Annotated in this window: 113 protein-coding genes and 3 tRNA genes (1 of these 116 running past the window's edge); 70 read left to right on the plus strand and 46 right to left on the minus strand. The window is 55.1% G+C overall.

Annotated elements, in window-relative coordinates; translation table 11 throughout:
- From ACSC94_RS00840 to ACSC94_RS00905, 14 genes are all read left to right on the plus strand, one after another.
- Positions 1–1725, plus strand: partial view of a hypothetical protein gene (locus ACSC94_RS00840; RefSeq protein ID WP_435641185.1) — the 3' portion only. It extends 408 nt beyond the left edge of the window; only the last 1725 of its 2133 coding nucleotides appear in the window; the start codon falls outside the window, past its left edge; its stop codon occupies positions 1723–1725.
- A 147-nt stretch (positions 1726–1872) separates the two neighbouring features.
- A complete protein-coding gene (locus ACSC94_RS00845) occupies positions 1873–2262 on the plus strand; it encodes a hypothetical protein (protein ID WP_435641186.1) in 390 nt (129 codons plus the stop codon).
- Between the two features lie 140 nt (positions 2263–2402).
- A complete protein-coding gene (locus ACSC94_RS00850) occupies positions 2403–2954 on the plus strand; it encodes a TadE/TadG family type IV pilus assembly protein (RefSeq protein ID WP_435641187.1) in 552 nt (183 codons plus the stop codon).
- Positions 2955–3497: a TadE/TadG family type IV pilus assembly protein gene (locus ACSC94_RS00855; protein WP_435641188.1), complete on the plus strand. Its 543-nt coding sequence runs from the start codon at positions 2955–2957 to the stop codon at positions 3495–3497.
- A gap of 15 nt (positions 3498–3512) precedes the next feature.
- On the plus strand, positions 3513–4871 hold the full coding sequence (locus tag ACSC94_RS00860; protein ID WP_435641189.1) for a pilus assembly protein TadG-related protein: 1359 nt from the start codon (positions 3513–3515) through the stop codon (positions 4869–4871).
- Between the two features lie 402 nt (positions 4872–5273).
- Positions 5274–5489: a Flp family type IVb pilin gene (locus tag ACSC94_RS00865; protein WP_435641190.1), complete on the plus strand. Its 216-nt coding sequence runs from the start codon at positions 5274–5276 to the stop codon at positions 5487–5489.
- A 72-nt stretch (positions 5490–5561) separates the two neighbouring features.
- On the plus strand, positions 5562–6107 hold the full coding sequence (locus tag ACSC94_RS00870; RefSeq protein WP_435641191.1) for an A24 family peptidase: 546 nt from the start codon (positions 5562–5564) through the stop codon (positions 6105–6107).
- A 150-nt stretch (positions 6108–6257) separates the two neighbouring features.
- Positions 6258–7136 carry a Flp pilus assembly protein CpaB gene (gene cpaB, locus ACSC94_RS00875; protein WP_435641192.1) on the plus strand — a complete coding sequence of 293 codons (879 nt, stop codon included), beginning with the start codon at positions 6258–6260 and terminating at the stop codon, positions 7134–7136.
- 66 nt (positions 7137–7202) lie between these two features.
- Positions 7203–8624: a type II and III secretion system protein family protein gene (locus ACSC94_RS00880; protein ID WP_435641193.1), complete on the plus strand. Its 1422-nt coding sequence runs from the start codon at positions 7203–7205 to the stop codon at positions 8622–8624.
- 23 nt (positions 8625–8647) lie between these two features.
- The gene (locus ACSC94_RS00885; RefSeq protein WP_435641194.1) at positions 8648–9307 is read left to right on the plus strand and encodes a CpaD family pilus assembly lipoprotein; all 660 of its coding nucleotides are present in this window, start codon (positions 8648–8650) and stop codon (positions 9305–9307) included.
- Between the two features lie 131 nt (positions 9308–9438).
- Entirely contained in the window at positions 9439–10695 is a 1257-nt protein-coding gene (locus ACSC94_RS00890; RefSeq protein WP_435641195.1) for an AAA family ATPase, read from the plus strand.
- A gap of 16 nt (positions 10696–10711) precedes the next feature.
- Positions 10712–12325: a CpaF family protein gene (locus ACSC94_RS00895; protein ID WP_435641196.1), complete on the plus strand. Its 1614-nt coding sequence runs from the start codon at positions 10712–10714 to the stop codon at positions 12323–12325.
- Positions 12325–13299 (plus strand): type II secretion system F family protein, encoded by a 975-nt coding sequence (locus tag ACSC94_RS00900; protein ID WP_435641197.1) that lies wholly within the window; start codon positions 12325–12327, stop codon positions 13297–13299. The genes ACSC94_RS00895 and ACSC94_RS00900 overlap by 1 nt, the downstream gene beginning before the upstream one ends.
- Before the next feature lie 6 nt (positions 13300–13305).
- Positions 13306–14265 (plus strand): type II secretion system F family protein, encoded by a 960-nt coding sequence (locus ACSC94_RS00905; RefSeq protein WP_435641198.1) that lies wholly within the window; start codon positions 13306–13308, stop codon positions 14263–14265.
- A gap of 63 nt (positions 14266–14328) precedes the next feature.
- Here the strand turns inward: ACSC94_RS00905 and ACSC94_RS00910 are convergent, their stop codons facing one another.
- From ACSC94_RS00910 to ACSC94_RS00925, 4 genes are all read right to left on the minus strand, one after another.
- Positions 14329–15294 (minus strand): tetratricopeptide repeat protein, encoded by a 966-nt coding sequence (locus tag ACSC94_RS00910; protein ID WP_435641199.1) that lies wholly within the window; start codon positions 15292–15294, stop codon positions 14329–14331.
- A gap of 74 nt (positions 15295–15368) precedes the next feature.
- Entirely contained in the window at positions 15369–16118 is a 750-nt protein-coding gene (locus ACSC94_RS00915) for a pilus assembly protein N-terminal domain-containing protein (RefSeq protein ID WP_435641200.1), read from the minus strand.
- A 150-nt stretch (positions 16119–16268) separates the two neighbouring features.
- Positions 16269–16343, minus strand: a tRNA-Val gene (locus ACSC94_RS00920).
- 107 nt (positions 16344–16450) lie between these two features.
- Positions 16451–16807 (minus strand): response regulator, encoded by a 357-nt coding sequence (locus tag ACSC94_RS00925; protein ID WP_435641201.1) that lies wholly within the window; start codon positions 16805–16807, stop codon positions 16451–16453.
- 124 nt (positions 16808–16931) lie between these two features.
- On the opposite strand from ACSC94_RS00925, the gene glk reads away from it, so the two are divergent.
- Positions 16932–17906, plus strand: a complete 975-nt coding sequence (glk, locus tag ACSC94_RS00930; protein WP_435641202.1) for a glucokinase — start codon at positions 16932–16934, stop codon at positions 17904–17906.
- On the opposite strand, the gene ACSC94_RS00935 is transcribed toward glk, so the two are convergent.
- Positions 17903–18964: a glycosyltransferase family 4 protein gene (locus ACSC94_RS00935; RefSeq protein ID WP_435641203.1), complete on the minus strand. Its 1062-nt coding sequence runs from the start codon at positions 18962–18964 to the stop codon at positions 17903–17905. The two genes, glk and ACSC94_RS00935, sit on opposite strands and share 4 nt — an antisense overlap.
- A 104-nt stretch (positions 18965–19068) precedes the next feature.
- Here ACSC94_RS00935 and ACSC94_RS00940 point away from each other — a divergent pair, with 104 nt between their 5' ends.
- From ACSC94_RS00940 to ACSC94_RS00950, 3 genes are all read left to right on the plus strand, one after another.
- On the plus strand, positions 19069–20592 hold the full coding sequence (locus ACSC94_RS00940; RefSeq protein ID WP_435641204.1) for a hypothetical protein: 1524 nt from the start codon (positions 19069–19071) through the stop codon (positions 20590–20592).
- On the plus strand, positions 20589–21593 hold the full coding sequence (locus ACSC94_RS00945; RefSeq protein ID WP_435641205.1) for an RluA family pseudouridine synthase: 1005 nt from the start codon (positions 20589–20591) through the stop codon (positions 21591–21593). Before ACSC94_RS00940 ends, ACSC94_RS00945 begins: the two co-directional genes overlap by 4 nt.
- A 407-nt stretch (positions 21594–22000) precedes the next feature.
- Positions 22001–23125, plus strand: coding sequence for a Glu/Leu/Phe/Val family dehydrogenase (locus ACSC94_RS00950; RefSeq protein WP_435641206.1), 1125 nt, complete (start codon positions 22001–22003; stop codon positions 23123–23125).
- 67 nt (positions 23126–23192) lie between these two features.
- Here ACSC94_RS00950 and ACSC94_RS00955 read toward each other — a convergent pair whose 3' ends face one another.
- On the minus strand, positions 23193–25232 hold the full coding sequence (locus ACSC94_RS00955) for a YjbH domain-containing protein (RefSeq protein WP_435641207.1): 2040 nt from the start codon (positions 25230–25232) through the stop codon (positions 23193–23195).
- Between the two features lie 213 nt (positions 25233–25445).
- Between ACSC94_RS00955 and glpD the strand changes: the two genes are divergently transcribed.
- The 3 genes from glpD (at position 25446) to ACSC94_RS00970 (ending at position 28946) form a co-directional block, all read left to right on the plus strand.
- Positions 25446–27032, plus strand: a complete 1587-nt coding sequence (gene glpD / locus ACSC94_RS00960; RefSeq protein ID WP_435642132.1) for a glycerol-3-phosphate dehydrogenase — start codon at positions 25446–25448, stop codon at positions 27030–27032.
- Positions 27033–27134: 102 nt separating this feature from the next.
- On the plus strand, positions 27135–28619 hold the full coding sequence (glpK, locus tag ACSC94_RS00965; RefSeq protein WP_435641208.1) for a glycerol kinase GlpK: 1485 nt from the start codon (positions 27135–27137) through the stop codon (positions 28617–28619).
- Positions 28620–28946, plus strand: a complete 327-nt coding sequence (locus ACSC94_RS00970; RefSeq protein ID WP_435641209.1) for a hypothetical protein — start codon at positions 28620–28622, stop codon at positions 28944–28946.
- 65 nt (positions 28947–29011) lie between these two features.
- Here ACSC94_RS00970 and ACSC94_RS00975 read toward each other — a convergent pair.
- From ACSC94_RS00975 to ACSC94_RS01010, 8 genes are all read right to left on the minus strand, one after another.
- Positions 29012–29087, minus strand: a tRNA-Phe gene (locus ACSC94_RS00975).
- 105 nt (positions 29088–29192) lie between these two features.
- On the minus strand, positions 29193–30434 hold the full coding sequence (locus tag ACSC94_RS00980; RefSeq protein WP_435641210.1) for a ribonuclease E/G: 1242 nt from the start codon (positions 30432–30434) through the stop codon (positions 29193–29195).
- Positions 30435–30436: 2 nt separating this feature from the next.
- Positions 30437–31030: a Maf family protein gene (locus ACSC94_RS00985; RefSeq protein ID WP_435641211.1), complete on the minus strand. Its 594-nt coding sequence runs from the start codon at positions 31028–31030 to the stop codon at positions 30437–30439.
- Positions 31020–31238 carry a translation initiation factor IF-1 gene (gene infA, locus ACSC94_RS00990; RefSeq protein ID WP_014102173.1) on the minus strand — a complete coding sequence of 73 codons (219 nt, stop codon included), beginning with the start codon at positions 31236–31238 and terminating at the stop codon, positions 31020–31022. Before infA ends, ACSC94_RS00985 begins: the two co-directional genes overlap by 11 nt.
- Before the next feature lie 76 nt (positions 31239–31314).
- On the minus strand, positions 31315–31782 hold the full coding sequence (locus ACSC94_RS00995; protein WP_435641212.1) for a UPF0262 family protein: 468 nt from the start codon (positions 31780–31782) through the stop codon (positions 31315–31317).
- Entirely contained in the window at positions 31779–33053 is a 1275-nt protein-coding gene (gene murA / locus ACSC94_RS01000) for a UDP-N-acetylglucosamine 1-carboxyvinyltransferase (protein ID WP_435642133.1), read from the minus strand. Before murA ends, ACSC94_RS00995 begins: the two co-directional genes overlap by 4 nt.
- Before the next feature lie 94 nt (positions 33054–33147).
- Positions 33148–33768, minus strand: a complete 621-nt coding sequence (gene dcd, locus ACSC94_RS01005; protein ID WP_435641213.1) for a dCTP deaminase — start codon at positions 33766–33768, stop codon at positions 33148–33150.
- Positions 33769–33771: 3 nt separating this feature from the next.
- Complete coding sequence (locus tag ACSC94_RS01010; RefSeq protein WP_435641214.1) at positions 33772–33939, minus strand: hypothetical protein; 168 nt, start codon at positions 33937–33939, stop codon at positions 33772–33774.
- Positions 33940–34136: 197 nt separating this feature from the next.
- Here ACSC94_RS01010 and ACSC94_RS01015 point away from each other — a divergent pair.
- Positions 34137–34211 (plus strand) — tRNA-Thr (locus tag ACSC94_RS01015).
- Between the two features lie 15 nt (positions 34212–34226).
- On the opposite strand, the gene arsB is transcribed toward ACSC94_RS01015, so the two are convergent.
- Genes arsB through ACSC94_RS01035 form a run of 4 tightly spaced genes read right to left on the minus strand, consistent with a single transcriptional unit; the run spans position 34227 to position 36509 of the window.
- Positions 34227–35285, minus strand: a complete 1059-nt coding sequence (gene arsB, locus ACSC94_RS01020; protein ID WP_435641215.1) for an ACR3 family arsenite efflux transporter — start codon at positions 35283–35285, stop codon at positions 34227–34229.
- On the minus strand, positions 35282–35692 hold the full coding sequence (locus ACSC94_RS01025; protein ID WP_435641216.1) for an arsenate reductase ArsC: 411 nt from the start codon (positions 35690–35692) through the stop codon (positions 35282–35284). Before ACSC94_RS01025 ends, arsB begins: the two co-directional genes overlap by 4 nt.
- Positions 35692–36135, minus strand: coding sequence for an ArsI/CadI family heavy metal resistance metalloenzyme (locus ACSC94_RS01030; RefSeq protein ID WP_435641217.1), 444 nt, complete (start codon positions 36133–36135; stop codon positions 35692–35694). The genes ACSC94_RS01025 and ACSC94_RS01030 overlap by 1 nt, the downstream gene beginning before the upstream one ends.
- Entirely contained in the window at positions 36132–36509 is a 378-nt protein-coding gene (locus ACSC94_RS01035; RefSeq protein WP_435641218.1) for an ArsR/SmtB family transcription factor, read from the minus strand. Before ACSC94_RS01035 ends, ACSC94_RS01030 begins: the two co-directional genes overlap by 4 nt.
- A 90-nt stretch (positions 36510–36599) precedes the next feature.
- Between ACSC94_RS01035 and ACSC94_RS01040 the strand changes: the two genes are divergently transcribed.
- A complete protein-coding gene (locus ACSC94_RS01040; protein WP_435641219.1) occupies positions 36600–37076 on the plus strand; it encodes an invasion associated locus B family protein in 477 nt (158 codons plus the stop codon).
- 7 nt (positions 37077–37083) lie between these two features.
- On the opposite strand, the gene ACSC94_RS01045 is transcribed toward ACSC94_RS01040, so the two are convergent.
- Entirely contained in the window at positions 37084–37962 is an 879-nt protein-coding gene (locus ACSC94_RS01045) for a hypothetical protein (RefSeq protein WP_435641220.1), read from the minus strand.
- 190 nt (positions 37963–38152) lie between these two features.
- Here ACSC94_RS01045 and ACSC94_RS01050 point away from each other — a divergent pair, with 190 nt between their 5' ends.
- Positions 38153–39943, plus strand: coding sequence for a potassium/proton antiporter (locus ACSC94_RS01050; RefSeq protein WP_435641221.1), 1791 nt, complete (start codon positions 38153–38155; stop codon positions 39941–39943).
- A gap of 1 nt (position 39944) precedes the next feature.
- Here the strand turns inward: ACSC94_RS01050 and xth are convergent, their stop codons facing one another.
- The 4 genes from xth to erpA are packed head-to-tail and all read right to left on the minus strand — an operon-like array spanning position 39945 to position 42171.
- The gene (xth, locus tag ACSC94_RS01055; RefSeq protein ID WP_435641222.1) at positions 39945–40709 is read right to left on the minus strand and encodes an exodeoxyribonuclease III; all 765 of its coding nucleotides are present in this window, start codon (positions 40707–40709) and stop codon (positions 39945–39947) included.
- Between the two features lie 4 nt (positions 40710–40713).
- Complete coding sequence (locus ACSC94_RS01060) at positions 40714–41190, minus strand: GIY-YIG nuclease family protein (RefSeq protein ID WP_435641223.1); 477 nt, start codon at positions 41188–41190, stop codon at positions 40714–40716.
- 19 nt (positions 41191–41209) lie between these two features.
- On the minus strand, positions 41210–41830 hold the full coding sequence (locus tag ACSC94_RS01065; protein WP_435641224.1) for a hypothetical protein: 621 nt from the start codon (positions 41828–41830) through the stop codon (positions 41210–41212).
- A complete protein-coding gene (erpA, locus tag ACSC94_RS01070) occupies positions 41830–42171 on the minus strand; it encodes an iron-sulfur cluster insertion protein ErpA (RefSeq protein WP_435641225.1) in 342 nt (113 codons plus the stop codon). The genes ACSC94_RS01065 and erpA overlap by 1 nt, the downstream gene beginning before the upstream one ends.
- 94 nt (positions 42172–42265) lie before the next feature.
- Here erpA and ACSC94_RS01075 point away from each other — a divergent pair, with 94 nt between their 5' ends.
- From ACSC94_RS01075 to ACSC94_RS01130, 12 genes are all read left to right on the plus strand, one after another.
- Positions 42266–43507 carry a deoxyguanosinetriphosphate triphosphohydrolase gene (locus ACSC94_RS01075; RefSeq protein ID WP_435641226.1) on the plus strand — a complete coding sequence of 414 codons (1242 nt, stop codon included), beginning with the start codon at positions 42266–42268 and terminating at the stop codon, positions 43505–43507.
- 106 nt (positions 43508–43613) lie between these two features.
- The gene (locus tag ACSC94_RS01080; protein ID WP_435641227.1) at positions 43614–44621 is read left to right on the plus strand and encodes an SPOR domain-containing protein; all 1008 of its coding nucleotides are present in this window, start codon (positions 43614–43616) and stop codon (positions 44619–44621) included.
- Complete coding sequence (nagZ, locus tag ACSC94_RS01085; protein WP_435641228.1) at positions 44608–45606, plus strand: beta-N-acetylhexosaminidase; 999 nt, start codon at positions 44608–44610, stop codon at positions 45604–45606. Before ACSC94_RS01080 ends, nagZ begins: the two co-directional genes overlap by 14 nt.
- A complete protein-coding gene (locus ACSC94_RS01090; protein ID WP_435641229.1) occupies positions 45599–46576 on the plus strand; it encodes a segregation and condensation protein A in 978 nt (325 codons plus the stop codon). Before nagZ ends, ACSC94_RS01090 begins: the two co-directional genes overlap by 8 nt.
- Positions 46577–46579: 3 nt before the next feature.
- Positions 46580–47725 (plus strand): SMC-Scp complex subunit ScpB, encoded by a 1146-nt coding sequence (gene scpB / locus ACSC94_RS01095; RefSeq protein ID WP_435641230.1) that lies wholly within the window; start codon positions 46580–46582, stop codon positions 47723–47725.
- On the plus strand, positions 47722–47907 hold the full coding sequence (tatA, locus tag ACSC94_RS01100; RefSeq protein WP_015466933.1) for a twin-arginine translocase TatA/TatE family subunit: 186 nt from the start codon (positions 47722–47724) through the stop codon (positions 47905–47907). Before scpB ends, tatA begins: the two co-directional genes overlap by 4 nt.
- Positions 47908–47951: 44 nt before the next feature.
- The gene (locus ACSC94_RS01105; RefSeq protein WP_435641231.1) at positions 47952–48257 is read left to right on the plus strand and encodes a Sec-independent protein translocase subunit TatA/TatB; all 306 of its coding nucleotides are present in this window, start codon (positions 47952–47954) and stop codon (positions 48255–48257) included.
- Entirely contained in the window at positions 48254–49042 is a 789-nt protein-coding gene (tatC, locus tag ACSC94_RS01110) for a twin-arginine translocase subunit TatC (protein ID WP_435641232.1), read from the plus strand. The genes ACSC94_RS01105 and tatC overlap by 4 nt, the downstream gene beginning before the upstream one ends.
- A complete protein-coding gene (gene zapE / locus ACSC94_RS01115; RefSeq protein WP_435641233.1) occupies positions 49032–50204 on the plus strand; it encodes a cell division protein ZapE in 1173 nt (390 codons plus the stop codon). Before tatC ends, zapE begins: the two co-directional genes overlap by 11 nt.
- A 184-nt stretch (positions 50205–50388) precedes the next feature.
- Positions 50389–51756: a DUF2336 domain-containing protein gene (locus ACSC94_RS01120; RefSeq protein ID WP_435641234.1), complete on the plus strand. Its 1368-nt coding sequence runs from the start codon at positions 50389–50391 to the stop codon at positions 51754–51756.
- A gap of 147 nt (positions 51757–51903) precedes the next feature.
- Positions 51904–52854: a malate dehydrogenase gene (gene mdh / locus ACSC94_RS01125; RefSeq protein ID WP_435641235.1), complete on the plus strand. Its 951-nt coding sequence runs from the start codon at positions 51904–51906 to the stop codon at positions 52852–52854.
- A 118-nt stretch (positions 52855–52972) separates the two neighbouring features.
- On the plus strand, positions 52973–54097 hold the full coding sequence (locus tag ACSC94_RS01130) for a helix-turn-helix domain-containing protein (protein ID WP_435641236.1): 1125 nt from the start codon (positions 52973–52975) through the stop codon (positions 54095–54097).
- A 6-nt stretch (positions 54098–54103) separates the two neighbouring features.
- On the opposite strand, the gene ACSC94_RS01135 is transcribed toward ACSC94_RS01130, so the two are convergent.
- The 3 genes from ACSC94_RS01135 to ACSC94_RS01145 form a co-directional block, all read right to left on the minus strand.
- Positions 54104–55069, minus strand: a complete 966-nt coding sequence (locus ACSC94_RS01135; protein ID WP_435641237.1) for a hypothetical protein — start codon at positions 55067–55069, stop codon at positions 54104–54106.
- A gap of 147 nt (positions 55070–55216) precedes the next feature.
- On the minus strand, positions 55217–56230 hold the full coding sequence (locus ACSC94_RS01140; RefSeq protein ID WP_435641238.1) for a hypothetical protein: 1014 nt from the start codon (positions 56228–56230) through the stop codon (positions 55217–55219).
- A 119-nt stretch (positions 56231–56349) separates the two neighbouring features.
- Positions 56350–58509, minus strand: coding sequence for a hypothetical protein (locus ACSC94_RS01145; RefSeq protein ID WP_435641239.1), 2160 nt, complete (start codon positions 58507–58509; stop codon positions 56350–56352).
- Between the two features lie 219 nt (positions 58510–58728).
- On the opposite strand from ACSC94_RS01145, the gene sucC reads away from it, so the two are divergent.
- From sucC to ACSC94_RS01180, 7 genes are all read left to right on the plus strand, one after another.
- Entirely contained in the window at positions 58729–59931 is a 1203-nt protein-coding gene (gene sucC / locus ACSC94_RS01150; RefSeq protein ID WP_435641240.1) for an ADP-forming succinate--CoA ligase subunit beta, read from the plus strand.
- Positions 59932–59962: 31 nt separating this feature from the next.
- Entirely contained in the window at positions 59963–60406 is a 444-nt protein-coding gene (locus tag ACSC94_RS01155) for a DUF2059 domain-containing protein (RefSeq protein WP_435641241.1), read from the plus strand.
- 40 nt (positions 60407–60446) lie between these two features.
- Positions 60447–61328: a succinate--CoA ligase subunit alpha gene (gene sucD, locus ACSC94_RS01160; protein WP_435641242.1), complete on the plus strand. Its 882-nt coding sequence runs from the start codon at positions 60447–60449 to the stop codon at positions 61326–61328.
- Positions 61329–61466: 138 nt separating this feature from the next.
- Positions 61467–62048, plus strand: coding sequence for a hypothetical protein (locus ACSC94_RS01165; protein WP_435641243.1), 582 nt, complete (start codon positions 61467–61469; stop codon positions 62046–62048).
- Between the two features lie 22 nt (positions 62049–62070).
- Entirely contained in the window at positions 62071–62694 is a 624-nt protein-coding gene (locus ACSC94_RS01170) for a hypothetical protein (RefSeq protein WP_435641244.1), read from the plus strand.
- 209 nt (positions 62695–62903) lie between these two features.
- Positions 62904–65786, plus strand: coding sequence for a 2-oxoglutarate dehydrogenase E1 component (locus ACSC94_RS01175; RefSeq protein WP_435642134.1), 2883 nt, complete (start codon positions 62904–62906; stop codon positions 65784–65786).
- Between the two features lie 58 nt (positions 65787–65844).
- Positions 65845–66864 carry a hypothetical protein gene (locus tag ACSC94_RS01180; protein WP_435641245.1) on the plus strand — a complete coding sequence of 340 codons (1020 nt, stop codon included), beginning with the start codon at positions 65845–65847 and terminating at the stop codon, positions 66862–66864.
- Here the strand turns inward: ACSC94_RS01180 and sugE are convergent.
- On the minus strand, positions 66851–67171 hold the full coding sequence (sugE, locus tag ACSC94_RS01185) for a quaternary ammonium compound efflux SMR transporter SugE (protein ID WP_435641246.1): 321 nt from the start codon (positions 67169–67171) through the stop codon (positions 66851–66853). The two genes, ACSC94_RS01180 and sugE, sit on opposite strands and share 14 nt — an antisense overlap.
- Before the next feature lie 190 nt (positions 67172–67361).
- Between sugE and odhB the strand changes: the two genes are divergently transcribed.
- Positions 67362–68564 (plus strand): 2-oxoglutarate dehydrogenase complex dihydrolipoyllysine-residue succinyltransferase, encoded by a 1203-nt coding sequence (gene odhB / locus ACSC94_RS01190; protein ID WP_435641247.1) that lies wholly within the window; start codon positions 67362–67364, stop codon positions 68562–68564.
- 261 nt (positions 68565–68825) lie between these two features.
- On the opposite strand, the gene ACSC94_RS01195 is transcribed toward odhB, so the two are convergent.
- On the minus strand, positions 68826–69827 hold the full coding sequence (locus ACSC94_RS01195; RefSeq protein WP_435641248.1) for a deaminase: 1002 nt from the start codon (positions 69825–69827) through the stop codon (positions 68826–68828).
- Between the two features lie 194 nt (positions 69828–70021).
- Here ACSC94_RS01195 and ACSC94_RS01200 point away from each other — a divergent pair, with 194 nt between their 5' ends.
- On the plus strand, positions 70022–71257 hold the full coding sequence (locus ACSC94_RS01200) for a hypothetical protein (RefSeq protein WP_435641249.1): 1236 nt from the start codon (positions 70022–70024) through the stop codon (positions 71255–71257).
- Positions 71250–71873: a ribonuclease D gene (locus tag ACSC94_RS01205; protein ID WP_435641250.1), complete on the plus strand. Its 624-nt coding sequence runs from the start codon at positions 71250–71252 to the stop codon at positions 71871–71873. Before ACSC94_RS01200 ends, ACSC94_RS01205 begins: the two co-directional genes overlap by 8 nt.
- Before the next feature lie 64 nt (positions 71874–71937).
- Here the strand turns inward: ACSC94_RS01205 and ACSC94_RS01210 are convergent, their stop codons facing one another.
- Positions 71938–73023: a CYTH domain-containing protein gene (locus tag ACSC94_RS01210; protein ID WP_435641251.1), complete on the minus strand. Its 1086-nt coding sequence runs from the start codon at positions 73021–73023 to the stop codon at positions 71938–71940.
- A gap of 196 nt (positions 73024–73219) precedes the next feature.
- Here ACSC94_RS01210 and lpdA point away from each other — a divergent pair, with 196 nt between their 5' ends.
- A complete protein-coding gene (gene lpdA, locus ACSC94_RS01215) occupies positions 73220–74617 on the plus strand; it encodes a dihydrolipoyl dehydrogenase (RefSeq protein WP_435641252.1) in 1398 nt (465 codons plus the stop codon).
- A 50-nt stretch (positions 74618–74667) separates the two neighbouring features.
- On the opposite strand, the gene ACSC94_RS01220 is transcribed toward lpdA, so the two are convergent.
- From ACSC94_RS01220 to fsa, 5 genes are all read right to left on the minus strand, one after another.
- Positions 74668–75639: a tyrosine recombinase XerC gene (locus tag ACSC94_RS01220; RefSeq protein ID WP_435641253.1), complete on the minus strand. Its 972-nt coding sequence runs from the start codon at positions 75637–75639 to the stop codon at positions 74668–74670.
- Positions 75618–76319: a DUF484 family protein gene (locus ACSC94_RS01225; RefSeq protein ID WP_435641254.1), complete on the minus strand. Its 702-nt coding sequence runs from the start codon at positions 76317–76319 to the stop codon at positions 75618–75620. Before ACSC94_RS01225 ends, ACSC94_RS01220 begins: the two co-directional genes overlap by 22 nt.
- A gap of 120 nt (positions 76320–76439) precedes the next feature.
- Entirely contained in the window at positions 76440–76754 is a 315-nt protein-coding gene (locus ACSC94_RS01230) for a hypothetical protein (protein WP_435641255.1), read from the minus strand.
- A gap of 146 nt (positions 76755–76900) precedes the next feature.
- On the minus strand, positions 76901–77236 hold the full coding sequence (locus ACSC94_RS01235; RefSeq protein ID WP_435641256.1) for a hypothetical protein: 336 nt from the start codon (positions 77234–77236) through the stop codon (positions 76901–76903).
- 120 nt (positions 77237–77356) lie between these two features.
- Entirely contained in the window at positions 77357–78013 is a 657-nt protein-coding gene (gene fsa / locus ACSC94_RS01240) for a fructose-6-phosphate aldolase (protein WP_435641257.1), read from the minus strand.
- A gap of 54 nt (positions 78014–78067) precedes the next feature.
- Here fsa and ACSC94_RS01245 point away from each other — a divergent pair, with 54 nt between their 5' ends.
- Positions 78068–80716 carry a primosomal protein N' gene (locus ACSC94_RS01245; protein ID WP_435641258.1) on the plus strand — a complete coding sequence of 883 codons (2649 nt, stop codon included), beginning with the start codon at positions 78068–78070 and terminating at the stop codon, positions 80714–80716.
- 2 nt (positions 80717–80718) lie between these two features.
- On the opposite strand, the gene ACSC94_RS01250 is transcribed toward ACSC94_RS01245, so the two are convergent.
- The gene (locus tag ACSC94_RS01250; RefSeq protein ID WP_435641259.1) at positions 80719–81663 is read right to left on the minus strand and encodes a DUF6782 family putative metallopeptidase; all 945 of its coding nucleotides are present in this window, start codon (positions 81661–81663) and stop codon (positions 80719–80721) included.
- Between the two features lie 5 nt (positions 81664–81668).
- Complete coding sequence (locus tag ACSC94_RS01255; RefSeq protein ID WP_435641260.1) at positions 81669–82157, minus strand: hypothetical protein; 489 nt, start codon at positions 82155–82157, stop codon at positions 81669–81671.
- Positions 82158–82289: 132 nt separating this feature from the next.
- On the opposite strand from ACSC94_RS01255, the gene ACSC94_RS01260 reads away from it, so the two are divergent.
- The 9 genes from ACSC94_RS01260 to ACSC94_RS01300 all read left to right on the plus strand — a co-directional run bounded on the left by ACSC94_RS01260 (position 82290) and on the right by ACSC94_RS01300 (position 89616).
- On the plus strand, positions 82290–83141 hold the full coding sequence (locus tag ACSC94_RS01260) for a TraX family protein (RefSeq protein WP_435641261.1): 852 nt from the start codon (positions 82290–82292) through the stop codon (positions 83139–83141).
- A 170-nt stretch (positions 83142–83311) separates the two neighbouring features.
- Positions 83312–83869 carry a F0F1 ATP synthase subunit delta gene (locus ACSC94_RS01265; protein WP_435641262.1) on the plus strand — a complete coding sequence of 186 codons (558 nt, stop codon included), beginning with the start codon at positions 83312–83314 and terminating at the stop codon, positions 83867–83869.
- 61 nt (positions 83870–83930) lie between these two features.
- Positions 83931–85481: a F0F1 ATP synthase subunit alpha gene (gene atpA, locus ACSC94_RS01270; protein ID WP_435641263.1), complete on the plus strand. Its 1551-nt coding sequence runs from the start codon at positions 83931–83933 to the stop codon at positions 85479–85481.
- A gap of 74 nt (positions 85482–85555) precedes the next feature.
- On the plus strand, positions 85556–86467 hold the full coding sequence (locus ACSC94_RS01275) for a F0F1 ATP synthase subunit gamma (protein WP_435641264.1): 912 nt from the start codon (positions 85556–85558) through the stop codon (positions 86465–86467).
- Between the two features lie 91 nt (positions 86468–86558).
- Positions 86559–86960, plus strand: coding sequence for a hypothetical protein (locus ACSC94_RS01280; RefSeq protein WP_435641265.1), 402 nt, complete (start codon positions 86559–86561; stop codon positions 86958–86960).
- 99 nt (positions 86961–87059) lie between these two features.
- A complete protein-coding gene (gene atpD / locus ACSC94_RS01285) occupies positions 87060–88481 on the plus strand; it encodes a F0F1 ATP synthase subunit beta (RefSeq protein WP_435641266.1) in 1422 nt (473 codons plus the stop codon).
- Positions 88481–88714, plus strand: coding sequence for a hypothetical protein (locus tag ACSC94_RS01290; protein ID WP_435641267.1), 234 nt, complete (start codon positions 88481–88483; stop codon positions 88712–88714). The genes atpD and ACSC94_RS01290 overlap by 1 nt, the downstream gene beginning before the upstream one ends.
- Before the next feature lie 11 nt (positions 88715–88725).
- Positions 88726–89151 carry an ATP synthase F1 subunit epsilon gene (atpC, locus tag ACSC94_RS01295; protein WP_435641268.1) on the plus strand — a complete coding sequence of 142 codons (426 nt, stop codon included), beginning with the start codon at positions 88726–88728 and terminating at the stop codon, positions 89149–89151.
- Between the two features lie 132 nt (positions 89152–89283).
- The gene (locus ACSC94_RS01300; protein WP_435641269.1) at positions 89284–89616 is read left to right on the plus strand and encodes a hypothetical protein; all 333 of its coding nucleotides are present in this window, start codon (positions 89284–89286) and stop codon (positions 89614–89616) included.
- On the opposite strand, the gene ACSC94_RS01305 is transcribed toward ACSC94_RS01300, so the two are convergent.
- Positions 89608–89853: a hypothetical protein gene (locus ACSC94_RS01305; RefSeq protein WP_435641270.1), complete on the minus strand. Its 246-nt coding sequence runs from the start codon at positions 89851–89853 to the stop codon at positions 89608–89610. The two genes, ACSC94_RS01300 and ACSC94_RS01305, sit on opposite strands and share 9 nt — an antisense overlap.
- Before the next feature lie 190 nt (positions 89854–90043).
- Here ACSC94_RS01305 and ACSC94_RS01310 point away from each other — a divergent pair, with 190 nt between their 5' ends.
- Positions 90044–90229: a hypothetical protein gene (locus ACSC94_RS01310; RefSeq protein ID WP_435641271.1), complete on the plus strand. Its 186-nt coding sequence runs from the start codon at positions 90044–90046 to the stop codon at positions 90227–90229.
- Here ACSC94_RS01310 and ACSC94_RS01315 read toward each other — a convergent pair.
- The 3 genes from ACSC94_RS01315 to ACSC94_RS01325 all read right to left on the minus strand — a co-directional run bounded on the left by ACSC94_RS01315 (position 90210) and on the right by ACSC94_RS01325 (position 94490).
- Entirely contained in the window at positions 90210–93014 is a 2805-nt protein-coding gene (locus ACSC94_RS01315) for an ATP-dependent DNA helicase (RefSeq protein WP_435641272.1), read from the minus strand. The genes ACSC94_RS01310 and ACSC94_RS01315 overlap by 20 nt on opposite strands.
- A gap of 132 nt (positions 93015–93146) precedes the next feature.
- Positions 93147–93503: a histone H1-like repetitive region-containing protein gene (locus ACSC94_RS01320; protein ID WP_435641273.1), complete on the minus strand. Its 357-nt coding sequence runs from the start codon at positions 93501–93503 to the stop codon at positions 93147–93149.
- Between the two features lie 273 nt (positions 93504–93776).
- Positions 93777–94490: a hypothetical protein gene (locus ACSC94_RS01325; protein ID WP_435641274.1), complete on the minus strand. Its 714-nt coding sequence runs from the start codon at positions 94488–94490 to the stop codon at positions 93777–93779.
- Between ACSC94_RS01325 and lysS the strand changes: the two genes are divergently transcribed.
- From lysS to ACSC94_RS01340, 3 genes are all read left to right on the plus strand, one after another.
- The gene (lysS, locus tag ACSC94_RS01330; protein WP_435642135.1) at positions 94449–96101 is read left to right on the plus strand and encodes a lysine--tRNA ligase; all 1653 of its coding nucleotides are present in this window, start codon (positions 94449–94451) and stop codon (positions 96099–96101) included. The genes ACSC94_RS01325 and lysS overlap by 42 nt on opposite strands.
- A 116-nt stretch (positions 96102–96217) precedes the next feature.
- Complete coding sequence (locus ACSC94_RS01335) at positions 96218–96505, plus strand: type II toxin-antitoxin system HicA family toxin (protein ID WP_435641275.1); 288 nt, start codon at positions 96218–96220, stop codon at positions 96503–96505.
- Between the two features lie 11 nt (positions 96506–96516).
- Entirely contained in the window at positions 96517–96822 is a 306-nt protein-coding gene (locus tag ACSC94_RS01340) for a type II toxin-antitoxin system HicB family antitoxin (RefSeq protein WP_435641276.1), read from the plus strand.
- Here ACSC94_RS01340 and ACSC94_RS01345 read toward each other — a convergent pair.
- Positions 96794–97405, minus strand: a complete 612-nt coding sequence (locus ACSC94_RS01345) for a nitroreductase family protein (protein WP_435641277.1) — start codon at positions 97403–97405, stop codon at positions 96794–96796. The genes ACSC94_RS01340 and ACSC94_RS01345 overlap by 29 nt on opposite strands.
- Before the next feature lie 87 nt (positions 97406–97492).
- Here ACSC94_RS01345 and ACSC94_RS01350 point away from each other — a divergent pair, with 87 nt between their 5' ends.
- Entirely contained in the window at positions 97493–98272 is a 780-nt protein-coding gene (locus ACSC94_RS01350; protein ID WP_435641278.1) for a hypothetical protein, read from the plus strand.
- 2 nt (positions 98273–98274) lie between these two features.
- On the plus strand, positions 98275–98538 hold the full coding sequence (locus tag ACSC94_RS01355) for a hypothetical protein (RefSeq protein ID WP_435641279.1): 264 nt from the start codon (positions 98275–98277) through the stop codon (positions 98536–98538).
- Between the two features lie 13 nt (positions 98539–98551).
- On the opposite strand, the gene ACSC94_RS01360 is transcribed toward ACSC94_RS01355, so the two are convergent.
- The 3 genes from ACSC94_RS01360 to ACSC94_RS01370 all read right to left on the minus strand — a co-directional run bounded on the left by ACSC94_RS01360 (position 98552) and on the right by ACSC94_RS01370 (position 101628).
- Positions 98552–99232, minus strand: coding sequence for a response regulator transcription factor (locus ACSC94_RS01360; RefSeq protein WP_435641280.1), 681 nt, complete (start codon positions 99230–99232; stop codon positions 98552–98554).
- 15 nt (positions 99233–99247) lie between these two features.
- Positions 99248–99742, minus strand: coding sequence for a CBS domain-containing protein (locus ACSC94_RS01365; RefSeq protein ID WP_435641281.1), 495 nt, complete (start codon positions 99740–99742; stop codon positions 99248–99250).
- 407 nt (positions 99743–100149) lie between these two features.
- Positions 100150–101628 carry an aminopeptidase gene (locus ACSC94_RS01370; protein ID WP_435641282.1) on the minus strand — a complete coding sequence of 493 codons (1479 nt, stop codon included), beginning with the start codon at positions 101626–101628 and terminating at the stop codon, positions 100150–100152.
- Between the two features lie 124 nt (positions 101629–101752).
- Between ACSC94_RS01370 and uvrB the strand changes: the two genes are divergently transcribed.
- The 7 genes from uvrB to ACSC94_RS01405 all read left to right on the plus strand — a co-directional run bounded on the left by uvrB (position 101753) and on the right by ACSC94_RS01405 (position 109392).
- Positions 101753–103810, plus strand: a complete 2058-nt coding sequence (gene uvrB, locus ACSC94_RS01375) for an excinuclease ABC subunit UvrB (protein ID WP_435641283.1) — start codon at positions 101753–101755, stop codon at positions 103808–103810.
- Between the two features lie 128 nt (positions 103811–103938).
- Positions 103939–104217 carry a hypothetical protein gene (locus tag ACSC94_RS01380; protein WP_435641284.1) on the plus strand — a complete coding sequence of 93 codons (279 nt, stop codon included), beginning with the start codon at positions 103939–103941 and terminating at the stop codon, positions 104215–104217.
- 527 nt (positions 104218–104744) lie between these two features.
- Positions 104745–105104: a hypothetical protein gene (locus ACSC94_RS01385; RefSeq protein ID WP_435641285.1), complete on the plus strand. Its 360-nt coding sequence runs from the start codon at positions 104745–104747 to the stop codon at positions 105102–105104.
- A 216-nt stretch (positions 105105–105320) separates the two neighbouring features.
- Positions 105321–106019, plus strand: a complete 699-nt coding sequence (locus tag ACSC94_RS01390) for a hypothetical protein (protein ID WP_435641286.1) — start codon at positions 105321–105323, stop codon at positions 106017–106019.
- Between the two features lie 125 nt (positions 106020–106144).
- Positions 106145–106987: a nicotianamine synthase family protein gene (locus ACSC94_RS01395; protein ID WP_435641287.1), complete on the plus strand. Its 843-nt coding sequence runs from the start codon at positions 106145–106147 to the stop codon at positions 106985–106987.
- A gap of 323 nt (positions 106988–107310) precedes the next feature.
- The gene (locus ACSC94_RS01400; RefSeq protein WP_435641288.1) at positions 107311–108501 is read left to right on the plus strand and encodes a Glu/Leu/Phe/Val family dehydrogenase; all 1191 of its coding nucleotides are present in this window, start codon (positions 107311–107313) and stop codon (positions 108499–108501) included.
- Between the two features lie 129 nt (positions 108502–108630).
- A complete protein-coding gene (locus ACSC94_RS01405) occupies positions 108631–109392 on the plus strand; it encodes a hypothetical protein (protein ID WP_435641289.1) in 762 nt (253 codons plus the stop codon).
- Here ACSC94_RS01405 and ACSC94_RS01410 read toward each other — a convergent pair.
- Together ACSC94_RS01410 and ACSC94_RS01415 are read right to left on the minus strand one after the other, a co-directional pair.
- Positions 109347–110948 (minus strand): alpha-glucosidase, encoded by a 1602-nt coding sequence (locus tag ACSC94_RS01410; RefSeq protein WP_435641290.1) that lies wholly within the window; start codon positions 110946–110948, stop codon positions 109347–109349. The genes ACSC94_RS01405 and ACSC94_RS01410 overlap by 46 nt on opposite strands.
- A gap of 270 nt (positions 110949–111218) precedes the next feature.
- The gene (locus ACSC94_RS01415) at positions 111219–111758 is read right to left on the minus strand and encodes a peptidylprolyl isomerase (RefSeq protein ID WP_435641291.1); all 540 of its coding nucleotides are present in this window, start codon (positions 111756–111758) and stop codon (positions 111219–111221) included.
- Positions 111759–111794 lie beyond the last annotated feature (36 nt).

The following is a 111794-nucleotide window of genomic DNA, read 5'->3' on the forward strand; positions in this document are numbered from 1 at the left end:
GGGCCGCCTTTGATGCGGCATAATGAGTTCAAGGGGCTGGATATGAAGCCGGACATTGTCGTGTCCAGCATTATTCGCCCATTGGTGGCCGCGCTGGCCGATATTCGCGACCGGGATATGGCGCACGGCAATGTACGCCCGTCAAATATCTTTGCGGCGATGTCGGGCGATGTGATTGACCGCATTGTTCTGGGTGATTGCCTGTCTACGCCGCCGTCCTATGCGCAACCCACCATCTTTGAAACGATTGAACGCGCCATGGCCGACCCCATTGGCCGCGGTTTGCCATCACAGGAAGATGATATGTATGCGCTGGGCGTGACGTTGGCGCTGCTGCTGCGCTCACGCGACCCGACGGAGGGGATGAGCAACGAAGACATCATTCGCCAGAAGATCGAGAATGGAAGCTACACAGCTTTGCTCAGCCGGGATCGGTTTACGGGGGCGATTCTGGAGCCTTTGCGCGGGCTTCTTTATGACGACCCGGGGCAACGCTGGACGATCGAAGATTTGCAGCAATGGATGGACGGGCAACGGCTGAGCCCGAAACAGGCCGCCAAGAAGGTCAAAGCCGCACGGCCTTTGCATTTTCTTGAAGAACGCTATTTCCGCCCAACGCTTCTGGCTATGGATTTACACAAGGATCCGGGGGCTGCGGTTCAGCTGGTTGAAAACAACCATATGGAACAATGGATCAGCCGGTCACTGGATGACCCGCAAGTGATGAAGCGGTATGAAAGCGTGGTCGAAAGCATGACCGAGCTGGGGCGTGGGGCCGGGTATTGGGACCGGCTGCTCTGCCGTTTGTCCATTGCGCTCGATCCCGATGCGCCCATTCGGTACAAGGGGTTGTCGTTGACGCCAGATGGCATGGGCACGGCGCTGGCGCAGGCGGTGGTTAAAAAAGAAGATATCGCACCCTATGCGGAATTGATTTCGCAACAAACGGTGATGTTCTGGGTTGGGGCGGCCCCGGCGGCGCAAATGGATGTGGGGGTTCTGGTCGGCCGTTTTGATGCCTGCCGTGCCTTCCTGCGTCAAACTTCGCCGGCCTACGGTATTGAGCGATGCCTGTATTTTCTCAATTCTGAATGCCATTGCCTGAGCGACAAGCTCAAGGGCTATATGGTTCGCACACCAGAAGATTTGCTGCGTGCGTTTGAAAAAATTTCATCGTCGCCAAAACGCCCTGAATTGTTTCTGGATCGGCATGTCACGGCGTTTCTGTCTGTGAAAGACCGCAAGGACATTGACCCCTATTTGATCGAACTGAGCGCGGACGAGCCGTATAAACGCATTTTGGGCAATATCAAAACGCTGGCCACTATTCAGCAACGCGCCCGCATGGAAAAAATGCCCGGCATTTGTGGATGGATGGCGGATATTCTGGACCCGGTTCTGGCGCAACTGCATGACCGCGATTTGCGCGTCAGCATGGGGGAAAAAATCCGTAAAATTGCGGCGGGTGGCGATATTACAAAAATTGCGGCCCTTCTGGACGATCCAAAAATCACACAGGACGATACGAAGGCGTACAACGATGCGCGGATGGATTATTTCAAGCTCCGCAAGGAAAGCATGGAATTGCAAGCCGACATGGCCGACCCGGACCGCATAAGATTAACCACGGGTCGTGAAATGGCGGCGATTTTCTCCTGCGTTCTGGCCGGGGTGATCATGTTGTTTTTTGCCTTTATGTTCTTCACGAAATCATCCGGGCTCTAGGAGCGCAGTTCCATGGCGGCGGCAAAAAAGAAGCGTAAAAAACCGATAACGTGGCAAGGGCAGGTTCTTCTGCTCTTTGCTTTCATTCTGTCGATTGTTTTTTTACCGACCAGCATTTTGATTTTTTTCGGGATGTTACCCACTCTCGTGGCCAATTTTATTGGCCGTGGGAGGGAGGGCAGCCGGGGCCTCACCGTTGGGGCGATGAATTTTGCCGGGTGTTTTCCGTTTATTCTCGATCTCTGGACATCACGCAATACGGTCGAACAAGCCGTGTCCATGCTGTTTGATCCGCGTACGATCGTGGTGATGTATTGCGCGGCGGCTGTCGGATATTTGATCGATTGGGCGGTTTCGGGTCTGGTCGGCAACATTTTGGTGCAGCAGGCCAAATCCCGCATCGCCGCGATTGATGAAAAACAGGCCGCCATGGTCAAGCGTTGGGGGCATGAGGTCACGGGCGAAGTCGCCCTGGATGAGCAGGGATTCCCGGTGGAAGATGATGGGCCCGTGGGGTCGCGGGCGAAGAAGAGTTGAGATTAAGCTTAAAATTTTATCTGCTTTTACAATGCCTTTGATCAACAGTTCACTCTCCCTTAAGCGCAAAAAACGATAATGGAAGATGGGTTTTTCGGCTCTTACGCGGAGCCCGAGGCCGAATCCGGGGAATACGAAACATGGGAATGCTCTATCGGGGGCGCAAGCTTTTGTCCTTCTGGCGCGATACGCGGGGTTCCACCGCGGTCGAATTTGGCCTTGTCGCCATTCCTTTCATCTTCATGACCATCGGCATTATTGAACTGGCTCTGGTCTTCGCCGCCGTCAATATGCTGGAGGGGGGGGTTGCAGAAGCTTCACGCATGATCCGCACAGGACAGTTGCAGCAAGAAGGAGGCGATCCGGAAGAGACGTTTCGTGAAGCGCTCTGCGCACATGCCTTGGTGTTGATTAAGTGCGATGGAATCGTCATTGAATCAATCGCGATTGAAGACAATACCTTTGAAGGTATATCCGAACTTGTCCCGGAATATGATGAAGATGGAAACCTGATCCCGTCCGGCTTCGAGTTGGGTGAGGTGAGCGATGTCGTGCTTGTGCGTGTGGCCTATCGCTACCAATTTATGACCCCGCTTTTTGGTGATATTTTTTCAAACCAGCCGGATCGCGCTTATCCAATGATGGCCACAGCGGTCATGCGGACAGAGCCGTATGAATTTGAGGATGAATAAATGAAAAAATATCCTCAAATTTTGCGCTGGTGGGTGGATCAAAGGGCTTCTATTGCGGCAGAGGCCGGAATTTTCGTTCCCATTCTGTTTAGCATGTTGGTCGCGGTGTACGATATCGGCACGGCCATTCTGGTGAATCAGAAAGCCATTAACGCGTCACAGATGACGGCCGATTTGATTGCCCGTGAAATCAGTTTGAATGATCAGCAGGTCGAAGATGCGATGGATGCCGCGCGACAGGCGATGCTGCCGCTTAATCTGACAAATTTTGGCGTTGCGATCGCCAGTGTGCAATATAACGAAGATAATGAACCGGAAATCCTCTGGCAGGATGTCACCGGTACGGCGGAGGAGTTCGAAGTAGAGGATGCCCCAATCCAGGGAACAATTGGCCTTGGGGGCGAAGGGGATGGCATGGTGGTTGTTAAGGTAACCTATAATTATGACCCTGTTTTCTCCGGATCGTTTTTGCCGACAATCCTGATACAGGAAGTCAGTTATACGCGCGGCCGCCGTTTGCCAGTTGTGACGCGGATAGAATAATACAGGGTGATTGAAATGATGCGCTTTCTGCGAAAATACTGGTACGATTCCGGGGCTTCTTTGGCGGTGTATATGGCGCTGACCATTCCGGTTCTTGTCGGATCCATCGGTATGGCGACCGATGTGGGCATGTCCTATCTCGTGCGTGCGCGGTTACAGGGGGCATTGGATGCGGCGGCCCTAGCCACGGCGGCGGCAACATCAACGGGCGATGCCGATATCGGGGAAAAGCTGGAAGAGTATTTCGAGGCGAACTACCCCCCGGAGAAAATCGGTGTTCCCTATGATCTGGATTTTGAAGATTCAGACGAAGCTTTATTTGTCAGTGCGCAAGCGCGCTACAATACAATGTTTGTTCGTGTCTTGGGGATCGAAGAAATAAACGTTGCGGCCTCCACCACAATTACGCGGGCAGTGCGTGGTATTGAAGCGGTTCTGGTTCTCGATAACACTGGATCAATGTCAACGAACAACAATATTCAGAAATTAAAAGACGCGGCAGAGGTGTTTGTTGAGACGCTGTATGATCGTGCTGGTGAAGACGAAGAATACGTAAAAATTGGCATTGTTCCGTACAGCGCATCTGTGAATGTCAGCCGGTATGGTTTGGGCTTAGATCCGGATGGCGATAGTTACGGGGATCCTTTTGTCACGCTTCCTGGCGGGGTGACGTATAACTCCAGCTGTTCTGGCTCCAGCAGAACGCGCTGGTGCGGATGTGTTCGTGCCGAAGAATATCCGGGCGATGTAGAGGAGTTTGATGAGAATTTAGCCCCTTATCGTTTCCTTGATTGTGGAAGCGGTGATGACGATGAAAGTGAGTGTGAGGTTACAACCTATCCCAACAAAATGTCGGCCGGGGGATATTGCCCAACACCGATCACGCCTTTAACCAGTGATGAGGATGTCTTGTTGGATGCCATTGATGCAATGGGAACGGGCGGTTATACGCTGGGGAACTTTGGCATGATCTGGGGGTACCGCGTGATTTCCCCTGAATTCCCGTTTGAGGAGGGGGCGGCGTGGGATGATTATATCTGGCGCAAAGCTGTCGTAATGATGACGGACGGTGATAACAATATTTCTGCAAGCAGTAATAGCGTCTTTACGGCCTATGGGCATAACCGCCTGATCAACATTGATGATGATGATTTGAATGATCGCTTTGTTGAGGTTTGTGCGCTGCTGCGGCAGCAAGGTGTTCTTGTTTACACCATCGTCTTTACGTCCAGTATCAACCAGGCCACAAAAGACATGTATAGAGCCTGCGCCACGACATCGAACATGTATTATTATGCGCCCAGTGGTGATGACCTTGAAGAAGCGTTTGAAAAAATTGCGCGTGAATTGAGCAACTTGCACGTCAGTAACTGATGCAATAAATCCATGTTCATTGAATCAACGGGACTCAGTTTTGAGTCCCGTTTGATTCTGGGGCAAGTATTCGTGGGGTGGGTGATTCTGCTTTTACTATAGATTTGCTGATTACTATGTGTTTTTGGTGCGATTAAATACTTAGTTGTGTATTTTGTAGTAATAATTCTGATGTTTGTAGTTGTTCTATGCTTTCTATATAAAATTTTATGTAAAAACAGCGTAAGTTTTATTTGCTTCTTCTGCTTTTTTCTATAACTCATTGCCCCGTTTCTTCATTTTTTTAACCCCTCGTTAAAAATTTAGGGTATATTCTGGAGTCTGTGGGTTCACGCATTGGTGCAATGCCTGTGCGATTAGGGGAACCAAAAAGCTGGAAACCAAACGAAGGAGACTTCAACTATGTTGTTCACGTTCATCAAGGCTATTAAAGAAGCCTATGTAAAGGATATCAAAGGCGCGACCGCTATTGAATACGGTCTGATCGCCGGTGGGATTTCGTTGGCTATTGTGGCCTCTGTGTTTGCATTCGGTGATGACTTGGCCGCTCTGTTCTCGTCCATCGCGGACGCAATGGCAGAAGCTTCGGCTGATGTTCAGGAAGATGTTGCGAGCTAACTCTTCTGTGCTTTAGAGAAAACCCGCCTGGAGGGTTCCTTCAGGCGGGTTTTTGATTCTATGGGATGCTGAATGGATTTTACGTTTGCTCTAACGCTTGTATATGGCTTTTGTTTGCTGGGCGCGATTTTAACCGCGATTGGTGCGGCTTGGTCTGATATCCGGTCAATGACCATTCCCAATTATTACAGCATCATCATCATTGGTCTCTTTATTATGGGCTATGGTGCACTTGCTTTGGCTGGTGCCGCGCTTGCGCCGTGGTGGAGTTATGCCTCCTCCATGCTCATCGTGTTTTTGGTAACGCTGGTCATGTTTCTTGCCAAGGCCATCGGGGGTGGGGATTCTAAATTTGGGGCGGCGTGCGCCCTGTGGGTTGGTCTGCAGGGGCTTATGCCTTTCTTGCTGGTTATGATGATTGTGGGCATGGTTTTGGGAATTTTGGCCTTGGTTCTTCGTCACCGCGTGGTGTTTGCGCGGGTGGTGCCGGGGGGGTGGATTGACCGTGTGCAGAAGGGCGAGAGCGCTATCCCGTACGGTGTTGCCATAATGTTTGGGTTGGCGGCGGGTGTATACGCCGCCGGAATGCAGGGGCCGTTAATGGCGTTTTTTCATTAAATGCCAAGGGCTTTTCGGGCTTTGTTAAAAGAAGAAATCTGGGTATAATGGGGGTGCGGCACGGTCGTGCCGATCCTGTTTCTTTCGTGGTTCAATCCATCCTATGCGGTTTTTGGAACTGCACCTTTCATCCCTGATAGGGGCTTTGTGATGAATAAAAATCTTTTGATCGCCTTTGCGGGCGCTTTGTTGATTGCCATTTTGGTGGCGATGTTGATGAGCACGTTGCTGGGCGGTACCAAGAAGAAACAGCCGCGTGTCGCGGAAACAAAGCGCATCGAAATTCTGGTTGCGGCAAAGCCAATTGCGATTGGGCAATATTTGTCGTCAGAAAGCATGAAGTGGAAACCGTGGCCGGAGGAGGCCGTGTTTCCTGGCGCCATCGTTCGTAAAGGCGAGCAAAAAGCATCCGAGGCAAAAGAAGGTCGCGCCGCGCGCGCCTTTGTGATCGACGAGCCAATTGTAGAAAGTGCGATTATCGCGGGCGAAGGCAGCTTTGCGGCCGCGCGATTGGAGCCGGGGATGCGGGCGATTGCGATTAAAGCCAACACCATTACAACGGCGGGCGGTTTGATCCGCGCGGGCGATCGGGTTGATGTGATTTTGGTCGCGGGATATGAGATGGAAGCGAATAGCCCGGACCCATATACAGAAAGCCTGATGGAAAGTATTGCGGACCGGAATTTGGAAGAAGCCGCAGCGCAAACGATCTTGCAGAATATTCGCGTATTGGCCGTGGACCAGAATGAAAAGCCGCCAGAAAGCGGAGACAAAGCCTCGGCCGTGAAAAAAGTTAAGACGGTGACGTTGGAGGTCGATACACGCGGGGCGGAGAAGCTTGTTGTGGCGCTGAAGACAGGGTCTTTGCATCTTTCGTTACGGTCTTTGGGCGATACCAGTCTGTTCGATGAAAATCGTCCCAGCACGACAGATGCCCGCATGATCAACATTGACGATGAAATTATCAAGCAGGCCAATGAATCTATTGGCGGCTTGCGTATCTATAGCGGTGGTGTTCCAACGCGATAAGGGCGGAATGTTCGCTTTTGTGAAAACGGTCAAGTTCGAGTTTGAAATATGGTCGAGATGAAAAACATGATGAAACGTCCTATCGCTCTGGCCCTTATCGGTGCCGTCGTGGCGGGGTTGGCCTTTGGTCCGGTCCTGCATGCGCGCGCGGACAGCAAAATGAACCCGGTCAGCATCAATGCGGCGAAGAAGGGCAATTTGCTCGAAGTGACATTGGGCAAGGGCGAGGTTCTGACCATTCCGGGCGATGTTGCCGATGTTCTGGTGGCTGATCCGTCCATCGCCGATGTGTCGGCGTTACAAGCGGACAAGCTTTATGTTGTTGGATCGCGTCTGGGCAATACCAACCTGATGGTTCTGGATGCGCAGGGCAACGTGCTGAAACGTGTCGATATTCACGTTAGGATTGATGAGGCCGCGATTCAGGCTTACCTGCAAGAACTCTACCCCAATGAAAGCGTTTCGGTTCGGGCGGTGAATGGGCGGTTCTTCCTGACCGGGAATGTGTCGACACCGGACGCATCGAATAAAATCGCCAACGTGGTTGCGGCCTATTTCAACCAGGGGTCCGGCGCACCGAACATGGATTCTATCGTGAACCTGCTCCAGGTTTCGGGCGAGCAGCAGGTGATGCTGCGCGTCAAGATTATGGAAGTTTCGAAATCGCTTCTGCGCGAACTGGGTATCGATACGCAATTGGATGATACCAGCCTGCTGGGCAACAATGACAATTTGATCGGGGCAATTGATACAATCGCCGGGACGGGATTGACGCAAAACCCGTTTGCGACGGGATCATTGATTTTTGATGACGGCAGCTTTGGCCCTCTGAGCTTTATGCTGAGCGCACTTGAAAACGATCAAATGGCGCAGACCTTGGCTGAACCAAATCTGACCGCGATTTCTGGCGAACAAGCCGGGTTCCTGGCGGGTGGTGAATTTCCGGTTCCGTCCGGACGGGATCAGGATGGCAACGTCATTATTGAATACCGGTCATTCGGTGTGTCTTTGAACTTCCGCCCCGTTGTATTGTCGTCGGACCGGATCAGCTTGCAAATGAACACAGAAGTGTCATCCATTTCACGCGATAACTCGGTGACACTGAACGGTTTGGATGTTCCGGGCTTAAGCATTCGTCGTGCTTCGACCACGGTGGAAATGGGCAGTGGTGGCAGTTTGATGATTGCTGGCCTGCTGCAATCCAATGCGTTGAAGGGCATGGCGGGCCTGCCGGGGATTCAGCAAACGCCGATCCTTGGTGATCTGATTTCATCCGAAAGCTTTAACCGTCAGGAATCGGAACTGGTCATTATCGTGACGCCTGTTCTGGTCAAGCCTTATGCAGAAACCCGCGCGGCGCGTAAAGTCGACACGCCCACAAAAACGCCATTGCGTCAGGCGTTCATCGATAACATTCGCCGCATTTATGGCCGCAAGGCGCCCGCATCTTTGAATGATGACGGCAGCTTTGGCTATATCCTGAATTAATCGACCCGAGGAAAAAGTTCGTGATGAAAATATCGTTTCAAAACCGTGGGATCTTAATGGCGGCCAGCGTGGCGGCCTTGTTGGGTGGATGCACGATTTCGCTGGATCGGGATTCCGAACTGGCTGCGGCTGATCGACAGATGCAGGTGGTCAGCGATGATGCCGAAATGCAATTGCCGGTCGATGCGATGAATGACTCCACAATTCGCCGCATTGCGGGTGATTATGCCAGCCGTGGCGATGGCGCGATGGTCGTGTCGGTTTTATACGACCCGTCCTCTCGCTCTGGCACCGCGATGAAAGCGGGGCAAGAACTGGCCCGCATTGTCGAAACGCTGAAGCAGAACAATATTGCTGGTGTGCAGGGCGATATCATGCCGGTGCAGGCTCTGGGTGACCGGATGCAGGTTTTGGTGAGCTATGACCAGTTGACCGCACAGGTGTCGGATGTATGCGCAGGGCAGGAGATGGATCAAACCATGACCGATCTCGATAAAGCCCGGGCCTATCCTTTGGGCTGTACGGTGGATCAGATGGTCGCGCGCCAAACGGCGCAACCGGCCGATTTACTGGGGCGTGACCCTGTTGGCGGTACGGATGGGCGTCGTGGCGCCGCTGTAACGGAGCCTTACCGTGCAGGTGAGCCGAACAGCGAGCTAAGTGGCGAGAGCGCATCTGAGTAATTGATGCCATAATCATTGGTTTTAGCCGGTTTTTGTAAATCAATTGGTAATAAAACCGCGCGATGATGGGGTGGCGGGTCAAATCCGCGATTCCTTGTTGAATATCAAAAGTATAATCCGGTTCCAATCACATGACCGCTGCCGATGCCACCTTTACTTCTGTCCTGTTGCCGGGGGCCCGCGTGACGATGTTCGCGCGTGATCGCGAGTCATTGGAATCGTTCCGCTCTCTGGTGCAGGATTGGCGTTTCGCCCGCGTGCAGATGGAAGCGATCGAAGGCGGCGTTGATGAAGCCATCGCGACATTCCAATCGCGCGAAGCCCCCGACCTGTTGATCATTGAAACCGACACGATTGATGAAGGGTTTACACAGAAGCTGGAATCTCTGTCGGCTTATTGTTCCGAAAACACGGCGGCGATTGTTATTGGCCCCGTCAATGATGTGAATTTGTATCGCCGTTTAATCGGCATGGGGATCAGCGAATATCTGGTGCGCCCGGTGAAGGCGGATACGTTGTCCTTTGACATTGCGCGGTCGTTGATTGAACGCATCGGTGCAACAGGCAGCCGTCTGGTGACCTTTATCGGGGCCAAGGGCGGCGTTGGTGCCACTGTTCTGGCCGAAGGCATGGCATGGGGCATGGCCGAAATGATGCACCAGAAAACCATGTTGCTGGATGCCGCTGGCGGCTGGTCGTCGCTCAGTGTGGGCATGAATTTTGAACCGGTGACGACCCTGTCCGAAGCCGTGCGCACGGCGCAATCCGGCGATGCGGATGCGTTCCGCCGCATTTTGTTTCAGGCCGATGACCGCCTGCATGTGCTGAGCACCGGCGGCGACGTCATGCTGGACAACACGGTTGATCCGGCAACATTCGAAGGTTTGCTGGATCATTTGATGACCAGCTATCCGGTCGTGATTGTTGATCTGTCCGCTGCCCCTGTTGGTTTGCGTCAGGCGACGTTGGCGAGGGCGCATGAAATTATTGTTGTCACCACACCGCAATTGCCCGCCTTGCGCGCGGCGCGCAGCCTGATGAATGAAATTCGCGATCTGCGCGGGGGCAAGGATGACACGGTTATTGATTTGATCGTCAATATGGTCGGCTCTGCCCAGAAACATGAAATACCCAAGGTGGATATCGAAGCGGCGCTGGATCGCAAGCCATCGCTGATGCTGGATTATAAACCCGGTTTGTTTATGGCGTTTGAAAGCGAAGGCCGCAAAATCACCTCCAGCCCCGAAGGGCGTGACATTGCGCAAACGTTATTACAGTTGGTGGCGAAACTTATTCGCGGGGCTGGATCGGATTCATCCGGCCCGGCCAACGATGCGGGCGGCAAGGGGTTGTCCGGCATATTGAACAAGTTCAAGGCAAAATCCTGACGGATTGGGTGGCGCAATGTTTGGAAAAAAGGGCACCTCCGGACCACCATCACCGCCGCCAGCGGCCCCGGCGCCGCGCCCGGAACCTGTGGCGGCGACGCCCGCCCCTGCGCCGGTAAAATCCGCGCCGCCATCACCGCCAAAAGATGTATCGTCATCCACCATGCCGCCAATGGACGCGGACATGCTGGGGGCGCTGAATGCTCTGAACGCGGAAAAGGGAACGACATCCGCCGGACAAGTTCATGTTCCCGCCGCCGAAGCGGAAAAGGCCAAACCCGTAAAATCGCTGGACGATGATTTGTTGTCCAAAGGCGAAGAGCCAACGATCAAAACCGATGCGGGGGCCAGCATGGCGTCCGTGCGCCTGCAACGCGCGCGCAACCGTATCTGGCTTGATTTGCGTGATGGCATTGATTTGAAAGCCTTGGCCCGTATGGATGCCAAAGCTGCGCGCGAGGAAGTGGCTTCCGCTGTGCAGGAAATTGCCCGCTTCCGCAATCTGGATATTACGCCGTCGGAACTGGATCTGATTTCCAAGGAATGTTCCGATGATATGTTGGGCTATGGCCCGCTCGAAGCCTTGCTGGAACGTGACGACATCGCCGATATCATGATCAACGGTCCTGAAACCACGTATATCGAGGTGAGCGGGAAAATTCAGCGCACCGACATTAAATTCCGCGATAACCAGCATTTGACAACAATTTGTCAGCGTATCGTCGGGGCCATTGGTCGCCGTGTTGATGAATCATCACCGATTTGCGATGCGCGTCTGCCGGACGGAAGCCGTGTGAACGTCATTATCCCGCCGTTGGCCGTGGACGGCGCGACCATGACCATTCGTAAATTTAAGAAAGACAAGCTGACGCTTGAAAAGCTGGTGGAGTTTGGGGCGGCGACGCCCAGTTGCGCCAAGCTGATTATGGCGGTGGGGCGTTGCCGCGTGAATGTTCTGGTGTCGGGCGGTACGGGTTCGGGTAAAACCACGATGCTGAACTGTTTGACTCGTTATATTGAGCAGGGCGAACGCATTATCACTTGCGAAGATGCCTGCGAATTGCAATTGCAACAGCCGCACGTCGTGCGCCTTGAAACACGTCCGCCCAACCTGGAGGGCGCGGGTGAAGTGACCATGCGCGATCTGGTGAAAAACTGCCTGCGTATGCGCCCCGAACGCATTATCGTGGGTGAGGTGCGCGGCCCGGAAGCTTTCGATTTGTTGCAGGCCATGAACACCGGTCACGATGGATCCATGGGCACCGTCCACGCCAACAACCCGCGTGAAGCGCTGTCCCGTATGGAAAACATGATCGCCATGGGTGGCTTGAATTTGCCCAGTGCGGCCGTGCGTGAACAGATTGCCAGCGCGGTTAACGTAATTATTCAGGTGCAACGTCTGCGCGATGGTTCCCGTAAAGTCACCCACATCTCTGAAATTACCGGGATGGAAGGTGATGTCGTGACGATGCAGGATTTGTTCCAGTTGGAATTCCTGGGCGAGGATGACGATGGAAAATTGATTACACGCCAGAAATCCACCGGCCTGCGTCCGAAATTCTATGATAAGGCGCGTCAATATGGCGTCGAGCAGCTTGTTCTTGATGCGATGGCGGAGGCGTTCGGATAATGCAGCCGATGGTTTTTGTGATCGTTGTCCTGGTTGTCACGCTGCTGTGTTTTGGCGGCGTTTTGCTGCTGATGTCGGCGCAGGAAAAGAAAAAACGCAGCCGCATTCAATCGGTGATCCGCGGAAATGCGATTGTCGATCGGAAAGCAGCTGCAACAGCAGAGAAAGACAAGCGCGTTGCCGATATTTCCCGCAAGCTCAAAGAGACAACGGAAGAGAATAAGGCGAAAAAAAACAGCCTGTCCTCTCGGTTGATGCAAGCCGGGCTGACGATCTCAGTGAAGCAATTTTGGATTTATTCTGTTTTGTTCGCGATTGTTGCGACCGTTTTAACAAAACTGAGCGGGCAATCCGCTTTGGTTACGATTCTTGTCGGTATTACGGCTTTTTTGGGCATGCCGCGCTATTGGCTGAAACGCCGCATTAAAAAGCGCCAAGCGAGATTTCTGCGAGATTTTGCGGACGCTTTGGAGGCCATGGTGCGTTTGTTGAAAGCCGGTATGCCCGTGACTGAGGCGATCAATATGGCATCAAAGGAATTCGAAGGACCGGTCGGCGAAGAAATGGCGATGATCTATGATTCCCAGCGTGTGGGCATCTCCTTGCCAGAAGCTTCGCTGGAGGCGGCACGCCGTATGCCCATCACAGAAATGCAAATGTTTGCGACCGCAATGGCCATTCAGGCCCAGACGGGCGCCAGCCTGTCAGAAATTTTGACGAACTTGGCCAAGGTTATTCGGGCCCGCTTTCGTTTGAAGCGAAAGGTCGAAGCGTTGTCATCCGAGGCCAAGGCATCGGCCATGATTATCGGGTCGCTGCCTTTTCTGGTTGGTGGCGGTATGTATTTCATTAACAACGATTACATGATGGTGATGTTTACGACGCTGACCGGAAAAATGCTGCTGGCTGGTTGCGCGGCTTTCATGTTGATGGGGATTATGGTGATGAAGGCCATGATCAATTTCAAGGTGTAACCCGCGATGCAGGCATTTTTCGAAGGCGATGGATTGGTTGTATTTCTGGCGGCGATTGCGGCGGCCATATCCTTCGTTGCTTTCCTTTTGCCTTTGATGCAGCGGTCAGAGAAAAAAGAACGTTATCGCAGCGTTATCGAGAAAAAACGAAAAACGCTGTTTGAAGCGACGCGCGAGCAATCGAAAAAAGGGTATCGCGCGGATGAAAAATCCATGTCGGCCCGGGATTCAATGACAACCTTGTTCAAGGTTGAGCAGCTGATGGGCAGCATGGGCGAGAAAGTCCGCGACATGATGTTGCAGGCGGGCAATCGTGACCCGTCGGCCCCAATTAAATTCATTGTGTCCCGTTTCGCCATCGCCATTTTTCTGGTGGTTTTTGCAATTATCATTATCACATCATCCGATAAGGAAATTTCCAACGGGCTGTCCGCTTTGATTATTATTGCGGCCGCAGGTTTGGGGTATCAAATACCGAAAATTCTGGTCAAAAACCAGATTGTGAAGCGCGCGCAGGAAATCAACCTGACCTTTGCTGATGCTTTGGACATGATGCTGATTTGTGTTCAAGGCGGTGTTGGCTTGGAACAAACCATCAACCGGATTGCCGATGAAATTTCCGAACATTCTCCGACATTGGCTGAAGAGCTGGGCATTCTCAGTGCTGAAATGGCGATGCTTAATGATCGCCGTGGCGCGTTGCAGGATTTTGCCCGCCGTGTCGGCAGCGGGGCCGCGCGGTCCTTTGCAACGGCCCTGATTCAGGCAGAACAATACGGGACATCGGTATCGCAAGCCATGCGCGTGATGGCCGATGAATTGCGCGATCAACGTATGGCCGAGGCCGAGCGCAAGGCCGCATCATTGCCGCCAAAACTCACTGTGCCAATGATTCTGTTCTTCCTGCCGGTGCTGTTTGTCATCATTATTGCACCGGCCGTGATGCGCGCATTCTCAAAAATGTAATTGCCCGGATAATAAAAAAGGCCGCAGTGCATACTGCGGCCTTTTTTATATTCTTAATGAGCCTCAGGGCGTCACGGCGGCGGTCGAAACCGGCTTTTGTGTTGGGACCGGCGCTTGAGCCTGTTTCACCGCAGGATCATTGTCCATGACCGGCTTAACGTTCAGGCTGGCTTTCTGCACAGCGGGGGCCGGGTGCGGTTTTGTGGGCGGAATGTAAGGGGCGTCATGGTCGACAGCGGCTTTCTTATCATTCTTTTTTTCGTCTTCTTTGCTTGGCTTCTTCTCTTCGTCTTTTTCCTCTTGTTTCAGGTAAGACGGAACCTGACCGCCGCTGACTTGCAGGGCATTGACGATGCGCAGATTGCGCTCAATCTCTGCACGGTTGGGGGCGGTGGCGGCGGCTTTGCGCAACGTTTCGGCGGCTTCATCCAAAAATCCCTGCGCGGCCAGATTCAGGCCCAGATTGTTCAGCAGCGGCGAAGGGTTTCCCTGCCAATATTCCAGCCCACTGCGGAAGGCATCTTCCGCGGGTTTGTGTTTGCCCTGAGCATCCAGCGCAACGCCAAGAACATGATAGGCCTTGCCCGATTCCGGATTTTTTTCCACGGCCCGGCGTGCCGCAACTTCGGCACCGGCATGGTTGCCCATGGATGTTTGAATGGACGCATATTCGACCAGCACATCGGCTGTTGCCGCCTTGTTATCCTGCGCGAATGGTTCGATGACCAGGTTGGCGCGAGTCAGGCGGTTTTCGTTTCGCAGGGCGCGGGCATAACGCGTGGCGACGCTCGCGTCTTTCGGGTTTCGCTTGTACAGTTTTTCAACCAGAGCCAGAGAATCCTGTGCGCTGCCTGCGGCATCGGCGTCGTTGGCGGCGCGTTCAATCGCCTGATCGATTTTGGTCTGACGACCGCTCTCACCGCCTTGTGTGGAGGACCCCGTGGTCTGACATGCGGCAAGCGCCGTCAACGCCACCACGCTGGTCATCATCAGGGACAGAGTGCGAATGGAATGGCTGGTCTTGGTCATTGTTTTCTTCCGCATTGGCAATGTTGAAAAGCGTCAGGGTTATAGCAGGTTTTCAGGCGCCGGAAAGGGGGCTGTTACTGGTCGTCCTCGTTGTCTTCTGGTGCCTGTTCAGGTTTCTTGTCCGGGTTATCCTCGGCATCCATATCAATGTCCTGCGCTTCCGGCGGTGCCTCGGTGGCGGCTTCAGGGGCAGGGGTGGTTGTTTCTTCGATCGTGGCCTCGCCATCAATATCCGGCGTGCTCACAACCGGCATACCGGCAATGCTGCCCGATCCCGCATTTGTGGTCACCAAATCAACGGCATGGCATGTGTCCGGGCAGTAATAGACAGATGTTTCCTCACAGCCGCCCATGCCATTACAGCTCCGGCGAATACGGACATAGCTTTTGGCGGCGGTGGCTACGGCGATGTGACGCTGCATCATCACCTTGCCCTCCGGGTCCAGAATGCGCAGGAAGGTCGAGCCCGGCTGGCGCGGCACCAGAAGCAGGCTGCGCGGCGTTTCCATGACGACGCTCAACTGGTTCGGGTTGCCAACGATAATGGTGCCCGCGTCTTGGTCCAGTCGCAAAATTTCGGTCTTGTCCGGGGTCAGGGACAGTTGCGGGTGTGTTGGTGCCGTGCTGAGCAGGCGGCCCGCAATATCCTCACTGCCCGTGGCTGTTGCATCATCGCCATACTGAACAATGGTTTGCGGCATTAAATCTTTGGCCGGGGCCACGGCGTTTTGCGCGAAGGCCGCGGTCGTGCTGAAAACAAACCCGACAGATACGGCCAGAATCGCAAACGCAGCCCGGCGGCTTTGAACAGAAAAATGGGACATGGCAAACCAACGATGATGTGGTGTGAAGGGCGGACGGAAGGGTGCCCGTATGAAGCCTTGATTATACCGCTGGAATCGCAAGGAATCACCAGTTTTTTGTGGAAAACTGTATTTGAGTGCGATTTTGCATGTTATGGAATTGAGAAAGGATGGTGCGCAATACAGGGATTGAACCTGTGACCCCTACGATGTCAACATAGTGCTCTACCGCTGAGCTAATTGCGCGTCTTAATCCTAAAGTTCGGGCCGACCAATTTCGTCCGCCGAGACCGAGGGTGAAAAAACCAGAAATCGGCATCGATGACAAGTGGTTTTTTACGGGAATGCGGGCTTTATGCCGCCAAAAGCTGCCCCACCTGATCCACCAGATCTTTCAGGTGGAAGGGTTTGGACAGGATTTTGGCGTCGTTTTCGGCCCCGTTCTCGGCGGCAACCGCCGCAAAACCCGTTATAAACATGACTTTCAGGGTGGGCACGACGGCCACGGCCTTGCGGGACAGCTCAATCCCGTCAATCCCCGGCATGACAATGTCCGAGAGCAGCAGGTCATAGGCTGGGTCGGATTCGATGGTTTGCAGGGCGGTCATGCCGTTTTCACATAATGTAACCGCATGCCCCGCTTTTTCCAGCGCCATGGCCAGAAACTGGCGCATTGATGCGTCATCTTCGGCAATCAGAATGCGGGCCATGGGCGTATCCTTTGCGGGTGGAATGGGTGGTCAAATTACAATACGGGCCTGATGTGTCAACAGGGGGTGGTCTTGAACCAAGCCTTTCGCGCCTATATAGCAAAGGGCAGGGGAGACCATAAAAATGACCGCCACAGGATTGATTGCCGATATTGGCGCGACCAACGCCCGTTTTGCCCTAGTTCGTAATGGGGTTCGTAATGGCGCGTTGGAGAATGTGCAGGTTTTGAAGTGCGCCGATTACGCCACGATCGTAGAAGCCGCGCGGGCGTATCTGGCCATGTGCGGCGCGCCGGATGTGCGCGCGGCCAGCTTTGCCATCGCTGGTCCGGTGACGGGCGACCATTTCACCATGACCAACCATCCGTGGGATTTTTCGATTGAACAAACGCGCCTTGCGTTGGGGCTCGACCATTTCACATTGATGAATGATTTTAAGGCCGTTGCGTTGGCCATTCCGCATTTGCATGAAACGGACCGGCGGCAAATTGGTGGCACGCAAACGCCAGTAAGTGAATCACCCATCGCCGTCATCGGCCCCGGCACCGGACTGGGTGTTGGGTCACTGGTTTGGGACGGGCAAGCGTATCGTGCAATTCCGGGAGAGGGTGGTCACGTCACCATGCCCGCAAAGACGCAGCGTGAATTTGATGTGTTTCAGGCCTTGCATGACAAATACCGCCATATCTCCGCCGAGCGTGTGTGTTCGGGCAAGGGACTGGTGAATATTTATAATGCCCTGCGCATCATCGATCATCGCGATGATCTGCCGGATCGCTCGCCGGAGGAGATCAGCACGGCCGCTCTGCATGGATCATGCGCGCTCTGTGCTGAGGCCCTGAGCATGATGATTGCTTTTCTGGGCAGTATTGCGGGCAATCTGGCGCTGACGCTCGGCGCGGCGGGGGGCGTGTATATTGCGGGTGGAATTTGTGCGCAATTGGGTGAGGCATTTTTCCAATCCGATTTCCGCGATCAATTTGAATCCAAGGGGCGGTTTCAAACGTATCTGGCGCCCATTCCAACCTATTTGATCACGCATCCCTTCATTGCCTTTATCGGGCTCAAGGCGGATGTTGAAGGGTTGTTGGGGAATTAACGCTTAATCGCGGCGGCCTGTTGCATGTCTGCAAACTGACTTGCGGCCTGATCCCATGTGTAATGGTGCAGGACGTGGGCATAGCGCCCCTCTACTGTGCCATGGCCCATGGCCTTGTGCGTGGCGATTTCAAGATCGTTGTCCAACGCGCCCAGTGTGTCATCGATGACAATATCCATCGGGCCGGGCACGGGATAGGCGGCGATGGGCAGGCCGCAGGCCATCGCCTCGATCAAGACCATACCAAACGTATCGGTTTTGGACGGGAACACAAACACATCGCCCGCGCGGTAATGGGCGGCCAGATCGTGGCCCACCTGTTTGCCGGCAAAATGCACGTGTGGGTAATCACGCATCAACGCGGTGCGGTCGGGGCCATCGCCCACCACCATTTTTGACCCGTCCCAATGCATGTCCAGAAAGGCGCGAATGTTTTTTTCAATCGCCACCCGGCCAACATACAGAGCCACAGGGTTTTTCATGTTTGGAATATTCGCAACCGGCGCGTTGTCATGCGTGCGGGGATAGAAGATGTTTTTATCAATCCCGCGTGTGACGCGATGAAACGGCGTTTCAATATTCCAGTGGCGCAATTGGTCTTCGATGCTTTGCGTCGTTGTCATCACGGCATGGGAATACGCATGAAATTTGCGGACCAACCCAATGCAAAAATTCCGCACAGGGCTGTACAAAAACGGTAAAAATTTCGCGGCGCGCAGGGCGGTATAGTCCGGGAATTGTGTGTGATAGGCGGTGGTATAGGCCCACCCGCGCGCACGGCATAATCCGCGCGCGGCCCAGCCCAACGGCCCTTCGGTGGCGATATGGATGGAATCGGGTTTCAGCGCGTCAATTTTTTGCGCCAGTGCCGTGCGTGGAAACATCACCAGTTCAATTTCCCGGTATCCCGGCATGGGAAAGCGTTGGGGGAAATCGGCGGGGCCAATCACATGCACGTCATGCCCCATCCGTTCCAGATCGGGGATCATCAATTCATAGGTCCGCACCACCCCGTTGATCTGGGGCTTCCAGGCGTCGCTGACGATAACAATGCGCATGCGTTGATCCTGTATCAAAGAGGGCAGATGGACATAACGGGCAAAGCGGACTAGAGTCAATATACGGTCCATTTTTATGCTATGATAAAAGCACGATGCCCTTGATGTCCTTTTCTTTTTTCAGATTTTTACGCGGCACGGCCCTGGTGGTCGGGCTGGGGGTGCTGGCGTCTGGCCCCATGGCGGGTCCGGTGGCGGCGCAGGCCCCTGTTCCGGGTCTTCCCGCCTGTGATTTGTCGCGCGAAGCCATCGTGAATTTAAAGAAACCGAATTTCGGCGTTCCGGTGGTCTGGGACGGGTTGTTTGGCGATGAATCCAAGCTGATGCGCTTTTCCGCCGCGACGCCGTTGCCATCGGGCAGTGTTCTGATTGCCGGGGAGCATTTGAATGAAAAATTCGAACCGTTGGAAACCTTCCTCGTCGAAATGAACAGCCGCGGGCGCGGCATTGGCGAGAAACGGATTCAAGCGTTGAAGGGGGAAAAGGTCACCGACCTTGTCCCCGTTGATCACGGGTATGTGGTGGCCAGTAACATTCTGGCCGGAGCGAATGATGAAAAACAGGTGCGGTTGGCGTGGTACGATGAAACGCGCACTTATATCCGCGATCTTGTTTTAAAAGATGCCGCGCACGATTTTGAATCCTACACATTGCTGCCCGCGAACGAAGGCAACGGCTTTATCGCTGTGGTCCATGCCCGCCCGCGTCAGGGGTCGATGGATGAACATGGCATTCTCTATCGCATCAGCGCGACGGGGAAAATTTTGTGGAAACGTGCCTATCGCTCCGGCGCGGCCAGTTTGATGCACGGCATCGCCCCGGTCGGGGGCATGGGATATGTCGTAACGGGGCGTGAATTGGCCGAAAATGGCCGCATTTCCGGCGCGGCCATGGAAATCAACAATGATGGCACATTGGTGTGGCAACAACCTTATCCGCGCGGTGTGCATGCTTTGTTGCGCAAGGCCAGTGTGCGGCCCGATGGTCGTGTGGTCATGGTTGGGCAAATTACGCCGTTTGGTGAAACCTATTCCACCGCCTGGGTGATGGAGGTGGATACGAACGGTGAAATATTGTGGCAACGTTATTTCCCGCTGGGTGCCCATGAAACCGATGCGCGCGGGGTCATTACATATGATGACGGTCGCACGGTTGTGATGGTGAATGTGCGGGCCCGCAACGAATATGGCGATGACCGTGATCATATCCGGTTGCTGACCCTGTCCCCGCGTGGGGAAATCCTGCGTGATGAGCCCTATGTCGAAGGCCAGCATGCACAGGCCAGCCAGATCAGTCTGGGGTATAAAAGCGAGCGCGTCGTGATTGCCTTTGTTGAGGGTACGGCCGGGTCGTTATTGCCGGATGAGGTTGTACTGATCACCGAACAGCTTAAAAAACAGGGCCGCCGCACCGTTGGTGCCGATGGTAAGGTCGTTGAATCTTATGTTGCGCCCGACGATGAAAAAACAGAAGAGCCGCCCGTAACGCCGCCCCCGGCAGACGTTGCGATGACTGAAGAAAAGAAAGAAGATCCGTCCTTCCGCGGCTGGGTCTTCGTTGCAACGGCATTGGACCCGTACAAGGACCCGTGCCTGCCCCTTGAAATTCCAAGAGTACAAGACAAGTGATTGAAATCGAAGAAGACGACGACAACAACGGCCTGCAGGTCACCATACCGGATGATCTGGATGGTATGCGTTTGGATAAGGCTTTGGCCGTTTTGTGCCCCGATCATTCCCGTACGCGGTTGAAAGCCCTGATCGAAGACGGGCAGGTCACGGCGGGTGTGAAAAAGTTACGCGATGCGTCTACGCCGGTGAAGGCGGGACTGGTGTTGCAGGTCGTCGTGCCACAGGCGGTTGAGGCCACACCGCAGCCGGAAAATATCCCGCTGGATATTGTGTACGAAGATTCCGATTTATTGGTCATCAATAAACAGGCCGGATTGGTTGTGCATCCCGGTGCGGGGAACCCGACGGGCACGCTGGTCAATGCGTTGCTGTATCATTGCGGTGATACGCTCTCCGGCATTGGCGGCGTTATGCGCCCCGGCATCGTCCATCGGTTGGATATGGAGACGACGGGCCTGATGGTCGTGGCCAAAAATGATATCGCGCATCGCGGATTATCGGATCAATTGGCGGATCGCACGCTGCACCGTTTATATATGGCGATTGTCTGGCGCATTCCAGCGCATAAGGGCGTGGTGGATATGCCGATCGGGCGTCACCCATCCTTCCGCCAGAAAATGGCGGTCAATGTGCGTGGCGGGCGCGAAGCACGCACGCATTACAATGTGGAACGCAGTTTCGGTGAAGCCGCATCGCTGGTCACCTGCAAACTGGAATCCGGGCGCACGCACCAGATCCGTGTGCATATGACGGCCATTCGCCACCCGTTGGTGGGCGATCCGCTCTATGGCCTGCAACACAATGCGCAGGAATCGCTGTTGCGCAAAGGGGGCCTCAGCCCGGAAGAGGCGGAGATCGTCCTGAATTTCCCGCGTCAGGCCCTGCATGCCCGCCATATTGGCTTTATTCACCCGGTCACGGGCGAGGAAATGGGGTTCGATGCCGCCCCGCCAGCGGATATTGAAGAGCTGCTTTCTGTAATGGAAACAATAACTTAGAAATTAGCATAAAAAACCGCTTGAATTTACATAAAATTGTATGTATTCTAGAATTATGGAATACGACGTTGAGCAGGTGATCAACGGATGAGAGGCAAAAGCCTCCTGTGTGAGAGAAATTAAAATAACCGCGCCGGACTATAAATGGCGGCCTGATGTGGTGGGACACAAGCGTAAAGAACAAGAACTGCGAAATTTAAAGGCGACTTTTTGAAGGGGTTCGAGAGGCGCTTTTCCAAGGTTTACCTTTGACCGATCTGGTATCGAAACTGGCCATCAACGAAAGTTGATGGCCGTTTTTTTTGTTTGATTTGTTGCGGTGCAGATCGTTATCTGCACAGGATGGTGTTACAATAACCCAGAGCAATAATGACGTGTTTTTCTGACAATAAGACAGGATCAATCCCATGGCGTATGACGATCTCTCCCCTGAATTTCTTTCCGCGTTCCCCGATTATGATGGGCACGAAACCGTGCGCAAAATTGTCGATGCGGATACGGGGCTGACGGCTTTTATCGGCGTGCATAACCGCGCGCTGGGGCCTGCGCTGGGCGGATGCCGTATGTATCCTTATGCTGGCGGGGAGGCGGATGCTATTCGCGATGTTCTGCGCCTCTCACGCGGGATGACGTATAAAAACGCGCTGGCGGGCTTGCCGCTGGGCGGCGGGAAAAGCGTTATTCTGGGCGATCCGTTCACGCAAAAAACCCCGGCGCTGATGCGTGCCATGGGCCGGGCCGTGCAATCGTTGGATGGTCATTACATCACCGCAGAAGACAGCGGCACCAGCGAAGCCGACATGCAGGAAATGGGCACCGAAACATCCTACGTCGTTGGTCTGCATCTGCCGCAAGGTGACACCAGTGCATTGGGTGGCAACCCGTCACCCGTCACCGCCTATGGCGTGTATATGGGGATCAAGGCGGCGGTGCGCCGGAAATATAATGCGGACTCTGTCGCAGGCTTGCATGTCGTTGTGCAGGGGTTGGGGTCCGTTGGCTATGCTTTGTGCGAATATCTGCACCGCGATGGCGCAACCCTGACCGTCACCGATACGCGCCCCTCTATTCTCGATCGTGCCGTGGCCGAAATGCCGGGGACGAAGGTGGTCACGCCAGATCAAATTTTCGCGGTTGAAGGCGATATCTTCGCGCCGTGCGCGCTGGGCGCCCAGATCAATGATGAAACGGTGCCGCAATTGCGCGTGGGGATTATTGCTGGCGCGGCCAACAACCAATTGGCGACAAAACAACACGACGACATGCTGGCCGATCGCGGCATTTTGTATGTGCCGGACTACGTCATCAATGCGGGCGGCGTGATTGCCGTGGCCTATGAATATTTCGCCCGCACGGGCCGCAACCCGTTCACCGCGCCGTTGACCCGCGATGTGATGATGGATCATGTCACTGGCATTGGCCGCACCATTGATAAAATTCTGGCCCTGGCCGAAACCCAAGGCCTGCCCCCGGGCCGCGCCGCGGACCGGATGGCGGAATCCATTTTCATGGCGGAAAAAATCCGCGCGTAATTCACGCAGAATAAAAAATTCATAGCGTCATCCCGGCCTGCGCCGGGATGACGGGGACCGCGAGGAGCTATTTCTGCAACTGGTCCCAACTGCGTGAAATGGCGCGGTAAGAAAGCGGTTCGCTCACATCGTACAAAGGCAAAGGTGTATCCAGCGCCTGTCCCGCATTCCGGCCCAACGGCGCAAAGGTGTTGCGCATTTCGCTGCCATCCACCATACGTCGCCATGTGCCCAGCGGTAGGGTCAGGCGCAGCCCGCTATACAGATGCGTGGTCCCGCCGAAAATATCCGGGTCTTCATCTTCGCTGGCTGTGACAAAGGCGGTGACGCGCACGCCGCTATCCATCCGTTTGTCCAATGATACAGTCGCCCCAAAATCTTCGCCCAGATAACGACCAACTTTTAACCCTGCGGTTAAATCGCTGTCCGGAAATTCATACCAGGCATTGAAAAAGCCGGTCAGGGTTGAATCGTCCTGCACATCCAGAACCAGATCGCTATACGGATCGCGCCGCCAGACATTCCATGCTTCCGCCCCGATGGCGAATGTTTTTCCAAACGGGCGGTAGAGGATTTCGCCACCAAACCCGGCATACATTTCTTCCAGATATCCGGCGGTGAACCCGGTGTGGATATCGGGCGACAGGCTGTGCATAAACGCGCCATACAGGCGATCAACGGACACCAGCGCCCCGGCAAATTCGGCCACATCACTGCGCACCGGTTTATCAACGGGCAGATATTGCGATGACAGCGATTCCAGATCGTCGGAAAAATTCAACCGGAACCCGCCGCCAATCGTAATATTTTTCGGCCAATTCAGTTGCGTTTCCTGCACCAGCGATTCCCGGTACAAAATGCCGCCATCTTCTTCGGACAGGCTCATCTGGTTGTCCAGAATGAAACGGAAGGACGCGAAGGGGCGGTTTGGGCTGCGGAGATCTTTGACCTTCTCGGCATTTTGCAGGTCGGTGGGCACGATCGCGGGCATGGTCATGTTGCGCCAGATTTCCGCCGGGCTGCCATTGCGTTCATCGCTCAGGGCGGCGGCCACATCACGGCGGACCATGCGCAAGGTCGGCCCGGTCAGGCCGTAATGGCTGGGCGTGATATAAATTTCCGCTGGGCCTTCTGGGTCAACTTCGGTCAAATGGCGTAACGCGCGGCCAATTTGCATGCCAATCGGCAATTCGTCATGGGCATATAGATTCGCCCATACGCCGTTGTCATTGGCGCGGGTGGTTTGAATTTGGATGGTTGATGGATCTTCCGGCGAGGGCTCCTCCCATTGATAGGGCCATTCACCCAATGCGTCGGTGATGCTCACACTGGCCATGATCTTTTCCCCGCCCAGAATGCCAAGGCCAAAGCCCAGATTTTTCGTGGGTTGATAATGCAAACCAACCGACCACGGGGCGGGTGCATCAAATCCGGGATCGATCAACGCCTCCGTTGAATAATCATCCGCGCCCCAATCGGCTTTCAGGGACAGGCCATTGATGGGCGTAAAATATTCCACCCCGGCGAACAGGCCAATTTTATCCCCGGTGAACCAATCTTCGGGGCCGTTGGCATCTTCGCTGGTCGCGTCACGGTCCTTTTCAAAATGTGATCCAAGCACTTTCATCGGGTTTGAAAAATGCCCGGCACTGCCCATGCGGCCCCAGCCAAGACCGCCTGTAAAATCGAAGTTATTGTAGCGTTTGGACAAAGCCAGATATTCCGCCGCCATTTGTTTGTGGCCATAGGCGGACATGAGCCCCAAGGCAATTTCCGGCCGGGTTGCATTTTCATTGAGCAGACGCATTTTCAAATCCACCGCCGGGTACAGGCGGTCGGCGGCCTCGCGCAAGTTTGAAACATATCCATTCTGGCGCAGCGTAATATTCAGCGGGTCCGCAATCTGCACCGACAAGGCGGCGGTGGCGTAGGGGTCGAGCGTGGAGAGATGAAAGCGCACCGTGCCCGATTTATCCATGCGGGCGGAGGGGACGGTATTCAAGCCCAACGACCCGGCCCAATTCGGGCTGGGTTTGGGTTCCTTCGGCGCGGCAGGCGGCAACAATTCCGCCGCGGCGGGAGCCGGAGCGCACAATAATCCAGCCATACCGATGAGAAGAAGAAACGCGCGCAAGACAGACACAAAAAATAAGAGATGAAGCAATGGACACGGTAAAGTCGTGTGCCGCAATTTTTTCAAAATATACGATCGTAGTCAAATAAAACGGACATTATGTCATTTCATGCCTGTGGAATGTTCGGCGCGGCCTTGTATAATGGCGAACGGTTCCGTTTTTACCCCCTTCAGACAGGCGATTCGATGTCATCCCGACCCAGCATTCCCGATTACGATCTGTGCATCATTGGCGGTGGCGTGAATGGGGCGGGAATCGCCCGTGACGCGACCGGGCGGGGCCTGAGCGTTTTGTTGCTGGAGATTGGTGATCTGGCTGGCGCGACCAGCTCGGCCAGTTCGAAAATGATCCATGGCGGTTTGCGCTATCTGGAATATTTCGAATTCAAACTGGTGCGCGAGGCGTTGATCGAACGCGATGTCCTGCTGGGCATCGCCCCGCATATCATGTACCCGATGGATTTCATCCTGCCGCACGCGCACACCATTCGTCCGGCCTGGATGATCCGGCTGGGGTTGTTCCTGTATGACCATCTGGCCCGCATTCGTCATTTTAAACGCTCCACCGCGATCAAGGTGGCGGAGGATGCGCGGTGCGCCCCGCTGAAAAATGATTACAAAACGGCGTTCACCTACGCCGATGGTTGGGTGGATGATGCGCGTTTGGTCGCATTAAATGCTGTGGATGCGGCGGAAATGGGTGCGCATATCCTGACCCATGCGGCGTGTACCGGATTGCACGTTGAAAACGGCATCTGGCACGTTGAAATGTATGATACGGACACGGGCCAATCGGCGACCCATACGGCGCGCATGGTTGTGAATGCGGCGGGGCCGTGGGTGCATGATATTCTGGATGGGTCCAATCTGGTCATTCCCGGAAAAACACCGAATGTCCGTCTGGTGAAGGGCAGCCATATTGTCGTGCCGAAATTGTACGACGGGGCACAGGCCTTTAACCTGCAACAACCCGACCGCCGCGTGATTTTCGTGATTCCGTATCAAGACAAATACACGTTGATCGGCACCACCGACGTCGATCATTATGATGATACAGAGGCCGTGAATATCACACCGGAGGAAACGCAATATCTGTGCGATTGCGTCAATCGCTATTTCAAATCATCCATCGCCCCGGCCGATGTGGTCTGGAGCTATAGCGGCGTGCGTCCCTTGTTCGATGACGGGCGCGGCAAGGCCAGCAAGGTGACGCGCGATTACCGCCTGATTCTGGATACGGAGCATGGCGCACCGATTCTCTCGGTCTTTGGCGGGAAAATCACGACCTATCGCCATCTGGCGCAGGAAGCGGTGAATAAACTGATCCGGTTCTGGCCGAATTATGCGGCCGCGCGCGGGTTGGACACCATTAAACCATGGACCCACACCATGCACCTGCCCGGCGGGGATATTGGCGATGACGGTATGGACGCGTTTATCGCCGATCGGGCCCGGCGTTATAAATTCTTGGCCCTTGATGTGGTGCGGCGTTATGCCACGACCTATGGCACGCGCATGGACCGCATTCTGGCCGAAGCCACCGATCTGGATTCATTGGGGCGGTATTTCGGCGATGGCGTGTACATGGCCGAAATCAATTATTTGATCCAGAATGAATGGGTCAAATGCGCCGATGATATGCTGTGGCGCCGCACCAAACTGGGCCTGCACATTGCCGATGAAACACGGGCGGCGATCGAGCAGTATTTTGAAGGCCACCCGGTATCGTCACAGACGGGGCAGGGTACCAATTCAACGCGGCAGATTCATTAGATAGGGACCGTCATCCCGGCGAAGGCCGGGATCTTCCAGCCATAAGGGACGAAGACCCCGGCCTGCGCCGGGGTGACGAATGAGAAGAAGGATCATAAAAGAATGACAAAACCAACCATCCTCGCCATCGATCAGGGCACGACATCATCCCGCGCGATTTTATTTTCCGCCAGCGGTGACATTCTGGCCGTGCGGCAGAAGGAACTGGAATTATTCTATCCCCATAATGGCTGGGTGGAACAAGACCCGGTGAATATCTGGAACGATACGCTGTGGGCCTGTCGCGCCGTGATGGAAGATGCGCCGGACGCGGCGGCGAACATTGCCGCCATCGGCATCACCAACCAACGCGAAACCACGATTGTCTGGGACCGCAAAACGGGCGAACCCGTCTATCGCGCCATCGTCTGGCAGGATCGCCGCACCGCCGATATGTGCCAGACATTAAAAAAGGCCGGGCATGAAGATTCCGTGCGCGCCAAAACCGGTCTTCTGCTCGATCCGTATTTTTCCGGTACGAAACTGGCGTGGATTTTGGACAATGTTCCCGGCGTGCGTAAACGGGCCGAGGCGGGTGATCTGGCCTTTGGCACGGTGGATTGTTATTTGCTGTGGAAACTGACCGGCGGGCGCGTGCATGCCACCGATGTCACCAACGCCTCGCGTACAATGCTGTATAACATCGTGACGCAAGAATGGGATGATGATCTGCTGCGCCTGCTGAATATCCCGCGTGGGCTGTTGCCGGATGTGCGCGATAACGTGGCCGATTTTGGCACGTCTGATCCGGCGTTGCTGGGGCGGTCCTTCACCATCGGGGGCATGGCGGGCGACCAACAGGCGGCGATGGTGGGGCAGGCCTGTTTCAGTGACGGCATGGTTAAATCCACCTACGGCACCGGGTGTTTTGCGTTGATGAATATTGGCGGTACGTTCCGGGAATCGAAAAACCGTCTGCTGACCACCCCGGCCTATCGCCTGAATGGTGATATTACTTACGCGATCGAAGGGTCCATTTTTGTCTCTGGTGCCGCGGTGCAATGGCTGCGCGACGGGCTGGGCCTGTTCCGGCAGGCCTCGGAAAGCGAAGGGCTGGCAACATCCGTGGCCGATACCAATGGCGTGTATCTGGTTCCGGCCTTCACCGGCATGGGCGCGCCGTATTGGGATGCCGATGCGCGCGGCTTGCTGTGCGGTATCACGCGTGATGTGACCGCCGCTCACATCACCCGCGCCGCGTTAGAGGCCCAAGCCTATCAAACCCGCGACCTGATCGGTGCGATGGAGGGTGATACAGGCAAAAAAATCGACATCATCCGCGCCGATGGGGGATTGGTTGCGAATAAATTCGTCTGCCAATTTCTGGCCGATATTTTGAACTGCCCCGTCGATATTCCCCGCGTGACGGAAACAACCGCCTTGGGCGCGGCGTATCTGGCGGGGTTGCAGGTGGGCGTTTATAACGGATTGGATGACATTACGAATGCGTGGCATGCGGTGCGCCATTATGATCCATCCATGGATGCCGACACGCGAGATAATCTTTATGCCGGATGGCGCAAGGCGGTGGAGAGGACGTTGCTCTAGATGAATGATATTGTCACTGATAAAAACACGAATTTAAAACTCTCGTTGTTGGCCTTCTTTGGTCCATTCCTTGTTCTTCTCTGTGATGGGATATTTGCGTCGATTTTTGATTTTAGCCTTTTGTTCAAGGGGCTTGAAAAAGCGGGTATCTCCGAAGGTTCGCTTTTAATTCTTTGTCTTGTTCCAAGTGTAATTGCTGTGTTCAGGATGGAGATGAGTCTGGCTATGAAATTGGCTAGTCTGTTGTTGGGTGGGTTGGCTATTTCGCCTTTTTTGTTTGTGGCTGTTCTTATGGCTGGATGTTTGTTCGACGGCCGGTGTTTTTAATTTTCTCTGACCCGCGACAATAAAAAACCGCCCAAACCACAATGTGGGGGCGGACGGGAAAGAGATGGTGCCCGAGGGCGGATTTGAACCACCGACACGGCGATTTTCAGTCGCCTGCTCTACCAACTGAGCTACTCGGGCCCGCTTCGAAAAACGGATTATGGGCTTATACAGGGCTGAAACCGGAATGTCCAGAGGGTTTTATATGAAATATTTCAACGATTTGCCGGACAAGCGCCGCGGATTTTAGCCGATTTTCGCGTAAAACCGATCATGCAGCGGCGGAGTGCGGCGGCTGCGGGTGATTTCCATCAGTCCCATGGGGGAAAAACCGTGAATTTGCACCGTGCAAGGGTCGGTGCCGATGGCATCTTCCATCGCGCGGCGCAGGGCATGCTGTTCATCCTTGCTTTTCAGCCGAATGAAGTCGATCAGGATCATGCCGCCCAGATTGCGGATGCGGATCTGGCGGGCAATTTCAATCGCGGCTTCAACATTGATGGCCAGATTGGATCGTTTGTCGCCGCCGCGGTTCACATCAATCGCGGTCAGGGCGGCGGTTTTCTCGATAATCACGCTGCCGCCGTTTTCGAGAACCATATAGGGCTGAAACAAATCTTCGATCTGTCCCATAATGTCGCGTTCTTCGAACAGGGCCATATCTTGATCCGCGTTGGGCAGTTCAACGGCCTGAATTTTTGTGACCAGATCGGGGGCGAAAATTTCGCACCATTCCTCGGCACATTGATAATGGTCCATCGTGACGATTTCGATGCGGTTGATCCGGCCAATTGATTGGTCGCTCAAGGTCCGTTGCACGGAATCGGGGCCGAGCATGAGAAGGGCGGGTTCCACCCCTGTAAAATGCTCCTGCACCTGATCCCAGATGGCGCGCAGAATTTCGGCTTCGCGTGTCAAAATCGCGGTTTGCGTATCGGCGGCGGCGGCGCGCAGGATGTAGCCATGCATTTCATGGAATGAATCCAGCATGGTTTTCAACTGGTCGCGCATCTGTTTGTTGCGAATGCGCGATGACACGCGATTTTCACGGCCCAGTGGCGTGTGGATCAAATAGCGGCCCGGCAAAGCGATGTTCATGGTCAGGCGGGGAATTTTCTCCTCGCTGTGCGGGAACATCTCATCATCTTGTTTGGGGACGTAGCCGGATTTGGCCTGCACCGCGATCATTTGCCCGGCTTGCAGCAACTTGCCGATGGCGACATCACCGCCACGGCGAATTTTTCCGTCCGGTTCCTGCAGGTAGACATCGGCGTTGTTCAGGATGCCCTTGTTCTGTCCATCCAGATCGACGAACACGGCGTCCAGGGCGGCATCAATGCGGAAGACGCGGCCCCAGTAAATGGACCCCCAGCGGACTTCCTCATGCACCGGATCGACCTCGAGCCCGACCAGACGGTTTTTCTCCATCGTGGCGACCCACAGGCTGCCGTCCAGTTCCTCGATCAGAATGTCAACGCCACTGGCCATATTTAATCCTGACTGTACCCTGCGCGGTTCAACAGGCGCATTGTATCATACAGCGATAGCCCGACAATTGTGGAGTATGACCCGCTGATAAAGGGGATAAATTCCGCGGCGCGGCCCTGAATGGCGTATCCGCCCGCCTTGCCGTTCCATTCGCCGCTGGCGATATAGGATTCGGTTTCGGTGCGTGACAGGGCCTTGATTCGCACGATGGAATGGGTGATGGCCGTGTGTTCCGTGCCATCCGCACCCATCACGCAAATGCCGTTATAAACACGGTGGCGGCGGCCAGAGAGAATTTTCAAACATTCGCGGGCCTGCGCTTCGCTTTCGGCCTTGGGCAAAATGCGGCGGCCACAGGCGACGACGGTGTCGGCGGCCAGAATAATTGCATTGGGATGTGTTGCGGCCACGGCGCGGGCCTTCTCAATCGCCAGACGCAGCGCGTGCGCATCGGGCGTTTCAGCCTTCAACGGCGTTTCATCAAGATCGGCGGGGGCGATGTGATCGGGGACAATGCCCATCTGGGCCAGAAGGTCCAGACGGCGCGGCGACGCCGAAGCCAAAATCAACGGCGCGCGGTTTGGATTATTTTTCACGGAAAATAATGCGGCCTTTGGTCAGGTCATAAGGGGTCATTTCAACAACGACCGTATCACCCGCCAGAACGCGAATGCGGTTCTTACGCATTTTGCCCGCCGTGTGGGCCAGAATTTCGTGGTTGTTTTCGAGTTTAACGCGGAACATTGCGTTGGGAAGAACCTCCAACACTGTTCCTTTAAACTCCATCAGATCTTCTTTTGCCATTCAGTCCAAATTCCAAAAAGTGCTTTAAAACAGACGGTTATTTAACGCAATCCGGGGGCGTTTGCAACCCGGACGGCTACAGAATGGGGCCACGGCCCCCATAAAGCGCACAAATCAGGGTGAAAAGGCGCCGGGCGGTTTCAAAATCCATGGAAATCCGGTCCTTTAACCGGTCCTGAAGCAGTTCGGCCCCCTCGTTGTGCAGGCCCCTTCGGCCCATATCGATGGCCTCCAGCCGCATATGGTGGCCGTCCCGGCGGGCGGTTTCATAGCTTTCGATCATCATAAAATAATCCCGGATCAGCCGGGCATAGGGCCGCAGGGACAGGACCAGAGCGGGCAGGGCCACGCCATGGGCGTCGGTCAATTCCATGACCAGGCGGTTATCCTGAATCGACAGGGTCAGATCAAACGGTCCCGGTGCATCGGTGCCCAGCGGTGAAAAATTATTGCCCGTGGCCAACCCGTCGAGTGCGCTTTTGCGTTCACAGGACAACGACCCGGTTTCATCACATTCTTTTAATGTGATGTTTGCAATGCTCATGCCGATGCAACGCGCTCGATATCCGCGCCAACGGCGGACAATTTTTCGACCAGGCGTTCATAACCGCGGTCCAGATGATAGATGCGGTTGACGTATGTATCGCCATCGGCCACCAGCCCAGCCAGAACCAGCGCAACGGATGCGCGCAAATCGGTGGCCATCACTTCTGCCCCCTTCAAACGCTTTACACCGCGCACGATGGCGGACCCGTTATGCACGGTGATATTCGCACCCATGCGGCACAGTTCCGGAACGTGCATGAAACGGTTTTCGAAAATCGTTTCCGTGACCATGCCCGCGCCCTCGCATTGGGTCAGCATGGTCATAAATTGCGCCTGCATATCGGTGGGGAAACCGGGGTAGGGCTCGGTCATAATATCCGTGCCCTTCAGCGGTGTGCCGTTGCGGCTGACGGTCACGCCGCTGCCATCGGCGTTGTCTTCAATATGAACGCCGGCGGCCTTCAACGGGCCGACCAAAGCTTTCAAATGTTCCAGTCGCGCCCGTTTCAGGGTCAGCGTCCCGCCGGTCAAAGCCACGGCAATCATAAACGTGCCGGTTTCAATACGGTCCGGGACCACCGGGTGCAAGGCATCGTGCAGTTTTTCAACGCCGCGAATGGTGATGGTGTCCGTGCCATGGCCGGAAATATCCGCGCCCATGGCGATCAGGCATTCAGCCAGATCAACAATCTCCGGCTCTTTCGCCGCGTTGTGCAGTTTGGTTTCACCCTTGGCCAAGGTGGCGGCCATCATGATGTTTTCGGTCGCGCCAACGGAAACTTTGGGGAAGGTGATTTCCGCCCCCTTCAACCCACCCGGGGCCTTGGCATGGACATATCCGCCATCCAGTTCAATTGTCGCACCCATGGCTTCCAATCCCATGATGTGCAGGTCGATCGGGCGCGTGCCAATCGCGCATCCACCCGGCAGAGATACCGTGGCCGTGCCCGTGCGGGCGACCAGCGGGCCCATCACCAGAATGCTGGCGCGCATTTTGCGGACCAATTCGTAATCGGCATGGGTGTCGCTGATGTTCGTGGCCTGCATGATCATCGCGCTGTCGTCATTGGTGGCGATGCTCACACCCAGGCTTTCCAAAACCTGACGCAGGGTTTTAATATCCTGCAACCCGGTCGGCACGTTGGTCAGGCGCAGCGGTTCCGCACTCAACAAACACGCACACATCAACGGCAGGGCCGCATTCTTCGCACCGGAAATTTCAATGGTGCCATTCAGGCGATGTCCACCGCCAACGCGAATTTTATCCATGCCCTTTTTCTCCGGCGATGTTTCTGCGCTGTTGTCGGCAACGGCCTGTGCGGATTGTGTCGGTGTCATATCGGTGCTTTCTTCGTCTTTAGAATTACAAACGCGGCAATGTTACGCCACGTTGGCCCATATATTTTCCGCTGCGGTCGGCGTAGCTGACTTCGCAGCCGTCTGATCCCTTGAAGAACAGGAACTGGCACAGCCCTTCATTCGCGTAAATCTTTGCGGGCAGGGGGGTGGTGTTGGAAATTTCCAATGTCACATGGCCTTCCCAGCCCGGTTCCAGCGGTGTGACGTTCACGATCAGGCCACAGCGCGCATAGGTGCTTTTGCCGAGGCAGATGACCAGAACGTCTTTCGGAATGCGGAAATATTCCACCGTGCGGGTCAGCACGAAGCTGTTCGGTGGAATAACGCACACGTCAGTTTTGCGTTCAACGAAGCTCTGGTTCGAAAAGTTTTTCGGATCGACAATGGCGTTGTCGATATTGGTGAAGATCATAAAATCATCCGAACACCGCGCGTCATAGCCATAGGACGACAGGCCATAGGAAATTACGCCTTCGCGGGTTTGCTTTTCCACGAACGGATCGATCATGCCCTCGTTCTGCGCCAGCCAGCGGATCTGGTGGTCGGCCAGAATGCCGGGAACGGCATCGGCGCCCACATTTGCGGCCAGCTTTTCAATGTCTTTCAGGGCGTGTTCGGCGGTCATGTCTTACTGGTCCTTTTCGGTCTTGTCGTTTGTCTGGTCTGTAAGTTGGTCTGCGCGGTCGCGGGTTTGCCCTTTACGACGGGCCAGATTCTGGCGCAGCGCCTCGGCCCGCTTTTCGGCTTTCGCCTTGTCTGCGGCCAGCGTTGCGGCGGTTCTGGTTTGATTCGTCATAAGGCTCGAATCCTGTGATCGTTTTGGGAAACAGGGTTTTTATAGCGCCCAAACCCGTTTTGGACCAGCAAAAACCGGGTTTTGCGCCCGGTTATCCGCCATTTTACAGGTTTGGCATCCCTATAATATGGTGCTGGACACCGGGGAATGAATGGGTTAGAAGTTTGCCCGGTTTCAAACGCCAGATATCCCGGTGCGCTGTCGTAGCTCAGTGGTAGAGCACTCCCTTGGTAAGGGAGAGGTCGAGAGTTCAATCCTCTCTGACAGCACCATTTTCCCCTTAAATATCAATGCATTGTGTTTTTGTTCCAGAATCGTTTCCGGAACCAGAAGGCTACGCTGACCATAGCGATCAGTACGGGGACCTCGACCAGCGGCCCGATCACCGTGGCAAAGGCGACGGGGGAGGCCAGACCGAAGGCCGCAATGGCCACGGCGATGGCCAGTTCAAAATTATTGCTGGCGGCGGTGAAGGACGCGGCGGTTGTTTTACCGTAATCCGCCCCGATCATTTTCCCCATGGCAAAGCTGATGACAAACATCACCACAAAATAAATGACCAGCGGAAGGGCAATGCGCACCACGTCCAGCGGCAATTCCAAAACCATGCCGCCCTTCAATGAAAACATCGCAACGATGGTGAGCAATAGCGCAATCAACGTGACCGGGTTGATGCGGGGCAGGAAGCGGGTTTCATACCAGTCGCGCCCTTTTTTCTGGATCAGGATTTTGCGCGTGAAAAACCCGGCAAAAAACGGAATGCCCAGATAGATGAAAACACTTTCGGCGATGGTGATGAAATCCACATTGATGATTTGGCCGTTCACCCCAAAGGCCGGCGGTAAAACGCTCAGAAAAAACCACGCATAGACACTGAAGAAAACAAGCTGGAAAATACTGTTAAACGCGACCAATGCGGCGACATACTGGTTATCCCCCTCGGCCAGTTGGTTCCACACAATCACCATGGCAATGCACCGCGCCAGACCAATCAAGATCAGGCCCGTCATATATTCGGGATAATCACGCAGGAATAAAACCGCCAGCGCGAACATCAACACCGGCCCAATCACCCAGTTTTGTACCAGTGACAGGGTCAGGATTTTCCAGTCCTTGAATACCAATGGCAATTCTTCGTATTTCACCCGCGCCAAGGGCGGATACATCATCAAAATCAAGCCGATGGCTATGGGGATATTGGTGGACCCGATGGACAGGTTGTTTAAAAAATCCGGTGCGCTGGTGAAAATGGACCCAATTCCAACCCCTGCCGCCATGGCCAGAAAAATCCAGAGCGTTAAATAACGATCCAGAAAGGACAGGCGGCGCGGGGTGCAGGACGTCATGCCAGATACTCTTCAATATGGTGTTTCAGTTGGTGGACGGCGTTATCAAAGGCGGCCTGAATATCCGCATCCGTGCCTGTTGTTTTGGCGGGGTCCGGTGTCGACCAGTGCAGTTTTTTTGTTGCCCCCAAAAACACCGGGCAACTTTCCGCCGCCGCTTGGTCGCAGACGGTAATGACCAGATCAAAATTCTGATCCGCAAACGCGTCCCATGACTGGCTGCGCGGCTGGCCGGGGTCGATGCCGTGGCGTTTCAATGTGGCGAGGGAGAGCGGGTGAACGTGCCCCGTTGGGTGGCTGCCTGCGCTGACCGCCGCGACACGTCCGCGCCCCAGATGATTGAGCAGGGCCTCGGCCATGATCGACCGGCATGAATTTCCGGTGCAGAGAACCAAAACCCGTTCCATTATCCGCAGCAGCTCCCGCTTTTTGTTGTAGGGGCGCAGCATGCGCCGCTTGCGGATGATGCATCGGTGGCGGAGAAAATCTGTGCATCTTCCATGGTGTGGTACGCTTCCCACGCAACGCCATTCGGGTCTTCGACCCATGATTTTTCGGATTTGGCGTAGCAACAGGTGGTTTCGCCGTCGCTGTGCGTGCTGATATTCGCATCCGACATCTGGGCGCGGATGGCGTTTAATTCATCGACAGTATCGACCTGAATGCCCATATGGTCGACGCCGGTTTTGCCCGCGCGGGTGGAAATGGCGAAATTGACATGCGGGTCATCCAACATCCATTTCGCGTAATCCGGTTTGTGTTTCACCGGATCGGCCCCGAACAACGCGGAATAAAACCGGACACTGTCATCAATATTTTTCACGCCAAGGTGAATGTGCAACCGTTTCATTGTGTTTTCTCCTTCTGTGGTGTGGGGCAGCAGGGGGTGAGTTCAATCACCGCGCAACCGCGTTTTTTATCATCCTTGATCCGCGCGAAATCGACACTGCAACAATCTTCGATCATGAAACGGATCAGCCCGGTGAACAGATCGAAATTGACGGAATAAATAATCGAGCGCCCCTCGCGCCGCGACTGGATCAATCCGGCGTTGCTCATGTGGTTCAAATGGAACGACAACGTATTGTGCGGAATGCCCAGCGTGTCGCTCAGATGCCCGGCGGGGGCACCATCCGGCCCGTAACCGACCAGCAGGCGAAACGCCCGCAAGCGGGTTTCTTGGGAAAGCGCGTCAAAGGCGATAAGGGCGTTTTGTATGTCCATATGTCCAGAATAATCGACATATTGGGGAAATGTCAAGCGGGATGATAAAGTCAGTCTTTCCAACACGCTAAACCGCGAGGGAGCGGCCCTATGAAAGTCTTTGCCTGGGTTTTTTTATTGTTGTGTCTCGGCTTTGCGCCAGCGGCCCACGCCGCCGACTGGGCCGTGCGTTGTGCGCCCGATGGCACGCAATGTGAAGCGTGGCAGCGGTTGATGGTCAAGGATACGGACCAGCGCATGGCGGAAATTGCCATCGGTTTTCCCGATGGGCCGGGGCGTCCGGCGCGCGGGGTGATGGTGTTGCCGTTGGGCATTATGCTGCCCGCTGGAGTTAAACTCTCCATCGACAATGCGGCCCCCTATGGGGCGCAGGTGCGGTATTGCACCCATGATGGATGCATGGCGTTTTTAACGCTGGATGATCTGGTGCTGGCCGAATTGCGTAAAGGTCGCGCGGCGACATTGGCGTTTCAGAGTTTTGCGGGCAAGGATATTGCGCTCGACATTTCCCTGAATGGCATAACGGCCGCTCTGAATGAAGCGGCCGCTACGACAAAACAGGATTAGATCAGTCTTATTGATCGCTGTTGCAATCAACGGGCAGGTCCATGATGGACGGCCAGCGATTGACCCAGCCATCGGCGCCATCGGTTTCGTCAATCTTGCTCATCCGGATGCAGGTGGATGGGCCCATCGCTTCGCGGAAATCGGTGTAGTTATAGGTGGTGATCAAATCATCCCATGCACCAATAAAATGGTGTTGCGGGATGGTGGCCACGTCACGGGCGAAATCCTTTGCGTTTAATGACCCTTCCAGTGCGGGAATCTCTTTGTTCGCGGTCCAGCTTTGGTGATCCAGCGTGCTGGCCACGGTGCGGATGGTCAGGATGTCTTTACGCTTCGCGCCCAGCAGAATGGCGACCTGCCCGCCACCGCCATAACCAATCAGGTTAAAACCAACGAATCCGTATTTATCGCGCATGTTATTCAACGCGTCATTCATCGCATCCATGTTTTCGATGGAGAAACGTTTTGCGGCCCAGCCTTTTTCATCGCAGGCCGGGTTTTTATCGGCGATCAAATATTGGCACGGGCGTGCCAGATAAATCACGTTATCACCCTTGTCACGGGTGGCCAGATGCAGGGCGACCGGATTATCCGGTGTCGGGTCCAACGTTGGCGCGGCCTGATGTTCGCCTTTCAGGACCAAACCGTCCCCTTCGATATAGACATTGGCGATCCCGCCTTGGTTATGCACGCGTTCATACGCGACCAAGTCGGTTGATCCGGTTTCGATCTGGCGTTTTTTCATGTGGACGGGTGCGGCCAGACGGGTTGCCCCTTCTTCGCGCATGATGGTGCAGGCGCTGGTGAGGGCCAATGTTCCAACGGCCAAACCGATCAACCCCAGTTTGAACAGAGGGCGGCAGGCGGTGTGCAATTTCAATGTCATGATAAAATCCGGATGATTATCGGTGGAAATATTCAGATATCCATACATATCATATGGGCCTGCGCTGTGCCACGTTGTTTCCCCTGTGTAATTTTTTCATAATGTGCACTCTGGCGTTCTTGTGTAAAACTGGGGCCACGTTACACTATCGGACATCACGCACCCGCCGCGAAAGGGAACATACGCCACAATGGAAAGCGTCTATCTGGTCAATGCCTCGCTTCTGCTGGGGGCCGCCTTGGTTCTGGTCGGAATTTTTTCCAGCCTGATCGCCACGCGGTTCGGCGCGCCGATGTTGCTGGTCTTCCTGGTCATTGGCATGCTGGCGGGGGAAAGCGGTCCCGGTGGGCTGGAATTTGACAATTATCGTCTGGCCTATCTGATCGGGTCGCTGGCGCTGGCGATTATTCTGTTTGATGGTGGTCTGCGCACCCGTATCAATAATTTCCGCAGTGTTCTGGCCCCGTCCATGGTGCTGGCCACGGTTGGCGTTTTGATGACGGCGGGGTTGATGGCGGTGCCGGCGGTGTATTTCCTGAACCTGACATGGGCACAGGGATTTCTGCTAGGCTCCATTGTGGCCTCAACCGATGCGGCGGCGGTGTTCTTCCTGTTGAAATCCAGCGGCCTGTATCTGCGCCACCGCGTTGGGGCTTTGCTGGAAGTCGAATCCGGCACCAACGATCCCATCGCCGTGTTCTTGACATTGATGATGGTGCAAATCCTGTCCATGGTGACGATGGAGGGGGCCGTGGTGCAAATGGCCTCAATCTTCGTCCTGCAGGCCGTGGTCGGTACGTTGGTGGGGATCGGCGGCGGATTGTCGGTGTCCGCGTTGCTGAACCGCATTCACCTGCCGGGTGGGTTGCACCCGTTATTTGTTGTCGCCTTTGCCGTGTTTATTTTTTCGACGGCGGCCCTGTTACAGGGCAGCGGGTTTTTGGCGGTTTACATCGCTGGTTTAATCATGGGCAATCGCCCGGTCCGGGCGTTTCCCAGCATCGTTAAATTCCACGATGCGGTGACATGGCTGTGTCAGATTGTCATGTTTATCGTGCTGGGATTGTTGGTTAACCCGGCCAAGTTGATGGAATATGCGGCGCCGGGATTGGGGTTGGCGTTGTTCCTGATCTTCATTGCGCGTCCCGCGATGATCTGGGTCTGTCTGCAACCGTTCCGATACAAGCCTAAGGAAAAATTATTTATCTCATGGGTGGGCTTACGCGGCGCGGTCAGTATTTTCCTGTCCACCCTGCCGGTTCTGGTCGGGTTGCCACATGCCGAAGTGTATTTCAACACGGCGTTCTTCGTCGTTCTGGTGTCGCTGGTGTTGCAGGGCTGGACCATTCCGCTGATGGCGCGGCGTTTGGGCATGGGTTTGCCCAACACGGTGCCGCAAGTGCGCCGGGTTGAACTGGATCTGCCCGGTCAGTTGGATATGGAGCTGGTCGGTTACACCATTACCGAGGACAGCAACTTCTTCCGTAATCGTATCCTGCCGTCGTGGGCGCGGCCGTTGATGGCGGTGCGTGAAAATACCATTGTCGATATTGATAACAGCACGGCCTTCCATGTTGGTGATTACGCCTATTTCCTGGCCCCGCCGCATCAGGCCCACCGTCTGGACCGATTGTTTGCGTCCGATGGTGATGATTCCGCGCCGGTTCAGGTGGGGGATACGATCTTCCAAAGCTATTCGGTGTTGCCGGATGCCGTGATGAAAGACCTGGCCGAAGAACACGGATTCCGTGTGCGGGCAGAGGAAGAGGGGTTGAGCGTTCAGGAAGCGTTCGACATGCACTTCCTCGGGCGCCCAACGGTGGGGGATAAAATCACCTATGACCGTGCCATTATGATCGTGCGGGCGTGCAATGCCGGGGATATTACGGCGGCGGATATTGTCGTCGAAACCATTAAAACCGGGCCGGATGTGTCGGCGGCGCGCGCGTTGTTCAACCGGTTCGTGCGCCCGTCATCATAAATCAATACGCAATCGTCATGACCAGCGGCGTGTGGTCGCTGGCCTTATCCAACGCGCGCGGGTCGCGGTCGATTACGCAATCTTGCAATCTATCCGCAATGGTGGGGGAGAGCAGGAAATGGTCGATGCGGATGCCCTTATCCGCGGGCCAAGCCCCAGCCTGATAATCCCAGAACGTATATTGGCGCGGCGCGTTATTGACCACGCGCAGCGCATCGGTCAGGCCCAGCCACAGCAGGGACCGAAACGCGGCCCGGCTTTCCGGACGGAACAAAGCGTCATTCTCCCATGCTTTCGGGTCGTAACAATCCTCCGCTTCCGGGATCACGTTGAAATCCCCGCCAACGGCAAAGGGAATGCCGTCACGCCGCAAACTGGCCAGCCGATCTTTCAACCGCGCCATCCATTTTAATTTGTACGGGAATTTTTCACTGTCCACCGGGTTTCCGTTGGGCAGGTAAATATTGATCAGGCGCAAGCCCTTGATTTCAACTTCCAGATACCGCGCCTGTCCATCCGCATCATCACCGGGCAGGCGGTTGAGAATGACGGTAATCGGATGCGGCGATAAGACGGCCACGCCGTTATACGCCTTTTGTCCGACAAATTCGGCGTTATATCCGATGGCTTGAAACACATCGGCGGGGAAGGCTTCGCCCTTCAATTCCTGAATCATCAAAACATCCGGGTGATGGGCCTCAACCCAGTTTTTGGCGTGGTCTAACCGCGCTTTGATCGAATTGACGTTCCATGTGGCGATTTTCATTGATCTACTTTCCGTTTGGTCCCGGCTTTCCGAAGGCGGGCTTGAGCACATGGTGATACGAATCTTCTATGAGACCGAGAATCTCTTTATCTATCTCGTTAAAATCCATAATAATGATTTTGTATTTTTCATAGAGCCAGTATTTAAGATGGAGTGCGTAGGTTCCTTTGTTGCCATTCCCTAAATGTTCGTTGAGACGTCTCTTTAGATTTGTTGTCGATGATCCAACATATAAAATGCGTGATGGTGTATTTATTCTTGGGCATTTTCTATCACTTTCGTTTTTGTACTTTTTCATTGTTTTAAAGGTGTTTTTGGGGCAGCCATCAATCTGTTCAATTATATAAATGGCGTTTTTCACATCTTGAAGGGTATCAATTTCTGTTGGGTTAATCTCAAATTCCTTAACCGGGCTGAGCTCTTTTGCGGCATTGCATTTTTGAATAAGCTTATCGAAATATTCTAAACGTAAATTTTTCATGCTCTTAATATCCTCTTGCTTATGGGATCCAACCCATTTTCCAATCACCCATGGGCACGATTTCTGCCGGATGGCCGTTATCATGGAACCATGAATCGGCGGCGTAACGCTCGCCTGTTTTAATATCGATCAGCGCGGCGGTCTGGTGTGGGCCTTGGGCCACGAAGATCGGAACGCGGGCGGTGGGGCGGGTGGTTTTGTGGAATTTTAACAAACCCGCTTCTTCCATCATGGCCAGATACACGGTGGCGTTCGTGCTTTCATCCACGCAGTCCAGTTGATAGGGGCCGAGTGTACCGTATGTTCCGGCCACATCAACGGCGGTGCCGGTTTTCTGACCCACAACGCGCTCCATCAATCCGATGGATTTGGCAATGGCGGCCCGTTCGGCGGGCGCGTTGGTGATGGTCTGGCGCAATGGCGCGGTGGCCTTGCTCCATTCAGCGGATGACAGCGACACGCGGTCGCGTGATGCGCACCCATACCCACGGCAGACATCGAATGATTTTGGTACGGGGGCGGTCAGTTTCTTCTGCTCGAAATATCCGGCATAGGGGCGCGGTTCATTCACATCCACACTGGCGCACGCCGTCAGCAGCAAGCATATAATGGCGGGGGTGAAGAAAAATGATTTCATCATCACATGGCAAACGATGTGCCGCAGCCGCAGGACGATGTGGCATTCGGGTTTTTGATCTGGAAGCTGGCGCCGACGAGGTCTTCGACATAATCAACGGTCGAGCCATTCAGGTAATCGAGGGACACGTCATCGACCAGCACGCGGATGCCGTCATGGTCGAACACATGGTCGTCACTGGCCACATCGCGGGCGAAGCCGAATTTATACTGGAACCCTGAACATCCACCACCCAGAACCTCGACCCGGAGCATCAGGTCCGGGTTGGATTGCGCGGTCTGGAGCGCCTTCATCCGGCGGGCCAGGGCATCGGTCAGGGTGATTGTGCGGGTCTGTGTGTCCATACACTATATATAGAGTGCCATGGGGGGTATTTTCAATTCCCCATTAACGCGTTAATCTGGCCCGGAATTTCAACCTGTTACGGATAATCGCGTGATGAGCAATTTGGCCGCTGACCAAGCCACCTATAATTACTGTGCCCTGCCGCTGGCGTCTTATGCCTGCCGTCCGGACCAAACGGCGGGGCGGATTTATCCGTCCACGGAATCGGCCACCCGCACCCCGTTCCAGCGTGACCGCGACCGGATCATTCATTGCAGCGCGTTTCGCCGCCTGAAATACAAAACGCAAGTGTTCGTCTATCACGAAGGCGATCATTTCCGCACCCGTCTGTCCCATACGATCGAAGTCGCGCAAATTGCCCGGTCACTGGCCCGCGCCTTGTTTGTGAACGAAGATCTGGCCGAAGCCGTCGCACTGGCCCACGATCTGGGCCACACACCGTTCGCGCATGTGGGCGAAGATGTGATGGTGGAATGCATGAATGATGTGGGTGGGTTCGATCATAACGATCAATCACTCCGCGTCCTGACGCATCTTGAACGCCGCTATCCGGCATGGCCGGGCCTGAACCTGACATGGGAAACGCTGGAAGGTGTGGCAAAACATAATGGCCCGTTGCTTAAAAAGGGCGAAACACCGGAATCTGCTGGACTGCCCGTGACCGTGACAATGGTGAATGACCAGATGGATTTGCGTCTGGACACCTATGCCTCGGTTGAGGCACAGGTGGCGGCGTTGGCTGATGACATTGCGTACAATAACCATGATGTTGAAGATGGTTTGCGCGCAGGGCTCTTCACGCTGAACGATCTGCGCACCGTGCCGTTGCTGGCCGATATTATTCCGCAGGTCGAAGCCGAATGGCCGGATTGCGAACCAAAAATCATCATCTTCGAAGTCATCCGCGAAATGATCGGCGTGATGATCGAAGATGTTCTGGGCGAAACCCGCCGCCGTTTAAAAGCATTGAACCCATCCAGCGTCGAAGACGTGCGTATGGCGGGCCATGCCATGGTGGCGTTTTCCGACCCCATGCGGGACAAGGTCGATGGTCTGCGCGAATTTTTGTATGAAAATATGTACCGCCATTACACCGTCCGCCGCATGCGGATGAAGGTCAGCCGCGTGGTACGGGATTTGTACGAAGCGTTCATGAATGAATACCATCTTCTGCCCCCGGATTGGCAAAAACGGGTGGAAGACGTGGGGGGTGGAAAAGCCGACGGAATCCGGCCCCGGGCGCGGATTGTGGCCGATTATATCGCCGGAATGACCGACCGATATGCCATAAAAGAGCATGAACGCCTGTTCGACCTGCACTGGGATTTGCGCTGATTTTCTTAACCTGCTGATTTTTCAGTGATTTTGCGGGGATATAACCCTGCGGATAAGACTCAAGGAATGCTTGAGGAAAAGCCCCGGTTTTCCTAAAGTAGTCCCCATGACCTACCATGATGAATTTGATGATCCCGAAGGGGGAAACCCCTTTGGCCGGATTGCGCGGGCGCTTGAAAATGGGCGCACGCGTTTGAGCGCACGCGCACCGTTCCTGACCGTTTTGATGGGGTTGGGCGCGCTGTTTATTCTTCTCGCTGTCTTCTGGGTCAGTTACCCGCGCGGTGATGATCCGACGCGTCCTGTCCCGATGGTGCAGGCCGATGCCGACATGGCGTCCGCGTCCTATAAAACCACGCCGGATGATCCGGGTGGAATGGACATTCCGTACCGCGACAGCACCTTGTTCGACACGCTGCGTTCCGCCAACAATGCGGAAGATGGTGCCAGCAAGGTTGAAAACCTTCTGCCCCCGCCGGAAGAGCCGATGACGCGCGAACAAATGTTTGCTGGTTTGAAAACCGAAACATTGACGCCGGAAACGGGTGCGCCCGTGACGGAAATGGCCGAAGCCGATGTGGCCAGCGGTGAACCGGTTGCAAAAATGGTGAACGATGATTTGAGCGCCGAACCAAAACCGGACCCGGCCCTGGAAAAAGAACCGGCCGTTGAAGAACTGGAAAAAACCGCGGATGAAGAGCCGATTAAACCGGCTGAAGACTCCAAACCGGCAGGCATGCCGACCCCGGTGATTGCCCCGGAAAAGAAAACCGATATCCGCAGCGCGGAAAAGGTTGAAGAGAAGGTCGCCGCCACCGAACCCGCCGCCGGTGCCGCCGCACCTGCTGTAAAGGCAGTGCAGGATGGAACGCATTTCGTTCAGATGGCCAGCGTGAAGGACGAAGCCGCCGCGCGTGCCGAATGGAAGAAAATGCAGGCCGCATTCCCCGCGCAGTTGGGTAGTGTTGAACTGCGCGTGCAGAAAGCCGATCTGGGCGCCAAGGGTGTGTTCTACCGCATTCAAGGTGGACCGCTGAATCAGGATCAAGCCAAATCGATTTGCACGGCCATTGCCGCCAAACGTCCCGGGGGTTGCATTGTTGTCGCCCGTTGATCCGCATAACGCGCCGCTGGCGGCGATCTTCGGTCTGTCAGGTACGACCCTGACGGATGAAGAGCGTGCGTTTTTCAAAACGGTCAATCCTCTGGGCTTTATTTTGTTTGCGCGCAACGCAACCGACCCGACGCAATTGATCGCGCTGACCGCTGATCTGCAATCTTTGCTGGGGCGTGAAGTGCCCATCCTGATCGATCAGGAAGGGGGCCGCGTGGCCCGTCTGCGTCAACCGCACTGGCCCGCAACTGTGGCCGCCCAAAATCTGCCGGACACGGCGGCGGTTGCGGCCCAAAGTGGGGCCATTGCCGATACGCTGAACGCCATGGGCGTGAACGTAAACTGCGCCCCGGTTCTGGATGTTTTGTTTGATGATACGCATGCCGCCATTGGTGACCGTGCGTTTTCCAAGGATGCGGCGATTGTATCCGAACGCGCCATTGCATCCTGCCGCGCCTATCTGGCGAAGGGTGTGGTGCCGGTGATTAAACACATGCCGGGGCAGGGGCGCGCAACGCTCGATTCCCACCTCGATCTGCCGCATGTAAAGGCCGCCATGGCGGATCTGGAAGCGGTTGATTTTCTGCCCTACCGCGACCTGTTGAAACAGGATTTCGTTGATGCGGTGTGGGGCATGGTGTCACACATCGTTTATGACGCCGTTGATAATGTTCTGCCCGCCACATGTTCACCCGCTTTGATCGGTGGCGTGATCCGCAAGCAACTGGGTTTTGATGGCCTGTTGCTGACCGATGATATCGTTATGAATGCGCTGGGCCGCATTGGCGATATGGGCGTGCGGGCGAAGGCGACGCTGGATGCCGGGTGCGACATCGTCCTGCATTGCAGTGGCAAGATGGATGAGATGAAGGATGTTGTTGCGGCCATTCCGGTGATGACCGCCGATGCGGTACGCCGTTATAACCGCAGCCTGCCCGTATCGGGGCAAGGCCCGAATGTTGCGTATGGGGGATTGCATGTCTGATGAAATGATGGACGCCGATTCCGGTTTTGAATTGGACGATGTGATCGGGTTTGAAGAAGACCCGCCGCGCGATGGCATGGAACCGGGCGAATATAACCCGGATGAATTGCTGCTGAACATTGACGGGTATGAAGGCCCGATTGATGTCTTGCTGGTCATGGCCCGCGACCAGAAGGTGGATCTGGCGAAAATTTCCATCCTGCAATTGACGCGCCAATATTTGGCCTTCGTCGATCGTGCCAAGGCGATGAATCTGGATCTGGCCGCCGAATATCTGGTGATGGCGGCGTGGCTGGCCTATCTGAAATCGCGCTTGTTGTTGCCGCGCGAAGAATCCAAGGGCAATGAACCGTCCGCCGACCAAATGGCCGAAGCGCTGCAATTCCAGTTGCGCCGTCTGGGTGCAATGAAGAATGCGGCCAGCGCGCTGTTCAATCGCCCGTATCTGGGCAACGGTATTTACCCGCGCGGCATGCCCGAAGGTCTGGGCGTTAAAACCGACATCACGTGGGACATTACGCTGTTTGATTTGCTGAAGGCCTATGGCGATATTCGCCGCCGTCAGGAATATGCAACGTTTGAATTGCCTGTCTTCTCCGTCATGACGATGGAAGAGGCGCTGGACCGTGTGGGCACCATGCTGGGCAAATTACCGCGCAAGGGTCCGTACAGCGCCTGGGTCACGATGAACAGCCTGATGCCGGAAAAAATCAAGGACCCGCTCTATGGCCGCTCATCCATGGCGTCCACCTTCACCGCCGGATTGGAATTGGTGAAGCAGGGCAAGGTCGAAATTAAACAAGACGGTTTGTTCCGCCCGATTTATATGCGTGCGACCTTTGTTGACCGCGACCGCGTTGGTGGGCCGGATGATGAACAATCCGATGATATTCAACAAGACAACAATCCGGATGCCGCCGATGGATTTGATGGCGAATCCGAAACCAGTTACGCCGAAGCGGGAGTATAAAAGATGAGCATGGATGACAACGATTCCAAAGAAATGATCAGCGACAACACCATGGCCAGCGTTGCCGAAATCATGGCGCAAGCCATGGATGAGGACGATGCCGAGGACATGGAGTCGATCGAGGACATCGCCGAAGCGGTTGAAGCCGATCTGGCCGCTGGCGAAGAATCCGATGAAGATGTTTTCGAAGCGGAAGAGGAATTTTCGGAGGATGAAGTTCTGGCGTCCGATGCCGAATCTGTCGAAGGTGAAGTGGAAGAATCTGGCCCGTTGGATACGATCCGTATTCTCGAAGCGTTGCTGTTCGCATCTCCCGCGCCGTTGAGCATGAGCGCGATGCGCGAACGCCTGCCGGAAAATTCCGATGTCGGCGGCATGCTGATGAAGCTGAAGGAAGAATACGCAACGCGTGGCGTTCAGTTGATGGAGATGGACGGCCATTGGGCGTTCCGCACCGCTGATGATCTGAACGATGCCCTGTTGCTGAAACGCGAAGTGCGCCGCCCGCTGTCCCGCGCGGCCATGGAAACAATGGCGATCGTGGCGTACCACCAGCCGGTGACGCGTGCGGAAATTGAAAACATCCGTGGCGTTGTCATTGCCAAGGGCACGCTGGACATCCTGATGGAATGCGGCTGGGTGAAGCCGGGCCGTCGCCGTGAAACGCCGGGCCGCCCGCTGACCTGGGTCACGACCGCCAGCTTCCTGGACCATTTCGGTCTGGAAACATTGAGCGAACTGCCGGGTCTGGATGATCTGAAGGCCTCCGGCTTGCTGGATCGCCGTCCGGCCATTGAAAACATTGCCCCCGATCTGTTCGACCAGATTGAAGAAAGCGATGCCAAGTCCCTGAGCGAAGAGGACGAGGACGACGAAGAAGCCGCAGGCGGTTTCGAAGCGCACTTCAACGCAGAAGATGCCGAGGCCCCGGAAACGGAAGAAGACGCCAACGCCGAACTCTCCGCCATGATTGATGACATGGAAGAAGAGGGTGCAGAAACCGTAGAAGCCGCCGCATCATCCGATGACGATGATGAAGACAGCGACGAAGAAGTGGATTCTGATGAAGACGACGATGAAGATGATGCCGACGATTCAGATGATGAAGACGGCTATGACGATGATGAAGAAGATGAGGACGAAGAATGAGCATTGGCATCTGGCAAATTGGCCTGATTATTCTGGTGATTGTCCTGCTGTTCGGCGCGGGCCGCGTGCCGCGCTTGATGGAAGACATCGGCAAGGGCATCAACAGCTTTAAAAAAGGTCTGAAAGACGGGGACGATACCCCGCAGAAGATCGAAAAGAAAAACGATCAGGATCCGTCCTGATCGTTTCCTGCGTATGCGCCGCCCCATAACCGGGACCAGCCCCCATGTTTGATATCAGTTGGGCCGAATTGTTCATTGTCGCCTTGGTTGCGATTTTGGTGATTGGTCCGTCCGACATTCCGAAAGTAATGATGTCGCTGGGCCGTATGGTTCGGAAGATGCAGCATATTCGTTTTGCCCTGACGCATCATTTTGATGATGTCATGCGGGCCGTCGATGTCGAAGACATGCGCAAATATAACGAAAAATCATCCGCAACAACACCCGATACGGACGAAGCCGACGCCGATGATGATGCCGATATTGTTCCCGTGAAACGCGATGTCGAAAAAACGGGTGAGTTGCAATGACACAAGCCCCCGAACAGATGGAACCGGATCATAATCCAAAGCCGCTGGTCGATCATTTGGTCGAATTGCGCAATCGGTTGATGTGGTGTTTTCTGGCGGTGATTGCGGGCACCGGTTTTTGTTACCTGTTTGTTCAGGATATTTACGGGTTTCTGGTGCGTCCGCTGGCCGATGCCATGGGGGATAATGATACCCAGCGTCTGATCTACACAAACCTGACCGAAGCCTTTTTCACCTACATAAAAATTTCCTTCTTTGGTGGGTTGTTTTTAATGTTTCCGGTGCTGGCCGTGCAAATCTGGGGCTTTATTGCGCCCGGCCTATATGGGCGGGAACGGCGCGCCTTCTTGCCCTATCTGGTGGCGACGCCCGTGTTGTTTATCGCCGGGGCCGCGCTGGTTTATTACTTCATCATGCCACTGGCGTGGCGATTCTTTCTGGGGTTCCAGAGCACGGGCGCGGAAACCGCCTTGCCGATCCAGTTGGAAGCGCGGGTCAGCGAATATCTCGATCTGGTCATGGTGCTGATGTTTGCCTTTGGGCTGTGTTTCCAGTTGCCGGTCTTGTTGTCGTTGATGGCGCGGGCAGGGCTGATCACGGCGGAAACGCTGGCCAGCCGACGTAAATACGCCATCGTGGCCATTTTTATTGCGGCGGCGCTGCTGACCCCGCCGGATATTATTTCGCAAGTGGGGTTGGCCATTCCGCTGATCGGGCTGTACGAAATTTCGATCCTGCTGGTTCGGCGCATTTGTAAAGAGCGCGCGGCACGCCATGGCGCATGATCCGGTCAATCTGCTAAATCGATATCAGGCGCGTATCAATGACGGCGGGTTACAACCCGACCCGTATCAGGAACGTGCCATTGAATCCCTGCAAATGCTGGCCGATGACATTCTGGCGCGTCCGGCGCGGCGTGGGATGTTTGGCCTGAAACGCAAACCGCAACCGATCCGGGGGTTGTATCTGTATGGTCCGGTGGGGCGGGGCAAATCCATGGTGATGGATTTGTTTTTTGCCAGCCTGCCGGACGGCGTCAAAAAGCGCCGGGTCCATTTCCATGATTTTATGATCGGTGTGCATGATTTTATGCATAATCGCCGTCTGGCCGCGTCGGGCAAGGCGGACAATGATGTCCGTGATTCCGCCCTGCTGGCCTTTGCCGACGATCTGGCCAAAAACGTCCGGGTTTTGTGTTTTGACGAATTTCACGTCAGCAACGTGGCCGACGCGATGATTTTGGGGCGGTTGTTTACCGCCCTGTTTGATCAGGGCGTGGCGGTGGTTATGACCAGCAACCGCGCCCCGGATGACCTGTATAAAGGGGGGCTGCAACGCGACCGCTTTCTGTCCTTTATCGACCTTCTGAAAAACCGGATGGAGGTTTTGCCCCTGTCCGGTCCGGTCGATTATCGCCTTCAATATCTGGAATCGAGCGGGGTGTATTTCTCTCCACTCGGGGCCGCCGCCCACACATGGGCCGACCAGATTTTTGTCCACCTGACTGACGGCGTCGAAGCCCATGCGGATACGTTGGAGGTGCGGGGGCGGACCGTGCCCGTCACGCAAACGGCGCGCGGTGTGGCCCGGTTCACATTTTCCGAATTGTGTGAACACCCGCTGGGGGCGGAGGACTACATCACCATCGCCCGGACCTATCACACCATCCTGCTGGAGGGGGTGGCGAAATTGGGGTATGATCGTCGCAACGAAGCGGTGCGTCTGATGACTCTGGTCGATGCATTGTATGATGCCGGAACACGGTTGATCATCACGGCGGATGCGCCGGTCGATCGTCTCTATCACGGGCATGATCATGCGTTTGAATTTCAACGCACGGTCAGTCGTCTGACTGAGATGCAAAGTACGGATTGGTTCGCCCGGACCGCCCCATCGGTCAGCGAATGGCGGCAAAACGATACGGATCGATCTGACGCAAAGGGCTGAAAAGTGCGATTTTGCCAAATACGGTCCGTGGCGTATCTTTATTTATGAATGCCTGTGGATGTGCTTTGAAAATCAAGCTGTTTCAGTGTGTTAGATTAAGCTCTAAAGTCTGCCTTTCATGCGTTGTCTGCGGTCCTCATGGCTTTAAATCTTTGTGAAAGTCTTTCCTGTAAATTGGTGTGAGATGTTTGCATTCATTCATAAGCTTTTGTTTAAGAACGGAAAAAGTGACGCTCTGCCGGGCCGGGCCCCGCGGAATGATGCGCGTTACGAAATAGAAAAGCAAAAAGCCCGATCCGGGTCGCTGGATGAACGTCTGGCCATTGCCAAAAATCCGGAAACACACCCCGAAATTCTCTACTATCTGGCGCAGGCCGATCCGTCCGATGACGTGCGCCATGCCGTCGCTGAAAACCATGCAACGCCGTTGCAGGCCAGTTTGCTGATCGCCAAGGATTCCAGCGCGGATGTGCGGCTGGCTCTGGCCGAACGTCTGGTGCGCCTTCTGCCCAACCTGACTCAGGAGGAGCAGGCGGCGCTTTACGCGCATGCGGTCCAGACCCTCGGTCTGCTCGCGCTCGATGAAGTTCTGAAAATTCGTAAAGCGCTTTCGGCGACGTTGAAGGACAAGGCCTATGCGCCGCCATCCGTCGTGTCGACCCTGGCGCGGGACGTGGAGCGGACCGTGGCGGAACCGATTTTACGGTTTTGCGCCGCCGTGCCGGATGATGTTCTGATCGAAATTCTGAAAATGCACCCTGAGGATTGGGCCTCCGAAGCGATCGCCGGGCGTGACCATATCAGCGGCGGTGTTTCGGTCGCCGTGATTGAACACGGCAGCGCGGCCGCCGGAAAGACCCTGATCGAAAACAAGGGGGCCGACATTGGCCCAACCCTGTTGCAAAGGATTATCGACCGGGCCCGGGATTTGCCGGAATGGCAACGCTCACTGGCCGACCACCGGAGCCTACCCCCGGAGATGGCGGAAAAGCTGGCCGAGTTCGCCAATGAATCCGTCCGCCTGATTTTGGTCCGCAGCGGAAAATTTGACCGTCGCACGACGGAGGAGGTGGCCACCGCCTTCAAACGCCGTCTGGGGTATGCCGCCAACCAATCGGACAAAGCCATTGATGCCGTAACGGACGGTGATAGCCCGCAGAATGTCGGCCCGCCGGACGGCAAGCCCGTGAAGTCCGAAGAAGAACAATATGCCTACGCGGCCCGCATGGCGCGTGAGGGGCGGCTGGACGAAGAAATGTTGTCTGACGCGCTGGCGATGCAGGATTATGATTTTATCTACGCCGCGATCAGCATTATGGGCCGGGTGACATTGGCCGATGTGCGCCGTGTCTTTGCCCTGCGCGCGCCCAAGCCCATCGTCGCCTTGTCGTGGAAGGCGGGGTTGAGTATGCGCATGGCCCTGCGCCTGCAACAGGATCTGGGCCGCGTTCCGCCGCGGCAATTGCTGTACCCCAAAGGGGGCACGGATTACCCGATGGACGAGGACGAGCTGCGCTGGCAACTGGAATTCCTCGGGCTGGAAGCCGCCTGATTTCAAATCAATACATTCTGTAAAACATGCTGCCGGGTCTGCGGGGGCTTGTTACGCCCTTGCCCTTGTTTGTCGGGCCCGAAGGGGCTATGTCTGTGATCAGGTTTTTCTTACCAAAACGGAACGACAAAGGGAGTCTTTAAGATCATGGCACGGAACAAAATCGCCCTGGTGGGTGCGGGACAAATCGGCGGTACGCTGGCCTTGCTGGCGGGCATGAAAGAACTGGGCGATATCGCCATTGTCGACATTGCCGAAGGCGTGCCACAGGGCAAGGCGCTGGACATTGCCGAAGCCGCCCCGGTCGAAGGGTTCGATGCGAAATATTCTGGCTCCAATGATTACGAAGTGATCAAGGACGCCGATGTTGTGATCGTTACCGCAGGTGTTCCGCGTAAACCGGGCATGAGCCGTGATGATTTGATCGGCATCAACACCGGCGTTATCAACGCCGTTGGTGCGAACATCAAAAAATATGCACCGAACGCCTTCGTGATCGTTATCACCAACCCGCTGGACGTGATGGTTGAAGTGATGCAGCGCGCGAGCGGACTGCCGGCGAACAAAGTTGTTGGTATGGCTGGCGTTCTGGACTCTGCCCGTTTCCGCCACTTCCTGGCCGAAGAATTCAAGGTGTCGGTTGAAGACGTCAACGCCTTCGTTCTGGGTGGTCACGGCGATACGATGGTGCCGCTGGTACGGTATTCCAGCGTGGCCGGTATTCCGCTGCCCGATCTGGTGAAAATGGGTTGGACCACACAAGAGAAACTGGACGCCATCGTTCAGCGTACGCGCGATGGCGGTGCCGAAATCGTCAACCTGCTGAAAACCGGTTCTGCGTTCTACGCTCCGGCATCCAGCGCGATTGCGATGGCGGAAAGCTACCTGAAAGACAAACGCCGCGTGCTGCCGTGCGCGGCGCGCCTGAACGGCGAATACGGGATTAAAGGCCTGTATATCGGCGTGCCGGTTGTGATCGGTAAAAACGGGGTTGAGAAGATCGTCGAGATCGAGTTGAACGCCGAAGAGCAATCCATGTTCGACCACTCCGTGAGCGCGGTGAAGAGCCTGGTTGCAGCTATGGAGAAAGCAGCCTAATAAGCTTTTTCAATGATTTACGGGGAAAGGGGGCTGTTTCAGCCCCCTTTTTCTTGCCAAATCCGCCAGAATTGGGCAATGTTTGGACATAATAATAAAAATAAGAAGGGTAAGGTTCGTGGGGAACGTCAATTTTCACAACACCACAGAGAAATCTCCGGCTCATCCGGATCTGGTGAAGCGCAAATTCAATTGCGCGGGCCGCCTGTCGCATGATGTCTATGCCACTGGATTTGAACGGGTGCGGGCGCTGGCCGGGATGATGCCGGAGCAAGCCGCCACCGCCATGGGAATCAAGCCCGAGGCGTATATGACGCTGGAGCAGGGCAAAACCCGCCCCGGTCGCAAAACCATTGAGGCGTTCTGTTCCGCGTTGCCTTGTCACCCGTTGGATTTGCAGGATGAAAAAGCCCAATCCCCCTTGCCGCGCGTGATGATTGAAATTTTACAGGATCTGGCCGCGAACAGCGGAGCCCAACGCGCGGATCGCCGCCGGGCGGTGGATCGCTTGCGTATGGAACATGAATGCGCCGCATGGATGATGGACACCCACGGTGATGCCGGTTTGGATGTTTTGAAAACCGCCGAAGGCGCGGTGGATATCCGCACCATCATGGGGTCTGTTGATGATGATATGCGCCATTGGTTGCGGCTGGATGATCCGCGCGGATTGATGGATACGGCGCTGGATCATTATGTTTTTGCATTGGATGATATGGTGAATGATCAATATGCGTTGATCGACCATTGCAAATCCGTATGCAACCGCAATTATGATGGTTTGTTGTCTTTCGGCCTGACCCTGTACGGGTCGAATAATTTTTCCCCGGCGCTGGTTCGCATGTGGGCGGCCAGACAGGAGCATGGTTTTGACCATGTTCGTGATGCCGTCAATGATACACCAAATGTCTTTGGCCCGATGCATGACCGTTTGTTCACGACCGGAGCCGTAACGATTGATGGTGTGCGCATGAATGTGCGCACGGCCATAAACCGCATGCTCGACCATGTGGATACGCACATTACGATGTGCGAAGCCGTAAAGGGGACGACAGGAATTTTTGACCAGATTCAGTCGTTGAAGAGCCAGAAAGAATCCATTCTGAATTGGCGTGGGTCACTGAAAACACAAACCTTGCTGGCGTGGTGCGAAAACCACCGCCGCATTGACGTGACCGCATTGGATTCGGTGGATCGGGCGCTGGGACGCGGTGGAAATATCGCACCAAAGGCGCAACCGTAACAGGCTCTAAGCACTCGGCGTGTTCAGGATCAACGGGCTGGGGCGGGGTTGTTGTTCTGGCTCCGTGCGTGCCTGCTGATTTTCACCCAATGATGCAATGGAAAATGTAGCGCGCAGCGCGGGCACGCTGGCCTGTAATTCGCCTTCGGGTGCGTATGTTGCGGCGGCACTTTTTCCGGGGCGGCAGGCTGCTTCCTGAGCATCTTCGACAATGGACAGCATTTTCTGACCCGTGGGGTCTTCCAGTTTCTTCTCAATCGCCTTTTCATAGGATGAAATTTGTTTGTCCGCCGATTTGTTCCCGGCCAGACCTTTGTTCGCATTCACTTCCCACCCGGATGCGGCCTCACCATTCTGTAATTTCTGCGCGTTGCCGGGGCCGATATTATAACCGGCATAAACGATGGGGAAGCTTTCCGGTTCGGCGGGATCGACATCCAGTTTCTGGGCGATATCCTTGCTGTAGTATGCGGCCGTGTATGTTGCCGCTTCCGGTGTTTCGCGTAATGAATCGATCAAGCGGCTATTGTTTTTCGCATAGGATCTGATTTCCGGCCCGTCCATGTCCTTGGCTTTGTCGTGGATTTTTTCGATTTTTGCGGCCTGTTTTTCCAGACCCTGCGCTTCCAGCCGTTTGGCGATTTCATCGCCATTCTTGGCCAGTGTTTCCACAACGGCGTCGCGGCTGACCTGAAAATCGCCCTTCACGCCCGTGTGGCTGGTCATTGTATCGTGTGTACTGAATTCGCTTTCGCGGCCCCACATACCGACCAGCAATTCCGGCGCAACGCCGCTGGCGGCGGCGGCATCGGGCAACACGCTCATAACGCGCGTTTGACGGTCGGTTAAATCGTTGGGAAGGGATTGGGGCGTGATGACGCCGCCATCCTGAACCACTGCGCGGGCCGGGCCAAAATCAATCGGTTTCGGCGGGGTCGCGGGTTCGGTATTTTTGTCTTTGTCTTTTGCCATGGGCCTATACTCTGATTTATGCGGCGGTTGCTCTCCCCCTGTTGAATTCTTTTCTTTCGATCTGCGAACAATTCTAAGCTGTAGAGGTTAAGAAACAAAAAACCCGCCAGTGTAATTGGCGGGTTTTTTGAAATCTTTGTGTGGCCGTTATTGCAGAGCCAGTGCCGGAATAACCGGGGCCGGGCGTTGCTGTGGATCGGGTTGATCCTGCTGCGCCACGTCGATACCCTGTGCCGGTTTGGCAAAAGCCAGGCTGGCCGGTTGGGCGGAAACCTTCACGCCACCGTCAGGATCATATTTGCTGGCGGCGCTGCCCGTTTCGCGGGACAGATTATTGGCCACCTGTTGTTCACGTTCGGCACGGAGAACGGCCACAACAGCCTGTGGCGGAACGTGGGCTTTGTTCAGTCCATCGCCATGGTAATAGCTTTTCCCGGCCATATCTTTCGGCAGGGAGGCCCATTCCATGGACATATTGCGCATGAACCGATCTTCGCTCATGTCACCGCTCAAGAATTTGCTCAGGCCACGGCGTTCCATCAGAACACCAGCCATTTTATCCTGCATGTCGCGGTCGAACATTTCATTCCCGCTCAAGCCCATTTCATTTTTCAGGCCGCGCAGGGTCTTCTCAATAATCTGATAACGGCCAGCGGCAGAGTTACCCGGGTCGTTGTTCTGCCAGGCTAGAACCTGGTTCACCGTCATGCCGGTGAAGTTCACATGGCGGTTGCCGAACGCGGTGTCATAGGATTGACCCGTTTTGTTGTTCTTCTCGCTATGCTCACCCGTAGCAATCAGGTCGAGCAGGTTTTTCGGCGGGTCCAAAGCAATGGCGCGCGCCTTGCTGAAATCTGTTTTGCTGAAATCTGTGCGGCTTTCCCATTCGCCGTCATGCGCCTTCACATCGTTGCGCCATCCGCGATATTGGGTGTCGTCCATGCCCATGACGCCCGCGAACAATTTGTTCAGGCCGCCTTGGCTGCCGCTATCGGGGTCCAGAAAAGACATGAAGTACATCATGAGCTGGGCCAGAACCTGTTGCAGGAAGCCCAGTTGGTTATAGCCGACAGCGCCCGGTAGTGCCGCCTGTTTGCGCGGATCCACCCCGTTTTGAACGGGGGCGGGCTGGGTCGTGTTTTGTGTCGTATCTACCACCATAGTCCTACACCCTTGTTTTTATTATACTTATTGGGGCCTCTGTCAGGCTCTTCCTGTCTGTGATTGCCCCCATAATATCGAAAAAGCCCCTGTTTTGTCAAACTTTTCCGCCTTTATAATCAGGCCATCCCCATGCTCATGGTCTGGCCGCTCATGGCCGCGCGGCGGGTCTGTTCGGTCATGTCCATATCCGCGCCCGGCTGTTGCGGTGTGGCGGCGGTCGGCTGGTTCGGGCTGGCGGCTGAAGCGAAGGCGCTGCTCATGTCCGTTCCGGTATTGATATCGGATTTCGCAGCGGATGTGCCGATGCGGCTTGTGGCGGTTTGTTCAACGGAAACGGAAGCCACTTGCTGTTCTTTTTCAATTCCAACAGCGTCTCTTTGCGCAAATTTTTCGCGCCCCTTGTCCATTTCCTGGGTTACGTAGGCGCGTAGCGATTCTGGTGTTTTATCCAGAATTTCTTCGCGGGTAATTTCACCTTTTAAAATCTTCTCGCGCGTATCATCATCTTTCAGCCATGAACGGTACGCGCCCATCTCTTTCATTTCGCTGCGATTGTCTTTTTGAGCGTTTCTCAGCTCCTGTTTTGAATCGTCCAGTTTTTTCTGTGCCGCTTCAAGGCTCTGTATCGCTTCCAGTTGTTCTTTCTGACGAGCGCTCAAATTATCTTTGGCTTCCAGCAATTCTTCTTTTGCATTGGCTAAATCGCCTTTGGCAATGCCCAGCTCTTCAACTTTTCTCTCTTTTTCTGCAACAAGATCTTTTCCTTCGTCAATCTTGTCTTTTAGTGCCTCGCGGGTCACTTTCAGCTCGCGGCCCAATCCTCTGATTTCTTTTTTAAGGCCTTGCAAACCTTCGTCGTAATAAGCGCGCATTTCCTTCAGGTCGGCGCGCTTGTTCTCCAAATGCGCATTCTCAGCGGTTTTTTCTTCGGCTGCTTCTTGCGCTTGAACGGCGGCATCCTTTGCCTCGCTTGCTTGCGCATCCTTGTCGTTGAACTTCTCGGCCAGAACCTCTTTTTTGGTCTGCATCGATTCGTATTTTTCGAACGAAGTCAGTGCATTCGGATTGTCGAGCTGGTCCTTGCTGATATCCTGCTTCTGTCCATCCTGGTTAACGACATCGCCTTTTGCGTTGACGAACAGTTTTTCACCGGTTTCCGGGTTTGTGGGCGCGTTGGCTTCCAAGGCGTTCAGGCGGCGGGCGACTTCCGTGTTGTCCTGCGCGACGACATCTTTTTCTGCTTCGGCTTGTTCGGCGACAGCAGCATGCTGTTCGGCGGCCTGTTGATTGGCGACGATGGCATCATCGTTGGCTGCTATTTTTGTTTCCAGTACGGCGGTCTTGGCATCAATTTGTTTGATTTCTTGTTCAGTATCGGCTTGCTGTTCTTCCAGAACTTCAATTTTTGCAACCTGTTCCGCTTCTTGTGTTCTCAGTGCGGCTTGTTCTTGCTGGTTCTGATCAATTTTTTGATCCAGAACGACAAGCTCTTCAGTCAGTGTTTCAACGCGAACTTCTGCCTTCGCAACATTTTCTTCTGCGCGCTCTACTTGCTGTTCGGCCTCGGCAACGCGTTTATTGGCTTCGTCGACACGTTTTTGCGCTTCTTCAACAGCCAGTTGGTTTTGGCGTACGTTTTCTTCCAGCTGCCGAATATATTGTGCGTAGCGAATGGCCTGGCTTGTGCGTTCTTTTTCTTTTTGCTCTGCGCGCTCTTGGCCACCGCGCAGGCTGTTGTTCACCGGACCATCGGTGCCCATACGCTCGGCCAATGTTTCCATGGCGTTCAGGCGGCGCAGGGCTTCATGGCCGTGTTGTGATTCATCATATATGCGGTCGACATCATTTTCGGCGCGCAGGGCCCGTTCATTCGGCTCACCCGCTTTAGCCTCAAAAATCGGGCTGAGGGCTTCGATCGCAGCAGTTTTCTGCTCTGGTGTTTGGATGGAGGCATCCGCGCGGTTTTGCGGCTGAATGTCTTCTATATCTGCCGTTTGGGTGGCGATCTCTTCAATCTCGGCCGTCTTCATTTCAACGGCGGTATCTTGAAGCGCGATTTCTTCTTTCAGCGCTTGAACGGTTTCAACCGCATCATTATTCAGCTCCATCTCCCGGCGCGCGGATTGCAGCGGGGCGGTATCGAACAGCGCGCGATCAGCCTCGGCGCCCTTCATGCCGATCGTGACGGTCGATTCATTGAAGATGCGGCGATACGTGCCGCGTTCGACATCATATACAGCGTTGGTTTCGTTCGGTGTTTGGCCTGATTCTGCCACTTCATATCCCCCAGGGTGTACTCACACGCCCCCATAATGCGCGAAAACGAATAATATTATGTTAAAAGATCAAGTTTTATTAAAATTTTATCTATCTAATCAGGAAGATAGCCGGGGACATGCGTGTGAAACGGGGTTTGCGGCTTTGCAAAACAGGGCCCGAGTGCTAAATCACAGGGGTTACGTTCTGATAACCCACCTGATCCAAACGGGGTCCAAATGAATATTCATGAGTATCAAGGCAAAGCCCTGCTGAAAAAATACGGCGTTCTGGTGCCCGAGGGCATTCCGGCCATGACGGTTGCCGAGGCTGTGGCCGCGGCGAAACAACTGCCGGGTCCCCTGTATGTTGTGAAATCCCAAATCCATGCGGGCGGCCGTGGCGCCGGTAAATTCAAAAACAATCCGGAAGGCAAGGGCGGCGTTCGTCTGTGCAAAACGGTTGATGATGTGAAAGACGCCGCCGAGGCGATGCTGCACCAGACTCTGGTGACCAAGCAGACCGGCCCGGATGGTCAGAAGGTTCAGCGCCTGTACGTCACCGACGGTGTGGATATTCAAAAAGAATATTACTGCTCGGTCGTTCTGGACCGCGCAACGTCCCGCGTGACGTTCATGGTCTCCACCGAAGGCGGTATGGATATCGAAGAAGTGGCCGAAACGCACCCGGAAAAAATCATTCGCTGTGCGATTGATCCGGTGACGGGCATGCAGGGCTTCCACGCCCGCAAGCTGGCCTTCGGTCTTGGCCTGTCCGGCGATGCGTTGAAGAGCGCGCAAAAATTCTTCATGTCCCTGTACAAAGCGTTCGTGGACATGGATTGCTCGATCGTTGAAATCAACCCGATGATCGTGACCGACAAAAACGAAGTGATGGCGTTGGACGCCAAACTGAACTTCGACGATAACGCCTTGTTCCGTCACCCGGACATTGCCGATCTGCGCGATGAAGCCGAAGAAGACGAGAATGAGCGTTTGGCCAAGGATTGGGAATTGTCCTATGTCCGTCTGGACGGGAACATTGGCTGCATGGTCAATGGTGCCGGTCTGGCCATGGCGACCATGGACATTATCAAGCTGTATGGCGGCGAACCCGCCAACTTCCTGGACGTGGGCGGCGGTGCAACGACCGAACGCGTGACGGCGGCGTTCAAGATCATTCTGTCTGACAAGAATGTGAAGGGCGTGCTGGTCAACATTTTCGGCGGCATCATGAAATGCGACATCATCGCCAATGGCATCATCGCCGCGGCGAAGGAAGTGTCGCTGTCGGTTCCGCTGGTCGTTCGTCTGGAAGGCACCAATGTCGAGCAGGGTAAGAAAATCCTGCGCGAAAGCGGTTTGCCGATTTTGTCCGCTGACAATCTGGCTGATGCGGCCCAGAAGGTCGTGGATGCCACCAAAAAAGCTCTGGCCGCGTAATTCGCCATTTTTCGAAAAAGGAATGATGAAAATGAAAAAGATCCTGTCTTTATCCGTTCTGGCGATTCTGCTGGCCACCACACCGGCAATGGCCCAAACCGCGGAAACAACCGCAGCGGCCAAACGTTATGTTGAAGCCGTGCCGTCCCAGAAGATGGTTGATGAAATGTTGGAACAATTCAAAACCAACCCGCAAATCAATCTGACCGAAGCCGATATCGCCGCCATTGGTGAGTCGGTGAAGGCCGCCAATCTGGACGCGGTGATGATTGACGCCATGGCCAAACATTTCACAGCGGGCGAGATCAATGCGCTGGCTGATTTCTACACATCGGCCAACGGCAAATCGATCATGAAGAAAATGCCGGCCTATATGAATGAAATCATGCCGTCGATTCAGAAAGCCGTGATGGATGCCGTGATTGCCGAGATGCAGAAGAAAGCCCCGGCAGCCGCAGCTTCTCCGGCGCAGTAATCGAAACGAACCAGTAAACAATTTTTTGGAGTGTAGGCTTATGGCCGTTCTTGTTGATAAAAATACCAAAGTCATCTGCCAGGGTTTCACCGGGGCACAGGGCACGTTCCACTCGGAACAGGCCATTGCCTACGGCACGAAAATGGTGGGCGGTGTGACGCCGGGCAAAGGTGGCACGAAACATTTGAACCTGCCCGTGTTTGACACGGTGGCGCAGGCCAAGGCCGAAACGGGATGCAACGCATCCGTAATCTACGTGCCGCCTCCGTTCGCGGCGGATGCCATTCTGGAAGCGATTGATGCCGGGATTGATCTGGCCATCTGCATCACCGAAGGCATTCCGGTTCTGGACATGGTGCGCGTGCGCCGTGCGCTGGATGGGTCGAACACCCGCCTGATCGGGCCGAACTGCCCGGGCATTATTACGCCGGATGAATGCAAAATCGGCATTATGCCGGGTCACATTCACAAGCGTGGCAAAATCGGTGTGGTTTCGCGTTCCGGGACCCTGACATACGAAGCTGTGGCACAAACCACGGCGGCGGGTCTGGGCCAATCCACCTGCATCGGTATTGGTGGTGATCCGGTCAACGGCACCAACTTCATCGATTGCCTGAAAATGTTCCATGACGATCCGGAAACCGAAGCCATCATCATGATCGGCGAAATCGGTGGCAGTGCCGAAGTGGACGCAACGGAATATTACAAATCCTTGACCAATAAAAAGCCGATCGCTGGTTTCATTGCCGGTGTGACCGCGCCGAAGGGCAAGCGTATGGGCCATGCCGGGGCGATTATTTCCGGTGGTGCCGATACGGCCGAAGCGAAAATCTCCGCCATGAAGGCGGCCGGTTTCGTGGTCGCCGACAGCCCGGCCAGCCTGGGTCAGGCCGTTCAGGAAGCTATGAAAAAGGCCGCATAAGCGGCATTGCCGATATTTTATTAAAAAGCGGCGGGTCTTTGCGGGCCCGCCGCTTTGTTTCGCGCGTGCGTATCCAGTTTTATTCCCCGCGTTTTATGGTAGAATCGAAAGGTTATACCGGATGGGGGATGGCCACCAATGCTCGACCAATTTTCTGAAGACCAGCAAGCCTTGTTGATTGCGCTGCCCTATCGCACGGGGCTGTGGATCAGCCAATGCGATTCCACCGGCGGTGGCGATGCAAATGAGGCCGAGATGCAGGCCCTGCACGAAATCGTCACCGGCTTTGCCGAAGATTTCTTGAAATCCGAATTTGTTCAGGTCTTGATGGAACAAACCGTTGCGCACAAAAATGCGTGGGGCACATGGAACCGCGACATTGATCTGGTTCCTGAAGAATGCCGCAAGGCCGTTGCGCTTTTGTCCGAGCATCTGGACCGCAAGGAATTTTTATCCTTCAAACAAAATCTGATGGAAATTGCGACCGATGTTGCGCTGGCCTATCGTGAAAATGGTGATGAAAGCCTGTCCGGTCGTGTGAATGTTTATACGCGTCTGGTGTCGGAAAAAGTGCGTTCGATGATGACGGGTCGTCCGCCGCGCTCTCTGGATGAAATTCTGAATATTTCCGAAGCGGAACAGGTCGCGCTGGATCGTCTGGCCGAGGCGCTGGATCTGGATGGGCGTTTGTTTAAAGCACGCGAACCCAACGCCGCTTAACCCAAAAGGGAATTATATCGCCATGGCTTATCTGGAACATTTTAGCGGACATGACCTCGATCTTCTGGTCGCGCTGCCGTACCGGGCGGGCTTGTTCGTCAGTAGCAGTGATGCTCAGGGCGAAAAAAAGGCCGATGCCGAAGAATTAAAAGTTCTGCATGATTTGATCGAGGCGCAGGCCAAGGGCATGTATGAATCCGCCTTCGTGCATGAAATCATGGTTGAAACATTCGCGCGCCGTACCGATTGGCGCAGTTGGGGCGATCATCTGGATTCCGTGCCGGGTGAATGCCGCAATGCCATTTTGATGTTGTCGCATCTGGTCCCCCCCGGAAAAATTCAGCAGCGTGACATTGATGCGCTCAAGGGCATTTTGTTGCAGATTGGTCTGGATGTGGCCAAGGCCTATCGCGAATATGACCGCAACGAAAGCTGGACCGCGCGTTTTTACCGCCGTCTTGGCATCATGGTGGATGGTTTGCTGGGCATTGTGCGTGGGGAACATTATTCATCGTCCGAATTGCTGAATATCAGCTATGAGGAAGACATCGCCCTCAATGCGCTGGCGGAGGCCCTGCGGGCCGATCTGGTGGCGCAGGTGGAAAAAACCACCCTGCACACGGGCGAAACGATTCCGCACGCCTGATTTATTTTCATAATCTATTTTCACGCCCCGGTTTTCGTACGGATTCCCGCGCCGCGCCCTTTTTTTAACCATGGGCAGTGCTATAGTCCGAAACGGAATAATGCCCTTGATTGTGCCGGGGCTGTAGAGGGCACACGCCAACAATGATGACAACGAAACGAGAGTGAAAAATCGTGACCTCTGAAACAGCGAAAATGCCCGATTCAAAGATGAGTGTTTTGACCGGGGTGAACGCGGAATATATCGCGCATTTGTACGCCCGTTACATGCAAAGCCCGGAGAAAACCGACCCGAGCTGGAAATCATTTTTTCAAGAGCTGAACGATAACGAACTCTCCGTGTTGCAGGATCTGGCCGGTGCAAGCTGGACACCCGATGAAAATAAACGCAGCCGCCGCTCCTTTGGGTCCAATACCGGGAACGTTGTGGGCATGACGGTCGCATCGTCTGCCGCTCGCGCATCCGCGCCTGTTCCGTCGGCAGAGCTGAGCGATGATGTGCGCCGTGCGACGCTGGATTCTATACGCGCTTTGATGATGGTGCGGGCGTATCGCGCGCGCGGTCACTTGTTGTCCAATCTGGATCCGCTGGAATTAAAAGAAAAAACCTACCACCCGGAACTGGACCCGGCCCATTACGGGTTCTCCGATTCCGATTATGACCGCCCGATTTTTATTGATGGCGTTCTGGGGTTTGAAACGGCGACGTTGCGCGAAATTGTAACAGCCGTGCGCCAAACCTATTGCGGGGCCGTGGGTGTTGAATTTATGCATCTGAGCGATCCGGCGGAAAAATCATGGATTCAGCAGCGCATCGAAGAGCCGCGCAATCAAACCGATTTTACGGCGGAAGGAAAACGCGCCATTCTGCAACGTCTGACGGCGGCGGAATCATTTGAAAAATTCCTGCATGTTAAATATGTGGGCACGAAACGTTTCGGCCTTGATGGTGGCGAATCCACCGTTCCGGCAATTGAACAGGTTTTGAAACGCGGCTCGCAATTGGGCGTGAAGGAAGTTGTATTCGGCATGGCTCACCGTGGCCGCCTGAACGTGCTGACAAACGTACTGGGCAAGCCGTTCACGGCCGTGTTCTCGGAATTTCAGGGCAATTCGGCGAACCCGGACGATGTCCAAGGGTCGGGCGACGTGAAATATCACCTCGGCACATCCACCGACCGTGAGTTTGATGGCAAAACATTGCACTTGTCCCTGACCGCCAACCCGTCCCACTTGGAAGTGGTCGACCCGGTTGTTGTGGGCAAGGTGCGTGCAAAACAACAACAGCGTGGCGATAAAGACCGCTCACAAGTTCTGCCGATCCTGCTGCACGGCGATGCCGCGTTCGCGGGTCAGGGCTTGGTTGCTGAAACGCTGATGATGTCCGAACTGGGCGGTTACCGCGTCGGCGGTACTGTTCACATCGTGATCAACAACCAGATTGGTTTCACCACCATGCCGCAATATAGCCGTTCGGGCCCGTACCCGACCGACGTTGCGAAAATGCTGGCCGCGCCGATCTTCCACGTCAATGGGGACGACCCGGAGGCCGTTGTGCACGCCGCCCGCATCGCCATCGAATTCCGTCAGGAGTTCAAGAAGGACGTGGTGATCGATCTGGTCTGCTACCGCCGCTTCGGCCACAACGAAGGGGACGAGCCAGCCTTTACCCAGCCGTTGATGTACAAGAAAATCAAAACACACATGTCGGTCCGCGATATGTATTCGAACAAGCTGGTGGCGGATGGCACGCTGAGCGAGGCTGAATCGAAGGCCATGGCCGACGAATTCAACACTTATCTGGAACAGGCCTTCGAAGCGACGAAGTCATACAAACCGAACAAGGCCGACTTCCTCGAGGGCGCGTGGAGCGGTTTGAAAGTGGCCAGCGGCGATGAACGCCGTGGTGTCACCGCCATTGACGATGCGCTGTTGCAGAAACTGGGCAAGGCACTGACGACCGTGCCGGCCAATTTCAACCTCAACGCCAAAATCGCCCGTCAGTTGGAAACCAAAGCCGAAATGTTCAAAACCGGCCAAGGGTTCGACTGGGCCACGGCGGAAGCGTTGGCCTATGGTTCTCTGGCGGCGGAGGGCTACAATGTCCGCCTGTCCGGTCAGGATTGCCAGCGCGGGACGTTCTCTCAACGCCATGCCGTCGTGACGGATCAGGAAGACGAAAGCAAATACACCTTCCTGCAACATATTGGCGGCAACCAAGGCACGTTCGAGGTGCATGACAGCCCGCTGTCCGAAGCGGCTGTTCTGGGCTTTGAATACGGCTATACGCTCGCCGATCCGAAAACACTGGTTCTGTGGGAAGCGCAGTTCGGTGACTTCGTGAACGGCGCGCAAGTGGTCATCGACCAGTTTATTTCCTCCGCCGAAACCAAATGGCTGCGTATGTCCGGTCTGGTCATGCTGTTGCCGCACGGGTTCGAGGGGCAGGGACCGGAACACTCCTCCGCGCGTATGGAACGTTTCCTGCAAAACTGTGCGGAAGATAACTGGCAAGTGGCAAACTGCACCACCCCGGCCAACTATTTCCACATCCTGCGCCGTCAGATGGTGCGTGATTTCCGCAAACCGCTGATTATCATGACGCCGAAATCGCTGCTGCGTCACAAACTGGCGGTATCACCGGCATCGATGATGACGGGCCAGTCCACGTTCCACCGCATTCTGTGGGACGATGCGATGGAGCAGATGAACAAGCCGAAGGACATCAAGCGCGTGATCCTCTGCTCGGGCAAGGTGTACTATGACCTGTTCGAAGAGCGTGAAAAGCGCGGCCAGAAAGATGTGATCATTCTGCGTCTGGAACAATTCTATCCGTTCCCGGCCAAGGCTCTGGGCGAAGAATTGTCCAAATATCCGAACGCCGAAGTGATTTGGTGCCAGGAAGAGCCGTATAACCAAGGCGGCTGGCACTTCGTTGATCGCCGGATCGAGGATGTCCTGAAATCCATCAAACACAAATCCACCCGTCCGCGCTACGCCGGCCGTCCGGAGGCCGCCGCCCCGGCCACGGGCCTGATGAAGCGCCACAATGCGGAACTGGCCAAGTTTATGGATGAGGCCCTCAAAGGCTAAATTTGACAGAATCTGTCCTTTTGGCGTAAAAACCCCTCTCGTGAAAACGGAGGGGTTTTTGCTCGATTTCCTGAAAATTCCCAAGGCCCGCGCGGTTTTGGATGATGGCACGGTTGAAGATGTCGTTCTGCCCACGTCACTGGCGCGGGCGGAGGCGGTCGCCTATGACCCTGACCGTCATAAGGGGAAATTGCATTGCCCGTCCTGTGATGTGAAATTGCATTTCAACCGGGGCAGTGCCGTGATGTGCGGCGGCACGATGCAGGGGCAACGCCCGCATTTCAAAACCAACCCCGGCCACGCGCATGATCCGGCCTGTGTTTATATCGTTGAACCGCATGACGATCATGACAGCGATGTGGACCGCACACGCGGTTTTCGCATTCACTTGAACCTGAGTGCGCTGTCCAATTTGTTTAATGAACGCGCCCATCATTACCAGCGTGCCGAAGGGCGCAAATTGGTCACGCATGATCCGCGTTTGGCTGGTCGGGAATCCTTGGCTGTGCAAACGGCGTCCGATCTGGTGACGCGCTTGCTGAAGAATGGTGATCCGGCCCGTATTCGCGATTCCGTCGTGGTACAGGGGAAATATGTGTTGCCGTGGCATCAATTTTTTATCCGTCACGCGCCCGATGGGAAACCCCATGTGCGGTATCACGGTCTGGTCGAACGGTTACAGCGCATGAACAAAGGCGCACGCCTGCCCGTGTTGATGGAAATTATCGCCGATCAAGGGGCGCAATGGCATCAGCGCGGCGATAGCGGTGTTATTGATTCACGCAAATTTTTCTGGCGTCGCAGTGAAGCGGGTGCGGAATTTATCGCGCCGCGCCTGTATCTGGACCCACCCGCGCATGGCAAGCTGGCCGTTGAAACGGCGCGTGCGTTACAGGATATGACGAAAGAGCAGGGCGTTTATCTTGTGCTTGGCTTTGCGCGTTTGCATACCTATCAAACACGCAACGGTTTATTGCACGCCCTGAATATCAGCGTTGCCGATGAAAGCCAGGTTGCGCGGGTGAATATTCGCGATATCCGCAAAAAACCGGACCCGTCCGTTCTTACGCCGGGCTAAGAAATTTTAATCCTAAAATTCCCGCGACAATCATGGTGATGCAGGTCAGGCGGATAATCGTTGCCGGATCGCCGAACAGGACCATGCCCAGAATGACGGTGCCCACGGTGCCGATTCCCGTCCACACGGCGTAAGCGGTGCCGATCGGCAAATCGCGTACAGCCAGCCCCAGCAGGACGACGCTGATGATCATGGCAATCACGGTCAGGGCCGTGGGCATGGGGGCGGTAAAGCCGTTGGTGTATTTCAGACCGATGGCCCAGCCAATTTCAAATAATCCGGCCAAAATCAGTAAAACCCATGCCATGTGACGCTCCATCCATAAGGTCGAAATCAGTATAGTCCGGCGGGGGCGTGGGGCTAGCCCTATTGTTTCGTCGTTATCGAAAATTGATCGGTAAAAACCCCGCTAAACCCCTGTGTTCACAGTTGACGCTGGGCCCGCTTCGGGCCAAATTAAGCCCGTCCAACATCTTCTTATAAAGGCGTTTTTTAAAATGGCTCAAATCAAAGTCCCGACGCTGGGTGAATCCGTGACCGAGGCCACCGTGGCCCAATGGCTGAAGAAGGAAGGCGATGTCGTCGCCGCCGACGAGCCGATCGTGGAACTGGAAACCGACAAGGTGACATTGGAAGTCAACGCACCGTCCGCGGGCGTGTTGGTCAGCATCGGCGTGAAGTCGGGCGAGACCGTTGGTGTTGGTGCCATTCTGGGTGAAATCGCCAATGATGCTGGTGCAAAACCGGCTGCGCCTGCTGCTGCGGCTTCCGCACCGGCACCGGCGGCAACGCCTGCTGCACCTGCGAAAGCGGAAGAGCAAAAACTGTCCCCGGCGGTTCAGAAAATCACCGCTGACAACAATATCAATCCGGCCAGCGTCGAAGGCACGGGCAAAGATGGCCGTATCACCAAGGGCGATGTGATCAATCATATCGAAACCGCGCGCGCACCGAACGCCGTGACCTCCGCGGTTCAGGCCGCACCGCGCGCCATTGGCCCGCGTGAAGAGCGTGTGAAAATGACCCGCTTGCGCCAGCGTATCGCGCAGCGTTTGAAAGAAGCGCAAAACAATGCCGCCATGCTGACCACCTTTAACGAGGTGGATATGACGGCAGTGATGGAACTGCGCAATTTGTATAAGGACCAGTTTGAGAAGAAGCACGGCGTGAAGCTGGGCTTTATGTCCTTCTTCGTAAAAGCCGCCGTGAACGCGCTGAAAGAATTGCCGGCCGTGAACGCGGAAATTTCCGGCGATGAAATCATCTATAAAAACTACTACGACATCGGTGTGGCTGTATCCACACCGCAGGGTCTGGTGGTTCCGGTTGTGCGCGATTGCGAAGAAAAATCCATGGCGACGATTGAATCTGAAATCGGTGCCTTGGGTCTGCGCGCGCGCGATGGAAAAATCACGCTGGAAGAAATGACGGGCGGTACGTTCACCATCACCAATGGTGGTGTGTTCGGCTCCCTGATGTCCACGCCGATTTTGAACCCGCCGCAATCCGGTATTCTGGGTATGCACAAAATCCAGCAACGCCCGATGGTGATGCCCGATGGTTCGATCAAAGCCCGCCCGATGATGTATCTGGCGCTGTCCTATGATCACCGCATCATTGATGGCCGCGAAGCTGTGACCTTCCTGGTCCGGATCAAGGACGCACTGGAAGACCCGCAGCGCCTGTTGCTGGATATCTAAGGATCAATAAAAAACCCGCCGGATGGCGGGTTTTTTATTTGGACTATGAAGATGCGCGAAATATCCACGTCATCTGGGCGCGAGCCGGGATAGTCATCCATTTGTAAAAAATCTCACCACGAAGACACGAAGGACGCGAAGATTTCACGAAGAAAGAAAAAAGCGCGCCCCTGCGCGCCTTAAAAAACTTCGTGCCTTTCTTTGTGATCTTCGCGTCTTCGTGGTGAGATTTCATGCTCTCATTCGTGTGAGTATGTTGTTTTAAATCTCTTTCCATTCCACGGCGGTCACGATGTCGTTATCGGTCAGAAGTTTCAGCGCATCCAACCCGTTCTGATCCCGGGCGTGGGTGATGTCGCCGATCAGCAATTGCGTCTGTCCGCCGCCAATCATGTTCACAAATTCACGCGGACTGGGGACAATCGCGCTGTACACATACCCGGGCATAATGCGCAGGCCGAGGCGCGATGCGTTCATCAACAAACGATTGATGGGCTCCAGAATGAAATTGTATTTTCCGCCCGGTGCCGCATGCGGGTGATCGCCATGGGCGTAACCAATCGTAATATGGTCGCGCGCGCTCAGCACATAAACACCTTTCCCGGTCGGGTCTTCGGCCACAGCAACGGCAAAGCGTTCATTGATATAATGCGGGCGTTCGGCGGCGATGACTTCGGTGAAGAATCCGGTATCGGCCTTGCGGCGGAATTTTGTAACGCGGATGGGGTTATCGTTTTCAGGGGTGAAATCATCCGGCATTTCTAAAATCGGCGTCAGGATTGCGTCCTTGCGGCGCACTTCATACACGCTGATCCCGGCCTTTTTGCAAATCTCCAGCGACATGGCCTGAAACTCATCGCCCCGGCGTTCGGCAAAATCTTTTTCAAACCCCTTGTGGTCGATGAAGATTTTTTTGATTCCGGCCTCGGCAATGTTTTTGGCGCAGTTGGGGCAGATGGGGTCGGTGATGTAAATGCTGCCGCCTTCGGTCCGCGGTGCGCGCAGCAGGCACGCCGTTTCCGCGTGAATGGTGCCGCTGCTGTTGCCGATGCGTGTGCCTTCGTCCAATCCCGCTTGAATGGGCTCTGGCCAGAAATTGGTGGCGGCGGTTGCGAATGGGTCGCCATTGTGGTCGATGCCCGACACGGCGGCGGCGATCTTGTTGGTCGGGTGCGGGCTGGAATTCACAACCTCAACCGCCATCTGCATCATGGCAAATGGGCTGGGTTGGTTGGGCTGGGCCTTCGGACGCTTAAAAATCATGTTCTGTATCAGTCTACTAACTGTCTGGTCCGTTCCATCAGGTGGGCCATCAGACGGGATAGAAGAATACAGAAAGTCCGGCAAAAATGCTAATTTTTCGATTTTTCGGCCAATTTCCCTAATTTTCTTGACTCTTTTGGCCCTGATTCCTTATGAAGGGCCTAGGTTTAATCCAGCGTAATACGGAGATGTGAATGCCCGTTGATCAGGTGCTCGAAGATCATGTTAAACCCTATATCCTTGAGCGCTTTAAAGATGCTGACCTGATCCTTCTCTGCGGCTCGCAAGCGCGGGTGCTGAACAACCCTTCTGCGGCCGACACGGCGGCGGCCCCGAAAAAGAACTCCGATTACGATTTCATCCTGCTGTATCCCGAGCTTCCCGAAAAATACCCTGCGGCTTTGTTCGCTTCCGGCTGGATCGATGTGCCGGGTCAGGATGAACGGGTCAGCATTGATATGAAGATCATGGATTTCGACTATCTGGCGTTCCACGCCCAACACACACGTGAAATCCGACGCTTTCCGTTCCTGTTCGACATGTTGAAAGACGCATACCCCATTCAAGACCGGAATGGGGTTTTGCCTATCTTGCGCGGGGAGGCGACACGGTTGCTGAACGCGGGCCCATCACCACTGGGGCCGACGCAAATCAATGAAACCCGCACCCAGTTGAATACACTGGTGGATGCATTGAACAAGCCGCATTCAAACGTGGGGCAGAAGATGGTGGCATTGGAAACGCTGCATGGCTTGTCCAACAGCTATCTGCGTTCTATCACGATATGGGATTCACCATTGGACCGCCATCTGGCGTCCCTGTGCCAGGCCTTGCCGACGGCGGGATCACACTTGGCCAAAGCGTTTAATGAAGCCAGCGTCGGTGATTTCGGCAATTATCAGATTTTTGCCAATATGGTCCAGCGCAATCTGGATGCGCGCGCGAATGAGAATTTCGACGATTCTGTTTTGTTCGCACAGGACGTTTCGAAATACGTCACAGCCGAAGAAAAAAGCACGAGTGACCGGCAGGGCGCAAAAATCATGGCGGGTCAATATCTGGCCCGTATGAAGGATGCAGAGGCGTATGACTTCGTCCGCCGTTGCGGGCTGGAAAGCGTTCTGTGGCTGACGCTGAAGAAGTATCAGTGCGAACAGATGGGCGTGTCGTTTTCTTATGGCGAGGACAGTGTCCTGAATGCTGATGAAAAGGCGGGCCGCCCAATCCTGAAAACCCTGTTTTCCGCGATCCGTGATTGCAACACGCATAAAATTGCCGGTTTGGCCGATATCATTCTGGCCGATCAGGGCGGGTTGAAATTCGATTATCTGGAACGGATTTATGTCGAAGACCTGGCCCGCCGTCGCGAAACTGCTAATATGAACCGACCGAAATCTGATTTTCGTGCCGGGTTCTTCAAATATGGCTGATTATACGATCCATCGTGGTGATTTGGCGGACGGCGTTGCCTTTGGCGATGTCGTGTCCATTGATTGCGAGATGATGGGGCTCAACCTCAATCGCGACCGCCTGTGCGTGGTGCAGATCTATGATCTGCGCAGCAACCATGTCCATATCATTCAATTCCCCGACGCGGTGTATAACGCCCCCAATTTGTGCGCGGTCCTGTCCGATCCGGACCGGTTGTTTCTGGGGCATATGATCCGTCTCGATCTGGGGTGGATTTTGAAATATCTGGGCGTGGCCATCACCAATGTCTATTGCACGCGCACGGCGTCCCGTTTGGGCCAGACCTTTGGCGCGTCCCATGATTTCAAGGATCTGGTCAGCAATCTGCTGGGTGAGAAGATTGATAAAAGCGAAACGTCCAGCTATTGGGGCGCGGACACGCTGACTCCGGATCAAATCCGCTATGTCATCAATGATGTGATCTTTCTGCACCGATTAAAGGACGTGTTGGATGCCTTGCTGGAGCGCGAGGGGCGGATGCCCTTGATGCGCGCCGCCATGCAGACCTTGCCCGCCCGGGTGCAGATGGATGTCGCCGGATGGTGGGGCGATGATATTTTAAGCTTCCCGTTCTAAGGCATGCCAGCCAATAAAAAACCCCGCAATCGCTTGCGGGGTTTTAATTTTTTGTCCTGATGGCTTACATATCCAACGTCATCGCAATCGGGCGGTTCTGGCGGAACAGGTAACCGTAATCACCGCTGAGCAGATCATGGATCTTGGTCGGGCCTTCGTTGTCATTGCTGGCGTTCAGGCGGAAGGCGCTCTGGATTTTCGAGCCTTTTTTCTGCCCGGTGCGGGTTTGCACGACGCTTTCCAGATTTGGCAATTCACGATCCAGTGCCTTGAACCCACGCTCGGCCTTGCTGTCATTGTTGATGACAACGCGGTTGTTGGTGGCTTCCAGAATGGCTTTTTTCACGGCGGCCATGGCGATGTTGGTTTCGTCCTTGTTCAGCGGGGATGAAACGTAATTCTTCGCGTCCGGGTTGTTGTCGTAGTCGCAGGCCTTGAACAGGGTTTCGCACTCGATCTCCAGATCATGGTGGAAGACCAGCGGCGGACCCTTGCGGCCCGGAATGTCCAGAACGAAGGCCACATCATCCAGCAGCAATTCACCAACGAAGCGGCGACCCTTCAGGCCCGTCACTTCTTCCGGGATTTCCACGACGTAACGGGTGCGGATGCAATCGATGCGGAAATATTCGCGCAGATCACGAACGCTGATGCCCTTCAGGGCGGCGTGAATTTCGGGGAAATGTTCTTTGGGGTATTTGGAGCGGAGTGGCTTCAGGTCGGAATGTTCAAAATCGGCGATGCGGGCTTCAAATTCGCCACGGCGGACGGCGCCGCTCTCATCTTTGGTCTTGCCGAGTTTGACGCAAATGTCGGCTTCGGAAACTGTTTTCAGGTCGCGGTTTTCGCACTCGCCACGGACCCGGAGGGTGACACCCTTGTCGTACATGCGACGGTCTACGGTGTCGAGCTGACGGGTCAGGAGGCTCTTGCCGGGACGTTCCAGCTTGATCCAGTTTTTGTCGCGGAAATATTGATCGATTTGATCGAAGGCGGAGCGATCGATTCCCGAGCCCTTTTCAGCGGGCGGCGGGACCAGGAACTTGATTTCGACCTCACACACTTTGCGTGCCAGATCATTGAACGTTTGCTTTACGTTCGGGGAAGTATCCACCCCGTCGGTAAGGTCTAAATGATGGTTTTTCATCATTGCTCCTAAAGAGAAAGGCCTCACAGTTGTCGTGTTATAAGGGGTGGGTGGGGTTGGAGTCAATAAAATATTATGGGAACCTAATGTAAATTTTTCTGATTGTGCCCAAACCCCCTCGCCATCCCCTTGTTTTGCGCGTAAAAAGGGGGCGGACCACCCCGAAAACTTCTTTTAATTACATGTGGATAAAAGGATCATGACCGACGCACCCTCTTATGATGTCATTGTTATCGGCTCCGGCCCCGGCGGCTATGTTTGCGCCATCCGGTGCGCCCAACTGGGCCTGAAAACGGCCTGTGTTGAGAAGCGGGACACGCTGGGGGGCACCTGCCTGAATGTGGGCTGTATCCCGTCCAAGGCCCTGTTGCATGCGTCCGAGAAATTCCACGAAGCCGAACACGCTCTGGCCGCCTTTGGGGTGAAAGTGGGCAAGCCGGAACTGGACCTGCCGACCATGATGAAGCACAAGGACGCGGTGGTTGAATCCAACACCAAGGGTGTGGAATTCCTGTTCAAGAAAAACAAGATCGACTGGCTGAAGGGCGAAGGCAAAGTAGCCGCCGCTGGCGTGGTCGAGGTTTCCGGGAAAACATACAACGCGAAAAACATTGTTATCGCGACGGGGTCCGATGTGGCGTCATTGCCGGGAATCACGATTGATGAAAAACGCATCGTGTCCTCCACCGGGGCCATCGCACTGGAATCTGTGCCGAAACATCTGGTCGTCATTGGCGGTGGTGTGATTGGTCTGGAGCTGGGCGCCGTCTGGGGCCGTCTGGGTGCGAAAGTCACCGTGGTTGAATATCTGGACCGTATCCTGCCAACCATGGATGCGGATTTGTCGAAGGAAGCGAAGAAAATCTTCGGCAAACAAGGCATGGAATTCAAACTGGAATCCAAAGTCACGTCCGTCAAAGACAACGGCAAAGGCGTGACGTTGAGCGTTGAACCGGCCAAGGGCGGTGCAGCGGAAACGATCGAAGCCGATATCGTTCTGGTCGCTGTTGGGCGCAAGGCCTATACCGATGGTCTGGGTCTGGATGCTGTCGGTGTTGAGCGTGATGAGCGCGGCCGTGTCAAAACCGATGCGCATTTCCAGTCCAACGTGAAAGGTATCTTCGCCATTGGTGATGTGATCGCCGGTCCGATGCTGGCGCACAAGGCTGAAGACGAAGGCGTTATTCTGGCCGAAATGATCGCCGGACAAACGGGACACATTGATTACAATCTGGTCCCCAGTGTTGTCTATACATGGCCGGAAGTGGCCAGCGTTGGCCAAACCGAAGATCAGGTGAAAGCCGCCAATGCGCAATACAAAGTCGGCAAATTCCCGTTCAGCGCCAACGGCCGTGCCCGTGCAATGAACGCGACCGACGGCTTCGTCAAAATTATTGCCGATGCCAAATCCGACCGCGTTTTGGGCGTCCACATCATCGGCCCGGAAGCGGGCACGTTGATTGCTGAAGCTGTGATCGCCATGGAGTTCGGTGCATCCGCCGAGGACATCGCCCGCACCTGCCACGCCCACCCGACCTTGGAAGAGGCGGTGAAGGAAGCGGCGCTGGCGGTGGATGGCCGCCCGCTGCATATGTAAGCGTGAATGAAACGAGATTGATAAAACGGGGCGCTTCGGTGCCCCGTTTTTTATTCCGGCGTGCGGTTCCGCGGATGCGCCGCGGAATGAATGCGGATCAGTTCTTCGGCATTCACTTCGGTATAACGCTGCGTGGTGGACAGGGACGCGTGACCCAGCAATTCCTGAATTTCCCGCAAATTGGCCCCGTTTTCCAGCAAATGCGTGGCGAAGGAGTGTCGCAGGGCGTGCGGCGTTGCCGTTTCGGGCAGGCCGAGGGCCAGGCGGATATCGCGCATGGCTTTCTGGGCAACACCCTGATGCAAGCGTTTGCCGCGTTCCCCGATGAATAACGGGCGGTCACTGGTTTCCGCGAATGGGCAATCGGTGCGGTATTGCGTGATCATCCGTTCAACGATGGCCAGAACAGGAACCTGTCGTTCCTTGTTTCCTTTACCACGCACGCGGATAAAGCCATCGCGGGGCAGGCCGTTGATGTTGAGCGACAAGGCCTCATCAATACGAAGGCCGCATCCATACAGCAGCGTAAACAAAGCGCGGTTGCGCGACCCGACCCATCCATCATTGGTCGCGGCGGATAAGGCTTCGGCATTATCCAAAACGCTTTGCGCCTGACGCTGACTCAGCGGGCGGGGCAGTTTGTGGGGCAGTTTGGGTGTGCGCACTGTTTTAATCGCACCGTTATGCATGATGCCGCTGCGGTCCAGCCAACTGATCAGATTTTTAACGCCGGATAATCCGCGTGCCCGCGTGGCGGCGGACGCACCATCAATGGCGCGGCGGGACATCCAGGCGCGGAATTCGCGGATGGTGGCATCGGAGAGATCGTTCAGCGACGGTGGGCGACCCAGATGACCGCACAAAAATGTGACAAACCCGCCCACATCACCGCAATACGCCCGCACCGTGTGTTTGGACAGGTTTTTTGCCCGCAACCAATCCACCCAACGCCCCAACGCATCGGCCAGATCCGGGGCGCATTGTTCGCGTTGCAGGTGGGTTAAAGTGGGAGGCTCAGCCATGTGCGGAAACAGCGTTCAATCACGCCGCCCAAAAACCCGATCTGGTCCGTGCCCTGACCGGGTTGGAAATGGTTGGGATCGCGGCTGCCAAAGGCGACAATGGCCGGGGGCGCGTGGCGGGAAATATCCAGCCGCATCAGCATCTGCGATTTAACCAGACCAGCGCCGCCGCCATAAATTTCATCCAGACCGGAAATGTTGGATTCCAAAACGGCGTGTTGCCCCTTGGTCAGCAAATGGATCGTGCCGCTGGGCACAACACGCACACCGGTCAGGTCGATATGCGGAATAACATCGGAATCGATTTCAACAATCAACGACACAATGTCGACATCCAGAAGCGTTGCGCAATCCATCGTGATGGTGCGGACGAAATCGTCAAAGCTGGTGGCTTCCAGCAGCATCAGGACGGCATTGTGGATGCGAGCCTGATTATTCATGTTGGCGCGGCTGTTTTCAACGATCTCGCGCGTGGCCTCGATCACTTCGTCCTTATCTTCGCGCAGGCGCTTGATCATAAAGGATTGGAAGTCCGTAACCTTGCGGTCGTTATCCTTGCGTGTCGGCGGGAACAGCAGGTCGCACGCATCCGGGTTTTTATCCAGAAAATCGGGGTTCTTGCGCAACCACGCAATAATGTCGTCGGCGTCAAATGAAGGAGGCACGGATTTTTCGGTCATGGCGTTCGACATTGTTGGGGGCGGCTTTCGGATAGGAAGGACAGAAAAGGAAACAGGCACACTGTGATTTTTTCAGTGTGCCTGTTTTTCAGAATTGTTTCAATCGTAATGCGCGGTGTTTTACCAGCTTGGGCCATCCATATCATTGTCTTTGTTCAGGCCCAGCTTGTCGCGCGTGACGCGAATGGCCGCAATATAAGCGTTTTTCAACGGCAGGCTCGCGGGTGTGTTGTCGATCATTGTACCGTCCGGCGTGATGACGTGTTTGAACGCATCGGTGATACCAATATCAGGGACGTGAATAGGGTCGGCTGTAAACGTCCATCCGTCTTTTTCCATCTCTTCGCGCACGGCTTTTTCCGGCCATGACACGGCATAATCCTGTTTCGTGTTAAATACGGATGCCAGTTTCTTAAAAAAATTACCGAGTCCCAATTTGATCTCCCCTGTTCTCAGGTGTTTGGTTGAGTCCGTTTCGATCGAACGCCGTAATTGTATGAATAAATTGAGAGTCTGACCAGAGGCCAAAAATAAAGCCACCGTTTCCGGTGGCTTTAAATCCATAATCTTTTCTTTTTATCTTATACGTTCGGTGTTGGCTTGTTTTTTGCCAATTCGCGCCGCGTTGCAGCAATTGTTTCGTAATAGCGAGCGCGGTCTGATTCTACAGCGTCCGGTCCGGCCAAGTTTCGGCCTTCCGGGGTGAGTACGTATTTGTGGACCGATCCGCCGCCAATGGTTGGGAGGCCAGGCATTGCGAAGCACTCAAACGTCCAGCCTTGTTTTTGCATGGCCTGAACAACATCAACGTCCGGCCATTGAATGCCACCAGCATGGTGCGTAAAGCCGCTGGCCCAGCTGTCCAGCCCTTTGTCCAATGTCGCTACAAAGCGGTCCCATATTTTCTTGAGCTGCATGTGTCCCTCTAATCCTTTGAAATAAATGGATGAACGGTTTTACGGCAGGTGGAGCGAAAATGTCAAAGGCCGCATGAAAATGCGGCCTTTATCAATGGGTTATCTTTTGTCTGGCGGGGGTTAGAGAATGCTCTGACCCGTCTTTTTCCAGTCATCCACGAACGCGGCCAACCCCTTGTCGGTCAGCGGGTGGTTATAAAGTTTCTTGATCACATCCGCCGGGCAGGTGGCAACATGCGCGCCGATTTTTGCGGCTTCGACAATGTGCATCGGATGACGCACGGATGCGACCAGCACTTCCGTTTCAAATTGCGGATAGTTGTCATAGATGGAAACGATGTCGGCAATCAATTGCATGCCATCATGCGCAATATCATCCAATCGTCCAACGAACGGAGAAATAAACGTTGCGCCAGCCTTGGCCGCCAGCAACGCCTGCGCCGCAGAGAAGCAGAGCGTGACGTTCGTCATGACGCCCTTGTCCGACAATTCTTTGCACACTTTCAAACCGGCGGGGGTCAGCGGAACCTTCACGGCGATGTTCTTGGCAATCTTGGACAGCTTGTCGGCTTCCTTGCGCATCGTGTCGTAATCGGTCGCGGCCACTTCGGCGCTGACCGGGCCGTCGACGACGCCGCAGATCTCTTCGATCAGCGGAATGAATTGCTTGCCCGATTTGGCGATCAATGTCGGGTTGGTGGTCACGCCATCCAGCAGGCCGGTCGAGGCCAAATCGCGGATTTCGTTGATATCGGCAGTATCGACAAAGAATTTCATAATGCGGCGGCTCCGGCTTTGGCGGTTTATCAATCTTGTGCTAGGTCTTAGCAGATGCAGACCCTGTTTGAAAGTATGGAAGAAAAGGCCCCCACTGGGGATAAGCCGGTGCCCGAAACGGCGCGCCGGGTTCTTGTGCTGGTCCCCTATCCGGTGGACCGGGCCTATACCTACGCCGTGCCGGACGGGATGGATATATCGCCGGGCGATTACGTGACCGTGCCGCTGGGCAAGCGCGAGGTTCCGGGGGTGGTCTGGGGAACATCGGACGAAGATGTGCCGCCCAAAAAACTGAAAATGATCGTCGACCGCTTCGACCTTCCCCCCATGCAGGCCGCGCACCGCGATTTTTTAAGCTGGGTCGCCCAATACACGATGAGCGCCCCCGGCGCAGTTTTGAAAATGTGCCTGAGCGCGCCAGCGGGGCTGGAACCGCCGAAGGCGGCGACGGGGTATGTGCTGAATGATTGGGTGCGGGATGTGCTGGCGCACTCCCCCCACCTCAATCCTCCCCCCTCGCGGAGGGGGGATCAAGCGCGTGATCTTCGTAAAGACATGACCGATGCGGAAACGAGGCTGTGGTTCTGCCTGAACAAGGAACAGGTTGGGTATAGATTCCGCCGCCAACATGCCATTCCGCCTTATGCCGCCGATTTTGCCTGCATCGAAAAAAATCTGATTATCGAGGTCGATGGCGGGCAGCATAATGACAGTGCCCACGATGAAAAGCGCACGGCGTTTTTAAATTCTCTGGGCTGGCGCGTTCTCCGTTTCTGGAACAACGAAGTTTTAGAAAATCTGGATGGCGTCCTGCAAACAATCATCACCAAACTTGCCGAACCCTCTCCTCCCCCCTCTGCGAGGGGGGAGGATCAAGGTGGGGGGAGAGCGAAGCTCCTCCGTAACCTGAACCCGCAACGGCGCAAGATTTTAGAGGCGTTATCCGACGGCCACCCGCGCCGCGCCGCGGAAATCACCGATCTGGCCGGATGCACACCCGGCGTTATTAAAACCATGGTGGGGCAGGGCTTGCTCCGCACCGTCGATCTGTTTTCATCGGCGCCATGCCGCAACCCGGATATTGACCGTATCGGGCCGGAATTATCGCCCGACCAACGCGCCACCGCCGATCATCTGATGGCGCAGGTGAAAAGCGGCGAACACCACACGTCATTGTTGGACGGTGTGACGGGGGCGGGTAAGACCGAAGTGTATTTTGAGGCGATTGCCGAGGCGGTGCGGTCGGGGAAGCAGGGCCTGATCCTGTTGCCGGAAATCGCTTTGTCGAATGCGTTTCTGGATCGGTTTAAAAAACGCTTTGGCTGTACGCCTGCGCTTTGGCATTCGCACCTCACGCCGGCACAACGCCGTACCACATGGCGCGGTGTGGCCGATGGCACGACGAAAGTTGTCGTAGGCGCGCGGTCGGCGTTGTTCCTGCCCTATCAGGATCTGGGGATTATCGTCGTCGATGAGGAACATGATCCGGCGTATAAACAAGAAGACGGCGTTATTTATCACGCCCGCGATATGGCGGTGGTGCGCGGGCATCGCGGAAAAATTCCGGTGGTGTTGGTGTCCGCGACGCCATCACTGGAAACGATTTTGAACGCATGGAACGGGAAGTATGACCATCTGGTCCTGCCCGTGCGTCATGGCGGGGCGGAAATGCCGCATATCGACCTGATCGATATGCGGAATGACAAACCGGCGCGCCAGCATTTTATCGCGCCGACCTTGCACAATGAAATTCAATCGACACTGGACCGGGGGGAGCAGGTGTTGCTGTTCCTCAACCGCCGGGGTTATGCGCCGTTAACGCTGTGTCGGACCTGCGGTCATCGCTTTGAATGTCCGCGTTGCACGGCGTGGCTGGTGGAGCATAAAAAAACATTGCGCCTGCATTGCCACCATTGCGGCTTTGCCACGCCGATCCCGAAAGCGTGCCCATCCTGTAACGATACGGATTCCCTTGCGGCCTGTGGCCCCGGGGTGGAGCGGATCAAGGAAGAGGTGGCGGCCCTGTGGCCCGACGCGCGCACGGTTATTCTGGCCAGTGATCTGGTCGACACGAATGACAAGTTGAAAGCCGTTCTGGACGATATCCGCGAACGGCGTATTGATATTGTGATCGGAACGCAGATTATTGCGAAGGGGCACCATTTTCCGCATTTGACGCTGGTCGGTGTAATCGACGCCGATCTGGGGCTGGGCGGTGGTGATCTGCGCGCGGCGGAACGAACGTTCCAGCTTCTGCATCAGGTTGCGGGTCGTGCGGGGCGTGAGGAGTTAAAGGGCCATGTGTTCCTGCAAACCTTCATGCCGGAAAACAAAGTTATGCGCGCCATGGCCGCCGATGATCGTGATGAATTTTTGGCGGTGGAGGCGGAGGAGCGCGAACGCGCACTGATGCCGCCATATAGCCGTCTGGCCGGGATTATCGTCTCGGGCCGGGATGAGAAACAGGTGATGGAAACGGCGCGGGCGCTGGGAGCATGCGCGCCGCAAGGGCCGGATGTTTTAACGCTGGGCCCGGCGGAGGCGCCATTTTACCGCCTGCGCGGAAATTTCCGCCGCCGTCTGCTGGTGCGGGCCGCGAAGACGATCAACCTGCAACGTGCCATTGAAACATGGGTGGCCAGCGTGAAAATCCCATCCACCGTGCGGGTGCAGGTGGATATTGATCCACAGAGTTTCCTGTAATTTTACGGTGCAGGTTTTTTCAAATCGTGCGGCATCAATCCATGGCCCAGCCCTTCGACCTTTGGCAGGGTGGACAGGCAATCGTAAAAATCACCGGGCGCGGCGCATAACGGCGCATACATTTCATCCGGTTTGTTTGTGTAAACGCGAAATTTTTTCGTTTTGTCCAGTTCGTCAAAATACATGTCGAGGGATTGCGCGCGGTACATGGCGCTCAGCCATTGATTGTCACGCCATGCAATCGCCGCGGCGGCTGTGGCGTGCCTTTGGGCCGTTTCATCGTGTGGGTCTTTGCCAATCATCGCGGATTCAAAGGCTGTGCCCGTGTCGCGGTAATTTTCAATGCTCATCAATCCGTCCCACACGCGCGCATCACCGGCGGCGCGGGTTTGCCATGCCAACAGTGTGGCCAGGGCCTGTGCGTCGGCTTCCATCACATAGGTAAAGCGGACATATTCATCACGGCTGAATTTCAATGATCGTTCAAACCCCATGCGATATTGCACATGGTGGCGCAGTTCGTGCGCGGTGATCAAGGCTTGCTGCCCGAACTCCATACCGTCATGGACCATCATCATGTTGAGGCCGGTGTCATAGAACCCGCGTTCCATCGGATTGTCATAGGTGCAGAACAATGTTTTGTGGTCGCTCGCCGTTTTGACCAATTGGCGGCCAAATTCTGTTTCTTCAAACAGCGTCAGGATTTTTTGCAAATTCTCTGTGGCGGGTGTTGGTGTGTCCACCGGATCGCCGGGGACGATGCAAACGCTGCGCGGATTTTCGCGCGCGGCGGTGGGCCACCAAAGGGTGGTTTGCTTCACGTCATCTTCGGCCAATCGTGCATCAAGAGCGGGGCCAGCCAGCGCCGAACCACCCGCCGCCAGCATAAAGGGCAGGGTCAGGCCCGCAATGCGGCGGGCGGTCATTTTTTGAAAAAGCGCGCGCATGATGATCAGCGTTGCAATGTAATGCCGAAACCACCCGCCTTGCGGATCGTTTCAACATGGGTGCGGTCAAAATCCTGATAGGCGGGATACAGAATGCCATCCTTGCTGCCGGTAATGCCCTGATGTTGGAAATCAACATCGGCGGCGAAGATGGGAATGTTTTCGTTTGTGGCGCATCCGTTGAAATCAAAAACAATCGCGGTCACGCGCGGATCAGCCAACGCATCGTTGACCAGATTTTTGTCCACCATGCTGAAGAACACCCATTGATAATGCTCATTCCATTCCTCGCCGGTATGAACGCCGCTGGCGGGCAGGACGATCACGCCCTTGTCATCCACGGCGCTGTGCGTTCTGTCGCATCCGTTGTTCAGGGTGAGCGTATGGTCGATGCGATCGACATGCTTGTCGTCGGCCAAAGCCGTGCCACAGGTCAGGGCGGCGGCCAGCGCGAATGAAGCGGACAGAATCGTGCGGAATGAGCGTGTGGTCATTGTTGATGGATCCCTGTTTATGTCTTGTTTTTGATTATGGGGCACCCTGCACCCAACGGGGCGGGCTTGTCAATTTTGGACTTGCCAGCCGGGATGGAAAGGCGGACCCTGATGGGAAGAGAGGGCCTTGCCATGTTCAACCGCGCTGCTTTGCCGAAGGACATTACATCATATGATCTGCTGAAGACCTTTGCGGTCCTCACCATGTTGATCGATCATATTGGCTTTTATTTCTTTCCTGAGGATATGTGGTGGCGGAACATTGGGCGGCTGTGCGTGCCGATCTGGTTCTTCCTGATTGGCTATGCCCGGTCACGGGATATTGGCCCGCGGCTGTGGATTGGCGGGGCCATTTTGCTGGCGGCGGACCTGCTGGCTGGTAAATATCTGATCCCGTTCAATATCTTGTTTACCATGCTGGTTATCCGTCTCGCGATTGATCCGCTGATGCGCGGCGTGACCCGGGCGGGGACGCAAGCGCTCTGGGCGGTGGCTGTGATCTGCTTCTTTGCTTACCTGCCAACGGCCTTTGTGTTGGAATACGGAACCCAAGGGGTGTTGCTGGCCATGTTCGGCTGGTTCATGCGCCACCGTGAGGAGGGGGCGTATGGGGCGGTTCCCGAAGCGATAGTTCAGAATTATGTCATCTTCGCTGCTGTGTCCTTTGTGCTGATCCAGACGGTTTCTTTTGGATTCTCGCAACACCAGATGATGGCGCTGGCGACCCTCGTGCTGCCGGTTTTTGGGGCGCTCTATCTGTTCAAACCCATGAATTTCCCGCGCCTGACGACCGTGATCGGCCCGTTGGCCGGGCTGGTGCGGTTTACGGGCCGCTGGACTCTGGAAATTTATGTCGGGCATCTGGTGATTCTGAACGTGATCGGGGTGATCCTGTTCCCCGATCGGTTTGATTTTCTGTCCCCACATTGGACGACCATGGAATTTGGGGCGGATACGGTCCCGGACCCGGTGGCTTCCCCATAAAATCCGGGAATTCCCGTGCTTTCCCATTTCTTTGGGATGGGGTGAAAAAGGCTGGAAAACCGCCGGAAATGTCCTTGCGTGGCCCCCGGCACCCGTGCTACACCGTGCCCGAGCTCAAAATAGGTCTCAAAAACAGGTTTAAACCCCTAACGCGATTTGGGTGACGGACAGTGGCCACACAAACAAGTCAGGTTGCATCCCGTTATGCCGTATCCCTGCTGGATATGGCGGGTGATGCAGGTTCTGTTGAACAGGTTGAAAAAGACCTGCACGCGCTGGCAAGCATGATTGCCGCGTCGGACGATTTGCAAAAACTGATCAAAAATCCGCTCTTCAACCGGACACAGCATCAGCGCGCCATTCTGGCTGTCGCTGAGAAATCCGGTTTCAATGATCTGACACGCCGTTTTCTGGGTGTGCTGGCCGGCAATCGCCGTCTGGGCATCATCTCTGGCGTTATTCAAGCTTTCGGGAATGAACTGGCCCGCCGTCGCGGTATTGTATCCGCGCGCGTTCAATCGGCCTTCGTTCTGTCCCCGGCACAAACCGATGCCTTGCAAAAAGCACTCAGCGACAAGATGGGCCAGAACGTGACCCTGAATGTCGAAGTCGACAAATCCCTGCTGGGTGGCATGGTGGTAACGGTTGGTTCGGTGATGATCGACCATTCCGTGAAACGCAAATTGGAACGCTTGAAACGCGCAATGGAAAGCCGGAGCGCAGCGTAACAACAAAACGGTTTAGTAACAGTTTAAGTAAGACACACGCATACACAACGAGGTTCAATCAATGGAAATCCGTGCGGCAGAAATCTCTGAAATCCTGAAAAAGCAAATCGCGGAATTTGACGCGCAAGCAGACGTGGCCGAAATCGGTCAGGTGCTGTCCGTCGGTGACGGCGTGGCGCGCGTTTATGGCCTGGACCAAGTCCGCGCCGGCGAGATGGTTGAATTCCCGGGCGGGATCAAGGGTATGGCCCTGAACCTGGAAGCCGACAATGTCGGTATCGTTATTTTCGGTGATGACCGTTCGATTAAAGAAGGCGACATCGTAAAACGTACAGGCGAAATCGTTCAGGTTCCGGTTGGTCGTGGCCTGCTGGGTCGCGTTGTTGACGGTCTGGGTAACCCGATCGACGGCAAGGGTCCGATTAAAGACGCTGAAATGCGCCGCGTTGAAGTGAAAGCGCCGGGCATCATTCCGCGTAAATCCGTGCACGAGCCGATGCAGTCCGGTCTGAAAGCCGTTGACGCTCTGGTTCCGGTTGGCCGTGGCCAGCGTGAGCTGATCATTGGTGACCGTCAGACGGGTAAAACCGCTGTGGCTCTGGATACGATCATCAACCAGAAAGTCATCAACAAATCCCCGAACGAAAAAGAACACCTGTATTGCATCTATGTTGCAATCGGTCAGAAACGTTCGACCGTTGCGCAATTGGTGCGTCAGTTGGAAGAAAGCGGCGCGATGGAATATTCCATTATCGTTGCCGCCACCGCGTCCGACCCGGCCCCGATGCAGTTCATGGCACCGTACACCGGTTGCACCATGGGCGAATTCTTCCGCGACAACGGCATGCACGCTCTGTGCGTTTATGACGATCTGTCCAAACAGGCTGTTGCCTATCGCCAGATGTCCCTGCTGCTGCGTCGTCCGCCGGGCCGCGAAGCATACCCGGGTGACGTGTTCTACATTCACTCCCGCCTGCTGGAACGCGCGGCGAAGATGAACGAAGAACATGGTTCTGGTTCCTTGACCGCTCTGCCGATCATTGAAACACAGGCCGGTGACGTTTCCGCTTACATTCCGACCAACGTGATTTCGATCACCGACGGTCAGATCTTCCTGGAAACCGGTCTGTTCTTCAAAGGTATCCGTCCGGCCATTAACGTCGGTCTGTCCGTATCCCGCGTGGGTTCGGCCGCACAGATCAAGGCGATGAAACAGGTTGCCGGTACGATTAAACTGGAACTGGCCCAGTACCGCGAAATGGAAGCTTTTGCGCAGTTCGCATCCGATCTGGATGCAGCAACGCAGAAGATGCTGGCCCGTGGTGCTCGTTTGACCCAGTTGCTGGTTCAGCCGCAATACCAACCGATGCCGGTTGAAGAACAAGTTCTGGTGATCTTCGCCGGTACGAAGGGCTTCCTGGACTCCGTTCCGGTAACGGCTGTGCGTGAATATGAACGCCGCCTGCTGGAAGATGTGCGCGCCAATGGCAAACACATCCTGGATGCGATCCGCACGGAAAAAGCTCTGAGCGACAAGCTGCAGAAAGACATGTCCGATTACCTGGGCCAATTCGGCAAAGGTTTCGAGACTGTTGAGAAAAAAGCAGCCTAAGTGAAAATGGTGATCACATGCGCAGGACTTTCTCGCGCATGTGATTTTAATCAGATTTAAACGCGGTCAAAGCAATGCCAAGTTTGAAGGAATATCGTAACCGTATCGTTTCCGTGAAATCCACGCGGAAGATTACGTCCGCCATGAAAATGGTGGCGGCATCCAAGCTGAAGAAAGCACAGGAACAGGCCGAAGCGAGCCAACCCTACGCCCACGCCATGGCCGGTATGATGAGCCGTGTTGCCAAAGGCGTTGTCGTTGGCCCGAACAGCCCGAAATTGCTGATTGGTACGGGTTCGGATCAGGTTCACATGATTGTTGTCGTGTCGTCCGATCGCGGCCTGTGCGGCGGTTTCAACGGCAACCTGGTGCGCCGCGTTCGTATCGACGTGCGCAACCTGCTGAACGCCGGAAAAACGGTGAAGCTGGTGTGCGTCGGTCGTAAGGCCCGCGACATTCTGCGCCGCGAATTCCCGAAACATATCGTACACAGCTTTACCGGTCTGGCCGGTAAAAACCGTATCGGCTTTGCCGAGGCGGACGAAGTATCGCAATACATCCTGTCGCAATTCGATGCGGGTGAATTCGATGTTTGCACGCTGATGTACAACGAATTCAAATCGGTTCTGACGCAACGCCCGGTGGGCGCACAGTTGATCCCGTTCCACCTGCCGGAAGTGCAGGCCGCGAACGAGAACACAACCAAAGTGTCTGCGGAAGCCGAAGTAACGTCACCGTACAGCTTTGAGCCGGATGAAACAGAAATCCTGAGCGCCTTGTTGCCGAAGAATCTGAGCATTCAGATTTTCGGTGCCTTGCTGGACAGCGCCGCTGGCGAACAGGCCGCGCGTATGACCGCGATGGACAACGCAACGCGGAACGCTGGCGATATGATCAAGAAGCTCAGCCTGCAGTACAACCGCGCACGTCAGGCTTACATTACAAAAGAGCTGATCGAAATTATTTCAGGTGCCGAGGCACTCTAATAAAAAAACGAATACGCTTTTGCGAAGCATTCATACCGGGCGTAGATCCGGGGTGTCGCGAAAGAAAAAGAACATGGGAAGGGAGATCGTGATGGTTCAGACAAATGGGCTTGGGGAGTCTTTTGGTCGCTTTGCAACTGCCAATCAGGCGGATGACAAGCTGGCCATTGCGATGCAGTCGCTGGAGCGGGCGGAACGTCATATTGACGCTGTGCTGGATCCAAAGGCAAAAGCATCGCGCGACGTAAAGGTGAAGGCGTTTGCCGAACTGGTGCGTGTTCTGGATGTGATGCAGGACACCATTGCAACGGCGCCGTTCCTCACCGCGCGTACCGCGCAGGATGTTGCGGATGCCGCGTTCTATCGGGCCTTTGGTCTGATGAACAAAGAAGGAATTGACGAGGACGAAGTGCGGGCCCATGTGCACCACTTCACATCTTCGACCGGTGGGCGGATGATTTCGCCCGATTTTTCCCGCCGGTTCGATGCCTGATTTTTCAGGCACGTGAATAAAGGGCGAAGAGTTTTTAAAAACTGGTTTTAACAACGGGCAAGAAAAAGCCCTAAACGAGTGAAGGTGAGAGACGAAGCGATGACACAGGCAAAAGGAACGATCACACAGATCCTGGGCGCTGTTTTGGACGTGCAGTTCGAAGAGGGCAACGTGCCCGCAATTCTGAACGCGCTGACCACGCAGAATGATGGCAAAACGCTGGTTCTGGAAGTAGCCCAGCACTTGGGTGAAAACACCGTGCGTTGCATCGCTATGGACACGACCGATGGTCTGGTTCGCGGTCAGGAAGTTTTGGACACGGGCGATGCGATTTCCGTTCCGGTTGGTCCGGAAGTTCTGGGTCGTATTCTGGACGTTATCGGCAACCCGATCGATAACATGCCGGCACCGAAATCCAAAAAGCGTTACCCGATTCACCGTCCGGCTCCGTCCTTCGTGGATCAGTCCACCGAAGCCGAGCAGTTGGTGACCGGTATTAAAGTTGTCGACTTGCTGTGCCCGTATTTGAAGGGTGGCAAGATTGGTCTGTTCGGTGGTGCAGGTGTGGGCAAAACCGTGACCATTCAGGAATTGATCAACAACATCGCAAAAGGCCACGGTGGTGTGTCTGTATTCGCCGGTGTTGGTGAACGTACCCGCGAAGGGAACGACCTGTACCACGAAATGATGGATGCTGGCGTTATCAAGCTGGACGGCGAATCCAAAGTGGGTCTGGTGTTCGGTCAGATGAACGAACCGCCGGGAGCCCGCGCACGTGTTGCGCTGACCGGTCTGTCCATGGCCGAATATTTCCGTGACGAAGAAGGTCAAGACGTTCTGTTCTTCATGGACAACGTGTTCCGCTTCACTCAGGCTGGCGCCGAAGTGTCCGCTCTGCTGGGTCGTATTCCGTCCGCCGTGGGTTACCAGCCGACGCTGGCCACCGACATGGGCGCGCTGCAGGAACGTATTACCTCCACGAACAAAGGTTCGATCACCTCGGTTCAGGCCGTTTACGTGCCTGCTGACGACTTGACCGACCCGGCCCCGGCAACAACCTTCTCCCACTTGGACGCAACCACCGTGTTGAACCGTCAAATTGCGGAATTGGGGATTTACCCGGCTGTTGACCCGCTGGACTCCACGTCCCGCATTCTGGACCCGCGGATCGTTGGTGAAGAACACTACAAGTGTGCTGCTGATGTTCAGAAAACACTGCAAACCTACAAGGCTCTGCAGGACATCATCGCCATTCTGGGTATGGACGAACTGTCTGAAGAAGACAAACTGGTTGTGGCCCGTGCACGGAAGATCCAACGCTTCCTGTCCCAGCCGTTCCACGTTGCCGAAGTCTTCACCGGTTCTCCGGGTAAATTCGTTCAACTGGAAGACACCATTAAGGGCTTCCGCGCGATCGTTGACGGCAAGTATGACCACCTGCCGGAATCTGCCTTCTACATGGTTGGCACGATCGAAGAAGCTGAAGAAAAAGCCAAGAAAATGGCTGCTGAGGCTGCCTAATGACAATGGCATCGGCGCATTCCCCTTTGTTGCCGCAGGTTCAATCGATCCTGCAAAATATGGGGTATGCGCCGGTTGCTGGTGATACGGGTTTGTACGCCAAACGGGGTTTGTCCGTTTCTTTCTATATCGTCTCCGCAGGGGATGTGCAGAAAATGGGCGTGTTGCCGATGGCAGAATCCGTGCCGCATGCCCGTTTCGTGGCTGACCACGTGCAGTATCTGTTTCGCTAAGGAATTGAAAAATGGCTGATGCTACGACAAACAATGACGTGCTGAATTTTGAACTGGTTTCGCCGGAACGCAAATTGATGTCCGGTGCGGTATACCGCGTCACCATTCCCGGCGTGGATGGCGATTTCGGTGTTCTGGCTGGTCACGCGGCGGTGCTGTCCACCGTGCGTACGGGCGTTGTTGAAATTCTGGAATCGGCCAATGCGGCTCCGGTTCGCGTGTTCATCGCCGGCGGGTTCGCCGACGTTACGCCGACCAATTGCACGTTGCTGGCGGAAGAAGCCGTCAACGTGAATGATCTGGATGCGGCGAAGTTGGAACAGGACGTCCGCAATCTCAGCGACGAATTGTCCGTGGCCAAGGAAGCGTTTGAAAAATCCAAACTGCAACGCCGTCTGGATGTCACGCGCGCGAAGCTGAAAGCCATTGCGGCCTAAGCAAAAACCGCGCTTTCGCAATAATACATAGAATACGAAATAAAAGCCGGGGTCTGGTAAGACCCCGGTAATTTTTTATTGACCAAAGCTTAAACGGAGCGTGCCACACTGAAAGAAGAAGGACATAAGGCAATGACGGCAACAATTATGTGTGTGGTGTTTCGGCCCGCATACGACAAAAATATCGGCGATGTATCGCGCATGATGCCGGCGATTGAGCAAGTCATTGCCGATTGTGACGGCCTGCATTTTTGTGAAGATGCGTACGATTCATCGGCTTTCCGCTTTTACCTGCCACCTGGTACGAATGTGTATGATGCTGACCGCGTGGTCCAGCGCCTGAACCGTCTGAATGATCGCGATGGCGCGGCGTTGCTCGAAGCCGAACAAATCGGCATTCCCGAAAAATCGGTTACACTGACCCGTCATTCCGGGGTGGATCAAAACACCCTGCGTTTAGGGTGAGATGGGTTTTAACCGTTCATGCGTATTCGATACGACAATGATGTCCTGAATAACATCGTCCCATTCATCTGCACTAAGCTGGGTGCCTTGTAATCGGTCACGGGCTGTGAGTACGGCCTGATGCGCGTCATCGACCGCCCTCCACGGAACGGAGCGGGCGGTTTCCCATTCTTTGGCCAAGTCGAAAAAGTGATCGCAGGCCGCATTGAACGCGGCCTTGAGAGATTTTTTTGGCATGTGATACGCAGTCCCTGTTCGTTTTATTTTTTTAAGAGTCTATCCCAAGTTCGGGGGCTGCTCAATATGAAAAGGGCGCGCCGTGATATGGGAATTGATGGGCCGGAATTTGACTCCGGTTTGCCCTTCTTTTGTGTTATTTCTGCGAAATAGGATGTTGCCTTAAAGGGCCTTTAAGAAGGTTTTTAAAATGGAATTTGTTTACGACGAACAGAGTACTCCCATTGCCCACCTGACTCCGGAATTGAAGGCGGAATTTGAACGCGCCGGTCTGTACCGTCTTTTGGACCCGTATTATCAATATCCAGAGGCAACACCGCGCCCCAAATCTCGGGCGCCGCATTTGACGCTGGTCATCAACAATCCGAATCTGTAGACCAAAAATCCTTAATCCCCTTCACCGCGTCGGCCAGTCCGACGCGTTCGATTTTCACGCCTTCGGGGAATGCGCCGTGCAACCGGGTGGGCAGCATGGAATCCAGCATGACGAACACACCGCGATCATCCGCGCGGCGGACCAGACGGCCAAAGGCCTGCCGTAATTTCAAACGCGTCAGCAATTCATCATAACGGCGTTTACCAAACGCTTCGCGCCGGGCTTTGTGCAAAATGGTCGGGCGGGTCCATGGCACGCGGTCATAGACCAGCATGCGCAGTGAATCGCCCGGCACATCCACACCATCGCGCACCGCATCGGTGCCCAACAAACAGGCATGCGTATCGGCGCGGAAAATATCAACCAGTGTGCCCGTATCCATTTCATCGACATGCTGGGCGTACAGGGCAATGCCGTTATCTTCCAATTTCGGCGCGATTCGGTCGCGCACGGCGCGCAGGCGTTGAATGGCGGTGAACAACCCCAACCCACCGCCACCAGCGGCTTCGAACAAGGCCTGATACGCGCCCGCAACCTGATCCAGATCGTCTTTGCGCACATCGGTGATGATATAAACGCGCGTTTGATCGGCGTAATTATACGGTGATGAAACGGCGAAGCGATGCGGAGAGGGTGTTAATGACAACGCGCCCGTGCGTTCAACGGCCACGCGCCAGTCTTCTTCCTCATCGCCTGTGCCATCGCGTAATGTTGCCGATGTAATGGCAATGCCGTGCGCCTGCATCTTCATCGCGGCGGCGAAGGGGATCATCGGGTCGATCCAGTGACGGTACAGGCCGACATCAATCGCCTGACCCTCAATCCGTTCAATTTCCATCCAATCGACAAATTGATTGTCAGCGTTTCCGCTCTCCAGCGTATCCAGCATGGCGATCCATGCACCAATCGTCATTTCACCGCGCCGTTGCAGCGATGCGGCCACGGATTCCAATCGGCGGCGCGTGTCGGTGTCCAGCGTGGCCGATTGTTCGCCCAGTCGGCGGCGCAAGCGCCCGGCCAACACCATCATCGGTGTGCGCAAATCATTCAGGCGTGTTTTCAAAAGACGCGCGGCATCACCCAATCCATCGATCAACGGCAAGGTCGTGCATTCGAGCGAGTAGGGGCCATCGCGCCCATCCGCCCGGGCATAGACCTGTTGATACACCAGCGCGAGGAACAGTTCCGTCGCGCCAAAGGCGGCATTGTCCTTAAATCGTTTCGACCATCCCGGTCCGGGCAGGCTGTGCGCGGCTTGCAGGATTTTCTCCAAATCCTCCTCGGCGGACGCATCGCCAGCGATCAGATCATCCATCCGGCGTTTCAGGCCCCGGGCGCGGCTGCGCTTGCCGCCTTCCTGCCCGAAAATCCAGCGGCGGAGGTCGGCGGTTTCCCGCGCGCTCAGGTTTCCGGAAAATGCGCCATCGGCAGCATCGAAAAGGTGGTGGCCCTCGTCAAAGACATAACGATGGGGCTGGTCATCCGGCGTCGCGGTTCCGGCCAACGCCGTGTTGATCATCACCAACGCATGGTTGGCGACCACAATATCGGCGTGGCGGGCCTTGCGGATGGAGCGTTCAACGAAACAACGATGGTAATGATCGCAGGCGGAATGAATACATTCCCCGCGTTTATCGGCCAGTGACGTGGTGCCACCATAGCCCAGCAAAGCGGGCAGCCAGCCGGGGAAATCCCCACCGCTGAGGTCGCCGTCCTTGGTTGCGGAAATCCACCGCGCCATCAATCCGGCAGCGATAATCTGGGTCGCGTGGCGCGCCAAGGCCGCGGCATTGGCCAGATCCTCATAATTCAGCAGGCAGAGGTAATTTTCCCGACCCTTGCGGATGGAAACGGCGCGGTCACGCACCATCGGATCGGGGTAGAGGCGTTCCAGCTCCTGTCCGATCTGGCGTTGCAGGTTGCGTGTATAGGTGGAAACCCAGACCGGCCCGCCATTCTTCTCCGCCCATACGCTGGCCGGGGCCAGATAGCCCAGTGTTTTGCCAACACCTGTGCCCGCTTCGGCCAATAAAACGTGCGGTTGGTCGGCATTTTGTGCAGGCGCAAAGATGGATGCGATTTGACCGGCATAATCCATCTGTTGCGGGCGGGGTTCGGCGCTGCGCCCCTGTGACAACATGGTGCGCAGACGGTCGCGCGCTTCTTCACCGCTCACGCTATCGTGTCCGGCGGGCGGGGGCGGTGCGCCTTCCGACCATTCGGGCAGGTTTTTCCAGATATTCAGGGCGGTGCGCGTCAAAATCTGACGTTCGGGGTCATATTCGGCATTCAAAGCGGAAAAAATGAACGGCGTCCACACCCAACCCTTGCCCTGTGCCCCCATCGCGTCGGCAATACCGAGGAGATTCGCGCGAATCTCCTGATCTGATTCGCGGGCCCGCAGGTCGGATAAAAGCACCCGAACGGACTCATGCAACGCCAGCGGCGCGTCCTCGGAATTTTCCCCGACATGAATGTCCAGCGCGTTCGCAATTCCAAACGGTGTGGGCACACAAAATTTTGCCGGATGCACGAATGCAAAAAGTTCGAGCACGTCATACGCGATCAGATCGTCCGTCCCCAGACGATGACGTGTGTACGGTGCATGACAAACGATGACGGGACGTTTGTGAAAAATCATCCGCGCCTGGTCATGCGGGTACGATTTAATTTCGCCGTCCGGTGACAACGCAATTGTCGTCCGCGCCGTAACCGTGATCACGGCCGCGGCGGGCATGGAAACGCGGGTGCGTTTTTGTGTTTGTTCTGCGACATGTCCGGACATGATTGGACGCTACCATCCATCATCGTGCTGTTCCAGACCAAACAGCATAAAACTCTCGGTTTTACGGGCCTAAATGCAAAAATCCCCGTGGGGAAGACCCACGGGGATTTTGATCACAACACCAAGGAAGAATTACTTCTTCTTGGCAGCGGTTTTGCGCTTCGTCGTGGTTTTCTTCGCGGCTACTTTTTTCGCCGGAGCTTTTTTAGCAGCAGCTTTTTTCGGAGCAGCTTTTTTCACTGTCTTTTTAACTGCCGGTTTCTTAGCAGCTACTTTTTTCTTAGCGGCCGGCTTTTTAGCAGCAGCTTTTTTCGGAGCAGCTTTTTTCACAGTGGCTTTTTTAACCGTCTTTTTCACTGCCGGTTTCTTAGCAGCTACTTTTTTCTTAGCCGGAGCTTTTTTCTTCGCTGCCGGTTTCTTCGCTACGGTTTTCTTCACTGTCTTCTTTGCGGCAGGTTTCTTTGCTGCCGGCTTTTTCTTGGCTACCATTTTAGTTTCTCCCCAAGGAAGTGACATTGCCCGGTCACACGGGTTGTACCAACCATTGATACGTTACCCATATAGTACCCCATTTTTTTAAAAAGAAATAAAGAAAATTACATTTCCGGAAATTGTCATCCGTGATGGTGTGACTGTGATGACACAGATGATGACTCGTTTTCATCGCATGCATGATGCGAAAACACCCCCGGATGAATCACATCGCGGGGGTGTTTTGGAAGATGATGATGGGATGATAACGGGGCGATGATCGATGGATGATCAGCGTGTGATCAGCACATGATAGTAGTGATAAAAATCCTGATCCAACGCATCGGCGGCATTGCCGTTGCCCCCCACGCAACCCGCAGATTTCTGCAGAATTTGCGGTGCTGTCACAGTGTTGCCCGCGGTGTATGTGCCCGTGAACGGCGTGTATGAAACGACGGCGGAAATGGGGGGCGGATTGCCGCTGGCATCATCAATTTTCATCATGCGATTGATCCGCAAACAATCGGCTTTACCAACCCCGGACAGGATGAAAACAAGGTCGGGTGCCGACGTGCCCACACCGTCGATGGCCAGAGATCCCGTATAAATAATTTTTTGGGTTGCGGTTGTCTTCGGCATACCCAAACCGGCCCCGGCGGGGTCGAAAACACGGTTTTCGGCATCGGCGCAGGCCGCGAAATCATAATCGTTGGTGGCCCAATCATCGCTGTCAAAACAGATGTCACTTTCGCTGCCACCCCGCGCCAGCATTTGCTGAATCGCTGTTTGCATGGCCTTGCCGTCGCGCATGATTCTGGTGGCTTCGACCGTGGCGCGTTCGGTTTCCCCGGCCTGTTGCACGTTATCGCCCGTTTTGGTGATGGCGATGGTCAAAGCGGTCAAAAGCGCGATGGCCAGCAGGATAAACCACAGCGCATTGCCGGATTGGCCAGATTGGCCAGATTGAGGTGTAACGGGGGTTTTCGGGGTCAAAAAGCGCATCATTTAAGGGGGTATCCGGGTGTTGAAAAGGGCGATAGGGCTTGCATTTTCGTATCGCATAAGCGACAAAATCAGGACCTGAAACAATTGTACCACGGTGATTTGAAAATGGGACAAAATCCAGCACAGAATTCTGAAGCGACCGTAACCACAGCCGGGAACCCCCGTCTGGCGAAACAGGTGAAGCTGGATGCCCTGAAGGCCGCCGGGATCGACCCGTATCCGCACGTTTTCCCGCGCACCCATCAAAATGGGACGCTGCAGGACATGTATAAAGACCTGCCGAATGGCACGGAAACCGATGACCATGTGGCCGTCGCCGGTCGGATCATGGCGATCCGCAACAATGGCATGTTCCTTGACCTGATGGACCCGAGCGGGAAAATGCAGGTCTTCTGCCACAAGGACTCGATGTCGGAAGACGCGTTGTCGATCCTCGATTATTTCGATATTGGCGACATTATCGGGGCCGAAGGCACCGTGCGCCGCACCCCGCGCGGGGAATTGTCCGTCCGGGCGAAAAAGGTCACCATGCTGACCAAATCGCTGATGCCGCTGCCGGAGAAATATCACGGCCTGACCGATGTTGAGCAGCGTTACCGCCAGCGTTATCTGGACCTGATCATGAATGATGAAAGCCGTCAGAAACTGCTGATGCGCTCCACAATCATCTCCACCATCCGTAAATTCATGGAAGAACAGGGCGCGATCGAGGTTGAAACCCCGATGATGCACCCGATTTTGGGCGGCGCATCGGCGAAACCGTTCGTGACGCACCATAATGCGCTGGATGCCGATTTCTTCCTGCGCATAGCGCCGGAGCTGTATCTGAAACGCCTGATCGTTGGTGGTCTGGCTGATGCGGTGTTTGAAATCAACCGCAATTTCCGGAACGAAGGGATTTCCTATAAACATAATCCCGAATTCACGATGATTGAATCCTACCACGCGTATAAAGACTATTACGACGTGATGGATCTGATCGAGAAACTGGTTCAGGCCGTGGCCATGGCCGTACACGGTACTCTGGAAATCCAATTCCAAGGGAACACCATCAATCTGGGCAGCCCGTGGGCGCGCAAGGGCATGGTTGAACTGGTACAGGAAGAAACCGGCATCGACTTCATGCCGATGGATGCAGCGCAAGCCCATGCCGAAGCCAAAAAATTGGGCGTGCATGTCGATCCGAAAGCGAACTGGGGCCAAGTGGTCGAAACCATCTTTGGCGAGAAGGTGGAGGCTAAATTGATCCAGCCGATCCACGTGATTGACCACCCGCTGGATATTTCCCCGTTGTCCAAGGTTCACCGCAACAACCCGCGTCTGGTTGAGCGGTTTGAGAGCTATATCAACGGCTGGGAAATGGCCAACGCCTTTACCGAGCTGAACGATCCGAAAATCCAGCATGACCGCTTTATGGATCAGGTGGCCCAGCGCGAAGGCGGAAACGAGGAAGCCATGATGGTGGACCACGATTTCGTCACCGCACTGGAATATGGCCTGCCGCCGACGGGGGGCTGGGGTATGGGCATCGACCGTCTGACCATGATCATGACGGATTCCCACAATATCCGCGAAGTGATCGCGTTCCCGACGCTGAAACCAGAGAAATAAGGGATCCAATCCCGATAGCGTTTAGAAAGGCGGCCAGAAATGGTCGCCTTTTTACGTATTCTTAGGAAATTCCACGTAGGGTCGGGGGAACTCTGCACGAAAGATGGGGTATGGGCATGTCACATATGCCGACGTTAAAACACAATGATATGGTTGATATTCTGGCCCATGACGGATGGAAGTGCGTGGGTCAGACGGGAAGCCACGAACAATTCAAACACGAATCCAAGCCCAATGTGGTGACGGTCACCAATCATGGGCCGAAGGACATTCCCTGCGGGACAGTCCGTAATATTCTCAAAACGGCCGGACTGGACAATGTGCTGAAACAATTGCAACACGGCGCATCCGTCAAACAACTCAGCAAGCAGATGGCCAAAGAGATGCGCGCGCATCTGGCATAAGGAAACGAACCATGAGCAAGTCCTATGTCGCGCTGATCCGCAAAGAAGACAGCACTGAATATTGGATCGATATTCCCGACGTGCCCGGTTGTGCGTCATGTGGCGAAACGGTTGAAGCCGCCATCTCCAATTTTGAGGACGCGCTGCAGTTTCACTTACAAGGCATGAAAGAATCGGGCGTGTTCCTGCAGGAACCGCGCTCAGTTCAGGATGTGCTGCACAGTGAAGAAGACCCGTTCATCGAATCTTACATGGTGGAAATCGATGACATGACGCCGCATTTGAAGCTTAGCTTTTCACGCCTGTCCATTGCGTAACAACCGCATCCATCTCCGGGCGGGGGCGTTCTTCCGGAATTTCGGATGGTGTGCCGAGATAGATAAATCCGGCGACCTGATCCTGGTCTGTTTTTAACCCCAGCGCGGTGCGCACGGTGTCGTTGGTGGCATACCATTCGGTGACCCATTGCGCGCCAAATCCCATCATGGTCGCGGCCAGAATCAAATTCTGGCAGGCCGCGCCAGCGGACAGGATTTGTTCCCACGCCGGAATTTTCCCGTCCCGCACATGGGACAGGACGGCGACAACCACGGGCGCGCGCAGGAGGCGTTCGGATTCCAGGTCCAGCTTGGCGGGTTCGGCATCCGGGTTGTCCTGTTTCCAGGCTTGGGCGAGGATTTTTCCGAAATCGGCGCGGGCATCCCCCGTAAAGGTGACAAACGACCATGGGGCCAGTTTGCCATGGTCGGGAACGCGGGCCGCAATTTGCAGAATGGTCGCCAGTTGCTGGTCATCCGGTCCCGGTGCGGCCAGCGTCTTGATCTTGCACGACCGGCGGCGCAACAGGAATTCGATCGCGTCGGGCTGCACGGTGGCGGGCTGTGGTGTGATGGCGGTCATTCAACGCTTTCCTCTGGTCGGATGGGATAAAATCGGCAAGAATAGGGGGCTATTCCTTGTGTCGGGCAATCATATACGTTGGCTTTGATGAAATACAATCTCTTCGAAAATCCGTTTTTTCAGGATAAACGCCGTGTGGCTTTGCTGATTGCTGCTGGCGTTGCGCTGGGTGGTGTTGTGGCCGTGGCCACGATGCCCGATCCTGTGACGAACAAAAGCGCGGTCACGCAAATGATGCAACCCGTACCCGCGGGCATGATGACGTTGCGGGGCGAAGGCAATTTGCCCGATCTGCATGTCGCGCAACAAAATGATGCTGTGTTAAAAGACATGGCGACGAATTTTGCGGCCACTGGTGCGGTGGATCTGTTGTCCAGTGTGAATGATCTGGACAATCGCATCATGGCGTTGCTGTTCCGTTGGGGCGGCGTTGATACGGTCAATCCCGACAGCTATGGCGGCGGCATGGATGGGCGGATGGTGGCCTTCCTGCAAAAGGCCGGGCAAGTGCCTGCTGATGTGCGTCCCGATATGGTGATTAAGGCGGATGAGATTGTGCGGCTGAACAAACGCTGGAACAATGGATTCAATCATTTTAAAACGCGCTTGTTGGCGCAAACGGCGGGGCCAGAGGTGTTTGATGGCCAAATTCGCTATGATGTGCGCAGTGACCGGCTGGATGTTGATGGCGGGTTGTCCCCGGCCTTTATGACGCGATTTTCTGAAACGGTGCGGACCAATCCGCAATCGGCGGCGATTATGGCGCAGTTTCTGGATTTCATTGATGCGACACGCGGGTTTGCCAATTTGTCGGAAACGGATCAGGACGCCATCATGGCCCTGTCCGTCGGTAATCAGGGAGAGTAAATATGCAGATTATTAAAGTCTGGTTGAAAATTACCGCCGTGCTGGCCGTGCTGGGCTGGTTCCTGCATTGGGCCAGTCCGGATTTTGCCGCGTGGCTGGATGGGGTCTTTTCTAAAAAAGACAACCCGGTTGTCGTCGAGCTGGGGGTTCAGCAACCGCAACCCGCCGCGGAATCCATTCCGCCATCGGATGCGGGGGCCATTCGCGCGACCGAAAAAGACGACGCAAAACGCGTTCCGCGCGCGCCATACCACTTTAATCAATAAAAATAGTGCGGAATTATTCTTCGGACCGTTCGGCCAGAACGTAACCCAGACCGCGCAGCGTGGCGATTTGCACATCGGCACCGGCATCGTCCAGCTTTTTACGCAGGCGGTGGACCAACACCTCGATCGAATTTGATGATCCTTGTTCGCCATAGCTGTACAGGCGGCTTTCGATCAGCTCTTTGCTGACGACTTTGCCGCTGTTACGCATCAATTGTTCCAGCAGGTCAATTTCACGGCGGGTCAGTTTCATGGGCGCATTGATCACACTGGCCGTATGGGCGTTGGTGTCCAGCGCCAGATTGCCAACGGTGATGACGGCGTCCAGTGCCTGAGCCGGGCGGCGGAGCAGGGCGCGCACGCGGGCGGTTAATTCCGGCATTTCGAATGGTTTGGGCAGATAATCATCCGCGCCCAGATCCAGTCCCTTGACCTTGTCATCCACGCCTTGGCGTGCGGTCAGGATCAGAACGGGGATGTTTTTATCGTGATTGCGAATTTTTTTGAGCAGGGTCAAACCATCCTGATCCGGGAGGCCCAGATCAGTGATGATCAGATCATAGCTTTGTGTGTGGACAAGGGCGAGGGCTTCATCCGCCGTATAGGCGCAATCGCTCTCATACCCCGCCTGGTGCAGGCCGGCGGCGATGAATTGGCTTAATAATTCGTCGTCTTCGATCAATAAAAGACGCATAGATCTTTCTAACTATCATGGGCGCGCCCCACCTACCGCACTGCCATCATCGGGGGAGAAGAATGAAAAACCAATCTTCTTCCGCATGGCGTTCAATTCGCGCGATAGTTCCAGACGCAAAATATCATCGGACACTAATCCCAAAAACCGGCCATCTTGTTCGACCGGAATATAGGGCGATCCATTCTGGCATACTGTTTGGAAAACGTCACGGCACGATTGATCGGCATCCACAGGGGCGGGGGCCACATTCATAACCTCGGTCAGCGGGGTTTTTTCGGCTTCTTTCCCGCTGCGCAAAACATTGCCCAGATAGCTGGCATAGGTAAAAATACCCACCAGATTGGCGCGATCCATCACGGCCACATATTGGGTTTTATAGCGGTACATCAAATCCAGCGCGTCCGCGGCAGAGGCATTTTGCTCTATCCTTGGGGTTATACTGGTCCGGATCAATTGCCCAACGGCTTTGCCGGGGCGGGTATTGGAAGACGGGGGTGTCTTAGACATTTAAATTCTCCTGTTTTCAATGAATTAAGGTTTTTCCAACACCTTTTTCATAATCTTTGTTTCTCCAATGATGCGGTGCCGAACTTACGGACGACTTACCGCCTTCGGAAAACAGGATTTTTTGAAAATATTTCCAGAAAAACAAATCTGTCAGTTTTCTGTCAGCTTGATCGGCGAAACTGGACTTACGGTCGGATTGCCAAATGCCTGTATCGCCGCCAACCGCCCCTCTCTCTCCTCGGTGGCACACAGGTTAAACTCCGACCCCCACACTACCTGCACACACGTCTAAGCCCGGATCAGCCCCCCTGATCCGGGCTTCCTTCTTGTTTACGCGCATGTGTTGTCATCCCCGGCCAGTGCGGCGACAGCCGCGCCCCGAGCGGGGATGACATTGATGGAGAAACTTACAATTTCGGATCGTAACTTTTCCAGTACGCCGGACGATCCTTGCGCGGAAGCGCGGCCCAGCCGCGATTGAGAACGTCATATTGTGGAGCGATCCACAATCCGTTCTCCATCACCTTGCGCCCGTCGAGATAGATGATCCCGTCTTTGCCATACAGCATCGTGGTGATGTCCCAGTGCAGTTTACTGCGCCCACCATTATCGACCTTCACTTTCGTGCCCTGATATTCCGTGTAGGAATAAGGGCGGCCCAGCGCCAGGTGGAACGACCCGCCGATTTTTTCGACCAGCAAGCCATTGGCCACATGCTGTTTCAAATGCGGATTGGTGCCGATGCCCAATTCCCCCACGAACCGCGCGCCGTCATCCATTTCAACGGCGCGTTTAAAGGCCTCCAGCCCCGTCTTCGCCTCGTATTTGACCAGCTCGCCATTCTTGAACTCCATGGTCAGATCTTCGATCAATGCACCGCCATGGGTGAATTTTCCCTTGGCAACGACAATGCCGTTGACGCTGTTCTTGCGCGGGGCGCTGAAAATCTCCGACCCCGGTACGTTTTTGGCGATCAGGCTGTTGCAGAATGTGAAATGCGACCCATCATCATCCACCAATTCCATCGAAACATCGGTGCCATCATTGTTGGTGATGCGGACATGGGTGGCGGTGTTGAATTCCTGAATCAGTTTTAAATGCGCGTCGCTGATCGCGTCCCACGGCTGGTCGCACATTTCAAAAAACAATTTGATGTAATCGTTGTACGGAATGCCATCGATCTTTGAATCGTTTTCGGTCGGAATGCAGGTCAGGGTGTAAAACACCTCACCCGTTCCGGATTTTTGGAAGAATAAGGCGGTTTCGTTGTCGTAAATTTTCGCTTTGTCCGGATTGGCGTGAACAATTTTACGGTTTGGCGTATTGGCGCGGACGATCATGCTTTTATTCACGCCATCCACCATCGCCATGTAGTCGGCCCCAAGGGCCTTGACCCCTTCCGGTGTGGCATGATTGACCAGCAGGGCATGGAAATCGCTGTCCTGAAAATAAACGCTGAACGGCACTTTATCGCGCAGGCACCATTGCACCAGATACGGGCCAATCGCACGTGACGTATCGCCCAGCCGCATGGTCACGATGTCATTGTTGCCCGGTTTGCCGTTATAAAGTTTTTTGGCCAGTGACAGGTTCAATTTGTCTTCCACCGGCGGCGCGGTGAAGGTGGCCCACCCTCCTGCTTGCATATCTTTCAAATCCGCGCGGAACGATGATTCATGTTCCAATCCCGCCGCAACGATATAGGCCAGCCGCTGCATATCGCTGAGCGTGGACAGCAAGGCGTCGGCATCGGTGCGTTTATAACTCTGGTCAATCCGGGGCAGCAGGGCCGCGGCCTCGGCTTTCCACAATGACGATCCTTTGGCCAAGGCCTTGATGGTTTTAATCTGGTCTTTGTAATACGGGCCCAGCGACTGGATCTTCATGGCGGATAAACTCCCTAACAGTGTGTTGGGGGGATTTTAGGCGGTTTTTCACCGTCCGTGCAAATGGCGAAAAAACCTGCTTGTTTCATTTGAGTTTCCGGTTTGTTCCCCCTATATAATGCGTATGACCAAATCAGCCCCAACCACCCCCGATTCGCCGCCCGGCCCGGATTTTGTCCGGCCCTTCAAAATCGTGTCCGAATACAAACCCGCGGGGGACCAGCCGACGGCGATTGCCGAACTGGTCGCCGGAATCAATGATGGGGTGACGGATCAAGTGCTGCTGGGCGTGACCGGTTCGGGCAAAACCTTCACCATGGCCCATGTGATCGAGGCGACGCAGCGCCCGGCGCTGATCCTCGCGCCCAATAAAACGCTGGCGGCGCAATTATACGGGGAAATGAAATCCTTCTTCCCCGAAAACGCGGTGGAATATTTCGTATCGTATTACGATTATTACCAGCCCGAGGCCTATGTACCGCGGACCGATACATTCATCGAAAAAGATTCGTCGATCAACGAACAGATCGACCGGATGCGCCACGCCGCCACCCGCGCGATTTTTGAACGGCGCGATTGCATTATCGTGGCATCCGTATCCTGTATCTACGGTATCGGGTCGAAAGAAGATTATCAGGCGATGATCGTCGATTTGAAAAAAGGCGACCAGATCAATCGTCAGGAACTGATCCAGCAATTGATCGCCCTGCAATATAAACGCAATGATCTGGCCTTTGAACGCGGCACGTTCCGCGTGCGCGGCGATACGGTGGAATTGTTCCCGGCCCACTATGAGGATAAAGCGTGGCGGTTCTCCCTGTTCGGGGATGAATTGGAAAACGTCACGGAATTTGACCCGCTGACGGGCGAAAAATTCCTGACCCTCAACGCCGTGCGCGTTTACGCCAACAGCCACTACATCACCCCCGGCCCGACGATGGAACAGGCGATCCGCAATATCAAAGCGGATTTAAAAACCCGTCTGGCCGAATTCCGGGAGCAGGGCAAGCTGCTGGAAGCCCAGCGTCTGGAACAACGCACGCAATTCGATCTGGAAATGCTGGCCGCCACGGGCATGTGCGCGGGCATTGAAAACTATTCCCGGTATTTAACGGGCCGCGCGCCGGGCCAGGCCCCGCCGACCTTGTTCGAATATCTGCCCAAGGATGCGCTGATCTTTCTGGATGAAAGCCACGTCATGGTGCCGCAAATTGGCGGCATGTATAACGGCGACCGGGCACGAAAAACGACCTTGTCGGAATACGGGTTCCGCTTGCCCTCCGCCATGGATAACCGCCCGCTGAAATTCGATGAATGGAACGCGATGCGGGGGCAGAGCATTTTTGTCTCCGCCACACCCGGCCCATGGGAACTGGAACAGACCAAGGGTGTGTTCTCCGAACAAGTGGTCCGCCCCACGGGCCTGACCGATCCACCGGTCGAAATTCGCCCGACCACGCATCAGGTCGATGATCTGATGGGGGAATGCAAACGCGTGGTGGCCAAGGGTGGCCGCGCGCTGGTGACTACGCTGACCAAGAAAATGGCGGAGGACCTGACCGAATATCTGGCCGAAAACGGGTTGAAAGTCCGGTATCTGCACAGTGATATTGATACGCTGGAACGCATTGAAATTATCCGCGATCTGCGCCTTGGTGCGTTTGATATTCTGGTGGGCATCAACCTGCTGCGCGAAGGGTTGGACATTCCTGAATGCCATCTGGTCGCCATTCTGGATGCGGATAAAGAAGGTTTCCTGCGCTCCCGCACGTCCTTGATCCAGACCATTGGCCGTGCCGCCCGGAACGTGGACGGCAAGGCGGTGCTGTACGCCGATCGCATGACCAAGTCGATGCAGGCCGCGATTGATGAAACCGACCGCCGCCGCGAAAAACAAAAAATCTACAACGCCGAACATGGCATTACCCCGGAATCAATCCGCAAAGCCATCGGCGATGTGATGAACAGCGTTTATGAACGCGGCGACCATGTGACGGTCAAACGCACGGATGTCGATGGCGAAGAACTCTCATCGCCCGCAGCCATCGCCAAAAAAATCAAACTGCTCGAAGACAAAATGCGCACCGCCGCCGCCAACCTCGAATTCGAGGAGGCCGCCAAACTCCGCGACCATATCCGCAAGCTGGAAGCGATGGATCTGGCGGTACGGGGCGGGGAATAATTTCGATTATATGAAAACAATATAGCCCCCCTTTGCATTCAGATTCACAGCGTGTACACTGTGCTTGTGCGTTCGCACGATCTTTGATTTATCCGCCTGATGAATTTTTCACCTTTGGGGGTTTGCCCATGCCGTCTTTGAAGACTCTGATTCTGGTTTCTGCCGCCGCGCCGATGTTGTTTCTGGCTGCGTGTGATGGGTATGAAGCTGTTGAGATGACCAACATGGTTCCGTATACGATGGAACGTACAGCAGGCAAGGGCGTGATGTATGTGCGCGCCGCGATGATGCCGGCCAAGGGTGCGGTGACTGCGCCCGTTGCGCCGCCACCACCCGTCGCTGAACCGGTGGTACAGACCCCGCCGCAGGACGCGGACAAGGTGTTCACCACCAAGATGGGCAAATAGTTTTTCCGCTGCGTATCTATGGCCCGTCTCCCTTCGACGGGCCAACCCTCTTCAACTTTGCGAATCCCCGCCGGATTTTTGGCGGGGATTTTTTTAATTTGCATGTGCGGATTGCGATTTATTTTGCGTCCCTTTTATTGAGGCATTCCCGCGAAAGCGGGAATCCATGCCCCGCAGCCCTATGGATTCCCGCTTTCGCGGGAATGCCAATCAAGGGAAAAAGTTTAAAAACCCCAATAAAACCGCATGTTTTTGCATCCCCCAAAATTGCATCAAAATTGATCCATTTTTGAAATGGTTTTGATTCTGATTTGTCGCGTGTGTGATTGAAAAGTTACGCCGCCTTAAGCGAAAGTGATTTAACATAACTTCTGTAGGGTCGTTGATCCACGGGGTTTGCGGATCGCAAAAATTCAGACAGGTTGAGTTGAATTGCTTTCAATTCGGATTTTGCGAACTGCCTTTTATTCACGTTGTAAACCTGTCGCCAAATACTCCTCCAGGATGAAAGGGGAAAGGTGGGTGTCATGACAATCACTGTCGAAACCTGTTTGGTGGTCGCATTGGCTTTTGCCGTGTTTGCTGCCGTAATGACGGTCGGGTCCAGCGTGGTGCTGGGCATTGGCTATGAACGTTTGCGCCACGGGTTCGAAACGATCCGTAAGCAAACGGGCTTTTTCAGCGATCAGATTTATCAGTTGGACCAGCGTGTGGACACGCTGGAGCGGAATGACGGTCAACCGTTGCGCCCGAATACAACGGACAAGACCGATACGCCGGATAACCATATCCATGCGCCAAAGGACTCTCCCGGTGTGCTGGTGGCTTCCAAGGCTGAAGCCATGCTGCTGGAAGGCGATTTCCGGACGGGGATGCGGTTACACTAAAGCCGCGATCCGGGAATAGGCTCGAATAATCTGGAACCAGAACAGGGGCGATCCAAACGGGTCGCCCCTGTTTCCTTTGTGCCCCGGACCGGACATCCCCCCACCCTGACCCTCCCCCCTTGAAAGGGGGGAGGAGATTAAGGGAAAGACGGGGGATTTTTGTGGTTTTTGGGCTCTTCCCGGTGCTATAAACGGGGCCAGATAAGGAGCTTCACCATGACCAACGCCGCCGCCATCGCCAATGATCAATCGTCCAGCACACTGGGCAGCTATCTGGACCGTCTGGCCCAGAATTTTGCGATTGAGATTACGCCGGAACCGCAAGCCGCCCCGGATTGGGACCGTTATGTGATGACATCCGCCGTGTGCAAGGCCGTGATGAACGATGTTCTGGCCGCGGCCGGGTTTGACGATGGTGTGGTTGGTTTGACCCGTCGCCAATTGGCGTTCTGCGTCATGGTTGATGTTATTTTGGCGCGCTTCATTGCGGGCAAGGTGAATTTGCCGACGCATGAACTGGCCGCGATGAAAGCCGCCGCCGAACTGGCGCGCGATCACGATGTCATGGGCAATCTGGATGTTTTGTCCCGCGTTGTTGAATACGGCATTGCGTGGCTGGGCTATATGGAGAAGGGCGGCAAGGGCGAAGACGGCGTGGCGTTTGTTGAATCGCTGGAACGTCTGCTGGCGGCTTATGCTGAAAACCCGGGTGCCGGTCTGCCGGACAAGCTGGTCAGCGGTGTGCAATCCCTGCTGGAAAGCGTGGGACAGGAAGCGGACCCGGTTGAACTCTCCGATGATTATGATTCATCCCCGTCTGTGGGCGGCTGCTGTGGTGGCGGGGCCAAGGCGGCGTCTGAAGACAGCGAATCGTCTCAAGGTGGCTGCTGTGGCGGCGGATGTGGCTGCGGCTAGATCCCTGATCTAAAACCTCATTTTATCTGTTTGCATTTACGGGCCCGATCCTGTAAATGAAAATCATTCGCATTTCCTCGGTGTGGGGAAGGCGGCGGGTGTTTCTTTGAAGGTACGGGCCAACCATGGCACAGAATACGGCGCTTTCTTTTCCGGTTTCGCATCACGATCTGTTGCTGTCGCATTTCCGTGTGGCGCACGATGTGTTGCTGAGCGAACGCGATCTGTCTCCCCGTAACCCGAAAATCAATTCCTGCCTGTCTGCCTTTGTCGCGGCGGTTCTGGATTGTCATTGCCATGATGCATGCGACCTGCTGGACCTGCCGGAAGTGATTGCCAAGCGCGATAGAATTTTGCCCAAGCTGGCGCAGGCCGAATACGAGATGGAAAAATTCTTCGCGCTGGATTTCGCCGCGCAGGATGTTTTGACGGATACGGATCTGGATCACTTTATCTATCGCGACAATTACGTTGAACTGGTCGCCGAAGAAATTGATGCCGCCCGTGCGGCCAATGTTCTGCCGCATGATCGCCCGGTTGTGTTCGTTGGCGCGGGTCCGTTGCCGTTCAGCGCCATCGACATGCACAAACAAACCGGTTTGAAAATGATCTGCATTGATTCCGATGCGGATGCCGTGGCGCTTTCACGCAAGATGATTGCGGCGCTGGGGATGCAGGACGCGATCGAAGTTGTGCAAGCGTCTGGCGAAGATTTTGATTACAGCGGTGCCGGTCTGGTGATGGTTGCGGCACTGGTCAGCGCAAAGGATAACGTGCTGGCCCGCGTGCGTGATACGGCACCGGGCGTGGCGCTGGCCGTGCGTTCGGCGGAGGGTGTGCGCACCTTGCTGTATGAACAGGCCGATGAACGCGCGATGGACCGGGCCGGGTATGATTACGCCGGGAAAAGCCGCATCACCGATACTATCATCAATACGACGCTGTTTTTCCAACCGCGCCCCGTTTGATCCGCGTGCGAATCGCACCCTGAAACCGCGTCATTTTAGCCCTGTAAATCCGACCCCAAAGGGGTGCGGAGGGATGCTGGTTGTTGCGCTGCATATATCGCATTGCGGGGTAATATAATTACACCACGCATTCATTTTGAAACATATCCTTGCGCGATGGGCGTGCAAAACGTCTGAAAGACGTGCTTTTTCGTAAGAGCGGGCCGTGCTGAGCGCGCCGTATGCTATCGCGCCGCAAAACAGAATAATCGTGACGGATATGCGGGGTTGTGTTGATCTGAGCCCACTTTGTAAGGATTTCTCACATCTAAAAGGAGATATTGATGACTCTGACCATCAATACGATGACCGACACTCTGAAAGATCACCCGGCATTTGACGGTCACGAAACCGTGATCATGGCCGAGGATACCGATATCGGATTCAAGGCGTTTATCGCCGTTCACAATACATCGCGCGGCCAGGCGCTGGGCGGTTGCCGTTACTGGTCCCGCTACCGCAATGATGACGAAGCCATCACCGATGTGCTGCGCCTGTCCCGCGGCATGACCTATAAAAACGCTGTGGCGGATCTGCCGCTGGGCGGTGGTAAAAGCGTGATCGTCGGCACCCCCGGCACACGTCACCCGACCGCAGAAATGATGCAAGCGGTTGCCAAGGCCGTGAACGCCATTTACGGCCAGTACGTCACCGCCGAAGATGTGGGCATGAGCGTTGATCACATGTTGATCGCGCGCGGTGTAACCCGTCACGTTGCGGGCCTGCCGATTGAAATTGCGGGTGGCCATGCCATGCCGGACGGGTTGAACCCGGCCGATTACCCGCACGCCGATCCGTCCCCGTACACGGCCTATGGCACGTTCCAGAGCGTTCGCGCCGCCGTGAAACACAAAATGGGCCGCGACGATCTGACCGGTCTGACCGTGTCGGTGAAGGGCTACGGCAACGTCGCCCGCACGCTGTGCAAATATCTGGCCGATGCCGGTGCGGTTGTGACCGTATCCGAAATCGACGATGGCCGTATTGCCCAAGCCAAAGAAGACGGCTTTGCCGTTCTGGACAAGGGCTTGGACATCATGGCGCACAAGGCCGACATCTATGCCCCGTGCGCGCTGGGTGGTGACATCACCCCGGACAGCATCGATCTGCTGGTGTCGGCGGGCGTGAAAATCGTGGCGGGTTGTGCCAACAACCAATTGGCCGTGATTGACCGCGATTCCAAACTGCTGACCGGCAAGGGCATCTTGTATGCGCCGGACTATGTGGCGAATGCGGGCGGCGTGATTGCCGTGGGCATGCAACATGTCTGGAGCGATGTTCCGAACGCGGCTACGTTCCCGACCCATGACAAAACCATGATGCGGGTTGGCAACATCTATAAAACCCTGCTGGAAATCTTTGCCCGCGCTGAATCCGAGGGCAAAACAACCGCACAAGTGGCCGATGAAATCGCCCGCGAACGCTTCTCGGTTGGCAAGTCCGGCAAGGTTGAAATGGTCGCTGTCGCGGCCTAATCACCCCGATTTTACGAATTCGTTTAAAAGCCCCGGGAAACCGGGGCTTTTTGATTTGGGCTTGGCCCAGAAGGGGGGACGCGGTAAACTGGCCATAATGTTTCCAAGCCGAATGAAGGTTGCCCCTCAATGATCTGGTTTATGCTCTGGCTTTTGCTGTCCGCCTTTGTGCTGGGCGCGTTTTTCTGGTCCATCCGCATTTTGATGGGTCAAAAACGGGCGTGGAAGAATTTTGCCACGAAACTGGGCCTGCAATATGGGACGGGCGGTCGCTTGCTCGCCTCGCCTGAAATTACGGGCACGATTGATGGATTGCGTTTGAACATGTTTACCGAACGCCGGGCCGCGAACGACGCGCGCGGGGAACGGTTTGTGACGGCGATTGAATTGGTGATGTCCAGTGCCATGCCCATGTCCGGCGCGATTTGCACCGCATCCATGGCCGAGATGGTGGGGGCCTTGCGTCTGGATGACGTGACCGTGCCCGAAGGCATTGCCGAATGGGATGCGGGCTGGCGCGTACGCAGTGACAATGTCGATCTGATGCAACGGTTCTTAACACCGTTGCGCTGTGACATTCTGAAGAAAATATTCCGTATGAAGGTGCTGGCGGCGTTGTATATCTTCGATCGCCGCGAATGTGTCCTGCGGATTGAAACAAGCGATCCGCTCAACAACATCGACAAGATGGAAAAAATCATCCGCGGGTTTATCCCGATGGTGAAATCCATGGCACTGACGGCGGAAGAGCGCGCGAACATGCCCGCTGCGCCGGAAGACGTGCAACAGCCGGCCCCAGCCGCCGTGCCGCCAGCGCCACAGGAAGAGCCGCGTTCTTACGCGCCTCAGGGGCTGGATGAAAACGCAACCAATCCGTCGACGGAAAACTGAGCTTCAAACCCTTGCACTGTGATCGCCTGTCCGTTGATATTCAAATCGACGGACGCTGCGCCCATATTGAAGACGCAGAGGACCGCATGACCATCATCCGCCCGCGTGAAGGCCAGAACATCGTCGCGATCTGTGTCGTGGAATGTGATGGTGCCGGTTACCAGCGCCGCATGATTTTTGCGCCAGCGTAGGAATTTCCGCGTGAAGTGCAACGGTGATGCCGGATTTTCTTCCTGTGCCGCGACATTTAATGGTTTTTGTGCATCGGCAATGGGCAGCCATGTATCCGCGGCCCCGGTAAATCCGGCTTGTGCGCCGTTCGTCCATGGGATCGGGGTGCGGCATCCATCGCGGCCCTGCCATTTCGGGTACAAATATATGCCCCACGGGTCTTTCAGTTTTTCAAAGGGCACCGTGGCTTCGGGCAAGCCCAATTCCTCGCCCTGATACAAAAACACCGTGCCACGCAGGGAGGTGAGCAGGGCGGTCAGCATTTTGATAAAGGCCGGGTTATCCGCATTCTCGGCACCGCCCCAGCGTGTGGCAACACGCACCACATCATGGTTTGAAAACGCCCAAGATGGCCACCCGCCATCGCTGGCCGCATACGCTTCCAGCGCATCGCGGATATAGGACGCGCTGGCCTTCTGCCCGCTGATCAGTGAGAAATTATACGCCGTGTGGAAACGGTCATTGCCGCGTGTGTAATCGGCCCCAGCCCCCAGGCCGTCTTTGTTGAACGCAATTTCGGCCACGCTCATGCGGTTGTCATACTGGTCCAGCAAGGCGCGGATGCGTTTGACGAACGCAATATTTTCCGGTCGCGAAAAATCATAAATATGATCCTGCATCGTAAACGGCGTCGGAAAATCGACGTTGAAGAATTGCGGTTTCGGATCATCCACGGGCGGGTTATCGCGCAGCAGCGGGTCATGCATATAACAATTGGCGACATCCAGACGGAACCCGTCAACGCCGCGGTCCAGCCAGAATTTGAACTGTGCCAGAATGGCGTCCTGAACAGCCGGGTTGTGCATGTTCAAATCCGGCTGCGATTCCAGGAAATTGTGCATGTAATATTGCCCGCGCCGCACATTATACGACCATGATGGGCCACCGAAGAAGGCCTGCCAGTTGTTCGGCGGTGATCCATCCGGTTTCGGGTCGGCCCAGACATACCAATCGGCCTTGTCATTGGTGCGGTCTTCACGGCTTTCCAAAAACCATGTGTGTTGATCGGATGTATGGCTGGCCACCAGATCAAGGATAATTTTTACACCCAGTTCATGGGCCCGTTTAATCAAGCGGTCAAAATCGTCCAGCGTGCCGAACATCGGGTCGACATCGCAATAATCGGATACATCGTATCCGTAATCCTTCATCGGGGATTTAAAGAAGGGGGACAGCCAGATGGCGTCAACGCCCAACGATGCGACGTAATCCAGTTTTTCAATGATGCCCGGTAAATCGCCAATGCCGTCATTGTTGCTGTCTTTAAAACTGCGCGGGTAGATTTGATAAATCACCGCGCCACGCCACCAGTTGTTGTTCGTCATCACACGCCCCTGATATTTTATGTTTTTGTCATCCCCGACCAGTGAGGCGTTAGCCGAGCGCCGAGCGGGGATCCAGCATGATATGCGCGCGGCCATGGCCGCGCTACCGTTTATTGGCCGGGTGCCCGCCTTCGCGGGCATGACGCTGAGCGGATGGTATCAAAAAAAGACCCCGCCGGGAAAGGGCGGGGTCTGTTACGCAGGAGAGCCTTAACACTTATCAGTGTTCACTGCCGGCGAGACATTGTTCGGCAGCCTGATCGCAACCGCTTATTGAGCGGCGGCACCAGAGGCAGCAGGTTTTTCGGCAGAGGCGTCCACATCCGCCGCAACCTGCATCTTTACAATCTTGTCCGGGTTTGACGGCGGTTCGCCGCGTTTAATTTTGTCCACGAATTCCATGCCGCTCGTGACCTGGCCCCATACGGTGTATTGACCGTTCAGGAAGGTGCAATCATCGAAGCAGATGAAGAACTGGGAGTTTGCGCTGTTCGGGTCGTTGGTGCGGGCCATGCCGATGGCACCACGGTTGAAGCTGCGGCTGTTGAATTCCGCCGGCAGGTCGGCCTCATCCGAACCACCCGTACCGGTGCCGGTCGGGTCGCCCGTCTGGGCCATGAAACCGTCGATCACGCGGTGGAAAACGATGCCGTCATAAAACCCTTCGCGGGTCAGTTTCTTGATGCGCTCAACATGTTTCGGCGCGTCGGTGGGGAACATTTTAATGGTCACGCGGCCATCTTTCAGGTCGAGATACAGCGTGTTGTCTGCGTCCTGCGCCATGGCGCCGGCGGTGGATGCTACGGTCATAATTGCGATGCTCCCAATCAGCTGGGTGAAACGTTT

Origin of the sequence: Micavibrio aeruginosavorus, from assembly GCF_051245535.1 — a bacterium.
In the GTDB taxonomy this organism is placed as follows: domain Bacteria; phylum Pseudomonadota; class Alphaproteobacteria; order Micavibrionales; family Micavibrionaceae; genus Micavibrio; species Micavibrio aeruginosavorus_D.

What these genes read in the sequence shown, in the direction of transcription:
- ACSC94_RS01220 (WP_435641253.1), bottom strand. Translation starts at nt 75,639, where the DNA reads ATGGCTGAGCCTCCCACTTTAACCCACCTGCAACGCGAACAATGCGCC.
- ACSC94_RS00925 (WP_435641201.1), bottom strand. Translation starts at nt 16,807, where the DNA reads ATGGCCCGCATTCTGATTGCCGAAGATGACGCATCAATGCGCCAGTTT.
- ACSC94_RS01045 (WP_435641220.1), bottom strand. Translation starts at nt 37,962, where the DNA reads ATGACATTGAAATTGCACACCGCCTGCCGCCCTCTGTTCAAACTGGGG.
- ACSC94_RS01350 (WP_435641278.1), top strand. Translation starts at nt 97,493, where the DNA reads ATGAAATACAATCTCTTCGAAAATCCGTTTTTTCAGGATAAACGCCGT.
- ACSC94_RS00940 (WP_435641204.1), top strand. Translation starts at nt 19,069, where the DNA reads ATGTCCTTTTCTTTTTTCAGATTTTTACGCGGCACGGCCCTGGTGGTC.
- ACSC94_RS01315 (WP_435641272.1), bottom strand. Translation starts at nt 93,014, where the DNA reads ATGTCCGGACATGTCGCAGAACAAACACAAAAACGCACCCGCGTTTCC.
- ACSC94_RS01025 (WP_435641216.1), bottom strand. Translation starts at nt 35,692, where the DNA reads ATGGAACGGGTTTTGGTTCTCTGCACCGGAAATTCATGCCGGTCGATC.
- ACSC94_RS01175 (WP_435642134.1), top strand. Translation starts at nt 62,904, where the DNA reads ATGAGTGTTTTGACCGGGGTGAACGCGGAATATATCGCGCATTTGTAC.
- erpA (WP_435641225.1), bottom strand. Translation starts at nt 42,171, where the DNA reads ATGGACACACAGACCCGCACAATCACCCTGACCGATGCCCTGGCCCGC.
- tatC (WP_435641232.1), top strand. Translation starts at nt 48,254, where the DNA reads ATGACACAAGCCCCCGAACAGATGGAACCGGATCATAATCCAAAGCCG.
- arsB (WP_435641215.1), bottom strand. Translation starts at nt 35,285, where the DNA reads ATGACGTCCTGCACCCCGCGCCGCCTGTCCTTTCTGGATCGTTATTTA.
- atpC (WP_435641268.1), top strand. Translation starts at nt 88,726, where the DNA reads ATGGCTGATGCTACGACAAACAATGACGTGCTGAATTTTGAACTGGTT.
- ACSC94_RS01065 (WP_435641224.1), bottom strand. Translation starts at nt 41,830, where the DNA reads ATGATGAAATCATTTTTCTTCACCCCCGCCATTATATGCTTGCTGCTG.
- ACSC94_RS01250 (WP_435641259.1), bottom strand. Translation starts at nt 81,663, where the DNA reads ATGCGCGCGCTTTTTCAAAAAATGACCGCCCGCCGCATTGCGGGCCTG.
- ACSC94_RS00980 (WP_435641210.1), bottom strand. Translation starts at nt 30,434, where the DNA reads ATGGCCAGTGGCGTTGACATTCTGATCGAGGAACTGGACGGCAGCCTG.
- atpD (WP_435641266.1), top strand. Translation starts at nt 87,060, where the DNA reads ATGACACAGGCAAAAGGAACGATCACACAGATCCTGGGCGCTGTTTTG.
- xth (WP_435641222.1), bottom strand. Translation starts at nt 40,709, where the DNA reads ATGAAAATCGCCACATGGAACGTCAATTCGATCAAAGCGCGGTTAGAC.
- ACSC94_RS00970 (WP_435641209.1), top strand. Translation starts at nt 28,620, where the DNA reads ATGAATGATATTGTCACTGATAAAAACACGAATTTAAAACTCTCGTTG.
- fsa (WP_435641257.1), bottom strand. Translation starts at nt 78,013, where the DNA reads ATGAAATTCTTTGTCGATACTGCCGATATCAACGAAATCCGCGATTTG.
- ACSC94_RS01040 (WP_435641219.1), top strand. Translation starts at nt 36,600, where the DNA reads ATGAAAGTCTTTGCCTGGGTTTTTTTATTGTTGTGTCTCGGCTTTGCG.
- ACSC94_RS01395 (WP_435641287.1), top strand. Translation starts at nt 106,145, where the DNA reads ATGGCACAGAATACGGCGCTTTCTTTTCCGGTTTCGCATCACGATCTG.
- ACSC94_RS00915 (WP_435641200.1), bottom strand. Translation starts at nt 16,118, where the DNA reads ATGTCCCATTTTTCTGTTCAAAGCCGCCGGGCTGCGTTTGCGATTCTG.
- ACSC94_RS00955 (WP_435641207.1), bottom strand. Translation starts at nt 25,232, where the DNA reads ATGGCTGGATTATTGTGCGCTCCGGCTCCCGCCGCGGCGGAATTGTTG.
- ACSC94_RS01380 (WP_435641284.1), top strand. Translation starts at nt 103,939, where the DNA reads ATGCCGTCTTTGAAGACTCTGATTCTGGTTTCTGCCGCCGCGCCGATG.
- ACSC94_RS01030 (WP_435641217.1), bottom strand. Translation starts at nt 36,135, where the DNA reads ATGAAACGGTTGCACATTCACCTTGGCGTGAAAAATATTGATGACAGT.
- ACSC94_RS01035 (WP_435641218.1), bottom strand. Translation starts at nt 36,509, where the DNA reads ATGGACATACAAAACGCCCTTATCGCCTTTGACGCGCTTTCCCAAGAA.
- uvrB (WP_435641283.1), top strand. Translation starts at nt 101,753, where the DNA reads ATGACCAAATCAGCCCCAACCACCCCCGATTCGCCGCCCGGCCCGGAT.
- ACSC94_RS01135 (WP_435641237.1), bottom strand. Translation starts at nt 55,069, where the DNA reads ATGGCAAAAGACAAAGACAAAAATACCGAACCCGCGACCCCGCCGAAA.
- ACSC94_RS00950 (WP_435641206.1), top strand. Translation starts at nt 22,001, where the DNA reads ATGGCGTATGACGATCTCTCCCCTGAATTTCTTTCCGCGTTCCCCGAT.
- ACSC94_RS01370 (WP_435641282.1), bottom strand. Translation starts at nt 101,628, where the DNA reads ATGAAGATCCAGTCGCTGGGCCCGTATTACAAAGACCAGATTAAAACC.
- ACSC94_RS00905 (WP_435641198.1), top strand. Translation starts at nt 13,306, where the DNA reads ATGCAGGCATTTTTCGAAGGCGATGGATTGGTTGTATTTCTGGCGGCG.
- ACSC94_RS01385 (WP_435641285.1), top strand. Translation starts at nt 104,745, where the DNA reads ATGACAATCACTGTCGAAACCTGTTTGGTGGTCGCATTGGCTTTTGCC.
- ACSC94_RS01225 (WP_435641254.1), bottom strand. Translation starts at nt 76,319, where the DNA reads ATGACCGAAAAATCCGTGCCTCCTTCATTTGACGCCGACGACATTATT.
- ACSC94_RS01340 (WP_435641276.1), top strand. Translation starts at nt 96,517, where the DNA reads ATGAGCAAGTCCTATGTCGCGCTGATCCGCAAAGAAGACAGCACTGAA.
- ACSC94_RS00880 (WP_435641193.1), top strand. Translation starts at nt 7,203, where the DNA reads ATGATGAAACGTCCTATCGCTCTGGCCCTTATCGGTGCCGTCGTGGCG.
- ACSC94_RS01060 (WP_435641223.1), bottom strand. Translation starts at nt 41,190, where the DNA reads ATGAAAAATTTACGTTTAGAATATTTCGATAAGCTTATTCAAAAATGC.
- ACSC94_RS01260 (WP_435641261.1), top strand. Translation starts at nt 82,290, where the DNA reads ATGTTCAACCGCGCTGCTTTGCCGAAGGACATTACATCATATGATCTG.
- ACSC94_RS01235 (WP_435641256.1), bottom strand. Translation starts at nt 77,236, where the DNA reads ATGCAGCTCAAGAAAATATGGGACCGCTTTGTAGCGACATTGGACAAA.
- cpaB (WP_435641192.1), top strand. Translation starts at nt 6,258, where the DNA reads ATGAATAAAAATCTTTTGATCGCCTTTGCGGGCGCTTTGTTGATTGCC.
- sugE (WP_435641246.1), bottom strand. Translation starts at nt 67,171, where the DNA reads ATGGCATGGGTTTTACTGATTTTGGCCGGATTATTTGAAATTGGCTGG.
- ACSC94_RS01205 (WP_435641250.1), top strand. Translation starts at nt 71,250, where the DNA reads ATGGCTGATTATACGATCCATCGTGGTGATTTGGCGGACGGCGTTGCC.
- ACSC94_RS01010 (WP_435641214.1), bottom strand. Translation starts at nt 33,939, where the DNA reads ATGACGAATCAAACCAGAACCGCCGCAACGCTGGCCGCAGACAAGGCG.
- ACSC94_RS01310 (WP_435641271.1), top strand. Translation starts at nt 90,044, where the DNA reads ATGGAATTTGTTTACGACGAACAGAGTACTCCCATTGCCCACCTGACT.
- ACSC94_RS01200 (WP_435641249.1), top strand. Translation starts at nt 70,022, where the DNA reads ATGCCCGTTGATCAGGTGCTCGAAGATCATGTTAAACCCTATATCCTT.
- atpA (WP_435641263.1), top strand. Translation starts at nt 83,931, where the DNA reads ATGGAAATCCGTGCGGCAGAAATCTCTGAAATCCTGAAAAAGCAAATC.
- glk (WP_435641202.1), top strand. Translation starts at nt 16,932, where the DNA reads ATGACCGCCACAGGATTGATTGCCGATATTGGCGCGACCAACGCCCGT.
- lpdA (WP_435641252.1), top strand. Translation starts at nt 73,220, where the DNA reads ATGACCGACGCACCCTCTTATGATGTCATTGTTATCGGCTCCGGCCCC.
- ACSC94_RS00900 (WP_435641197.1), top strand. Translation starts at nt 12,325, where the DNA reads ATGCAGCCGATGGTTTTTGTGATCGTTGTCCTGGTTGTCACGCTGCTG.
- ACSC94_RS01050 (WP_435641221.1), top strand. Translation starts at nt 38,153, where the DNA reads ATGGAAAGCGTCTATCTGGTCAATGCCTCGCTTCTGCTGGGGGCCGCC.
- ACSC94_RS01195 (WP_435641248.1), bottom strand. Translation starts at nt 69,827, where the DNA reads ATGATTTTTAAGCGTCCGAAGGCCCAGCCCAACCAACCCAGCCCATTT.
- sucC (WP_435641240.1), top strand. Translation starts at nt 58,729, where the DNA reads ATGAATATTCATGAGTATCAAGGCAAAGCCCTGCTGAAAAAATACGGC.
- infA (WP_014102173.1), bottom strand. Translation starts at nt 31,238, where the DNA reads ATGGCAAAAGAAGATCTGATGGAGTTTAAAGGAACAGTGTTGGAGGTT.
- ACSC94_RS00995 (WP_435641212.1), bottom strand. Translation starts at nt 31,782, where the DNA reads ATGAGCATTGCAAACATCACATTAAAAGAATGTGATGAAACCGGGTCG.
- glpD (WP_435642132.1), top strand. Translation starts at nt 25,446, where the DNA reads ATGTCATCCCGACCCAGCATTCCCGATTACGATCTGTGCATCATTGGC.
- ACSC94_RS01140 (WP_435641238.1), bottom strand. Translation starts at nt 56,230, where the DNA reads ATGGTGGTAGATACGACACAAAACACGACCCAGCCCGCCCCCGTTCAA.
- ACSC94_RS01415 (WP_435641291.1), bottom strand. Translation starts at nt 111,758, where the DNA reads ATGACCGTAGCATCCACCGCCGGCGCCATGGCGCAGGACGCAGACAAC.
- ACSC94_RS00885 (WP_435641194.1), top strand. Translation starts at nt 8,648, where the DNA reads ATGAAAATATCGTTTCAAAACCGTGGGATCTTAATGGCGGCCAGCGTG.
- ACSC94_RS01280 (WP_435641265.1), top strand. Translation starts at nt 86,559, where the DNA reads ATGGTTCAGACAAATGGGCTTGGGGAGTCTTTTGGTCGCTTTGCAACT.
- ACSC94_RS00860 (WP_435641189.1), top strand. Translation starts at nt 3,513, where the DNA reads ATGATGCGCTTTCTGCGAAAATACTGGTACGATTCCGGGGCTTCTTTG.
- ACSC94_RS01155 (WP_435641241.1), top strand. Translation starts at nt 59,963, where the DNA reads ATGAAAAAGATCCTGTCTTTATCCGTTCTGGCGATTCTGCTGGCCACC.
- ACSC94_RS00865 (WP_435641190.1), top strand. Translation starts at nt 5,274, where the DNA reads ATGTTGTTCACGTTCATCAAGGCTATTAAAGAAGCCTATGTAAAGGAT.
- ACSC94_RS01290 (WP_435641267.1), top strand. Translation starts at nt 88,481, where the DNA reads ATGACAATGGCATCGGCGCATTCCCCTTTGTTGCCGCAGGTTCAATCG.
- ACSC94_RS01360 (WP_435641280.1), bottom strand. Translation starts at nt 99,232, where the DNA reads ATGCGTCTTTTATTGATCGAAGACGACGAATTATTAAGCCAATTCATC.
- ACSC94_RS01355 (WP_435641279.1), top strand. Translation starts at nt 98,275, where the DNA reads ATGCAGATTATTAAAGTCTGGTTGAAAATTACCGCCGTGCTGGCCGTG.
- ACSC94_RS01325 (WP_435641274.1), bottom strand. Translation starts at nt 94,490, where the DNA reads ATGATGCGCTTTTTGACCCCGAAAACCCCCGTTACACCTCAATCTGGC.
- ACSC94_RS01105 (WP_435641231.1), top strand. Translation starts at nt 47,952, where the DNA reads ATGTTTGATATCAGTTGGGCCGAATTGTTCATTGTCGCCTTGGTTGCG.
- ACSC94_RS01210 (WP_435641251.1), bottom strand. Translation starts at nt 73,023, where the DNA reads ATGATGAAAAACCATCATTTAGACCTTACCGACGGGGTGGATACTTCC.
- ACSC94_RS01305 (WP_435641270.1), bottom strand. Translation starts at nt 89,853, where the DNA reads ATGCCAAAAAAATCTCTCAAGGCCGCGTTCAATGCGGCCTGCGATCAC.
- ACSC94_RS01075 (WP_435641226.1), top strand. Translation starts at nt 42,266, where the DNA reads ATGAGCAATTTGGCCGCTGACCAAGCCACCTATAATTACTGTGCCCTG.
- ACSC94_RS01410 (WP_435641290.1), bottom strand. Translation starts at nt 110,948, where the DNA reads ATGACGAACAACAACTGGTGGCGTGGCGCGGTGATTTATCAAATCTAC.
- ACSC94_RS01300 (WP_435641269.1), top strand. Translation starts at nt 89,284, where the DNA reads ATGACGGCAACAATTATGTGTGTGGTGTTTCGGCCCGCATACGACAAA.
- zapE (WP_435641233.1), top strand. Translation starts at nt 49,032, where the DNA reads ATGGCGCATGATCCGGTCAATCTGCTAAATCGATATCAGGCGCGTATC.
- ACSC94_RS01405 (WP_435641289.1), top strand. Translation starts at nt 108,631, where the DNA reads ATGATCTGGTTTATGCTCTGGCTTTTGCTGTCCGCCTTTGTGCTGGGC.
- odhB (WP_435641247.1), top strand. Translation starts at nt 67,362, where the DNA reads ATGGCTCAAATCAAAGTCCCGACGCTGGGTGAATCCGTGACCGAGGCC.
- ACSC94_RS01120 (WP_435641234.1), top strand. Translation starts at nt 50,389, where the DNA reads ATGTTTGCATTCATTCATAAGCTTTTGTTTAAGAACGGAAAAAGTGAC.
- murA (WP_435642133.1), bottom strand. Translation starts at nt 33,053, where the DNA reads ATGGATAAAATTCGCGTTGGCGGTGGACATCGCCTGAATGGCACCATT.
- ACSC94_RS01170 (WP_435641244.1), top strand. Translation starts at nt 62,071, where the DNA reads ATGGCTTATCTGGAACATTTTAGCGGACATGACCTCGATCTTCTGGTC.
- ACSC94_RS00855 (WP_435641188.1), top strand. Translation starts at nt 2,955, where the DNA reads ATGAAAAAATATCCTCAAATTTTGCGCTGGTGGGTGGATCAAAGGGCT.
- ACSC94_RS00850 (WP_435641187.1), top strand. Translation starts at nt 2,403, where the DNA reads ATGGGAATGCTCTATCGGGGGCGCAAGCTTTTGTCCTTCTGGCGCGAT.
- ACSC94_RS01390 (WP_435641286.1), top strand. Translation starts at nt 105,321, where the DNA reads ATGACCAACGCCGCCGCCATCGCCAATGATCAATCGTCCAGCACACTG.
- ACSC94_RS01365 (WP_435641281.1), bottom strand. Translation starts at nt 99,742, where the DNA reads ATGTCTAAGACACCCCCGTCTTCCAATACCCGCCCCGGCAAAGCCGTT.
- ACSC94_RS01275 (WP_435641264.1), top strand. Translation starts at nt 85,556, where the DNA reads ATGCCAAGTTTGAAGGAATATCGTAACCGTATCGTTTCCGTGAAATCC.
- ACSC94_RS01245 (WP_435641258.1), top strand. Translation starts at nt 78,068, where the DNA reads ATGCAGACCCTGTTTGAAAGTATGGAAGAAAAGGCCCCCACTGGGGAT.
- scpB (WP_435641230.1), top strand. Translation starts at nt 46,580, where the DNA reads ATGAGCATGGATGACAACGATTCCAAAGAAATGATCAGCGACAACACC.
- tatA (WP_015466933.1), top strand. Translation starts at nt 47,722, where the DNA reads ATGAGCATTGGCATCTGGCAAATTGGCCTGATTATTCTGGTGATTGTC.
- ACSC94_RS00895 (WP_435641196.1), top strand. Translation starts at nt 10,712, where the DNA reads ATGTTTGGAAAAAAGGGCACCTCCGGACCACCATCACCGCCGCCAGCG.
- mdh (WP_435641235.1), top strand. Translation starts at nt 51,904, where the DNA reads ATGGCACGGAACAAAATCGCCCTGGTGGGTGCGGGACAAATCGGCGGT.
- sucD (WP_435641242.1), top strand. Translation starts at nt 60,447, where the DNA reads ATGGCCGTTCTTGTTGATAAAAATACCAAAGTCATCTGCCAGGGTTTC.
- dcd (WP_435641213.1), bottom strand. Translation starts at nt 33,768, where the DNA reads ATGACCGCCGAACACGCCCTGAAAGACATTGAAAAGCTGGCCGCAAAT.
- ACSC94_RS00910 (WP_435641199.1), bottom strand. Translation starts at nt 15,294, where the DNA reads ATGACCAAGACCAGCCATTCCATTCGCACTCTGTCCCTGATGATGACC.
- ACSC94_RS01320 (WP_435641273.1), bottom strand. Translation starts at nt 93,503, where the DNA reads ATGGTAGCCAAGAAAAAGCCGGCAGCAAAGAAACCTGCCGCAAAGAAG.
- ACSC94_RS01165 (WP_435641243.1), top strand. Translation starts at nt 61,467, where the DNA reads ATGCTCGACCAATTTTCTGAAGACCAGCAAGCCTTGTTGATTGCGCTG.
- ACSC94_RS01255 (WP_435641260.1), bottom strand. Translation starts at nt 82,157, where the DNA reads ATGACCACACGCTCATTCCGCACGATTCTGTCCGCTTCATTCGCGCTG.
- ACSC94_RS00890 (WP_435641195.1), top strand. Translation starts at nt 9,439, where the DNA reads ATGACCGCTGCCGATGCCACCTTTACTTCTGTCCTGTTGCCGGGGGCC.
- ACSC94_RS01080 (WP_435641227.1), top strand. Translation starts at nt 43,614, where the DNA reads ATGACCTACCATGATGAATTTGATGATCCCGAAGGGGGAAACCCCTTT.
- ACSC94_RS01400 (WP_435641288.1), top strand. Translation starts at nt 107,311, where the DNA reads ATGACTCTGACCATCAATACGATGACCGACACTCTGAAAGATCACCCG.
- glpK (WP_435641208.1), top strand. Translation starts at nt 27,135, where the DNA reads ATGACAAAACCAACCATCCTCGCCATCGATCAGGGCACGACATCATCC.
- ACSC94_RS01090 (WP_435641229.1), top strand. Translation starts at nt 45,599, where the DNA reads ATGTCTGATGAAATGATGGACGCCGATTCCGGTTTTGAATTGGACGAT.
- ACSC94_RS00935 (WP_435641203.1), bottom strand. Translation starts at nt 18,964, where the DNA reads ATGCGCATTGTTATCGTCAGCGACGCCTGGAAGCCCCAGATCAACGGG.
- ACSC94_RS01345 (WP_435641277.1), bottom strand. Translation starts at nt 97,405, where the DNA reads ATGACCGCCATCACACCACAGCCCGCCACCGTGCAGCCCGACGCGATC.
- ACSC94_RS01335 (WP_435641275.1), top strand. Translation starts at nt 96,218, where the DNA reads ATGTCACATATGCCGACGTTAAAACACAATGATATGGTTGATATTCTG.
- ACSC94_RS00870 (WP_435641191.1), top strand. Translation starts at nt 5,562, where the DNA reads ATGGATTTTACGTTTGCTCTAACGCTTGTATATGGCTTTTGTTTGCTG.